We start from the raw sequence: 111,783 nt of genomic DNA, 5'->3' as shown, positions 1-111,783 counted from the left end.
GCTCTCCACCGTGGCCGACGAGGTGGACAAGATGGTCTGGGCCATCCGCTGGGGGGCCGACACGGTCATGGACCTGTCCACCGGCCGCAACATCCACAACATCCGCGACTGGATCATCAGGAACAGCCCCGTGCCGATCGGGACCGTGCCGATCTACCAGGCCCTGGAGAAGGTCGACGGGGTGGCCGAGGACCTGACCTGGGAGGTGTTCCGCGACACCCTGATCGAGCAGGCCGAGCAGGGGGTGGACTACTTCACGATCCACGCCGGGGTGCGGCTGTCCTATGTGCCGCTGACCGCCAGGCGGGTGACCGGGATCGTCAGCCGGGGCGGCTCGATCATGGCCAAGTGGTGCCTGGCCCACCACAAGGAGAACTTCCTCTACGAGCACTTCGAGGACATCTGCCAGATCATGCGGGCCTACGACGTGTCGTTCAGCCTGGGGGACGGCCTGCGGCCGGGCTCCATCGCCGACGCCAATGACGCGGCCCAGTTCGCCGAGCTGGAGACCTTAGGCGAGCTGACCCAGGTGGCCTGGAAGCACGGCGTCCAGACCATGATCGAGGGCCCCGGCCACGTGCCGATGCACAAGATCAAGGCCAACATGGACAAGCAGCTGAAGGTCTGCGGCGAGGCCCCGTTCTACACCCTGGGTCCGCTTACCACCGACATCGCCCCGGGCTACGACCACATCACCAGCGGCATCGGGGCGGCGATGATCGGCTGGTTCGGGACGGCCATGCTCTGCTACGTGACACCCAAGGAGCACCTCGGGTTGCCCGACCGGGAGGACGTCAAGCAAGGGGTGATCACCTACAAGATCGCCGCCCACGCCGCCGACCTGGCCAAGGGCCATCCGACGGCGCGCGCCTGGGACGACGCCCTGTCGCGGGCCCGGTTCGAGTTCCGCTGGGAGGACCAGTTCAACCTCGGCCTCGATCCGGAGACGGCGCGGCAGTACCACGACGAGAGCCTGCCCAAGGAGGCGTTCAAGACGGCCCACTTCTGCTCGATGTGCGGGCCGAAGTTCTGCTCCATGAAGATCAGCCAGGAGATCCGCGAGACCGCCGCCAGGCAGAACGACGTGGCGCAGGGGATGGCGGAGATGAGCGCCAAATTCCGGGCGGCGGGGAGCGAGATTCAGGTCAAACTCTGAGCACATGTTGGTCGTCACGGATGGAGCAGATGGCGTTTTCAGACGGGGCGACCGACGAAGACCTGTCGTTGGCCGACTGGACCGACGCCGATTGCACCGATGCGGTGTTCGTGGGCTGCACCATCGAGGGGGCGCAGTTTTCGGGGACGGTGCTGGAAGGCAGTAAATTCAAGGGCTGCCGCATCGTGGGCGCCCGGTTCGCCAGCGCCAACCTGCGTGACGCGCACTTCGAGGCCTGCGTGTTCACCCACGGCCAACATGGGCCAACATTTGCCCATTGCGGTCTCGATGAGGTGCGCTTCACCCGCTGTGACCTGTCTTTCGCGCGGTTCGAGCGGTCGAGCCTGTATGGGGCGGCGTTCGAGACCTGCAACCTGCGGGGCGCGGCCTTTGTGGGCGCCGACTTCAGCCGGTCGTTCGGGCGCAAGGTGATCCGCACCCAGGTGTCGTTCTCGGGCTGCAGCCTGGAGCTGGCCGACCTCGCCCAGGCGCGGCTGGCCGGCGCCGACCTGACCAATGTGTCGTTGCGGGAGACCGACCTGCGGGAGGCCGACCTGACCGGGGCGGATATGAGGAAGTGTGATCTGTTTCAGGCCCTGACCGGCGGGGCCAAGTTCGCTGACGCCGACCTGCGGGGCGCGGAGGTCAGCGGCCTGAACATCTCAGGCCTGGCCAACTGCGAGGGGATGAAGGTCGATGTGGGCCAGCAGTACCGCCTGCTGACCGCGCTCGGCCTCGACGTCTACGCCGACTAGCGATTTTTGCTGGTCGCCTGACGGGCGCCTGAACCGGTTCCCACTTCAGGCTGTCAGGCTCAGTCGTCGCGGCGCGCTTTGACCTTGATGCGCTCGGGCTTGGGCCAGGACTTGACCATCACCACCAGCATCGAGGCGCCGAGGATCGCGGCCAGCGCGCTGACGCCCTGGGCGGCGTCCATGCCGATGGCGGCCTGGCGGCCGACAAGGGCGCTGGCCAGGATGACGAAGGCCATGGCGGCGCGTTCGGCGGAGATACGGGCAGTGATCGACTTGAGCATGGGTTCTCCTCTGCCCTCCAGATGACGTGCGATTTCAGGATCGACCGTCAGGGTAAATATCGAATGTGGTCAGGCTGCGGCGAGTGGTCACGCTTGAGGCAGGCTGGAGGCCGGATTGCCGCGCGAGCGGTCAGTCGTCCTGACGGGCCGTGACCTTGGCGGGGGTCGGCGCGATGCGCACCCAGACGGCCACCGTCACCGAGCCCAGCACCGCGGTGACCGCGCCGGCCCACTGGATCACGTCCATCCCCTGGGCGGCGTAGCGGCCGGCCATCAGGCTGACGATGAAGACCAGGACGGCGGAGCCCCATTCGGCTCCGGTGCGCGAAAACAGCGAGTTCAGCATGGGGTCCTCAACTCGGCCCGTAATGATGGTGCGCCGCGATAAAGCCATACCCAGCAGGGATTCGCGATGCGGCATGGCCGCGCATGATGAAAAGGGCGGCGGCAGGACAAGGCCGGTAGGATGAGGCGCGACGGTCAATTCTGGGGGGTGGACGGACCACAGACTTCTCGGACAAGCCCGAGACTTCGCGGACATGATATCAATTCCCCAATCACACTGATCAAGGTTTATGCAATCGATATCACGTCACCGTAATCCCGGTCATGCTAGCCGATATGGATGACCTGCCTCGCTCGCATCGTCGTCCCCGGCCCTCCCCAGATTTCGGTAACAGTGCATTCAATCCGGCGCAGCGCGCCGGAAATTCAGTGCGCTGTCAGCGTCATGCGGGAGACGTGTAAGACTTACGGCGGCGCGCCGTCCGAAGTGTAATGTAGGCAAATTAGTGTGCGCCCCTGACGGCCAAAGCACGGAGGTCTTAGTGGCAGAGCGGCGATGGACGTTCAGAGACGCCTTCGGGCATTTCGGTGCGAAGGCGACGAATCCGCGCCAGACATGGTCTGCACGGAATGAGGCGACCAGGACGGTCGTGTTGAGCTTGTGGGAGGATCAGTTCGACCCTTCCTCCGCGGACTCTTATTCGACCTTCGATCGCGCAGACTTACCGCATTGGAAGGACGCGCGGGGAAACAAAGACCGTATTAGAAATCTACAATACGCCAGGGAACACTGCGGAGGCCTTTTTCGCGTCATCCTAGTGACTGCCAAAGACCCTCTTGCCATCCCACGGTCGGCGCTCCGGCTATACCCTCACCCGACCAAAGTCATGAGGCTAACCGCTCTGTGCGAGCGGACAGGCGAGTTCACCGCTGTCGGTGTCGATCGCTGAAAGCCGAGAGATCCAATCTGTCGACCACGGTGACATCGATCACGGTGCAATTACGGTGACAGGTAATTACGGTGACATGATAACAATTGCCCAATCATGGCTCTCCGACCAGCGAGGTCGTCGTTGCGGCCTCGTCGCGCCTCGGCTTCGGACGGCGCCTTTGCAACCCTGAGAACCGCCCTTGGTTCTGACGCCACGATAGCGTCAGTCAAATTCACGCAATTGATAACCTGTCACCCAAAGCGCCTACCTTCTGAACCCCAAACCCCGTCATCCCGGGCGACCCGCAGGGGAGACCCGGGACCCAGGGGCGGTGCGCTGGGCCCCTGGGTCCCGGCGCTCCGCTGCGCTGCGGCCGGGATGACGGAGTGGGTTTGCTCGAGAGGGCTTGCGAGCCGTCATCCGCCTCCGCGCGCGATTTCGCTAGCAAATGCTGATTGCATGCCCCGTGGCCCCCAACTATCCTGCTAGCGTGAACAGCAAGCAGGCCAAGACCCTGAAGCTTGTCTTCGCCGACCCGGTTTCCTGGACGGTCGAATGGGCGGCGATCGAGAGTCTGCTCGTCGCGGTGGGCTGTTCGGTGATCGAGGGCTCGGGATCGCGGGTGCGGTTCGAATGCCGGGGCGTCATCGCCAGCTTCCACCGCCCCCATCCGGCCAAGGAGGCCAAGCGGTATCAGGTCCGTGACGCCCGTGAGTATCTGATCAAGCTGGGAGTGAAACCATGACCGCCATCGCCTACAAGGGCCACTTCGCCCATGTGGAGTTCGACGCCGAGGACGAGATCTTCACGGGCCGGCTGGCGGGGATCAACGATGTCGTCGGCTTCCATGCCGACAGCGTGGAGGCCCTGAAGGCCGCCTTCCACGAGGCGGTGGACGACTATATCGAGACCTGCGGGAAGACCGGAAAGGCGCCCGAGAAGCCCTATTCGGGACAGATCATGGTGCGTATCGATCCGGCGGTTCACGCGCTGGCCGCGCTGGCCGCGCAACTGGCCGGCAAGAGCCTGACCAAGTGGACGGAGGAGCGGCTGCGGGAGGCCGCTGAGCGTGACACGGCGGCCGTGGTGACGGTCTAGCTGCCGGCCGCCAGAAGCTGGGCCTGGATGCCCAACGCCTCGGCGGCGGTCGCCAGGCGGTGGTCGAGGGTCACCAGGGTCAGGTCGCCGCGACGGCAGAGGGCGGCGTGCAGGGCGTCGGGCGCGCGCAGCATCAGGTCGAAGCGGCGGACGAAGATGTGGGCCAGGCGGATGTCGGAGGCCTGCAGGTCGAGGTCCACCGTGGCCGAGGCGCGCCAGGCGTCGAAGTCGGCGAGGCGGGCCGTGGCGTCGGCGGCGTCCAGCAGGCCCGTGCGCACCAGGCGCGACAGGGCCGAGGCCACCTCGGCGGCGGCGAATTCGCTCACCACCAGGGCCTCGTCGGTCTCGGCGATGAAGCGATCCACCAGGGGGCTTCCCGGCTCCTCGATCAGGATGGGCAGGATCGCGCTGGCGTCCAGATAGGCGCTCACCCTTCGTCGTACAGCTGGTCCAGCAGCTCCACAGAGGTCAGGCCGACGCCCTTGCGCTTCAGCCGGCGCGCCTTCAGCCACGCATAGCTGGCCGGAGAGACCTTCTGATCCTCCCGGCCAATCGGGCGCAGTTCGGCGACGGCCCTGCCGTGCCGGGAGATGATGACCTCCTCGCCCTCCAGGGCGCGGTCGATCAGGCGAGGCAGGCCGTTCTTGGCGTCGGCGACGCTGTAGGTGGTCAAGGTCGGATCTCCGGAATATAGCTATAATTATAGCCATATATTTCGCGTGATCAATGCGGGATCAGGGGTTCGTGTGGTTCCAATTCCTCGGGTTGGTGGGCGTCGAGGCGGATCAAGATTGTCCACGAACCCCACGAACCCCACGAACTGTGTAGCATCGGGGGATCTCAGGGGCCGGCGGCGTGTCCCCGTGACCGGTTGGAGGCGCGAGATGCAACCGTCCTTGGGGGCGAAGATCGGCGAAGGCGCCACCGCGGAGGTCTATGCGTGGGCGCCCGGACGGGTGCTCAAGTTGTTCAGAGCCGGGACGCCACACCATATCAGCCTGCACGAGGCCCGAATGACGCGCGCGGTTTTCGCCGCGGGCGGCTTGGCGCCGGAGGTGTTCGAAGAGGTGATGGTCGAGGGTCGAGCAGGCCTCGTGATGGCGCGGCTCGAGGGTCCGACGCTGATGCAGGTCACCAAGAGCAAGGCGGTTTCCTATGCACAGGCGGGCGTCCTCCTGGCTGAGGGTCTCCACGCCGTTCACCAGGCGCCGCCGCCGCCAGATGTGCCGGTCCTGCGTGACTATATGGCGGGCTCTCTTCGGCGCGCCCGCGGGACCCTTTCGACCCCTGTTGCGGCCGGCGTCCTGGCTCTGATCGATCGCCTGTCGCCACGAGACGGGCTGTGCCACGGCGATCCAAACCCCGGCAACATGATCCTGACGACGGAGGGGCCGAGACTGATCGACTGGATCGCCGCGATGCGTGCGCCCGCCGCGCTCGACCTGGCGAGCGCGCACGTCATGCTGACAGAGCTTGCCCCCCACATGGCCGATGACCCGGAGCGTCCGCGCGCCGTCAACGCCGCACTGCAGGCGGCCTATGCGGGACTGTCGGGAACGTCACCTGCCGCCCTGGCGGCCTCGGTGGAGCCCTATCTGCCCGTCGTTCGCGCGCTCGTGCTCCTGGGCGGCGCGGTCCCGGCGCAGGACGCCAGACTGCGGCAGCGCCTGGCGGCGGACTTTCCGGCCTAGGGCGACGGCGAAGCGCTTCGGCGTCCTTCCCCAGTCGCGCCCTTTGGACAATCACGTCACCGTAAGTGGGGGACATCTTGAAGTTTGTGGCGGAGGAGGGGTGAGGTCACACTCGCCATTGCCCGCAGGCCGACGGATCCGACCCGCTGGACGTCAGCAATCCCGTGCCTCAAGACGACCACACCCGTCGAGCGTACTTGGGGAAGCCTGATGGATATCCGTCCGAGGAATTTTTGAGGGGAATGGATGCGCGGCTTCTACAGACACGTCTTCTGTGCGGCGATCTTCGCATGGACATCGTCGTCCGCCCCCGCCCTGGCGGTTCCCGAAAGCGCTGGGACTGCGGTGTTCGTCGAGACTCTCGCAGACATCACCGTCGAGCTCTCCCGCCTTGAGGGTCACGCCGTCACCCTGCTGGATCACGCGCACGAACTTCGCGACGGGCACGAGGTAATCTGCGGAATCTATGGGGCCACCGAGGGGCGCCTCGGCCCCGCTAACCGCAAGCCCTTCGGGTGGGTGGACGGCAAGCTGGTCATGAGCTGGGGGCCGGAGGTCAATCCTGCCACCCGCTGCCTGCAAGAGAATTACGGCATGCCGTTGGTGTGAGCCGTCGTGCGGGCGGTGGCGGATCGCGCTCCGGGAAAGCGTCCTCACGGCGCTTTCAACGCGAACCCCACCGGTGCAGTTACCCCGCCAGCCCCAGCTGCACCGGGTCCAGCGGTGTCCCCGCCGGGTAGTGATCCCCCAGCCATTGGCAGCCGAACATCATCAGGGCGGCGGGCAGGACCACCTCGCCGGAGGGCTCGGTGTTCGCGACGCCGAGGTCGAGCCTGGCGGCTTCCAGGCGGTAGGTGCGGCTCACGTGGTCGGCGACGGTGAGGAGGGCGCCGGCGTCGGTGATCTCCAGGATGGGGTCGACGAGGGCGACCTTGAGCATGCCGCCGTGGGCGGCGAACTGGACCTCGCCCAGGAACAGGCCGCGGCCGGTGAGCTTGCCGTCCGCGTCCACCGTCAGGCTGCTGTCGGGGGCGGCGTCGAAGGTGAAGCCGCCGTCGGCCGTGCGCTGCGCGCCCGCGCCGGCCTCGATGGTCCCGCCCGCGCCCTCCACATAGGCTCGGAAGCTCTGTTTCACGCCCCAGGTCAGGGTCTTCACGGTCTGTGCGGCCATGGCGGCTCTCCTCAGGATGGGGTGGCGCGGCGGGCGGCGAAGGCGGCCTCGACGCAGGGCATGACCAGCCAGCTGATGTCCTCGCCTACGGTGTCCAACTCCTTGGCCGTGCTCGAGGAGACGTGCAGGAACTGGGATTCGCAGATGAAGTGCACCATCAGCACCTTGGGGTCGATGCGTCCGGCGACGCCGTGCAGGTTGAACTCGTCGTTGAAGTCGCTGGCCTCGCGCAGGCCACGGACCACGTGGGTGGCGCCGATCTGGTGGGCGTAGGCGATCAGGCTGCGGTCGGTATATTCGCTGACCTCCAGGGCCCCGGCGAACAGGCTGCCGGCCCCGGTGGCGGCCTCGGGCCACAACTCGGTGATGGAGTCGATGATCAGCCGCTCGCTCTGCGCGACGTCGAAGGTGCGGACCTTGCGGACATTGAAGCCGATGGCGACGTGGACGGCGTCGAAGGTCTTCAGCGCCTTGCCGATGATGTCGAGGTGGCCGCGGGTGACCGGATCGAAGGAGCCGGCATAGAGCGCCTTGGTGGCGCCGGACTTACGCATGTGAGGACCCTGACCGCGTCTCTTGAGGCGCGGAGAGTTCCCCGATGCGGAGGCAATGCGCAAGCCCGAGACTTCAGGCTAGACAAGAAGCCCTTCTTGGCCCCCCGATGCAGAGCAGCTGAGCGCCCTGATGAGCCCCTTTCCCCAACTGCCGCCCGACGCCTTCGCCAAGCAGGATGACGGGGATGACGCCGAGTTCTACGCCGAGGCGCGGCTGAAGACCCATATCGACGACGCCGCGATCGCGGCCCTGACCGACTTCTACCGGCTGGTGCTGCCGGCGGGCGGGGCGCTGCTGGACCTGATGAGCAGCTGGGTCAGCCACCTGCCGCCGGAGGTGGCCTATGGCGAGGTGATCGGGCACGGGATGAACGCCGACGAGATGGCGGCCAATCGGCGGCTGTCGCGGTGGTTCATCCAGGACCTGAACCGCACGCCTGTCCTGGACCTGGCCGACGCCAGCCTGGACGGCGCCATGATCTGTGTGGGCGTGCAGTACCTGCAGCAGCCCCAGGCGGTGCTGGCGGAGGTGGCGCGGAGCTTGCGTCCCGGCGCGCCGCTGGTGGTGAGCTATTCCAACCGCTGCTTTCCCACCAAGGCCGTGGCAATCTGGCGCGATATCGGGCCGCAGGGGCACGCCCGGCTGATCGAGCTTTATCTGGAGGCGGCGGGGTTCAGCGGGATCGAGGTCCACCGGCTGAGGGACGGGCGGGCCAGTGATCCCCTGACGGTGGTGCTGGGGCGGGCGCCCTGACGCGCGACGAGGCCATTTTCGGAACCACTGGCCTAGGTCGGGCTTTGCCCTTCAGACGCTGCCGGCTGTCGGCGGATGGAAGGGAACCTTCGAGATGCTTGCAACTATCGCCATCGTGCTGCTCGTCCTGTGGCTGCTCGGCTTCTTCGCCTTCCACGTCACCACCGCGGCGATCCACGTCCTGCTGCTGATCGCCCTGGTGCTGGTGGTGCTGCACTTCTTCCGCGGCCGCTCGGCCTGACGACCCAGCGTCTTCGACCTCGGGTTCCCGGCGACAGCCGGCGGGGCTGGCCGACCTAGGCTGTCTGTGACCGTTGGTGCGCCGGCAGGCCCGCCTCGATGGTCTCCAGCAGCAGGTGGCCGTCCAGCGGCTTGGTGAGGAAGGCGTCGGCGCCGGCGGCGAGCCCTGAGGCCCTGTGCTCGGGCAGGGCGTTGGCGGTCACCATGACGATCAGGGTGCGGTCGAGATGCCGCGCGGCCTCGCGCTCGCGCATCCGGCGGATGGCGGTCAGCCCGTCCATGACCGGCATCTGCATGTCCATCAGAATGACGTCGAAGGCCTGGGTTTCGAAGGCTTCGCAGGCCTCCAGTCCGTTCTGCGTGGACACCACGTCGGCGCCGATGGTTGCCAGTAGTGTTTCCAGGACCATGCGGTTGACCGGATGGTCCTCGCTGACCAGCACCCGCAGGGGCGGTCCCGTCTCGGCCGCCGCAGGGTCCGGCGTGGGCGCGGGCGGCGTGGCGGTGATCTTCTCCGCCCGGGGCAGGGGGAGCAGCAGGGTGAAGGTGGCGCCGCGTCCCAGCTCAGCGTCGCCCTCCAGGCCGCCGCCCATCTTGTTGGCCAGCTCGCGAGATATCGCCAGGCCCAGGCCCGCCCCGCCAAACCGTCGGGTGACGGAGCCGTCGGCCTGGGCGAACCGTTGGAACAGGCGGGCCTTGGCGGCGGCGTCGAAGCCGATGCCGGTGTCCTCCACCGTGAAGCGCCAGAGGTCGGGGCCGGCGTCGAAGGCCGGGCCGACGGTGACCCGCACATAGCCCTTGTCGGTGAACTTGACCGCGTTGGAGATCAGGTTGTTCAGCACCTGTTTCAGGCGGGTGACGTCCCCCAGCACGCCCTGATCGGCGGCGGGGTCCAGGACCAGCCGCAGGTCCAGACCCCGGGCGGTGGCCCGCGCCGTCATCAGGGTGACAGTGGCGGTGACGGCGGTGGCCAGGTTGAAGGCCTCCCGCTCGATGGGCATGCCGCCGGCGTCGATGCGGGCCAGGTCGAGGATTTCCGACAGCAGCTTCTCCAGCATCACCCCCGAGCCATGGATGGTCTCGGCCATCTGCCGCCGGCGCGGATCGAGGCCGCTCTCGGCCAGGGATTGGGCCAGCGCGTTGACGCCGTTCAGCGGGGTGCGGATCTCGTGGCTCATATTGGCCAGGAACTGGCCCTGGGCGCGGTGGACCTCCATGAGGTCGCGGGCCGCGCGACGCGTGTTGCGGACCATCAGGATGGCCAGGCCGATGAAGGCCGCGGCCACGGCGCCCATCTGCCAGGCCGAGCCGGTGATCAGGTCGTGGGCCGGCCGCTGCGGGGTCCAGGCCAGGACGACGGAGCGCTCCTGGCGGGCCGAGTTGAACGCGGTGCGGCCGTCGGTGGCCGGGACGTCGCGCTCGTCGAGCAGCAGGCGCACCTGCCCCAGGGCGTAACGGTCGCCGACCCCGGCCAGGTTGGCGGCGGTGATGAAGCCGCCGGCCAGCACGATGGTGGAGGTGGGGCGCAGGGGCTGGACGGCGCCCAGGTCGGGCTCCACCAGGCTGGCCGTCCACATATAGGCCCCGCGGCCGCGGGGCTCGACCCGGGTGATGATGATCGGCTGCGGCGCGCTGACGCCGGGCTGTCCTACAACCTTGGGTTTTCGCAGACGCTCCCGATCGCGAATCTCCGCGATGATCGGCTGCGCCTCGTTGCGGAACCGAAGCCAGTCGGCGGGCGGGATCGAGGCCTTGTCGCCATGGGCCCAGACGGGGCGGTCCAAGCCATCGACCACCAGGTAATCCCATGCGCCGATGGTGGGCTTCAGGTAGAGTGGCAGGTTATTGCGGGCCCAGACGGGGTCGAAGCGGTTGTCGAGGTTGAGGACCGCCTCATCCCTGACCGTCTGCGCCTGGAGGGCGTTTTCGATCGCCTTGACCTGGCCGTCGACGCCGCGCCGGACCAGGAATTCCTCGTGATGGCGGACAAGGTCGTCGACCTGGCGGGCGCCCAGCAGCAGGCTGCCCATCAGCATCAGCGTGCCGACCACCGCGAGACTCGCCAGCGGCCAGAGCAGCCTCAGTTCAAACCGCATCCTAACCCCAAACCCCGGTCTTACCCGAGGGTCATGCTGACCTGCGTCGGGTGGGGTCACAACAACCCAGGACGTGTGGCTTGCCGTAGCGTCCGTAAGCGCCGATTAACCCTGATCTCCCATGGTCGGCGCGACACCGGAGACGATAATGACCCGCCTGGCCCTGGTGATGATCGCCCGCGACGAGGCCCACCAGATCGCCCGCGCGCTCAAGAGCGCCAAGCCCTTCGTCGACGCCATGATCGTGCTGGACACCGGGTCGGTGGACGGCACCCAGGCGATCGCACGGGCTTGCGGCGCGGAGGTCCACGACTTCGCCTGGTGCGATGACTTCGCCGCCGCCCGCAACGCCTCCCTGGCCCTGTCGCCCGCCGACTGGAACCTGGTGCTGGACGCCGACGAGTGGATCGAGAGCGGGGGCGAGGCGCTGGCGGAGCTGGAGCCTGACGCCATGGGCTGGGTGCGCCGCGACAACCAGCTGGAGGACGAGGCCGTCTCCCAGACCTGGATTCCGCGCGTGCTGCCGAAGGGCGTCCGCTACGAAGGGCGAATCCACGAGCAGCCGGTGGGGCTGGAGCGCGGGGTGCGGCTGCCGGTCCTGCTGGGGCACGACGGGTTCACCGCCGAGAGCCTGGCGCGCAAGGGGGACCGCAACGAGGTCCTGCTGATGGCCGACCTGCAGGATCATCCGCAGGACCCCTATCTCTGGTTCCAGCTGGCCAAGGAGCATCAGGTGCGGGGCCATCCGCCCCAGGCGGCGCTCTGCTTCACCGAGGCGCTGCGGCTGGCGCCGAGCGGGGCGCCGTGGCGCCACAGCCTGGTGGTGCGGGGCCTCACCGCCCTGAAGGACGCCGGGCGGTTGGAGGAGGCCCGGGCGTTGGCGGAGGCCGAGCGGGACGCCTGGGACGGGTCGCCGGACTTCCACTTCGCGGTGGGCAATCTCTATCTCGACTGCGCGATGGCCGATCCGGAACGGGCGGTGAGCGACCTTCTGCCTGTGGCGGAAGCCGCCTGGAAGCGGTGCCTGGAGATCGGCGAGCAGCCCCACCTGGACGGCGCGGTGCGGGGCCGCGGCAGCTTCATGGCCGCCCATAATCTGACCACGCTTTACGAAACCTTCGGCCCGCCCGAGGCGGCGGCGACCTACAGGGTGCTTGCAGCGCGGCGCTGACGCCCAAGAAAAAAGGCGGCGCCCGGAGGCGCCGCCCAGTTTGTCAGGGCTGGGAGAGGGGAGGCTCCAACCCTGGAATCCCAGTGACCCTTAAGGGGTCGGCGTGGCGGCCGCCTCGGGCTGAGCCGAGTCCGGGGTTACCGTCGCGGGGGCCGCCGTCACCGGCGGGATCACGATGGTCATGGGCGCCGAAGCCGAGGTCTGGGCCGAACCCGAATAGGCCTGCGGCGTCGCCGGAAGGGTGGCGCTGGCGTTCGTACCCACACCTTCGGCGCTCACAGCGGCAGGGGCAGGGCGGGCCCGGGCGACCCGGGTGGGTGTGGCGGCGACCCGCGCGGTGGCACGGGGCGTCTCGATCCGGGCCGGGGTCGCGACCGGAGCTTCCGGAGCCATGGTGGGGGGAGCGTCGTTCGCCGCCGTTTGGGCCGGCGCCAGCATCGGGGCCGGAGCCACGGTGTTGGCGGCGCTCGGAGGCGGAGCGGCCTCGTCCTTGGGGGCGCCCATGAACATCACACCAGCGCCAAGCGCCAGGGCGACGGCGGGAACCGCCACATAGACCAGAGGGTTGATGCCGCCCTTGGCCTTGCGGCTTTTGGGCTGGGCATAGATGGGAGCCGCCGCAAACATCGGAGACTCATCGCCGAGTTCAGCATCGCTGCGTTCGAAGTCAGCGGCAGAGAACGTCGGCTTGGCGAAGGGGCTATATTCGGCAGTCATGTTAAGACCTCCCAATGTTGTTCAGGAGGTTAAACGAGGGGCCTGCTAACACGTTCCGTATATCCGACAGTCAAGCCTGCGCTGGGTGTGGCGAAATCGCCGCATTTCCGGGCGGAATAGGGGTTTGCGGCGATTCACATTTTCTTCGAAAACTTCAAAATATGCCGGGGAGGCTGTCACTATCCTTTCCAGATCGCGCCGAAGTCTCGCCTATTCGCACCACAAACGCGCCCCAATTGACGGCTCAGCTTAAATTTTCCGTCAGTTCGCCGATGGAGAGGATGATGCGGTCGGGCCGGATGGCGCTGTCCTTGGGCAGGCCGACCCCCAGGTGGTCGTGCCAGATGGCGTAGATGCCCAGGCGCTGAGGCCCGGCGACCTCCCATTCCAGATTGTCGCCCACCATCCAGGTCTCGTGGGGCTTCACGCCCAGGGCGGCCATGGCGTGGAGATAGGCCTGTTCCTCGGGCTTGCCGAAGCCGGCCTCGCCCTCGATCTGGATGTGGTCGAAGCGGGGGGCCAGGTCGAACCTGTCGATCTTGGCCCGCTGCACGTCCGCCGCCCCGTTGGTGACCAGGGCCAGCTTGACGCCGCGCCGCTTCAGTTCGTCCACCGCCTCCAGGGCGCCGGGGAAGAACCGAGCCTGCTCTTCCCGATAGGCGTGGAAGCGTTCGGCGAAGGTCTTGGCGAAGGCCGGAGTCAGGCCAGGCGCGCGGGGCGCCAGCCTCTCGAACACCTCGCTCACCACCTTCAGCCGGGCCGGGCCGAGCTTGAAACGCCAGATCCTGTGGACGTCGGGATCGGCCCAGAAGACCCGCAGAGCCGCCTCCAGGGCCTCGGCGACCTCGAGCGGCGTCAGCGGCCCCAGGATCGCTCCGAATTCCTCCGCCACCTCGGCGAGAATCAACGGGCGCTTGCCGAAGGAAAGCAGGGTCTCGTCGAGGTCGAACAGGATGGCGCGGGGGAGAGGGATCATCAGATCAGCCTAGACTGAGTCCTTTCCGCCACGGTGAGGCCCGGCTGACGAGGGTGTGACAACGGGCTTCCAAAGCCCCGCTTGACCCGCGCCTCGCGGCCCCGCCAAGGTGGCGCGGATGTCGGAGGGTATGCATGAGTTTCAAGGCCCGGCTCGAACGTGAGTGGCGGTTCGTACGCGGGCTCAATCGCACCCTGAAGCGGGTGAAGACCATTGCGCCCACATCGCCCAACCTGATCTGCGACGATCTGCAGGCGGCCGTGGATCAGTGGCGCGATAAGCCGGCCCTGACCTTCGAGGGCAAGACCATCAGCTATGGCGAGATGGACGCCATCGCCAACCGCTACGCCCACTGGGCCAAGACCAACAACCTGCGGCGCGGCCAGACGGTGGCGCTGTTCATGCCCAACCGGCTGGAATACTTCCCCATCTGGTATGGCCTGACCAAGGTCGGGGTGATCACCGCCCTGATCAACAACCAGCTGTCGGGCCTGGCCCTGGCCCACTGCCTGAACATCTCCGGCGCCGGCCACGTCATCGTCGACGCCGAGACCTCGCCGGCCTTCGAACAGGCCAAGGGGCTGCTGGAGCGGCCGATGCAACAATGGGTGCTGGGCCACGCGGTCGGCGACCAGCGCGATCTGTCCCAGGCCCTGAAGAGCTGCAGCTCGCTGCCGCCGGACCGTTCGGTGCGCGAGGGGATGACCGCCCACGATACGGCGCTGTTCATCTACACCTCCGGCACCACGGGCATGCCCAAGGCGGCCAAGATCACCCACGTGCGGGCCCAGCTGTTCATGCGCGGCTTCGCAGGCTCCACCGGCGCCACGGCCAATGACCGGGTCTACAACCCCCTGCCGCTCTACCACTCCACCGGCGGGCTGTGCGGCCTGGGCGCGGCCCTGCTGAACGGTGGCTCGGTGGTGCTGAAGAAGAAGTTCTCCGCCACCCACTTCTGGTCCGACGTGGTGGCCCAGGAGTGCACCATGTTCGTCTATATCGGCGAGCTCTGCCGCTACCTGGTCAACCAGCCCCCCGGCGAGGACGACACCCGCCACAAGATCCGGCTGGCCTTCGGCAACGGCCTGCGCCCCGATGTCTGGGCCGAGCTGAAGTCGCGGTTCCGCATTCCTGAGGTCCTGGAGTTCTACGGCTCCACCGAGGGCAATGTGTCGATGTTCAACTTCGATGGCCGCACCGGCGCCATCGGCCGCGCGCCGAAATGGCTGCGCAACAAGTTCAACATCCGCCTGGTGCAGTTCGACGTGGAGGCCGAGGCGCCGATCCGCGGGACCGACGGCTTCTGCATCGAGGCCGGGGTCGGCCAGGTGGGCGAGTGCATCGGCAAGATCGGCCTCGGCGACGCCCGCAGCGAATATACCGGCTATGTCGACAAGGCCGCCTCGGACCGCAAGGTCCTGCGCGACGTCTTCGAGAAGGGCGACGCCTGGTTCGCCACCGGCGACCTGATGAAGACCGACGGTGACGGCTATTTCTACTTCGTCGACCGGATCGGCGACACCTTCCGCTGGAAGGGCGAGAACGTCTCCACCGGCGAGGTGGCCGAACGGCTGCAGGCCATCGCCGGCGTCGTCGAGGCCAATGTCTATGGCGTCGAGGTGACGGGCGCCGACGGCCGGGCCGGGATGGCCGGGCTGGTGGTGGACGGCGATTTCGACATCAAGGCCTTCGGCGTCCAGGTCGCGGCCGACCTGCCGTCCTATGCCCAGCCGGTGTTCGTGCGTCTGCTGCCGGCCATCGAGACCACCGGGACCTTCAAGTACCGCAAGGTCGACCTGGTGGCCGACGGCTTCGACCCCGGCAAGGTGAAGGGCCAGATGTTCTACAAGGACGGCGCCAAGGGCTATGTGAAGCTGACCAAGGCCGGCTTCGCCAAGCTGGAGGCCGGCGGGGTGAAGCTGTGACGAACCCTTGATCGTCATACATGGGCTTGTCCCGAGGACCCATAAACACCGTGGCGCAAACGGCCCTGAGCTGTGACGAGCGCGCCCTCTGCGGCAAGACGGAGATCATGGATCCTCGGGACAAGCCCGAGGATGACGGACAGGGTCGGGAGAATCCTCACCGGCTAAGACCGCTTTAAACCCTCGCGGACCATTCTACCTCCATGGCCAAGCTCATTCTCGTCACCGGCGGCGCCGGCTTCATCGGTTCGTCGCTGTGCGCGCGCCTCGTGGCCGAGGGCCACCAGGTGATCTCGATCGACAACTATTTCGCCGGGACCAAGGACGCCCATGTCGCCGGCGTCGACTATCGCGAGGGCCACACCAAGGACATCGCGGACCTGGTTCCCGAAACCCCGGCCCTGATCTTCCACCTGGGAGAATACTCCCGTGTCGAGAAGAGCCTGCTGGAGCCGGCCACGGTCTGGGACCTCAACAAGGCCGGGACCTTCGGGGTGCTGGAGTTCTGGCGGGCCAAGGGCTGCAAGCTGCTCTACGCCGGCTCGTCCACCAAGTTCGGCGACGGCGGGCTGGGCCGCGACCAGAGCCCCTATGCCTGGACCAAGGCCACCAACACCGAGCTCGTCCGCAACTACGGCGACTGGTACGGCCTGTCGTACGCCATCACCTACTTCTACAACGTCTATGGGCCAGGTGAGCGGGCCGGCGCCTATGGCACCCTGATCGAGATCTTCCGCCAGCGGCGGCTGGCCGGCGAGCAGTTGCGGGTCAATGCGCCGGGCACCCAGAAGCGCAACTTCACCCACATCGACGATATCGTGGAAGGCCTGGTCCTGGTGGGCGAGAGCGGGGTCGGCGACGACTTCGGCCTGGGCGACAGCCGCGCCTATTCGATCCTGGAGGTGGCCGAGATGTTCGGCGGCGACATCGTCATGGGGCCGGAGGTGGCCGGCAATCGGATGAGCGCCGACATCGACACCTCCAAGACCCGCCTGCTGGGCTGGACCCCGACCCGGGCGCTGATCGACTATATCGGCAAGACCCCGGGCGCGCAGACAAAGCCCCGCCGCGGCTGACGAAAGGTCGCGTCGCCGCTGCGCACGAGCGCGGACTCGCCTATATCTGCGCCATGCCGACGGACACGACCCTGGCGCCCCTGAAGGGCGCGGCCCTGATTGCCGATGAGGTGAAGCGCCTGCCGGACAGCCCGGGCGTCTACCGCATGATGGGCGAGGACGGCGAGGTTCTCTATGTCGGCAAGGCGCGCTCGCTGAAGAAGCGGGTGATCCAGTACGCGCAGGGCCGCTTCCACACCCAGCGCATCGCCCTGATGGTGGACCTGACCCGGTCCATGGAGTTCGTCACGGTCCGCACCGAGACCGACGCCCTGTTCCTCGAGATCAACCTGATCAAGCAGCTGAAGCCGCGCTTCAATGTGCTGCTGCGGGACGACAAGAGCTTTCCGGAGATCGTCATCCGGCGCGAGCATCCGGCCGCCCAGCTGCGCAAGCACCGCGGCGCGCACACCATCAAGGGCGACTATTTCGGCCCCTTCGCCAGCGCCTGGGCGGTGAACCGCACGCTGAACACCCTGCAGAAGGCCTTCCTGCTGCGGTCGTGCTCCGACAGCGTCTATGAGAGCCGCACCCGGCCCTGCATGCTGCACCAGATCAAGCGCTGCGCCGCGCCCTGTACGGGGCTCGTCAGCCTGGAGGACTATTCGGCCCTGGTGGACCAGGCCGAGGACTTCCTGCGCGGCAAGAGCCGGGCGGTGATCTCCAGGATGTCGGAGGAGATGCAGGCGGCCTCCGACGAGATGGAGTTCGAGCGCGCCGGCCGCCTGCGCGACCGCATCCGGGCGCTGGCCTCCGTCGCCCAGGAACAGCAGATCAATCCCGAGACCCTGGACGAGGCCGACGTCTTCGCCCTGTTCGCCGAGGGCGGGCAGGCCTGCGTCCAGGTGTTCTTCTTCCGGGCCGGCCAGAACTGGGGCAACCGCGCCTACTTCCCCCGGGTCGACAAGTCCGACGAGGACACCGACGTGATGAGCGCCTTCCTCGGCCAGTTCTACGACGACAAGCCGATCCCGCGCCTGATCCTGACCAATGTGGCGCCGGCCGAGCGGGAGCTGCTGAACGAGGCCTTCACCCTGAAGGCCGGCCGCAAGGTGGAGATCACCCGGCCGCAGAAGGGGGAGAAGAAGGGCCTGGTGGACCACGCCCTGACCAACGCCCGCGAGGCGCTGGGACGGAAGATGAGCGAGAGCTCTGCCCAGGGAAAGCTGCTGGCCGGGGTCTGCGAGGCGTTTGGCCTGGAGGCCCCGCCCGAGCGGATCGAGGTCTACGACAACAGCCACATCATGGGCACCAACGCCGTGGGCGGCATGATCGTGGCCGGGCCTGAGGGCTTCAACAAGAACCAGTACCGCAAGTTCAACATCAAGGGCACGGACCTCACCCCGGGCGACGACTTCGGGATGATGAAGGAGGTGCTGCGCCGCCGCTTCGGCCGGATGGTCAAGGAGGAGGAGACCGGAGAGGCCTCCAGCCCGCGGCCCGACCTGGTGCTGATCGATGGCGGCGCCGGCCAGATCTCGGCGGTGATGGAGGTGATGGCCGACCTGGGGGTGGACGACATCCCGGTGGTGGGGGTGGCCAAGGGTCCTGACCGTGACGCGGGCCTCGAGCGGTTCCATGTGGCCGGCAAGCCGCAGTTCATGCTCGAGCCCAAGTCGCCGGTTCTCTATTACCTGCAGAGGCTGCGCGACGAGGCCCACCGCTTCGCCATCGGCACCCACCGCATCAAGCGGTCCATCGACATGAAGAAGAACCCCCTCGACGAGATCGAGGGCGTAGGCCCCGGCCGCAAGCGCGCCCTGCTGCACGCCTTCGGCTCGGCGCGTGGGGTGTCCAGAGCCTCGGTGGACGACATCATGAAGGTCGACGGGGTCAGCGAACCCCTGGCCCAGCGGATCTTCGACTTCTTCCGGAAGAGCTAGGGACTCTCTGATCGTCATCCTCGGGCTTGTCCCGAGGATCCATCAACACCGTGGTGACGATGACGCTCGGCGGCGAGGTTCGCGCCCTCTGAGGCCAAGCGGAGATCATGGATCCTCGGGACAAGCCCGAGGATGACGTTCATTTGGGGGGAGGGGTGTGCCTATCGCACACACCCCTAGCGACGGAAGCTGCACTGGCGCGTTAGAGTGCGATGATGAAGTCCCTGCCCAACATCCTGTCCACCGGCCGCCTGATCCTGACGGTCCTCATGTTCGTGGCCCTGGCTGCGGCGGCGGGCGGCGTGCCCTATGTGAGTGAGCGGCTCACACCTGAGACCCAGTTCGCCCTGCAGAGGTTCGCCTTCTGGGCCTTTGTGATCGCCGCGGTGACCGATTATTTCGACGGCTGGCTGGCGCGCAAGCTGGACGCGGTCACGGTCTGGGGGGCGATCCTCGATCCGATCGGCGACAAGGTGCTGGTGGCCGGCGCGGTGTTGGGCCTGATGGCGCTGGGCGCCCAGCCGGCGGTGGTGCTGCCGGTGGGCCTGATCCTGTTCCGCGAGTTCACGGTCAGCGCCCTGCGCGAGGTCGGCGCCGGCAAGGGGATCAAGCTGCCCGTCACCCTGCTGGCCAAGTGGAAGACCACCCTGCAACTGGTGGGCCTCGGCGCGGAGTTGCTGGTGGCCTCCTGGGGCGCCTTCCAACTGCCGGCCGATCCGGCGATCCGCGAGCCCGTGACCCTGTTCGCCCACACCACCCTGTGGGTCGCGGCCATCGTGACGCTGATCACCGGCTGGCAGTACTGGAACCAGACGCGAAAGGCGCTGGCGACCTAGCCTTTAGGCCATCGCCAGCATCCAGATCGCCATGGCGATCATCATCAGGTTCTCGGTGAGCGACAGGAAGCCCAGGGGCACATTGCTGTCGCCGCCGACGCAGGCGCATTTGAGCTCGCGCCCGTCGACATAGACCGCCTTGATCACCGAGACCGCGCCGATTCCGCCGATGATGAGGGCGACGGGCGCGGACAGCCAGGTGAAGACGCCGGCCACCATCAGGGCGCCGGCGCCGAGCTCCGCGAACGGGTAGATCCGGCCGTAGGGGACCCAGCGCTTGGCCAGCAGGTCATAGTTCAGGAACATGGTGGCGAAGCTCTCGGGGTTCTGCAGCTTCAGCATGGCCAGGGCCATCATCGACAGGCCGATGAACCACTCGCCCGCGCGCATCGTCAGGGGATTGCCGAACGACGCGTAGCTGAGCGCCAGAGCCATCAAGGCGGTGACGGCGAACACCACCAGAACCGGGGTGTAGGACTTGGCCTTGGGGTCGGGGACCTTGAGGCCCAGGTAGCGGCGCAGGTCGTCGTGGCCGCCGATCCGCACGCCATCGATGAAGGTCTGGGGGGTGGTCTTCACGTCGTGCTGCGCCTTGAAGGCGTCGGTTTCCTCGCGGGTTTTCAGCCAGTGGTCCTCGACCTTGTAGCCCCGGCTCTTAAGCAGATGGCGGGCCTTGAGACCGTAGGGGCAGGTGTGGTCGGGCATGACCATGCGGTAGAGGACGGCTTGGCGGGGGGCGTTCATTGGGGATCGTTCCAGCTTGTCCGGGATCGGACCCACCCCATGTAGGGGCCGTACCATGGTACGGGGTCAAGGGATGAAAACGACAACGATTGCGGGGCTGGCGCGCGAAGGCGGGGTGGGGGTCGAAACCGTCCGCTACTACCAGCGGCGCGGCCTGCTGGAGACGCCCGACCGACCGCAGAGCGGCGGACTGGGCGGCGGCGTGCGGCGCTATGGCGAGCAAGACCTGCGCCGGTTGCGGTTCATCCGCTCGGCCCAGGCGGCGGGCTTCACCCTGGAGCAGATCGAAGAGCTCATGGCGCTGGACGCCGGCGAGGATCGCGCCCGGGCCCGCGAACTGGCGACCGAGCGGATCGGGGCCCTGGACGCCAAGATCGCCGAGCTGACCGCCGCGCGGGCCGGGCTGCAGCGGCTGGCCAAGGCCTGTGGCGCCAACGCCGCCGGACCGTGCCCGATCCTGGCGGCCTTCGAGGCCGACCCCTGAACGTCATCCTCGGGACAAGCCCGAGGATGACGATCCTAAAAAATGAAGTCAGGCCTAGCTCATCGGGTTGGCGGGCGGCGAGGGCTCGGGCAGGGGGATGAATTCCTGGTCGTCGGCGTCGGGCAGCTTCATGCGGCCGGCGCGCCAGTCGGCCTTGGCCTGCTCGATGCGGTCCTGGGACGAGGAGACGAAGTTCCACTCGATGAAGCGCGGCCCCACCGGCTCGCCCCCCAGCAGCATGACGATGGCGGGCGTGACGGCGGTGAACAGCACCGGCTCGCCCGGCTTGAAGACGATCATCTGGCCTTCGCGATAGGTGTGGCCCAGCACCTCGACCTCGCCGCGGGCGACGTAGGCCGCGCGCTCGGGATACTCCGCCGGCAGCTGCGCCTTGGCGCCGGCGGCAAGGGCCCAGTGGACATAGAAGATCGGCGAGTGGGTCTTGACCTTGGCTTCGGCCCCGAAGGCCTTGCCGACGATCAGCCGGGCCCACATGCCGTTCTCCTCGTGGGTGGGCAGGTCGGCGACGTTGTGGTGGTAGAAGGCCGGGTCGATCTCCTCCTGGCCGTCGGGCAGGGCGACCCAGGTCTGGATGCCGTCCATCCGGCCGCCGTGGGCGCGCAGGTCCTCGAAGCGCTCGGAGTGGGTGATGCCGCGGCCGGCGGTCATCCAGTTCACCTCGCCGGGGTTCACCACCTGGGTGGCGCCCACGGAGTCGCGATGGGTCATCTGGCCTTCGAACAGGTAGCTGACGGTGGACAGGCCGATGTGCGGGTGCGGGCGGACGTCGACGCTGCGCGGGAAGCCGGCGGTGAAATCGGCCGGGCCCATGTGGTCGAAGAAGATGAAGGGCCCGACCATCCGGTGCGCATGGAACGGCAGGACACGTCCCACCTCGAACCCGCCGAGGTCTTTGCGGCGTTGTTCAATGACGAGGTCGATCATCGGAAGGAAACCCTAGGAGTGGGCGCTCACATACGGACTGACGAGGCCGAGCGGCGCGGCGGTCGTGTTCTTCACCGATCGTATGACGATCCGGCTCTCGATGTTGGAGACCAGGCCGAGCGACAGGATCTTGTCGCGCAGGAAGTCGTCGAAGGCGTGCATGTCGCGGGTGACGACGCGCAGTTCGTAGTCGGCCGAGCCGGTGACCGTGGCGCACTGCACCACCTCGGCCAGCTTGGTGATGGCGGTCTCGAAGTCGTTGAGGTTGTCCTTGGTGGGCAGGCTGAGCTTGACGGTGCAGTAGACCTCAAAGCCCAGGCCCAGCAGCTCGCGGTCCAGGATGGTGACGCGGCGCTGGATGATCCCGGAATCTTCCAGCCGCTTTATGCGGCGCCAGCAGGGGCTGGAGGACAATCCGACCCGCTCTGCGATCTCGGCGACGGACAGTCCGGCGTCATGTTGGATAAGATCCAGAATCTTAGCATCGACGGCGTCGAGGGCCTCAGACAAGTTTTCCTCCCACACTTGGCGCTATTGTGCGTCATTCGTGCCCCGGAACCGCTGTCAGGGGGCACGCCTTTGGCAAGCAATTGCTGCGCACTTATATGATCTTCTAACCTCGTTAGGGAACCCAAAAGGAAAGAAATTGCGATGCGGCACCAGGATGTGACGCTAGACGACAAATTTCTGCTCAGCCAGGGCCGGGTTTTCATCACCGGCGTGCAGGCCTTGCTGCGGGTTCTGATGGATCAGCGGCGCCTGGACCAGGCGGCGGGCCTGAACACGGCGGGTTTCCTTTCGGGTTATCGCGGCTCGCCGCTGGGCGGCCTGGACCAGCAGGCGACGCGGGCGAAGAAACACCTGGAAGCCTGCGAGGTGGTCTTCAAGGAAGGCCTCAACGAGGATCTGGCGGCCACCGCCGTCTGGGGCAGCCAGCAGGCCAACCTGTTCCCCGGCGCCAAGTTCGATGGTGTCTACGGCATGTGGTACGGCAAGGCGCCCGGGGTCGACCGCACCGGTGACGCCTTCAAGCACGCCAACTTCGCCGGGACCTTTCCCAAGGGCGGCGTCCTGGCCGTGGCCGGCGACGACCACACCTGCAAGTCTTCGACCCTGCCGTCGCAGTCGGAGTTCGCCTTCCAGGACTTCGAGATGCCGGTGCTGTCGCCGGCCGATGTGCAGGAGGTGCTGGACTACGGCCTGCTGGGCTATGCGATGTCGCGCTATTCCGGCCTCTGGGTGGGCCTGATCGCGCTCGCCGACACCATGGACTCAGGTGTCACCATCGACGTGGATCTGTCGCGCCACAAGTTCGTCCTGCCCACCAACTTCTCGATGCCGACCGGCGGCCTGGGCATCCGGCTGAAGGACCAGCCGCTGGACAAGGAGCGCCGGCTCCGCACCCAGAAGCTGCCCGCGGCGCTGGCCTTCGCCCGCGCCAACAGGATCGACCGCGTGGTGCTGCCGGCCGCCCGGCCGCGCCTGGGCATCGTCTGTTCGGGCCAGGCCTATAAGGACGTGATCGAGGCCTTCGCGGCCATGCGCATCAGCTTCGAGGAAGCGGCCAGCCTGGGCGTCTCCATCTACAAGGTCGGCATGCCCTGGCCGCTGGAGCCGCAGGGGCTGAAGGCCTTCGCCGCCGGTCTCGAGACCCTGATGGTCATCGAGCACAAGCGCCCGCTGATCGAGACCCAGGCCCGCGCCGCCCTCTACGACCTGCCGGCCCACGCCCGGCCGCGCATCATCGGCAAGACCGACGAGGTGGGCCATCCGCTGCTGTCGCAGCTGGGCTCGCTGTCGGTGGCCGAGGTGGCGCTGGCCATCGCCGACCGCCTGCCGCCGGGTGCGCACATGGACCGCGTGCACGACTATCTGAGCCGGGTGTCGGCCGCCTCCATGGCCGCGGTGACCCTGGCGGCCGAACAGCAGCGCAAGCCGTTCTTCTGCTCGGGCTGTCCGCACAACACCTCGACCCGACTTCCCGAGGGGTCGCGGGCCCTGGCCGGGATCGGCTGCCACTACATGGCCAGCTTCTCCGACCCGCAGACCGACCTGAATAGCCACATGGGCGGCGAGGGCCTGACCTGGGTGGGCTCGGCGCCCTTCACGACGGAGAACCACGTCTTCGCCAACCTCGGCGACGGGACCTACAACCACTCCGGCTCCCTGGCGGTCCGCGCCTCGATCGCCGCCAAGTCCCACATCACCTACAAGCTGCTGTTCAACGACGCTGTCGCCATGACCGGGGGCCAGCAGGCCGAGAGCGGCTTCACGCCGGCCCAGATCACCCGCCAGCTGGCCTCGGAGGGCATCGCCAAGACGGTGATCGTCGCCGACGATCCCAGCCGCTACGACCACGTCACCGACCTGGCGCCGGGCGTGGAGGTTCGGCCGCGGTCGGAGCTGATCGCCGTGCAGAAGATGCTGCGCGACACGCCCGGCACCACCGTCCTGCTCTATGACCAGGTCTGCGCCACCGAGAAGCGGCGGCGCCGCAAGCGCGGGTCGATGGAGACCGCCACCAAGCGGGTGTTCATCAACCCCCTGGTCTGCGAGGGCTGCGGCGACTGCTCCAAGGTGTCCAACTGCGTCTCCGTCGAGCCGCTGAACACCGAGTTCGGCCGCAAGCGGAAGATCAACCAGTCCAGCTGCAACACCGACTATTCCTGCCTCGACGGCTTCTGCCCCTCCTTCGTCACCATCGAGGGCGGCGAGAACGCCCAGGCCAAGGCCCTGCCGGCGCTCACGGCTGACTCCACCCCCCTGCCCAGCTTCGAGCCGCTGGAGGGGGTGAAGAACATCGTCTTCACCGGCATCGGGGGAACCGGCGTCACCACCGTCGCCTCGATCCTGGCCATGGCCGCCCACGTGGACGGCCGCGCCGCCTCGGTGGTGGACATGACGGGGCTGGCCCAGAAGGGCGGGGCGGTGTTCTCCCACGTCCGCATCGGCGAGCTGGAAGACACCGTCGTCGGCGGCCGCGTGCCCGCCGCCTCCGCCCACGTGCTGATCGCCTGCGACATCCTCTCGGCGGCGGGACCCGACGCTTTGTCGCTCTACGCCAAGGACCGCACCGTGGCCTGCGGCAACGAGGACTTCGCGCCCACCGCCGACTTCGTCACCGACCGCGACGTGCGCTTCGACGCGGGCAACATGGCCAAGCGGATCGCGGCGGCCACCAAGAGCTATGACGAGTGCCCGGCCCACCACCTGGCCGAGACCCACTTCGGCGACGCCATCTACGCCAACATGATCATGGTGGGCTTCGCCTGGCAGAAGGGGTTGATCCCGATCTCCAGCCGGGCGGTCTATCGCGCCATCCGTCTGAACGGCGTCCAGGCCGACGCCAATCTGCAGGCCTTCGAACTGGGCCGTCGGGTGGCCTACGACCCCGCCGAGCGCGGCAAGGCCGAGGCCGATGTCCCGACGCCGGAGACCATGCCCCTGGCCGAGCTGATCGCGCACCGCGCCCGCGAGCTGACCGCCTACCAGAACGCCGCCTATGCCAAGCGCTATCTCGACCGTGTGGAAGAGGTGGCCAAGGCCGAGGCCATCTTCGGCTCGGAGGTCCTGACCCGCTCGGTGGCGGTGAACCTCTACAAGCTGATGGCTTACAAGGACGAGTACGAGGTGGCCCGGCTCTATTCCGACGGCCGGTTCGAGGCCGAAAGGAACGGCACGTTCAAGGGCGGCAAGGCCAAGGTCTGGCTCGCCCCGCCGATCATCGCGCCGAAGGACGCCAATGGCCGGCCCAAGAAGATCGCCTTCGGCGGCTGGATGCTGGATTTCGGCTTCCCGATGCTCGCCAAGCTGAAGGGCCTGCGCGGCACGGGGCTCGACCTGTTCGGCTACAGCGAGGAGCGGAAGATGGAGCGCGGCCTGATCGCGCAGTACGAGGCGGGGCTCGACAGGATCCTGGCCGGCGTCAGCGCCGAGAAGATGCCGCTGGCGGTGCAGATCGCCCAGATCCCGCAGCAGATCCGCGGCTATGGCCATATCAAGGACGCTTCGGTCACCACGGCCAAGGCGCAGGAAGCGGCGCTCTGGGGGCAGTGGGGGTAGGCCCAACTTTTTAATCGTCATGGCCGGGCTGGTCCCGGCCACCCATGATCTCCGTGATGCAGCAAGCTTTCCTGGCTTAGCCCGTGCGCTCTAAGGAGAGGCGGAGATCATGGGTCCCCGGGACAAGCCCGGGGATGACGGTGGTTGGGGATTGGTCACGGCCGCGCCGCCGCGCGCTCGGCCAGCAGCGCTCGTTCCAGGCTGGTCTCGCCCGCGGCTCGCGCGGCGGCGATCAGGGTCAGGTCGATGACGTCGCGCTGGGCGTGGCTGCCGCCGAAGCGGTGGGCGTGGTTGCGGACGGCGCGGAGGTCGTCGCTGGCCTGGGTGAAGCGGCCCTGGCCGAAGGCCTGCAGGGCGCGGGCCACCGGCAGGCCGACGGCGGCGGTCATGATGGCGTTGTCGCCCTGGCCCGTGGCGGCGGCCTCCAGGGCGGTCATCAGGTCCCGCGCGGCGGCCTCGCGGCCGGCGCCGACGAAGGCCATCATGGCGTGGACATCGTCGAAGGCCGAGAGGCCGTAGCCGGCCTTGCGCTCATAGGCGTCGGCCAGCTTTGCGAACCGGTCCTGCGTGGCCGCCCCCTCCAGCTTCAGCCGCCAGAGCAGGGCCGCGGCGTCCAGCAGGTCGAAGGCCATGTCGGAGCCATCGCCGGCGATGGGACCATCATAGAGGGCCAGCACCTCGTCGGTCTCCCCCAGCCCCAGGTGGAAGAGCGCCAGGTGCCACCAGTTGTGGACGCCGAACAGGCTGTCGTGCTGCCAGGCGGCGTTCTCGGTGCGCATCCAGGCGACGCCGTCGGCGCGGCGGTCCTGCATCTCGAAGACGTGGGCGACGGCGTGCTGGGCCCAGGCGTTGCGGGGCTGCAGGTCGATGGCCTCGCGGCCGGCGGCCTCGGCGCGGGCGTAGAAGCCGGTTTCCTCCAGGCCGAAGGCGTGCATGCCGAGGACCGCGTGATAGTCGGGCATCTGCGGCGACCAGGCCGGCAGGGCGCGCGCGATGCGGTCGCGCAGCATGCGGTTGTCGCCGAGCATGAAGTCCATCAGCTGGCCGGCCTGCAGCGCCACCCCGTCCAGCGGGTGGGCGATGGAGACGTCCTCCAGGATGCGGCCGGCGGCGGTGAATTGGCCGGCCGCCATCTGCACGGCGGCGGCGACGTGGCCGCGCTCACGCTCTGTGCCGGTCAGGTCGCGGGCGGCGTCGACGGCGGCGCCGCCCATGGCGATCACCTCCGGCGAGGTTCCCACCAACAGCATGTCGGCCTTCAGCACATGGGCCATGACGAAGCCGGGGCTGTCGGCGATGGCCTGCTCCAGCAGGGTCAGGGGCGCGCCATAGAGGCCGTGATAGAGGCTGACCGCCTGGCGATAGTCGGCGGCCGCCTGCGGGCTGGCGCCGGTGAGGGTCAGGCCGGCGGCGTCTGTTTCAGGCATGCGATGGTCCCTTCCCTGGGCGACCGAGCCTATAGCGCTATTTCGGCCTGACCAGGGGATAGAGCGCCGCCGAAACCGCCAGCAGCACCCCGGCGATCAGCGGGGACTTCCAGTCGCCCGAGGTGATGCGGACCACCAGCAGGGCCAGGCAGACAATGGCCCCGGCGATGGGGACGAACAGCGGCACCTCGAAGCCGCCGCGGGGCTCGTCCTTGCGCAGCCGCAGGACCACCAGGGCGGCGTTCACCACCACGAAGATCGACAGCAGCAGCAGGACGGTGGCCGCCGCCAGCTCGGCGCTGTTCCCCGACAGGGTCAGCGCCATCAGCACCACCAGGATCAAGGCGATGGCGATGTGCGGGGTCCGCCGGTCGGGGTGCACCTGGGCAAGGCGTGAGGGCAGGCGGCCGTCGCGGGCCATGCCGTAGAGCAGGCGCGAGGCGGTGACGTAGTTGATCAGGGCCGAGTTGGCGACCGCGACCACCGTGATGACCACGAAGGCCCAGCCGGGGAACCAGGGCGCGGCCTTGGCCATGACCTCGGCCAGGGGCGCACTGGCCTCGGCCAGGTCCTGCCAGGGGATGACCGACACCGCCGTGATCGCGACCCCGACATAGAGGACGCAGGCGAGCAGCATGCCGATGACCAGTCCCAGCGGTAGGGTGCGGCGGGGGTTCTTCACCTCCTCGCCGACGTTGAGCGTGTCCTCGAAGCCGGCGAAGGAGAAGAAGGTCAGCACCGCGCCCTGAACCAGCAGCAGGGGCGGTACGGCCAGCAGTCCGCCGCCGCTGGGATTGGCCGGGGTCTGGAACAGGTCCACCGAACCCCAGTATTTCGCGCCGACGAAGATGATCAGAGCCAGGCCGCCGGCCTCGACGATGCTGCACGCCACGTTAGCCCACATGCTCTCGCGGATGCCGCGATAGACGATGCCGGCCATCAGCACGAGATAGGCCAGGGTCAGGACCGTCACCGGCACGCCCGACAGGAAGGGGACGCGCTGCAGGTTGGCCCCGATCACCCAGGAGCCGGCGGCGATGGAGCCGAGGCCCGAACAGGCCACCGCCAGGCCCAGGACGTGGGTCAGCAGGCCGTTGTCGAAGGCCCGGTGGGTGATGAAGGCCGCCCCGGCCGCCCGGGGATAGCGCGAGCCGAGGGCCGCGTAGGACAGGCCCGTCAGCAGGGCCGCCACCGCCGCCACCAGGAAGCCCAGCCAGACCGCCGACCCCAGCTCGCCCGCCGCCTTGCCCACCAGGCCGTAGATGCCGGCCCCCAGCATGGAGCCCGAGGCGTAGAAAACCATCTGGGCCAGACCGATGGTCCGGCGCAGTTCCGGCTCGCCGGTGGGGGCGTGGGGATCGGCGGGGGCGTCGGTCAGGGTCGTGATCTCCACTCAGCCGGCGACCTTGGGGCGGCGGCGCGGGTTGGGCAAGGTGGGGATGGACGACGGCGTGGCCGTCAGGCCGTATGCCTCGCCAGGGTCAACCACCGTGTCGCGTTGATCTAGTCATATAAATGCGACAGGGCTGCGCTTGGCCTGACGCGCCTCATCGGCTACCCACAAATCCATGGCGGATTTCGATTTCGATGCGGTGGTGGTGGGCGCGGGCGCTGTGGGCCTGGCCTGTGGATATGCGCTCACCAAGCGCGGCCTGGTGGTGGCGGTGCTGGAGAGCGGCCCGATCATCGGCGAGGGGGTCTCGGCGCGCAATTCCGAGGTGGTCCACGGTGGCCTCTACTATGCCACCGGCTCCCTGAAGGCGCGGCTGTGCGTGCAGGGCCGGCGCGCCCTCTACGCCTTCTGCGACAGCCACAAGGTCGCCTATGACCGCTGCGGCAAGTTCGTGGTGGCCACCACGCTCGACGAGGTCGCGCGGCTGGATGGCATTCTGGAACAGGCCCAGGCCAATGATGTGGAGGGCATGGCCCACATGTCCAAGGCGCAAGTCCTGGCCCTCGAACCCGAGCTCAAATCCGAGGGCGCCCTGGTCTCGCCGGAGAGCGGGGTGTTCGACAGCCATGGCTATATGCTGGCCCTGCAGGGCGAGATCGAGGCCGGCGGCGGGGCGGTGGTGACCTCCACCCCCTTCGAGGGCGCGAGCCCGATCGCCGGCGGCGGCTGGTCGGTGCGGGCCGGCGGGACGGAGCCGACGACGCTCACCTGCCGCATGCTGGTGACCGCGCCGGGGCTGTCAGCCCAGGCCGTGGCCAACGAAATCGATGGCTTCCCGAAGGCGGAAATCCCCGAGGGCCACTACGGCAAGGGGGTCTATTTCCGGCTGACCGGCAAGGCGCCCTTCGCGCGGCTGATCTATCCGCCGCCGATCCCAGGGGCGCTGGGCACCCACTATCGCCGTGACCTGGGGGGCCAGGCGGTGTTCGGTCCCGACCTCCAGTTCGTAGACACCCTGGACTACAGCGTCGATCCGGCCCGCGCGGTGGAGTTCTACGCCTATATCCGCAAGTTCTGGCCGGGCCTGCCGGACGGGGCGTTGGCGCCCGACTACGCCGGAATCCGACCCAAGCTGCATGGTCCCGGCGAGCCGCAGCCGGACTTCCGCATCGACGGGCCGGAAAAGCACGGCCTGGCCGACCTCGTCACCCTGTTCGGCATCGAAAGCCCGGGCCTCACCAGCTCGCTGGCGATCGGTGAAGAGGTGGTCTCGCGGCTGGGCCTCTAACACCGCGCTCCAAGCTTCCCATATGGGGCACATGATCCCGCTTTCAGTCCTCGATCTCTCGCCGATCCTGCAAGGGAGCGACGTCGGCCAGTCGCTGCGCAATACACTCGATCTCGCCCGCCACGCCGAGGCGTTGGGCTACAACCGCTACTGGCTGGCCGAGCACCACAATATGCGCGGCGTGGCCAGCGCGGCGACCTCGGTGGTGATCGCCCACGTGGCGGCGGGGACCAAGACCATCCGGGTCGGCGCCGGCGGTGTCATGCTGCCCAACCACGCGCCCCTGGTGATCGCCGAGCAGTTCGGGACCCTGGCGGCCCTGCACCCCGGCCGCATCGATCTCGGCGTCGGCCGCGCGCCGGGTTCCGACCAACTGACCGCACGCGCCCTGCGCCGAACCCTGACCGGCGACGTCGACCAGTTCCCGCAGGATGTCATGGAGCTGCTGCACTATTTCGAGCCCGCCGCCCCCAACCAGGCGATCCGGGCGGTCCCCGGCGAGGGGACCCGGGTGCCCGTCTGGATCCTGGGGTCGAGCCTGTTCGGGGCGCAGCTGGCCGGAGCTCTGGGCCTGCCCTTCGCCTTCGCCAGCCACTTCGCGCCGGCCCAGATGATGCAGGCCATCGCGATCTATCGGTCGCAGTTCCGGCCGTCGGCGTACAGCGACGCGCCGCATGTGATGCTGGGCCTGAACATCGTGGCCGCGCCCACCGACGAGGCGGCGCAGTTCCTGTTCACCTCGCTGCAGCAGGCCTTCGTCAACCTGCGCACCGGCCAGCCCGGACCCTTGCCGCCGCCGGTGGAAGGCTATGGCGAGCGCCTCGATCCCATGGCCCAGGCGGGGCTGAGCTCGGCCCTGTCCCAGGCGATCATCGGCTCCCCGGAGACCGTGCGGGCGGGCCTGGCCGAGTTCGTGGCGCGGACCGGCGCCGACGAGCTGATGATCACCTCACAGATTTTCGACCACACCGCCCGCCTGCGCTCCTTCCGGATTGCGGCGGAAGCGCGGGATGAGCTGGCACAGGTGGCGGCTTAGCCACTCTCAACCGCTCCCAATAACAACCGTCATCCCCGGGCTTGTCCCGGGGACCCATGATCTCCGCCTGTCCGCAGATCGTGCGGCGCAGGCCACGGCAGCTTGCTGAACGTCGGAGATCATGGGTGGCCGGGACAAGCCCGGCCATGACGATCAAAGGGGAGACTAGGACTTCGGGACCAGCTTCAGGATGCGGCCCTCGGCGCTGTCGGTGGCGAGGTAGAGGGCGCCGTCGGGGCCGACGACGACGTCGCGGATGCGTTCCTTCAGGTCGGCGAGCAGACGTTCCTCGCCCACCACCTTGTCGCCGGCCAGCGTCAGGCGGGTGACCGAGGTGCTGGCCAGGCCGCCGATGAACAGGCTGCCCTTCCACTTGGGGAACAGGGCTGCGTTGTAGAAGGCCATGCCCGAGGGCGCGATGACCGGGTCCCAGTAATAGACGGGCTGCTCCAGGCCGTCCTTGGCCGAGATGCCGGCGCCGATGGGGCCGCCCTGGTATTCGATGCCGTAGGTGATGGTGGGCCAGCCATAGTCCTTGCCGGCGACGGGGATGTTCACCTCATCGCCGCCACGGGCGCCGTGCTCGACGGTCCAGAGCTTGCCGGTGGCGGGGTTGAGCGCCGCGCCCTGGACGTTGCGGTGGCCGATGGACCAGATCTCGGGCCGGGCGCCGGACGTCTTCACGAAGGGATTGTCCTTGGGGACGCTGCCGTCGGAATTGAGCCGCACCACCTTGCCCAGCAGACCGTCCAGCCGCTCTGCCTGGACCCGGCCCGGCAGGATGGAGCGTTCGCCGAGCGTAATGAACAGCTTGCCGTCCGGCGCGAAGACCAGCCGGCCGCCATAGTGCAGGGTGGATTCCAGGGACGGGGCCTGGTGGAAGATCACCGTGGCGTTCTCGACCTTGCCCTGGCCGTCAGCGCCGATGACCAGCTTGCCGCGGGCCACGGCGGTGTTGGTCATCTTGCCCTCGGGGTTCTCGGCATAGCTCCAGTAGATCAGGCCGTTCTGGGCGTAGGCCGGGTCGATAGCCAGGCCCAGCAGGCCGCCCTGGCCCTTGGCGTAGACGGCGGGCAGACCGGTCACCGGCTCGCTCAGGGCGCCATCGGCGCCGACGATGCGCAGGCGTCCCGGCCGCTCGGTCACCAGCATCTTCCCGTCGGGCAGGAAGGCGATGGCCCAGGGGTTGGCCAGGCCCTCGGCGACGGTCTTCACCTCGAACTCGACGCCGGCCTTGGTCTCCGGGGCGCGGGTCTGGTTGGGGAAGGCCGGGGTCAGGTTGGGGGCGTTGGGCGCCCGGGTCTCGACCGGGGCGGCCTGGGAGGGCCCGCAGGCCGAGACGAGGGCCGCGACGGCGGCGGTGAAGAGAAGGCGGCGCATGTAGATCTCCTTGAAATCAATAATCAAATGGTCCCGGCCACCTGGGCCAGGGCGTCGCCCGGGGCCGCGCCCTCCAGATGGATCAGCGACCAGACGGCGTAGAACAGCAGCGGCCAGCGCTCAGCGCCGCCCGTTTCGAAGGTAGACCGCACCGCTTCGGGTGTCCGCAGCCGACGTACGGCCTCGACCTTGCCGATCGCCTCGCCGAGGTCGGCGGCGCGAGGCGCGATCCAGGCGTCGACGGGGACGGTGAAGCCCTGCTTGCGGGCCCAGGGATCGGCGGCGGGGCAGACCCGCTCCAGCCACTTGCGCAGCAGCCACTTGCCATAGCGGCCCCGAACCTTGAACCGGTCGGGCAGGGGGAAGGCGAAGTCGGCGACGCGGGGGTCGAGGAAGGGCGTGCGCCCCTCCAGCCCGTGGGCCATCAGGCAGCGGTCCAGCTTCAGCAGCAGATCGTTCGGCAGCCAGGTGGCGATGTCGGCCCACTGGGCCTGCTGCAGGCGCGTGAGGCCGGCGGGGGGCTTGGCCTGGGCGCGCCAGCGGGCCAGGGCGTCGGCGTCGTCGGGGCGGGGCTCGGCGGGGCGGCCCCCCAGCCAGGCCGGCCGCAGGGCCTTGCGATAGCGGCCATAGCCGCCGAACAGCTCGTCGCCGCCCTCGCCGGTGAGCACGACGGTGAGCGTCCCCTTGGCGGCCTCGGCTAGCTTGTAGGTGGGCAGGGTGGCGTAGTCGGCGGTGGGGTCGTCCAGGGCACAGGCGACCTGCGGCAAAATCCGCCAGAAGTCGGCCTCGTCGAACCGCGTCTCGCGCCAGTCGAGGTTCAGGGCCTTCGCGACCCGCTCAGCCTGGGCGCGCTCGTCCCTGGCGCCGGGGGCGTCGAAGCCGCAAGTGAAGGCGGTCACCGGCCGCGCGTTGAGTCGCGACATCAGGGTTGCGATGGCGGCGCTGTCGACGCCCCCGGAGAGGAACAGGCCGTAGGGGACATCCGACCGCTGATGGACCCGGACGCTGTCTTCCAGCACGGCGTCGAGCTGGTCGATCAGCGCCACCTCCTCGACGGCCTTGCGGGCCGGCGGCGCAGAAAGGAAAGAGCGCTTGGTCGGAGCTTGCAGCTTGCCGTCGATGACCTCGACGATTTCGCCGGGGGCAAGGCGCTTCAGGCCCTTGAAGATGGTGTCGCCGGTCAGGGTGTAGTTGAAGGCCAGCAGTTCGCGGGCGTGGTCCTCGCTGAGGTCCGGCGCCAACAGGCTGGCGAAGGCGCGGGGTTCGGAGGCGAAATAGGCCGCGCCGTCCTGCTCCAGCACATAGAGCGGCTTGATGCCGAAGGGGTCGCGCACCAGCCAGGTGCGGCCGTCGCCGCCGATCAGGCAGAAGGCGTACATGCCCCGCAGCCGCTGGAAGGCGGCCGGCCCTTCCTGGGCGTAGAGGTGCAGCAGGGGCTCGAAATCCGAGCCGGTGGAGAGCTGATCCGCCAGCCCGAACTGCGCGGTCAGTTCGAGATAGTTGTAGATCTCGCCATTGCCGATCACCGTGCCGCCGGCCGCGTGCAGGGGCTGCCAGCCGCCCTCCAGGTCGATGATCGACAGGCGGGCGTGGGCCACTGAGCCGCCCCGCACCTGCTCGGTTCGCACGCCGTTGGGGCCGCGATGGGTCAGGGTCTCGATCATGGGGCGAGCAGACGCCGTCCCGTGCAGCACGCCGGCGATGCCGCACATCAGGCGGCTCCGTAGTCGGAAAACAGCGACCGCCACTGGGCGACGACGGCGGCCTCGGAGAACTCCGCCTCCACCCGGTCCGAGCCGTTCTGCACCAGACGGATGCGCAGCATGGGGTCGGCCAGCAGGCGGCGTGTGGCTTCGGCCAGAGCGTCGGCCTCGTCGACGGGGACCAGCAGACCGTCCTCGCCGTCGGCGATCAGGGCGGCGGGGCCCTGGGAGGCTGCGGCCACGACCGGCAGGCCGTGGGCCCAGGCCTGGATCACCACATTGCCCAGGGGCTCGTAGCGCGAGGGGAAGACGCAGACATCGGCGGCCCGGTAGAGCGCCGAGGCGTCGGTGCGCCAGCCGAGGAAGCGCACCCGGTCGGCGACGCCCAGGGCCGCGGCCATAGCCTTCAGCTTGGCCTCCTGCGGGCCGACGCCGGCGATCCACAGGACGGCGTCGGGGATCTGGGTCAGGGCCTGCAGGGTGACGTCGTGGGCCTTGGCGTCGTGCAGCCGGCCCATGGAGAGCAGCAGGGGCGCGTCGGCCGGGGTGTTCAGGGCCGCCCGTTCGGCCGGCGCCGTCTCGGGGGGCGCGGCGGCGAAGTTGGGGATGTGGCGGACCTTGCCCGCCGGCCAGCCCTGGCCGACGATCCACTCGGCGATGTCCTCGGTATTGGCCACCAGCTCGTCGAAGCCGCGATAGTATTTGAGGTTGTAGTAGCCCCCCAGCCGGCCGATCCGCACGGGGCCCGCAGGCGTGTGCCGCGCGGCGCGGTTCATCCAGGCCAGGGCCAGCTTCACATCGTGTTTGCGCGCGAAGCCGGCCACCTTGCGCTTGGTGAGGAAATCGATCGGGCCGCCGAACCGGAAGGTCCCGACTGGCACCCCGGCGGCGGCGAGCGCCGTCTGCCGATTCGCATTGGGACGGATGGCGGCGGCCTGGCCGACGCCCGCGCGGGCCAGCGCCGACACGAGGTCGACGAAGTACGTCTCCGCGCCGCCTTCGCCAGCCGTTCCAAGGAGGTGGAGCACGCTCATATGAGCCGCAACTCTAACCGGGCTTTGCGCCGCACCCAAGCCGCTTGAAGCGGCGAACATCCCACCCTATAACCCGCGCCTCCGCGGGTGGCTCATGGCTGGGTAGCTCAGTTGGTTAGAGCGGTGGATTCATAACCCACAGGTCGGCGGTTCGAGCCCGCCTCCAGCTACCACCCGCGGATATTTCCCCCCACACGCCTGCCCCGAACGGCCGTCGAACGTCGTTCTTTCTCGTGGCGAAGCTTGGCTTGGCGTGTAATCCTGGGTTGAGGAATTCGCAACCGCATCTCCAGGAGAATGTCATGACCGACCGACGCGTACACATCGTCGCCTATGAAACCTCCGGCCAAGCGACGGAGATGGTGGTGGGCGCCACCGACTACACCCGCGACGACGGCCAGATGCCGGTCCTGCGGCCCAAGAACCACCGCGCCGGCACCATTTTCGTGATGGAGGATGCGCACGATGACGGCGCTTTCTACTTCCGCCACGAGGCCAGCGGGAAGTACCTGGCCCACTGGGGATCGATGCAGCTGGCGCTGACGCGGAGGGGCCCCGACGCCCGCGAGAACATCGTGCTCCAGCACAAGATGGACGGGCTGGATCCCTCCCCCTGGGTGGCGATCAACAACTACAACCATGACCGAGTGATCGATATCGACCACGGGGTCATGGAGGATGGTCGCCGACTGCTGTCCTTCCCCTGGAATGGCGGCACGAACCAGTGGTGGCGGCTCGAGGACGCCTGAGGCGTCTATGGCCGAACTCAGTCTCGCCTGAGGTGCAGGGCGTCGCCCTGCGGCGCGGCTGTGCTATGGCATGAACATGCGCTTCCAAGCCTCGCTTTCCGTCCTGGCCTTGCTCGCCCTGACCGCCTGTGGACGCGCCGCGCCCGCGGGTCCCCAGGCGCAGCCCGCCGCGCCGTCGCGGTGGTCGACCATCGTGACCGGGGCCGGGATGGCGCTGAGCTACGCGCCGGAGACGGCGAGCGCCCAGACTCCGCCGATCCGCCTGAGCTGCGCCCGCGACCCGGCGATCTTCCAGGTGGCGGTGGAGAAGATCATCCCGATCTCCAGCGAGGACCGGCTGTCAGTGGGCTTCGACGGCGCGCCCTTCGCCTTGGCCGTGACGCCCGAATCGCTGACGACGCCTGAGGGCCTCGAGGCGGCCGGACCGATCACCCAGGACCTGCTGGTGATGCTGCAGACCGCCCGGGTGATCCAGGGATCCTACGGCGCCACGCGGTTCGGGCCCTATGACGCCCCGCCGGCGGCCATGCTGGCGCGCTTTGCTCAGGGCTGCCGGGCGGCGGGCGTCAGCCTGTAAAGATCCTGCAGCTGGCCGTCGTCCTCGTACTGACCATCCGGAAGGAAGCCGAGCTTGGTGAGCACGCCCTTCGAGCCGGTGTTCTGCGGATGGGTCCAGGCCGCCAGGCCTGACAGGCCCACGGTCTCCAGGCCGTACGCCACCAGCCGCCGCCCGGCCTCGGTGGCGATTCCATCGCCCCAGGCAGATCGCTTCAGGCGGTAGCCGAGCTGGATTTCGTCGGTCCCCTCCAGAGGGACGAGCAGCCCCCAACCCAGCATCTCCCCGGGCGCGGTCTTTCGGAAAATCGCCCAATAGCCGAGGCCGGGCGGCCAGGCGCGGGTGAACTGCCGGGTCAGGTGGGCCCGCTGCTGCGCCGCCGGCCAGACCGGTCCCAGATAGCGCATCACCTCGGGGTCGGTGTTGATGGCGACGCAGGCCTCCAGGTGCTCGGGGCCGCGCGGCCGCAGGATCAGCCGCTCGGTTTCGAAGACGCTCATCAGGCAGCGAAGATCCAGCCGCCGTCCAGGCTGGCCATCGACACCCCCACCAGGATCATCTTGCCGCCGCCCACCATGTCGATGACCGTGTCGGCGCCCACCTGGCTGGCGGTGGCGACGGTCCCGATATCAAGCTGCACGCGGTCGCCCTGGGCGCGGTTGAAGTCTGTGACCCGGTCGATTCCCGTGCCGCCCCAGGTGCGGAAGGTGTCGGCGCCCGAGCCGCCGCTGAGGGTGTCGTCGCCCAGGTCGCCGGACATCCAGTCATCGCCCGCGCCGCCCGACAGGCTGTCGTCGCCCTGGCCGCCCCGCACCCAGTCGACGCCGTCGCCGCCCTCCTGGGTGTCGTTCCCGAGGTTGCCGTAGACCAGGTCGTCGCCGGCGTCGCCAAACAGCAGGTCGTTGCCCTGGCCGCCCACCACCCAGTCGGGGCCATTGCCGCCGCGCACCGTGTCATTGCCCTGGTTGCCATGGGTGTCGTCGAAGCCGTCGCCGCCGACGATGCTGTCGTCCCCCAGGAAGCCGCGCAGGAAGTCGTTCCCGGCCCCGCCGTTCAGGTAGTTGCCGGCGTCATTGCCCAGGATGGTGTCGCTGGCCGAGCCGCCCAGGACGTTCTCGATCACCGTGCCGTAGGCGATGCCCAGGTTGTTGGACCAGGTGTAGGTTTCAGGGGCGACGATAAAGGTCGTGATGCCATTGTTTTCGCTGGTGTAGAGGCTGTTCCAGTAGTCGGCCTGGGCCTGGGCGGAATAGTAGGCGATTGAGGAATAGGCCCCGGGCGTGAGGTCGATGATTGACGAGCGTGTATGGCTGGACAGGTCGAAGGTGTCATTGCCGCCGGCGTCATATATCGCCTGCATGATCGGCGTAGCCTGCGACCAGGTGTAGGTCGTGTTTCCCGCCGCCGTATTGGGGTCGGCGCCATAGCGCGCCTGGGCGGCAGCGATATCGAAGACCATGGGGGTGGTCGGTCCTACCGCCCGGCCAACCAGGACAAAGCCGCCGTCTTTCTGCTCGACGGTGACATAATAGGCGTCCTGATAGAGCTTGTAGGACATCACGCTGTAGCGGTTGTTGTCATAGGCTGTGGGGAGGGTCGCGCCCTCCTCGAAGGGGTGTTTGAGGCCCAGGCTGTGGCCGAGCTCGTGCAGGATCGTAGCGTAAGCGAAGCTCCGGTCGGCGAAGGCTTCGGTCTTCAGGGAGTCGTCGAGCCAGACGTCCCCCTCCCAGGGCGAGGGCAAATAGCCCGGGGTCGGCGGGTAGTAGGCGTAGGCCGCCGACTTCGGGGCGAAGTCCTCGACATTCGTGAAGGCGATGCGAATCTGGCCGGTATTGGCCAGGTCATCGGTCTCCACGAAGGTGAGCGCGGTGATCTTGTCCCAGGCGTCCAAAGCCAGGCGGAAGCGGGCGTCCTGGGCGTCGGTCGGGGTCGAGTAGGCCGCATTGGCCGGCTCGTCCGTGGCGGTGTAGGAAGGCCAGGTGCTGCCGGCCCGCGGGAAACTGTAGGTGACGGTTCCCCCCGTCCAGCCGCTGCCATCCGCGTCGAGCAGGGCCGCCGTAATTTGCGTGATTGTCGGCGCCGTCATCTTCCGCCCCCCACAGGCCGACGCCGGTACGCGTCACTGAAGCCTCTACCCTAGCGCGAACCGACGGGGGGTTTGCAAGCCCAAACCCGTCAGGCGGCGAGGGCGCAGCCCCACTCGTTCCAACCGGCGATGCGCGGCGTGCCGGGCAGGTACATGGTCTCCAGCCAGTCGATCTTCAGCCCGGCCGCGGGCAGGGTGGAGGCCACGGGCCGGATGATGTGGCAGCCGCCGGCCATCGCGCTCCAGAGCGGATCCCAGAACCGCTGCCACCGGGCGACGTCGGGGTCGGGGGCCAGGCCGTGCTCGCAGAACAGGAAGCTGCCGCCGGGCTTCAGGACCCGCCGCGCCTCGGCCAGCGCCGCGGCCGGTGTGTGCACCGAGCAGAGGGTGAAGGTGCAGACCACGGTGTCGAAGCTGCCGGACTCGAAGGGCAGGGCCTCGGCGGTTCCGTCCACGACCTCGACCGTGAGGCCGGGCGGCTTGGGCGCGGCCTGGGCCATGGCCCGCAGTTCCGGCGACGGATCGACGCCCACCACCACCTTCACCGCGGCAGGATTGTAGGAGGCCAGGTTCAGCCCCATGCCGATCCCCAGCTCCAGGACCCGGCCGGTGGCGCGGGGCACGACCTTGGTCCGCTGCTTCATCATCGGCGGCGAGGAACAGGCGCAGGTCAGCAGGCGCGGCAGAATGTTGCGGTCGTAGAAGGATGACATGCGTTTGGCCCCCGAGCTTTTCGCCACCATCTCCCAGGCCGCGCGCGGGGGCTAGTGTTCTGAGACCGGCGGGCCGTCGGTGGGGGCGGGCTTGCAGAAGGGCACGATCACCAGGGCTGCGATGAAGATCCAGGCCATCAGCCGGAAGACGTCGGCGAAGGCCAGGGTCGCGGCCTCGCGCCCGACGATCCGCACCAGCTGGCTCTGGGCCTGGCCGAGCGCGATGGCGGGGTCCGGCGTGAACCGCGAGGCATAGGCGGTGAGGCCCGAGATCAGGCCGCCGGCATGCTCGGGATTGTCGGCCATGGACTCGCTCATCCGCAGGGTATGGGTGCGGGCGAAGTCGCCGATCCAGGTGTTGACCACCGCGATGCCGATGGCCCCGCCCAGGTTGCGCATCAGGTTGAACAGGCCCGAGGCGTAGCGCAGCTCGGACGGCGCCACCCCGTTCAGGGCCATGCCGACGGCCGGCACGATGCACAGCAGCACCGCGAAGCCCCGCACGGCCTGGGGGACGAGCAGCTCGAAGAAGCCCCAGTCCGACGTGATGTTGGAGAACATCCACAGGCCGAGCGCAAAGAAGCAGAACCCCACCCCGATCACATAGCGCCCGTCGACCTTCGTGGAGAGCCTTGCGGCGATAGGGGCGGCCACCGCCATGGTCAGGCCGGCCACGAACACCGTGCCGCCGATCTGCATGCTGGTGAAGCCGCGCACCCGTCCCAGGAACACCGGGGTCAGGTAGGTGGCCGAATAGAGCCCGAAGCCGATCACCAGGTTCAGTACGCAGGCCATGGCGAAGGTGGGTCGCTTGAACGGCGTCAGCTTGATCACCGGCATGGTGGAGAAGAAGGTTCGCTCGAAGAACACCACCGCGCCCACCACGGAGATCCAGGCCGCAGAGGCCACCCCGGTGTCGGTGAACCACTCGTGGCGGGGGCCTTCCTCGAGCACGTACTGCAGGCCGCCCAGGAACACCGCCAGCGAGCCGACATGCAGCCAGTCGATCTTGCGCAGCATGGAGAGGTCGGGATCGTCCACCTTGCCCAGGAGGGGCAGGATCGCGGTGATGGCCACGCCGGGGATCACGTTCATGAAGAAGATCCAGCGCCAGTCGGCCACGTCGGTGACCCAGCCGCCGACACTGGGGCCCAGTGTCGGGGCGAGCGTCGAGACCATGCCCAGGATGGCCGGGATCATCGCCCGCTTGGGGCCGTCGAACATGGCGAAGCCTGTGGCGAACACCGTGGGCACCATGGCCCCGCCAGTGAACCCCTGGATGGCCCGGAAGACGATCATGGAATCGATATCCCAGGCCAGGCCACACATCAGGCTGGAGATCGTGAACAGGGCTGCTGACGCCGTGAACAGCCAGCGCGTCGAGATGGCCTGCGACAGGAAGGCGGCCAGCGGGATCATGACGATCTCGGCCATCAGATAGGCGGTCTGCACCCAGGCGATCTCGTCGGGTCCGGCCGACAGCCCCGCCTGGATCGAACCCAGGGAGCCGGCGACGATCTGGATGTCCAGCAGGGCCATGAACTGGCCGAACGCCATCACCCCGAAGATCAGCAGCTTGCGCTGCTCCGACAGGCCGGCGGTGGGGTTTGCGTCACTCATGCCATTGCTCTTGCGGAGATCCGCACCATTATATTATGGTCATCATATAAAGCGGAGGCACGCCATGCGCTATAGCGAAGATCACAAGGCCGAAACCCGCGACCGGGTTGTGAAGGCCGCGGCCAACGCGATGCGTCGGCTGGGCCCGGACCGCGTCAGCGTGGCCGAGATCATGAGTGAGGTGGGCCTGACCCACGGCGGCTTCTACGCCCACTTCAAGTCCAAGGACGCCCTGGTGGGTGCGGCGGTGGAGGCGGCCTTCGCCCAGAGCCGCTGGCGTCTGGGCAAGCTGGCGCTGAACGACGATCCCCAGATTCTGCTGGCGGGGCTGGTGGACTTCTATGTCTCGGCCGACCACCGAGACCATCCCGAGCGCGGCTGCCCCATCGCCCTGCTGTCGTCGGATATCCCGCGCCAGGGCCTGCCTGCCCGCGAGGCCTTTGACGCCGGTGTGCACGGTCTTATCGAGGTCATCGCCACCCGGCTGCCGGGTGGCGAGGAGCGCCTGGGCCTGGCGGGCTCGCTGCTGGCCGAGATGGCCGGGGCGGTGGCCCTGTCGCGCGCCGTCTCCGATCCCGAACTTTCCGATCGGCTGCTGGCCGAGAGCCGCCGCCGCATCAAGGCCCGCATGGGCCTGACCCCTTCCTCCCCGGAACAAGGCCTATCCCAGTGAGTGACCTCAAGGACTTCGCCGCCCTCAGCGGACTGGAACAACTGCAGGCGATCTTCGTCGACAAGACCGCCGCCCCCGTCGGCATGGGCGCCACCATGGGCTTTGATCACTTCGAGGCCGAAGAGGGCCGCGTGGTGTTCGGGGCCACCCCGCACCAGGGGGTCTACAACCCCATCGGCACCGTGCACGGCGGATTCGCCGCGACCCTGCTGGATAGCTGCCTGGGCTGCGCGGTGCATTCCAAGCTGAAGGCCGGACAGGGCTACACCACCCTGGAGCTGAAGGTCGCCTATCACCGGGCCATGACCAAGGACACCGGCCCGGTCCGCGCCGAGGGCGTGGTGATCAACATGGGCCGCCGGGCCGCCTTCGCCGAGGGCAAGCTCACCGACCTGAACGGCCGGCTCTACGCCACGGCCACCAGCACCCTGCTGGTGTTCGACCGATGAGCGCCGCGGCCTATGAAGACGGCCCCAAGGTCGTGCCCCTGAAGGTCCGCAAGACGCCGCCGACCCGGGCCCTGATCGTGCTGGGGGTCGCCGTGGTCCTCGCCATTGGCGGGGTGACCTGGCTGCGCGCGCCCAAGGCCACGGTGACCACCGAGAACGCCTATCTGAAGAGCGACCGCACCGTCGTCGCGCCCCGGGTGAAGGGCCTGATCGCCCAGGTCCTGGTGGCCGACAACCAGGCGGTCGTCGCCGGCCAGCCGCTGATCGTGCTGGACCCCGAGGAATACGCCGCCCGCCTGGCCTCGGCCCAGGGCGATGTGGCCATCACGTCGGCCGCCATGGCCTCGGCCCAGGGCGCCTTGTCGCGTCTCGGCGCCGAGGAGGCCCTGGCCGCCTCCAACGTCGCCGAGGCCCAGACCGGCATCCGCGCCGCCGACGCCCAATCGGCCCGCGCCCAGGCCGACTGGAAGCGCTACGAGTCCCTGGTGGACAACGGCACGGTGGCCCGCCGCGACGCCGAACGGGTGCGCGCCGACGCCGTCAGCGCCAGCGCCGTGGCCGAGCACAGCCGCGCCGCCTACGCCGTCAGCCGCAGCCAGGCCACCGTCACCGGCAGCCGCCGAGGCGAGGCCCTGGCCGCCCTGGAATCGGCCAAGGCCGCCCACGCCAAGGCCCTCGCGGCCTTTAGCCTGGCTCAACAGGACGCTAACCACGCGGTGATCCGCGCGCCCATCGCCGGCATCGTCGGCGACCGGCAGGCCAACCCCGGGGACTATGTGGCGCCAGGCACCCGGCTGCTGACCCTGGTGCCGATGGACACCCTCTATGTCACCGCCAACTTCAAGGAGACCCAGGTCGAGCGCATGCTGCGCGGCCAGGTGGCGACCCTCCGCGTCGACGCCCTGCCCGGCGTGACGTTCAAGGCCCACGTCGACAGTTTCGCGCCGGGCTCCGGCTCGGAATTCGCCCTGCTGCCTTTCGAGCCCGGCTCGGGCAACTTCACCAAGATCGTCCAACGGGTCCCCGTGCGCCTGAAGCTCGATCCCGGCCAGCCGGACGTCAAGAAGCTGCGCCCCGGCCTCTCGGCCAAGGTGACGGTGCGGTTGAAGGAGTAGGACTCAGCTCGGCGGGCGAACCCGCCTGGCTCTGCGGTCCATCGTGACCTTTTCCCAGGACTCGCGCGCCGCCAGGACCTTGGCGGTGAATTCGTCGCCGTACAGGCGATAGCAGGACAACACCACGTCAACCCCCTTGGGCAGCAGGTGGACGACCCCCTCCAGCCCCGGCGTGATGTCGGTGCGGTGAATGAGCCGGCCCTCGTCGCGGGTGCAGCGCAGGGGCGCCTCGCTTACCTTCCCCAGATGCGGACAGGCGTGGGACGCCCGCAGCGCGCAGGCCCGATGCATCGGCGGCACGTTGCAGCCATATTGCTGCGACCCGTCCAAAAGGGTCACCAGTCCGCCGGACGCCACCGGGAAGATATAGCGATCCTGGCGCACGGTTGGCCGTCCGCAGACGTGGCAGAGCAGATCGACCATGCCGCGGCGCAGACGTGTCGCGTTCATGGCTCCGAACAGCGGCTCTCCCTTGCCGGGCGCCTGGGCCTGATTGAGTTCGAGGAAGCCGGGAAAGTCGGTCGACGGACCAACCGTGAACGATGCTTCGCCGCTCCAGGCCGCGGACCACGGCGCTGATTCCATCACGTGCCTGTGCTCCGTATCCTCACAGCAGACTCGTCCCTTGCGCTCCGCGCAGGGAGCTTAGGCCATTCTCGGCCGGGGTGGCGAGATCGGCGCGGAGCTTAGGCCGCGACCGACTCTTCGCCGCTGCCGCCGCCGAGGTTTTCCTGCAGGGCGCGGAGCAGGTTCTCGGGCTTCATGGGCTTTTCCACCACGCCGTTCATGCCGGCGGCGAGGTAGCCCACGGCGTCCTCCGGGTCGGCGTTGGCGGTGAGCGCGATGATTGGCACCAAGCCGGCGGCGCCGGGCAGGGCGCGGATGGCGTGGGTGGCGGTCACCCCGTCCATACGGGGCATCTTGATGTCCATCAGGATCAGGTCGAAGCGGCCGGTGCGGGCGGCCTCCAGGGCCTCCACGCCGTCGACGGCCGATTCCGAGGTGCAGTCGAACATCTCGCACAGGGTCTCGGCGACCATGCGGTTGGTGGCGTTGTCGTCCACCACCAGGATGTGGGCGGCGCGGTGCGGAGCGTTGAAGTCCTCCTCCTCCTCCTCGCCGGTGCTTTCCACGGCGTGGGGGGCGGTGAATTCGAAGACCAGGGTCTCGCCGGCCCCGGCGTTGGCCTCGGTGCGGACCTCGCCGCCCAAGGCGGTGATGATCTGGCGGCCGACCGCCACGGAGAGGGCGGTCTCCAGGCCGAACAGGGCCTCGATCTCCTGGATATCCATGGACTTGTCGCCCATCCGCTCGCCGCCGCCGCGCACGCGGCCTTCCAGCCGCAGCATCTCGCCGGCCGCGTGGGCCCGCAGGGTGGCCTCCACCGCGCCGTGGCGGACGCCGGCCAGGGCCTGGGCGATGAAGCCGTCGAAGGCCTGCATGACCCGATTGGAATCGATCAGCGCCGTCATCTCCGGCGCCCCGTCATAGGAGACCAGCAGGGTGACGCCGGACTTGGCCGCCTTCTGGCCCCAGCGGGACTCGATCTCGTCGGCCAGGTCCCGTAGCCGCTTGGGGGCAGGCTCGAAGGCCATACCGTGGGTGGCGGCGTCCTTGAGGTCGGCGCTGGAGGCCAGGATCTGGCGCACGCAGGCAGCCGCCTCGGTCACACCCGCGACACAGGCCTGGGCGTCGGCCCCCAGGGGGTGGCGCGCCAGGCGTTCGGCAAGCGCCAGCACCCCCTCCATCTGCTGATGGATTTCACTGGTGACCCGTTCGAAGAAGAAGTCTGGCAGGGACATGTACGACCGGCGGGGGGGAACTATGCCCAGAATGCGCCTAAGCGCTTGCAGAGACGTTAAATTCCCAAACTGAGGGTTGTGAGCGCCGCCATGGGTCGCAGGCGCCTGGAATTTCTGACTCCCGCGCATAAAAAGGGCGGCGGATTGCTCCGCCGCCCTTGATATTGTTGCAGAAACCCCGCGCCGAGGCGCCGGGGATCTTAGAAGCGGTACTGCAGTTCCAGGCCGTAGGTGCGGGGCTGGATCAGGCCGCGCGTGATCGCCACGCCGGTCTGGCGCAGGTAGGGCTTGCCGCCGACCACCAGGCCCGGGTTCGGGTCGCCGAACACCGCCGTCGGGTTGGTGGAGCCCGTCGAGGTGAAGCCTTCTTCGTCGGTCACGTTCTTCACCGAGGCGATGAGCGTGTACTTGTTGTCGGCGTCCTTCCAGATCGCCCGCAGGTCGCCGGTGCCGTAGGCCGGAACCTCGAACGCCGGGTCGTTGAAGGGCTGGTAGATGGTGGAGTCGGTCCAGGTGTAGGTGCCCGACAGGATCAGCGAGCCCGGGGTGAAGTCGAAGGTGTAGTTGGCGTTGAACGCGAACTTGTTCTCCGGCGACTGGAAGAGCTGGCTGCCCTTCAGATCCTGGAAGACCAGCAGGACGCCATTGGTCGTGGCCGTGCCGCCCTTGGGCTTGGCGCCCGGGAGCAGGGCCGACGGGTCCGCCGGGTCATAGAAGCAGCAGCCCTTGGTGATCTCGGTGTTGAGATAGCCGTAGGAGGCGATCATCTGCAGGGGTTCGATCGGACGCCATTGGGCTTCCAGCTCGACGCCCCAGGCCGTGGCGTCGACGTTCACGAAGTTCGAGGCCGCCGCCGTGCCGGTCGCGTTGAGCTGCGACAGGTTGAGCTGCAGGTCCTTGAAGTCGTTGTAGAAGACCGAGGAGTTGATGATCAGGCGACCACCAATGGTCTTCTTCAGGCCGATTTCGTAGGCGTTGACGGACTCCTGGTCGGCCTTCGGCTGCGGGGCGAGCGTGCCCAGCAGGAAGCCGCCCGACTTGTAGCCGCGGCTGTACTTGGCGTAGCCGAGGGTGTCGGTGTCCGGGGTCCAGTCCAGGTTCAGGGTGCCGGTGACGGCGCTCCAGCTGTCGGACATGCTGCGGAAGTTCTGAACCCCGGGCAGGGTCGGGTTCATGTCGCTGGAGACGTCGAAGGCCGCGGCGCCGCCGGCGATGGAGGGCGACTGGATGATCAGGCGCTGGCTTTCAAAGCCGTCCTTGTCGTCGACCGTGTAGCGCAGGCCGCCGGTGATCGCCCAGGCGTCGTTGAACTTGTAGGTCGACTGGCCGAACACGGCCCAGGCCTTGGACTCCAGTACGGCCTGTTGGTCGGCGAAGTTACGCAGCGGGTTCGGCGCGGCCAGCGTGCCCAGCAGGGTCAGAGGCTGGGAGAGCTGGGTCTGTTGCGGCGAGCCCAGTTGGATCCGCTGCTTATATTCCTCGTGGTACTGGTAGAGGCCGAGGATCCAGGAGAGCGGGCCGTCACTGTTGGAGGTGAGGTTCAGCTCGTTGGAGAAGTAGCGCTTGTGCTCGTTGAAGTCGGTGGTCTGGTCGGGGAAGTAAGGAACCACCATGCCGGGGATGGCGATGGCCGCGGTGCGGCTGGTGCCGTCATAGTCGCCGCCGGTCTGATAGTTGTACTGCTGGAAGCCGCCGATGTACTTCAGGTCGGCCCACCCCAGGTCATAGGTGACCTGGGCGGTGAGCACATGGTTGCCGCGCAGGTGGCCGTAGCCGTCGCGGTTGGTGTTCTGCTTGTAGGGATCGGTGACGCCGGGGTTGGCCACGCCGTAGCCATAGGCCGGGTTGGGCAGCAGGCCGCCGATCGGCTGGAACACGCGGGTGGTGTCGTACGGGGTCACCAGGTTGGCGAGACGGTCGCCGACGCCGGTGGTGTCGTCCCAGCCGGTGCGGGAATAGCGCAGCCAGGCCTTGGTGTTGTCGCCCAGCTCGGCTTCGGCCTGGATTTCGAAATAGGTGCGCTTGATGGTGCCGCCGTCATTGGCGGTGCCGATGTTCTTGATGAAGCCTTCGCGCTGGACGTCATTGCTGCCGCCGATGCTGAAGCGCAGGTGCTCGGCCACCGGGATGGAGACCAGACCTTCCAGCTTGGTGTGGTCGTAGTTGCCGACCATCAGGCGCACTTCGCCGCCGAACGCGTCGGCCGGGCGCTTGGAGATGGTGTTGATCGCGCCGCCCATGGCGTTGCGGCCATAGAGGGTGCCCTGCGGACCGCGCAGGATTTCGGTGCGCTCGACGAACAGCGGCGACTTGAACAGCTCCGACGACGAGGCGGAATAGAAGCCGTCGGTGTAGGCGGCCACGCCCGGGTCATTGCCGACATAGAAGGTGTTGCGGCCGGCGCCGCGCAGCGACACCCGGTCGGTGCCGGAATAGTTCATGCCCGGCGTGAAGTTCACGAAGTCCTGGATGTTGTTCATCCCGATGACGTCGCGCTGGGTGGAGGTGTAGGCCGAGACGGCCACCGGCACGTCCTGCAGGGCCTGCTCGCGCTTCTCTGCGGTGATCACCAGTTCGTCGATGGTGAAATCGTCAGCGGCGGCGGGCGCGGCGGGGGCGGCGCTCTGGGCGAAGGCGGGGGCGGCGATTGCCGCCAGCGTCAGGGACGAAACCCCGACGGCCAGAATGGTGCGCAGCCGGAAACGGTTGACTGAAGACATGTATCCTCCCGGGCGGCGGGGCTTCGCCCGCGTCCGCCTGCATGTACGAATCTGATGAAGCCAGGGCGCGGGGAGGCGCCGAAGCGCGCGATGTCTCGGTCGCGGGCCCGGCGGCGTCAATGTGCGGCGCCGAGAGGGGGCCGGTTTCGGCCACGCTTTCGTGACGTTGTGGCCGAAGTACCGCAGTTTCAAACCGGATGTACAAAAGTGACCCACGTTCTTTGGTGGGGTTGTTAATTCCCGTGAAAGCTTGAGCATTCTGGCGATTGCGGATTTCAGCCCGTCATACCGTGCCTCGAAATTGGCGCGAATGACGCCTTAGCCTGAGCGATTCCGCCCGGCGGCCAAGAAAAAGGGCGGCGGGTTTCCCCGCCGCCCTGAAAGGCGCCTCCAAGTGGGAGGTGTGTCCTGAATCCAGGTCTTAGAAGAACTTGTACTGCAGCTCGACGCCGTAGGTCCGCGGCGGCGTCAGGCCGAGGTTGAGAGCGCCGTTGGAGAAGTTGTCGCTGGCGATGGCCGGATTGCGGTTCCGGTTCGAGGCGGCGACTGCGGCGTCGTAGCCTTCGGTGTCGGCGACATTCTTCACGTAGCCGATGATCGCGTATCGGCCGTCCTGCGAGTTCCAGTTGGCGCGGAGATCGATCTGATCCCACTGCGGAGACTGGTTGTAGGAGCGCGAGAAGATGTTGGCATAGGCCTTGTCGCGCCACACATAGGTCGCCCCCAGCGTCAGGGTGCCAGGCTCGAAGAAGAAGGAGTAGCTGGCGTTCACCGCGAACTTGTTGCGCGGGGCTTGCGGCAAGTCATTCCCCTTAACGCTGACGGCGCCCGTGTTGATGTTGTCGTTCACGTCAACATAGAGACCGCTCTGGGTGATCGCGGTGTCGTTGAACGAGTAGGAGCCGATCAGCCGCAGCGCTTGGGTCGGCGCCCAGATCGCGTCCAGTTCGACCCCTTGCGAGCGCGATTCCGGAACGTTGATGAACTGGGTCACGTTGGTCGCGCCCACCCGCACGGTCACCGGGGCCTGCAGGTCGGTGTACTTGTAGTGGTAGATCGCAGCGTTGATCTGCAGGGTCGCGAAGTTCTTCTTCAGCCCGACCTCGATCGAGTCGACGAACTCAGGGTCAGCGTAGGGCGCTACCAGACCGCCACCGGCCGACAGACCAAAGGCCTTATAGCCGCGGCTGTAGCGGGCATAGGCCATGGTGTCGGTGTCAGGCTCCCACTGGGCGCCCAGGGTCCCGGTCACCGCGTCGGACTTTCCGCCCAGGTGCCGCACCATGTTGCCGTTGCTGGCGATGGTGTACTGGGTGCAGACCGCCCCGACGCACTTGACGGGGTCGGTGACCCCCTTGGCGCCGGCCGCCGTGGTGGTCGGAGCCAGCGCGGTGGTCAGGTCGAAGGCGCCGTTGCCCAGACCGGCGAGACCGTTCAGGGCGCCGCCCAGACCCAAGGCCGCGCCGACGGCGGGCAGGGCGTTGAGGTTGCCCAGCAGGCTGCCGTAGTTGGCCGCGGTGCCGGGACCAAAGCCGCTGAGGCCCAGGGCCGGATAGAGGCCCGGGAAGCAGACGTCGGAGAAGCAGACCACGCGCCGGTTCTCGACGCCTTCCTTCTCATCCTTGGTGAACCGGAGGCCCGCGGTGAACTTCAGGGTGTCGGTGGCCTTCCAGTCGAGCTGACCGAAGATAGCCTTGCTCTTGGTGGTGAGGTCGTACTCCGAGATGCTGAAGGCGCCGGTCGGGTTCGGCGCCGCGCCCAGGATCGGAGTCTTCATCTGGGGCTGGCTGCTGAAGCCGTTCAGCGTGTTGGTCGCCGTGTAGCTCTCCTCGAACTGGTAGAGACCAAGGATCCACTGCAGCGGAGAGTCTGTGGTCGAAGAGATGTTGATCTCGTTGCTGAAATACTTCGGCTTTTCGAAGTAGTGATAGGTCGCCGTCGCATCCACGGTCAGAGGACCGCAGTTGACGGTAGACGCGCCGAGGCTGAACAGCAGGCCAACGGTGCCGCAGATCGACCCAGGCTGCAGGGGGATCTGATAGGATTTGACGTTGGAGTTATCCAGGTCGCCGGTGGTGTTGTAGGCGTAGTTCTGGATGCCGCCGATGTACTTCACGTCGAAGGTCGGCGCATGATAGGCGAAGGTCGTCGTCAGCAGATGGACATCTGTCAGGCCCACGAAGATCGGCGTGTTGGTGTTGATCTTGTGAGAGTCGGCGATCGCCGGGTTGATCTTGGTCGTGCCGCCGTTGAACTGTTGCAGGCTGCCGGGGACGATGCCGTTGACGCCGGTTTCCGGGCTGTAGCCGTGGACCGGGTTGTAGATGACTGAGAAGTTCGGATCCTGGCGACCGGTCTCATAGGGGTCCGCAAGATAGCCCGAGCGCGCGCCGGGGCCGCCGCGGTTGTCCCAATGCAGGGTGCCGTACTTGACCCAGAACTCGGCGTTCTCGCCCAGTTGCCCCTGAAGCTGAGCCTCCAAGGCGTACTCGTCGCGGACCGAGCCTTCGGTCGGCATGTTGGCGTTGACGTTCTCGTAGTAGCCCTTGGTCTGATCGAGCTTGTAGCCCGACAGGCGATACTGGAGGTGGTCGGTGATCGGTCCGGACATCGCGCCCTGGAAGTTGGTCACGCCGTAGTTTTCCACGACGGCGCGGACCTCGGCGTAGGCTTCCTCGGTGGGGCGCCGGGAGATGATGTTCACCGTGCCGCCGATGGAGTTGCGGCCGTACAGGGTGCCCTGTGGGCCCCGCAGCACTTCAACCCGGTCCACCATCAGCGGCGGCGCGCCGGCGAACACGGTGGAGGTCGAGAAGAGGCCGTCGATATAGATGGCGATGGCGCCGTCGACGGAGTGAATGTTGGTCAGGCGGCCGACGCCGCGCATGCTCGCGCGGTCATTCACCGAGGAGTAGACGAACCCAGGCGTGAAGTTCGTCAGGTCCTGGACGGTGTTGATCCCCACCAGGTCGCGCTGCTTGCTGGTGAAGGCCGAAATGGCGACGGGAACGTCTTGGAGGCTTTGTTCGCGCTTTTCAGCAGTGACAACCAGCTCTTCGATGGTCGTAGTGGCCCCCGCTTGGGCGAAGGCGGGCGAGCTCATCGCGGTCAGGGCCGCGGCGCTCGCGCCGACAACCAGCAGGCTCCGCAGGTGCAGAGTTTTGGACATTCAATTTCCTCCCATGACAGCCGGACTTTCTACGCCGGTCCGGTCTGTCAGCATTCGCCACGCAAAGATCTGGTCTGGAACACGCGGCGGCTGTCCCAGCGAACGTTACGGTCACGCCGCGATCTAGAGTCTGTCAACGGACAGCGGTATATGAACGCCGTTCACTCAGACGTTTTTTGGCCATCATGTGGCGCAAATACCAAGCTCTCAAAAGCTTCCCTAAGGGCGCCCGCCCCTGATTTCGCAAGGGATGGGCGAGTTGGGGATCGCCTCAACGGCGAACCCGCCCCGCCACCTCTCGCAGCCCCGCCACACCCTGGCGCGGCGCGGCGTCGCGCAAGCCTTCCGATTTGGCCCCGTCTGACGCATATGAGGACCATGAGCCAACCCTCCCGCGCCCTCGTGCTGTTCTCCGGCGGCCAGGACTCCAGCGTGTGCCTGGCCTGGGCCCTGGAGCGCCATGACCATGTCGAGACCGTCGGCTTCGACTATGGCCAGCGCCACGCCGTGGAGATGGCCCAGCGCCAGGTGGTCCGCGCCGGCATCGTCGAGCGCTTTCCCCAGTGGGCCGGCAAGCTCGGCTGCGACCACGTCCTCGACCTGACCGGGTTCGGCGCGGTCGGCGAGACCGCCATGACCACGCAGCGCGCTTTCGAGATCACCGAGAAGGGCCTGCCCAACACCTTCGTCCCTGGCCGCAACCTGGTGTTCCTGACCTATGCCGCGGCGCTGGCCGACCGCCGCAACGCCGGCTTCCTGGTGGGCGGCATGTGCGAGACCGACTTCTCCGGCTATCCCGACTGCCGCCGCGACACCCTCGACGCGCTGCAGACCGCCCTGAACATGGGCATGGCCCAGGACTTCGTCATCGAGACCCCGCTGATGAAGCTGACCAAGGCGCAAACCTGGGCGTTGTCGAAGACCCTCGGCGGCGAGGCCCTGGTGGAGCTGATCGTCGCCGACAGCCACACCTGCTACCGCGGCGAACGCGGCGAGCTGCACGCCTGGGGCCACGGCTGCGGCGATTGCCCGGCCTGCGACCTGCGGGTGAAGGGCTGGAACGAGTGGGTCGCCGCCGGGCGTCCGGAGCTGGCCCTGTGAGCTATTCGGTCAAGGAGATCTTCCTGACCCTGCAGGGGGAGGGAGGACAGGCCGGCCGTCCCGCCGTCTTCTGCCGCTTTTCCGGCTGCAACCTGTGGAGCGGCCGCGAGCAGGACCGGGCCACCGCCGTCTGCAGCTTCTGCGACACCGACTTCGTGGGCATGGACGGGGAGGGCGGCGGCCGCTTTCCCACCGCCGACGCCCTGGCCGACGCCGTGGCCGCCAAGTGGACCGGCGGCCCCGACAACCGTCTGGTGGTCTGCACCGGCGGCGAGCCCCTGCTGCAGCTGGACCCCGTCCTGATCGACGCCCTGCATGCGCGCGGCTTCACCATCGCGCTGGAGACCAACGGCACCCTGGCGGCGCCGGCCGGGATCGACTGGATCTGCGTCAGTCCCAAGGCCGCCGCCCCCGTCGTGCAGCGCACGGGCCAGGAGCTGAAGCTGGTCTTTCCGCAGGTGAACGTCGATCCGGCTGCTTTCGAAGGCTGGGATTTCGAGCGCTTTCTCCTTCAACCTATGGACGGGCCCGCCAGAGTGGAAAACACCCAGGCGGCGATCGCCTATTGCCTCGCCCACCCCCAGTGGCGTTTAAGCGTCCAAACCCACAAATATCTCGGCATTCCCTAAGCCGCGCCTGCGCTTAGCGAGCCAAAGACAGCGAATGACCACCCCGATTTTCGAGATCACCAAGGCCGCGACCTTCGACGCGGCGCACTATTTTGAGGATGGGCCCGAGCACCGGCCCTATTCGCGCCTGCACGGCCACTCCTTCAAGGTGGAGGCCACCGTGCGTGGGACCCCGCAGGAGCCGGTGGGCTGGGTCGCCGACCTGGCCGACCTGGACGCCGCCCTGCGCGCCGTCGCCGCCGAGCTGGATCACGGCCTGCTCAACGAGAAGCCGGGCCTCGAACGCCCGACCCTCGAACACCTCTGCCTCTATTTCGCCGAGCGCCTGAAGGCCCCGTTCCCGGGCCTGTGCCGCATCGTGGTCTCGCGGCCGACCATCAGCGAGAGCTGCTCGATGGCGGTGGACTAAGCCCTTCGACTGCAACCCTCACGGGTTGACGTGGCCGCTTCCTGAGCTCTAAGCCGCCCGGTGAAGCTTCCGGGGGGAACGTCGATGCGCAAATGGTTCGGGACGGCATGCGCCGCGCTGCTTGGCCTTGGCCTGGCGGGCCAGGCTCTGGCCGCCGACGAGACTTCGGTCGATGAGCTGATCGTCACCGGCACGCGGGTCACCGGCCTGCGGGCCAGCGACAGCGCCGCCCCGATCCAGGTGGTCAGCCAGGCGGTCCTTGAGCGCGTCGGCGCCACCGACTTCGTCAATGCGCTGGCCCTCATGGTTCCGTCCTTCACCGCCCAGGCGGTGGGCGGCGACATGGCCAATGAGACCCTCTCGGCGCGCCTGCGGGGGCTCAGCCCCAACCACGCCCTGGTGCTGATCAACGGCAAGCGCCGGCACGGCACCTCAAACCTGGCGATCCTGTCGGGCGCCTATCAGGGCGGCGCGGCGGCCGACCTGAACTTCATTCCGCCCGCGGCCATCGCGCGGATCGAGGTGCTGCAGGACGGGGCGGCGGCGCAGTACGGCTCCGACGCCATCGCCGGCGTCATCAATATCATCCTCAAGCAGGATGTGGACGGCGGCGGCGCCGATGTCATGGTCGGCCAGTATTTCGAGGGCGACGGGGACACCGGCGAGGTCTCTCTGAACGCCGGCTTCGCCCCCGCCGACGGCGCCTTCGTCAATGTGACCGCCCTGTCGCGCTACCACAGCTATTCCAACCGCGGCGGGCCCGATCAGCGGGTGGAGCAGGCGATCGCGTCCGGCGCCCATCCGGACTGGAAAAACCTGTCCGGCTATCCGCAGCTCAACAAGATCTTCGGCGACGCGCGCTATCAGCTGAACCTGGTCACCGTGAACGCAGGCGCGGACCTGGGCGGCGATATGCGCGCCTACGCCACCGCCACCTATGGGGCCAAGTACGGCGGCGGCTGGGCCAACTTCCGCCTGCCAACCCGGCTGCCCGCCCTCTATCCCCTGGGCTTCAACCCGATCGACACCACCAAGGAGCAGGACTACGCCCTGACCGGCGGGATCGCCGGCGCGGCCGCCGGCTGGACCTGGGACCTGTCGAGCACCTGGGGCCGCGACGATATCGCGGTCAACATCACCAACTCCGCCAATGTCGACCTCTACAAGGACACCGGAAAGACGCCCTCGGCTTTCCACGCCGGCGATTTCATCGCCACCCAGTGGACCACCACCCTCGACCTCGCCCGCCCATTCCGGCTGCTGGCGCGGCCGGCGACCTTCGCGCTCGGGGCTGAGCGCCGGGCGGAGATCTATGAGATCAAGGCCGGCGATCCGGCCTCGCGCTACAAGGCGGGCTCGCAGTCCTATCCCGGCTTCGCCCTGACCGACGCCGGCGAGCACAGCCGCGACAACTGGGCGGTCTACGCCGACCTGGCCTTCGCGCCGGCGCCCGACACGACCCTCGATGTGGCCTTGCGCCACGAGCGGTTCAGCGACTTCGGGTCCACCACCGTCGGCAAGCTCACCGGCCGCTGGGACGTGACGCCCGCCTTCGCCCTCCGCGGCACCGCCAGCACCGGCTTCCGGGCCCCGACCTTGGCGGAGAGCTACTACTCGGCCACCAACGTCCAGCCGAACTCCGCCTTCGTCCAACTGCCGCCCAATGCGCCTGCCGCCGCCCTGATCGGCATCGACAGGCTGAAGCCGGAGACGTCGGTGAACTTGAGCGCAGGCGTCCTGGTCCGCCCCGGCGGCGGCGTGGTGGTCACCCTCGACGCCTACCAGATCGAGGTCGAGGACCGCGTCGTGGGCTCGGGCACCCTCTACGGCTACTACAACGGCGTGGTCCAGTCGGCGGCGGTCAACGCCGCCATCGCCGCCAACGGCAACGTGCTGGAGCCCGTGCCCTTCAGTGGCGTCAATGTCTTCTCCAACGGGGTGGATACCCGCACCCGCGGCGCCGACCTGGTGGTCACCTGGTCGAACAGTTACGGCGCGCCCGGCCGCATCGATTGGACCGTGGCCGCCAACTACAACCAGACCAAGGTCACCGGCGTGCGGGCCACGCCCGTGCAACTGGCCGCGTCGGGCCAGAGCCTGTTCGACAAGGTCGCGCTCTCCACCCTGGAGACCGCCTCACCGAAGATGAAGCTGGTGGCGGGCGCGCTTTGGCAGGCTGGAGGCTGGAGCGTTGACCTGCGCGAGACCTGGTACGGCCAGACCTCGCGCTTCTCCGATCCGGGCGATGGCCGCTACTATCTCGACAAGGCCGGCGCCAAGCTGATCACCGACCTGGTGGTGGGCTACGACCTGACCAAGCAGGTGAGTCTGAAGTTCGGGGCCAACAACCTCTTCGACGTCCATCCCAACCGGGTGAACGCCGCCGGCCTCGCCGCCAGCGCCGCGGCGGGCAACCCCGCCGTGGAGGTCTACCCGGCCTTCTCGCCCTTCGGCATCAACGGCGGCTTCTACTACGCCCGGGTCGGCTACCGGTTCTGAGGCGCGATCAGCGCCGCTTGCGGTCCTTGCCTTCGTCGTCCTTCTTGCTGTCGCCGGGGATGATCGCACGGCCCGCCATGCCCACGCCCTTGGCGGTCATGCCGACGGCCGCGCCGGTGACGCCCACGGCGGTGCCGATGACCGCGCCGGCGGCCATGGCGATGCAGCCGGACTGCGAGACGCCGAGCGCGGCGATCAGAGCCGCGGTGGCGGCGGTGCGGGCGATGGTCATGGCGGGGTCCCCGGGTGGTCGCTCAGGGTTAACCCACAATCGATACCAAAACGTGGCGAGGATCGCCCTGCGGCCTTCTAGCGCTTGGTGGGCAGGCGCGCCTGCGGCCCCGCGGCCTGGCGGTCGGCGGCGCGACGCAGGGGCCCCTCGTACTTGGGGTCCACCTTGCGGCGGCGGTCGGGGCCGAAGTAGTCGTCGGTCCGCACATAGGGGCGCGGATGGTCGACGACCTTCTGCAGCCGGTCCAGCACACCGCGGGTGGTCAGCGGCTTGGCCAGGAACTCGTTGATGCCCACGTCGCGGGCCTCGCTGATCCGGCGCATGGTCGAGTGGCCGGTGATCATGATCACCGGGATCATCGGGTTGGGGCTGTCGGGGGAATTGCGCAGCAGGCGCACGAAATCGAGGCCGTCCAGCGGCTCCATGGCCAGGTCGGTCAGGACGATGTCGATGGGATGGGCGCGCATCTGCTGCAGGGCCTCGGCCCCGTCGCCGGCCTCGTAGATGTTCTGCAGTCCCACGGCGCGCAGGATTTCGGACAGCATCATCCGCATGTGGTGGTTGTCGTCGACAACCAGGATCTTGAGGACTTCAAGCCGCACGGGGTTGGGGTTCGCCCTACAATCTAACCTAGAAAAATAGACGCTGCGGCGGTTGGAGGTGTCTGGACCGGCGGCGCGGCAGGCGCTCAGATACCGGCGTCGAACCTGTTCGGTCAACGGGCAATAACGCTGTGCGATCAAATCGATCTGCGCGCCGCAATGTGAAGCTTGGCTTCGCGGCCAAGCTAAGCGTCAGCGGTCTGCTACTTTACCGGGCAAGTGGGCGCCGCCACCCGTCTGGGCCCGGTGCCGCAGGAAGGCGTCGGCCAGGACGCAGGCGGTCATCGCCTCCACCACCGGCACGGCGCGCAGGCCCACGCAGGGGTCGTGGCGACCCTTGGTGCGCAGATCGATCTCCTCGCCGGCCTCATTGATCGACTGGCGCAGGGAGAGGATCGAAGAGGTCGGTTTGAACGCCACACGCGCCACGACCGACTGTCCGGTGGAGATGCCCCCCAGGACGCCGCCGGCGCTGTTGGACAGGAACATCGGGCCGTCGTTGCCCATGCGCATCTCGTCGGCGTTCTCCTCGCCGGAGAAGGCCGCCGAGGCGAAGCCCGCGCCCACCTCCACGCCCTTGGCGGCGTTGATGGACATCAGGGCCCCGGCCAGTTCGGCGTCCAGCTTGCCATAGATCGGCGCGCCCCAGCCGGCGGGCACGCCCACAGCTTCCACCTCGACGATGGCGCCGGTCGACGAGCCGGCCTTGCGCACGGTCTCAAGGTGCTCTTCCCAGACGCTGACCATCGCGGGATCCGGGCACCAGAACGGGTTCTCGGTGGTCTGGTCCCAGTCGAAGCGATTGCGGTCGATGGCGTGGGGCCCGATCTGCACCACGGCGCCGCGGATCGTCACGCCGCCGAGGATCTTGCGGGCCACGGCGCCGGCGGCGACCCGGGCGGCGGTCTCCCGGGCCGAGGCCCGGCCGCCGCCGCGATAATCGCGCACCCCGTACTTGGCGAAATAGGCGTAGTCGGCGTGGCCGGGGCGGAAGGCCTGGGCGATCTCACCATAGTCGCGGCTGCGCTGGTCGACGTTCTCGATGATCATCGAGATCGGCGTGCCGGTGGTGACCTGGCCGTCGGTGCGCTCGTCGGCGAACACGCCCGACAGGATCTTCACCGCGTCCGGCTCCTGGCGCTGGGTGACGAACTTGCCCTGGCCAGGGCGGCGCTTGTCGAGCCAGACCTGGACCTCTTCGGCGGTGAGCTGGATGTTTGGCGGACAGCCGTCGACGACGCAGCCCAGGGCCGGACCATGGCTCTCGCCCCAGGTGGTCACGCGGAACAGATGGCCGAAGCTGTTGTGCGACATGGCCGCGCTTCTAACCGCGCAGAGTTGGGATGGCTAGGGCGTGACAGCCTGAAGTGGCCACCGGTTCCGGCGCCCGTCACGCCCTAAACTCCAAGTGTTAGAGCCTTCTCATCCGTTTCGAAGTCGAAACGGGAAGGCTCTACGCCGCCCAGGCCGCGGCGAACCGACGGAGCTGGGCGCGGGCGGCAGAATCGCTCGTGACGCTGTCGGCGGCCAGGCGCAGGAACAGGTGGCCCTGGCGGTGGCGGCCCCGCGACGGCAGACCCTGGCCCACCAGCCGGATCAGGCCGCGTTCTCCCGCCTTCTTGGTCAGCCAGACGACACGGCGGCCCAGCGGGGTCTCCACCCCGATGCGGCCGCCCTCGGCCAGCAGGCGCGGCTCGATCTTCACGGTGATCCACAGATCGTCGCCGCGCACCATCATCTCGCCGTCGCCACGGATGGCGACCTCGAGTTCGGCGTTCCCGGCCCGGACGGTGTCGCCAGCCCGCATGCCGGGGGGCAGGTCGATCTTCACCCGGCGGCCGTCGGGCAGCCGGTGCTCCACCTTCCCGCCGGTCATGGCGATCAGCGGCGGCACGGCAAGGGTGGGGGAGGCGGCCATCGGCCGGGCGACGGTGGCCGGCGGCTGGCTGACCCGATCCCGCGGAGCCGGGGCGGTCTGCAGGATGTGATAGGCCTCGACGACTTCGCGGAAGCGCTCGGCGTCACCCCCCTTGCGGTCGGGGTGCGCGCGCTTGGCGGCCTCGCGGAAGGCGCGGCGCAGCTCGGCGGGACCGGCGAGGGGGCCTGCCCCCAGCACCTCGCGCGCCCGTTTCGCGCTCATCGTCGTGGAGGTCTCACCAGCCATCGCGCACAGTCTTAGGAAGACGCGGTCAATGGGGGGTTAAGCCCCTGACGCTTGAGCGACCTCTGCGCTATATGCGGAACCATGAGTGACAAGCCCGCCATCCCCGCCTCGCCCACCGAGGACGACTACGTCCGCAGCGTCACGGAGGCCGCACCGCTTCCGCTGCTGTCGGAGGAGGACCCCATGGCCCTGTTCTCCGCCTGGCTGGCGGAGGCCGTGGTCAAGGAGCCCAACGACGCCAACGCCATGGCGCTCGCCACCGCCGACGCGGCCGGCCTGCCCGACGTGCGGATGGTGCTGCTGAAGGACGCCGACGAGCGCGGCTTCGTCTTCTATTCCAACGAACAGAGCGCCAAGGGCCTGGAGCTGGCGGCCAACCCTCAGGCCGGGCTGCTGTTCCACTGGAAGTCCCTGCGCCGCCAGGTCCGGGTGCGTGGGCCCGTCTCCCACGTCAGCGAGGCCGAGGCCGACGCCTATTGGGCCACCCGCGCCAAGCCCGCCCAGATCGGCGGCTGGGCCTCCCAGCAGTCGCAGGCCCTGCCCGACCGCCTGGCCCTGGAAAAGCGCATCGCCGAGTACGGCCTGAAGTTCGGCCTCGGCAAGGTTCCGCGCCCGCCCCACTGGCGCGGCTTCCGCATCACCCCCCACGTCATCGAGTTCTGGCGCGACCGCCCCTTCCGCCTGCACGAACGGCTGGTGTTCGTGCGCGAGGGCTCGGGCTGGACCACCCAGCGGCTCTATCCTTGACCGATCCGCAGGAAGCCGAGGTCGCCGCCTGGTTCGAGGCCAAGGCCGACCGCGCCATCGAGACCGCCTGCGCCCGGGTCTATCTGGCCGGCGAGCAGGCCTTCAAGGTCAAGCGCCGGGTGGAGCTGGGCTATCTCGACTACTCCACCCTCGACCTGCGCCACTGGGCCCTGGAGCGCGAACTGAGCTTCAACCGCGCCGCGGCCTCGGACATCTACCGCGCGGTCCGGAAGGTCACGCGGACCAGCGACGGTGGCCTGGAACTGGACGGCGCCGGCGAGACGGTCGAGTTCGCCCTGGAGATGCGCCGCTTCGATGAGCATGCGGTGCTGGCCGCCCAGCCCTGGGCCGTGGACGGCCAACTCGCCGACGCGCTGGGCCGCACGGTGGCCGGCTTCCATGCGCAGGCGCCGGTGCGCCCCAACGGCGGTGGCGGCAAGGCGCTGAAATACACCATCGACTCCAACGCCCAGCTGCTGCGGGGCCTGGCCGCCCGTCTGGGGACCGAGCGCGTCGAGCAGGCGGTCATCGCCACCGACGCCGAGTACCACCGCCTGGAGCCCCTGCTGGAGGCCCGCAAGGCGGCGGGCTTCGGCCGCCACTGCCACGGCGACCTGCACCTGGGGAATATCCTGTTGGAGGACGGCCGCCCGATCCTGTTCGACTGCATCGAGTTCAACGACGTGCTGTCGGAGATCGACGTCCAGTACGACCTGGCCTTCCTGCTGATGGATCTGCAGTTCCGCCGGCGCTCCGACGCGGCGGTCCGCGCGCTGTCGGCCTATTTCGACCAGGCCGCCCGGGGCTGGGGCGACGAGCTACGGGCCGGCATGGCCGCCTTGCCGCTTATGCTCTCGGTTCGCGCCGCCGTCCGGTCCCACGTCTGCGCCTATAGCGGCGACGATGCGGGGGCCGTGGCCTATCTCGACGCCGCCATCGCCCACCTGATCCCGGTGGCGCCCTGCCTGGCGGCGGTCGGCGGACTCTCGGGAACCGGCAAGTCCACCTTCGCGCGCCTGATCGCCCCCGGCCTCGGCGCCTCGCCCGGCGCGGTGGTGCTGCGTACCGACGAGGTCCGCAAGCGCCTGCTCGGCGTCGCGCCGGACGCCAAGCTCAGCTCCGCCGTCTATTCCCCGGCCTTCTACCAGGAGGTCTACGACACGATGTTCGCCGACGCCCGCGCCCTGCTGGCCGCCGGCCGTGCGGTGGTCCTGGACGCCACCTTCATCGCGCCGGGCCTGCGCGCCCGCGCCGAGGCTCTGGCCGCCGAGATGGGGGTCACCTTCCACGGCGTCTGGCTGGAGGCCGCGCCCGAGATCCTCGCCGCCCGTATCGAGGGCCGCACCGGCGACGCGTCGGATGCGACTCAAGCCACCCTCCAGATGCAGCTCGACCGCGATGTCGGCGAGGTGACCTGGACCCACGTCGACGCCTCCGGCCCGGCTGAGGACTCCACGGAAGCCTGGTCGATCCGCTACGCGCGCGGCTGACCGACCGACCGCGGGCTGGACATAGTGGGAGTTCGTCTCACCTCCATCCGGGTTCACGCTCTGTTAGGCACTGCGCCCCAGGGTCCGATCTTGCAATTCGGAGATCGGTGTTATGGGCGCGCAACTACAGACCGCCGAGGTGTTGGAGGCCAGCGTGTCCAGCATGGTGGGGGTCCTGGCCTGGGAGATCGAACTGGCCGGCGCCCGCTGCATGAAGCTCGACGTCCTGATCGGTCAACTGATGACCATCCTGCCGCCGGAGCACCGCGAGAAGCTGGTGGAGGGCATGCACACGGTCGATCTGCTGGGCCAGCAGCTCACCAGCCTCTCGACCTTCGCCCGCCACCTCAGCGCCGGAATCCCCGAGGAGGTGACCGCCTCCGTGGAGGACGCGCTGGGTGGGATGACCCTCGGCGCCCTGGCCGACCGCATGTTCAGCGCCCTCGGCGGTGAGGAGAAGGGCATCAATGACGGCGACGAGGCGGGCGACCTTGACCTGTTCTGACGCCGCCGGCGCGATGCGAAACGGGGACGCCCGATGAACCTTGAGAGCCAGGGCCGCAGAATCCTGATCTGCGACGTCGACCGCACCGTGCTGGAGCTGCTGCAGATTCGTTTCGACCTCGCCGGCTGCCATACCTTTGTCGCCCGCACGGGCCCCGCCGCCCTGGAGACCATCAAGACAGCCCGCCCGGCCGCCATAGTCCTGGAGCTGAACCTGCCGGAGATGGACGGCTTCGACGTGCTGCGCGCCCTCAACCCGCGGGGCGACGGTATCCATTTTCCCGTGCTGGTGATGGGCAAGAAGCTGTCTGCCGAGGACATCCAGCGGGCGGTGAAGCTCGGCGCCCGCGATTGCCTGATCAAGCCTTTCAGCGGCGCCGATATGCTGGAGCGTGTCGCCCGTCAGTTCCGCCGTCACGCCCCGGCCACCCCACTGCCTAGCGCGCAGGTCGCCCGCACCGCGATGGTCTAAGGGCTGGGGAGCGCTCAGCTCGCCAGACAACCTCCGCTTCCCTTCGCGGTGAAGCTGCGGTCATTGTGAGCGGTGAACATCCTCTTCATCACCCTCGATCAGTTCCGCGGCGACGCGCTCGCCTGCGCCGGTCACCCGATCGTGCGGACCCCGCACCTGGACCGGCTGGCCCGCGAGGGCGTGCGGTTCGCCCGCCACTACAGCCAGGCCGCGCCCTGCAGTCCGGGCCGCGCCAGCCTCTACACAGGGACCTACCAGCTCAATCACCGGGTGGTGGCCAACGGCACGCCGCTGGACCGGCGCTTCGACAACCTCGCCAAGGCCGCCCGGCGGGCGGGCTACACGCCGACCCTGTTCGGCTACACCGACCAGGCGGTGGACCCCCGCGACACGACCGGCCTCGACGACCCGCGCTTCAAGTCCTGGGAGGGCGTGTTGCCGGGCTTCGAGGTGGGCCTCAACTTCGCCACCCACAATCCCGGCGTCTGGATCGACTGGCTGCGGAGCCTCGGCCACGAGGTTCCCGACGACTATGAGGGCGCGGTGGGCGGCGAGCCCGGCCGCCCCGCCGAGCACAGCCTGTCGGCCTACCACACCGACGTCCTGCTGGACTGGATCGAGGCCCAGGACGGCCCCTGGTTCGCCCACCTGTCCCAGCTTCGTCCCCACCCGCCCTACGGCGCGGCGGGTCACTTCGCGACGATGTACGATCCCGCCGACATGGCCCCGCCCATCGCGCCCTCGGACGACCGCCACCGCCTGCATGACGGCCTGCTGCGGGCGATGGGCGCGCCGGAGGACGCCACCGAGATGGCCCAGCTCCAGGCCCAGTATTTCGGCATGGTCAGCGAGGTCGATCACCAGCTTGGCCGCCTCTGGGCCGCCCTGGAGGCCTCGGGCCAGTGGCAGGACACCTTCATCGTCGTCACCGCCGACCACGGCGAGCAACTGGGCGACCACGGCCTGATCCAGAAGTCGGGCTTCTTCGAGGAGAGCTATCATATCCTGGGCATCGTGCGGGATCCGCGCGCGCCGCAGGCCCACGGCACGGTGGTCGACCGCTTCACCGAGAACGTCGATGTCCTGCCCACCCTCTGCGAGGCCATGGGTGTTCCGGTCCCCGACCAGTGCGACGGCCTGCCGCTGACGCCCTTCCTCGCGGGCGAGGACCCGCCGCAGTGGCGCGCCGCCGCCCACTGGGAGTTCGACTGGCGTGGCTCCAACATCGCCAAGGGCCCGCAGGCCTGGCCCTGGGACCGGCGGCTGGAACAGCAGAACCTGGCCGTGCTGCGTTCCGACACCGCCGCCTATGTCCAGTTCGGCGACGGCGCCTGGCTGTGTTTCGACCTGGCCGCCGACCCCACCTGGCGGACGCCTGTCACCGACACCAGTGTCGTGCTGTCACACGCCCAGGCCATGCTCACCTGGCGCGCGCAGCACACCGACCGCACCCTGACCGGCCTGCTGATCGACAACGGCGGCACAGGGCGTTGGCCGGCCGTGCACGCCTGACGCAAACAGTAACCAAACCCTTCGCGTCTGGGGCGCGCGGCGTTGCGTCCGGGCCCTGTGGAAACTAGCTTGTCGCGCGGCCCCCTAGAGGCCCAGTGGAGGACGCTTTTCGATGCAAGGCAGGATGCAGGACTGGCCGCTGACGGTCGATCGGATCATCGACCACGCCAAGTCCTGGCACGGTGACCGCGAGATCGTCTCGCGCTCCGTCGAGGGCCCCATGGTGCGCACCACCTATGCGCAGGTCCATGCGCGGGCCAAGCGCGTCTCCAATGTCCTGCGGGGTCTGAACATCCAGCCCGGCGACCGCGTCGCGACCCTGGCCTGGAACACCGCCCGCCACATCGAGGCCTGGTACGGGATCATGGGCATGGGGGCTGTGTGCCACACCCTCAACCCGCGGCTGTTCGCCGAGCAGCTCGTCTACATCATCAACCATGCTGAAGATAAGATCATCTTCACCGACCTGACCTTCCTGCCGATCCTGGCCGGAATCCGCGATCAGATCCCCACCGTCCAGCACATCATCGTCTTCACCGACGACGCCCACATGACCGCCGACCTGCCCGGCGCCCATTCCTATGAGAGCCTGCTGAGCCAGGTGTCGGAGGACGCCGTCTGGGGTGGCTTCGACGAGAATTCGCCGGCCGGCCTCTGCTACACCTCCGGCACCACGGGCAATCCGAAGGGGGTGCTCTACACCCACCGTTCGAACTTCCTGCACACCCTGGTCACCATGGGCGCCGACGTGCTCGGCATCGGCGCGCTCGACACCGTCCTGCCGGTGGTGCCGATGTTCCACGCCAACGCCTGGGGCGTGGCCTTCTCCGCGCCCGCCGTGGGCGCCAAGCTGGTGATGCCGGGCTCGAAGCTGGACGGCGCCTCCATCCACGAACTGCTGGAGAGCGAACAGGTCACCTTCTCGGCCGCCGTGCCCACGGTCTGGCAGATGCTGCTGACCCACCTGCGCGACACCAACGGCACGCTGAGCAGCCTCAAGCGCGTGGTCATCGGCGGATCGGCCGTGCCCGAGGCCATCGTGCGCGCCTTCCGCGACGACTACGGCGTGGCCGTCACCCACGCCTGGGGCATGACCGAGACCTCGCCCCTGGGCACCCAGGCCACCCCCAACCACAAGATCGCCGCCATGAGCGACGAGGACCAGCTCCGCTTTCAGCTCAAGCAGGGCCGTCCGCCGTTGGGCATCGACCTGCGCCTCACCGACGACGCCGGCCACGACCTGCCCCGCGACGGCCACACCTTCGGCAAGCTGCTGGTGAAGGGCCCGTTCGTGGTGGGGGAGTACTTCAAGGGCGACGGCGGACACATCCTCGACGACCAGGGCTTCTTCGACACCGGCGACGTCGCCACCCTGGACGAGCACGGCTTCATGCAGATCACCGACCGCGCCAAGGACGTCATCAAGTCCGGCGGCGAGTGGATCAGCACCATCGAGATCGAGAACATCGCCGCCGGCCACCCCAAGGCCGAACTGGCCGCCGTCATCGGCATGCCGCACCCCAAGTGGGACGAGCGCCCCCTGCTGCTGGTCAAGCTGCGTCCCGGCCAGACGGCGACCAAGGAAGAGTTCCTGGCGTTCCTGGAAGGCAAGATCGCCAAGTGGTGGACGCCCGACGACGTGGTCTTCGTCGATGACATCCCGCTGGGCGCCACCGGCAAGATCGACAAGAAGCTGATCCGCACGCGGATGGCCGACTATGTCCTGCCCACCGCCGTCGCGGCGGCGGCCTCGGCCATCGCACTGGCCGCCCCGCACGAGCCCAAGATCTACGCGCCCGAGCCGGAGACTCATCCGGAGCCCGTCGCCGAGGCTCATCCGCAACCCGTGGCGGAGACCCATGCCGAGCCGGAGGCCGACCACACCGGCTGGTCGCCGGCCGCCAAGCCGACCCAGGAAGAGACCTATTCCGGCCTGACCGTGGTGACACCCACGCTCACCGACACCCCGGCCGTGGGGGCCGCGGCGGAGCCCCTGGTCCCTTTCCACGCTGAGCCGCCGGTCGAGACCCACGCCGCCGAGACCGCCGCGCCCCTGACCCTAGCCACGGCGTCCGCGGCCGACGAGCCCCTGTCGTTCGCCCGCCCCAAGCCCGCCAAGCGCAAGGGCGGCGGGTTCGCGAGCTTCTATCTGAACCTCGCCACCCTGGTGGCCCTGGCGCCGGCCGTCATGGTGGGCGCCGGCATGCTGGGCACCCGCTACGGCCTGATGGACTGGAAGACCGGCCTGGGGGTCATCGCCCTGGAATGGGCGCCCAAGGTGGCCCTGATCGCCGTGGCCGCCGGCCTGCTGGGGATCATCATCGCCCTGTTCTCAGGATTCGGCCGCTACTGGGCCCGCGCCCTGATGGTGCTGATCCTCTGCGGCGCGACCTTCGGGGCCTATATCTGGGCCCGCCAGGCCCAGGTGACCAATCCGCCGATCAACGATGTCTCCACCGACTGGACCATGCCCCTGACCTTCTCGCAGAAGATGATGCGCGAGCGGGGGCCTGAGGCGATCATGGTGGAGGCCGACCCCATCCGGCCGCTGGATTCCGCCCCCTATGCCGGCCGCCGCATCGCCGACATCAACGCCGAGACCTGCGCCCAGGCGCGCCCCCTGCTGCTGTCGGCCGCCCCGGGCGCCGCCTACGCCAAGGCCAAGGCCGCCGTCGAGCAGGCGGGCCTGACTCTGGTCACCGACGATCCGGCATCGGGCCGCATCGAGGCCACCGGCCGCAGCACCGCTTTCGGATTCAAGAACGACGTGGTGGTCCGCCTGCTGCCGGCCCCCCAGGGGACCCGCATCGACGTCCGCGCCATCAGCCGCGTCCCCGTCGCCGACTCCGGCGCCAACTGCGCCCGGGTGACGGAGCTCATCGGCGCGATGCGGAGCTGATTTTCTGGGCGTTGGGGCTGGGTTCACTAGCGTGGCCAAAGCCACAGGAGCGTCACTCGGCTGAAGTGAGTGACCCTTCGGGATTCGCAAATCTAGGATGATCTTGTCTCGATATTGGGTAGGAATATATCGCCAAGGGAGATCGAATGTCGTTCGAAGAAAAGAGGCAAAGAATTCGGAAATTCAGAAGGGCCCTGAGAGTATCTCTCGTATCTTCATTTTCGATATTAATGCTTGTAGCGATTGTCTCACATTATTTAGATAACACGATAGTGCAGGTTTTCGCTGTGATTCTTTTCTTTGTATCGGGGTGTTCTCTGTTAGGAATATTGCTTATGCGTGCCGCGGAGGAGTTTTCAGACCGAAGCTAAGCCCTCCCATCTTTCGGTGCATTGAGCGATCTCGTTAGGATAGGGGTCGCGTTACGAAAAATATCCGCTAGGGACTAGCAACCTAGCCCGCATGTTGCGGTAATGTTGGTGACGGCACGCTCGATTTCGTCAGATCTCGGCTTCGGTGTGGACCTCCCTCGATGCGACATCCAAGCCTCACTCACGCCTCACTCACGCCGCCCGGTACTCGCTGTCCGGCCCGGGCTCTCCGTCCGTCGTCACCATCCCCCGCCGCACCAGGTCGATCATGTGGCCCAGCACCGAGCGGGCGGCGGCCGGGTGCAGCCGCGGATCGACGTCGGCATAGAGCACCGGCACCATCTCGCGGATCTTGCCGTGGCCTTCGGTCACCGCCTTCAGCACCTGGGCCTCGCGAGCCCGGCGGTGGGCGATATAGGCGTCGATGAAGGGGGTGACATCGGTGATCGGCGGGCCGTGGGTCGGCCACAGCACCGAGAACTCGCGGGCCTTCACCTTGTCCAGGCTGTCCATGTAGTCGGTCATGTCGCCGTCCGGCGGCGTGATCACCGTCGTCGACCAGCCCATGATGTGGTCGCCGGAGAACAGGGCGTTCTCCTCCCTTAGCGCGTAGCAGATGTGGTTGGAGGTATGGCCCGGGGTGGCGATGGCCTCGATGGTCCAACCCGGCCCCTCGATCACCTGGCCGCCGCCGCACAGGCTGACATCGGGGGCGAAGTCGTGGTCGTGGCCGGCCTCCATCCGCACGCCGCTGTCGTCGGTGGGCGCGTGGGCCACGGCGCAGCCATAGATAGGCGCGCCGGTGCGGGCCTTCAGCGGCCCGGCCAGCGGTGAGTGGTCGGAGTGGTGGTGGGTGATCAGGATGTGGGTGATCGTCTCGCCCGGCTCCAGGGACGCCAGGATCGCCTCCAGATGGTCATCCATGTCGGGGCCGGGATCGATCACCGCCACCTCGCCGCGCCCGACGATATAGGTGCCGGTGCCCAGATAGGTGAAGGGCCCAGGATTGTTGGCCACCACCCGCCGGATCAACGGCGAGACCTGGTCCACCTTGCCGTAGTCGAACTTGATCTCGCGGACATAGGGAATCATCGGGCGGTCTCCTTCGGAAGCGTGACAGCCTGAAGTGGGTACCGGTTCAGGCGACCGTCACGCGATAAACTAAAGAAGCGGGAGGCGTTTATCGACTCCCGCGGCGCGCTCTTTGCGCTGTGACGCCTCAGTTCAGGATTGTGAGGCGGTTATGGCGGCGCAGGCGGTGATGTTTGTTTCAAAACGGCTTCAGCGGGTGGTCTTCGCCCTGATGTGTCTCATGACGGCGCAACTGGTTCTCACGATGGCCAGCTGCGAGCCCGACGAACCGGCCCTGCTGGGCGCGGTCCGCGTGCCCATTTCATACCCTGGTTAGAGTGCGATAGCCAAAAGTGGTCACCGGTTTTGGCGGCCATCGCACGCACCTTAGGATGCCGGCAGCACACCGTTCAGGTCGTAGCCGGCCTGCTGCCCAAGCTCGACCAATTCGTCGCGGGACCGCGCGCCGTCCATGGCCTCGCCCAGCGACCAGGTGATGATCGACCGCGTGCCTGACCGGCAGAAGGCCAGCACCGGGCCCTCGGAATTCTCCAGAATCGACCGTTCCTGCGCCACCTGATCCTGGGTCGGACCGCCGCGAACCGGGATGTAGGCATAGGCCAGGCCCGCCGCCTTGGCCGCGGTCTCGACCTGCGCGCTCGTCGGCTGGGCCGCGTCCTCGCCGTCGGGGCGATTGTTGATCACCAGCTTGAACCCCAGGTCGGCGGCCCTTTGCAGGTCCTCCAGGGTGATCTGGGGGCTGACGGAGAGTTGGTCGGTGACGCGTCGAAATTCGATCATGGTCTGACTTCACTTGAGTTGGGAGGAGGCCCTTCGTTGACATCATCGGGGGGCGATGAAACTTTCGCAACGCCCGGCCGTCAAAAGGCCCTCCACCTCGAGCTCCCAAATCCATGTTGCGTTTCATAGGCCGCCGACTCCTCGTGGCCATCCCGACGCTGTTCCTCGTCGTCACGCTCGCCTTCTTCATGATGCGCGCGGCGCCCGGCAGCCCCTTCGACATGGACCGCAAGCTGTCCCCCGAGATCGAGGCCAACGTCATGGCCAAGTACGGGATGAACAAGCCGCTCGGCGCCCAGTACGTCGACTATCTGAAGGGCGTGCTGCACGGCGATTTCGGACCGTCCCTGAAATACAAGGACAAGACCGTCCTGCAGATCCTGCAGGAGAACTTCAAGGTCAGCCTGACGCTCGGCCTCTCGGCCATCACCCTGGCCGGCGCCATCGGCGTGACCCTGGGGGTCATGGCGGCGCTGCGGCAGAACGGCTGGGTGGACTACGGCGTCATGGGGGTGGCCATCATCGGGGTCTGTATCCCCACCTTCGTCACCGCCCCGCTGCTGGTTTTGCTGTTCGGCTCGATCCTGCAATGGCTGCCCAATGGCGGCTGGAATGACGGGGCGATCGCCAACCTGATCCTGCCGATCACCGTGCTGGCCCTGCCGCAGATCGCCATCATCTCGCGCTTGACCCGGGCGGGCATGATCGAGGTGCTGCATTCCAACTATGTCCGCACCGCCCGCGCGAAGGGCCTGCCGGCCCACCGGGTGGTGTTCAAGCACGCCCTGCGCGCCGCCATCCTGCCGCTGGTCAGCTACCTCGGCCCCGCCTGTGCGGGCCTGCTCACCGGCTCCCTGGTGGTGGAGAAGATCTTCAACCTGCCGGGCCTGGGAAAGTTCTTCGTGATCTCCGCCCTGCAGCGCGACTACACCGTCGTCATGGGCATGGTGATCTTCTACGCCGCCCTGATCCTGTTCCTGAACCTGGTCGCCGACCTGCTCTATGCGGTCCTCGATCCCCGCGTGAGGTTGTCGTGAGCACTCCTATTCTCGCTCCCGGCTCGCGCGAAGGCGCGGCCCTCATGGAGACCGCCGTCCGCGGCCGCAGCCTGTGGGATGACGCGCGGCGTCGGCTGTTGCGCAACTGGGGCGCGGTCGGCGGCATGATCATGCTGGCCGTGCTGGTGCTGGTGGCGATCATCGGCCCGCACGTGGTCCCCTTCGCCTACGACCAGATCAACAAGGGCGACGTCTGGGCCGCTCCGCTCACCGGCGGCCATCTGCTGGGCGCCGATTCGCTGGGGCGTGATTTGCTGGCCCGGCTGCTGATGGGTCTGCGGGTGTCGCTGGCCATCGGCCTCATCGCCACCCTGGTCTCGCTGGTCATCGGCGTCGCCTGGGGCGCGGTGGCGGGCTTCGTCGGCGGGGTGGTGGACGAGGTGATGATGCGAATCGTCGACGTGCTCTACTCGCTGCCCTTCATCTTCTTCGTGATCCTGCTGATGGTGACCTTCGGCTCCAACATCATCCTGATCTTCATCGCCATCGGGGCGGTGGAGTGGCTGACCATGAGCCGGATCGTGCGCGGCCAGACCCTGTCCCTGAAGCACAAGGAATTCGTCGAGGCGGCCCGCGCGGCCGGCCTGACCCAGGGCTCGATCATCGCCAAGCACATCGTGCCCAACCTGCTGGGGCCGGTGGTGGTCTATGTCACCCTGACCATCCCGGCCGTCATCCTGGCCGAGAGCTTCCTGAGCTTCCTCGGTCTCGGCGTGCAGCCGCCCATGGCCTCGCTCGGCACCCTGATCGCCGGCGGCGCCCAGGACATGGAGCTGGCCTGGTGGCTGCTGGTCTTCCCGTCGCTGACCATGGTGGTCACCCTGATGAGCTTCAACTTCATCGGCGACGGCCTGCGCGACGCGATTGATCCGAAGGACCGGTGAAGGATGTCCTTCTCCCCTTGCGGGAGAAGGTGGCCCTGCGGAGCAGGGTCGGATGAGGGGTCGCTAGGCCTATCGGGTAAGGGCAGTTGGACGATGCGCGGAGAGGGGAGTGTGACCCCTCATCCGACCGGTCTCCGACCGGCCACCTTCTCCCGCACGGGGAGAAGGCCTTCCTATCCCTACTTCACCCGCCGGGCCCGCACCGCGTGCTGGCCGTCGAGGTTCATGAAGTATCCCATGGAGGCCTTGCGAATCTCGGCCTTGGAGCCGGGCTTGGGCGCACGGCCCAGGGTCTCGTCGTCGTTCTGCGCCCAGACCGCCCCGCCCTCCAGCTCCACGGTCCAGCGCCGGTCGCCGCCCTGATAGGCGCGGACCACGGTGGTGGTCACCCGGTCCAGGTCCTCGGGCTTCTCGCCGCGGTCGAACATGGCCAGGGACGGCATGGTGAAGCCGAAGGCCTGCTTGCGCGCGGCGCGGGCCTGGTCGCGGTCCACCACCACGATGTCGCCCTTCTTCTCGGCGACATCCAGGCTGGAGACGGCGGCGTCGTAACAGGCCAGCCGCTCGGCCGCCTCGGTCTTGCCCTTGCAGTCGATGAGGTTCTGGAAGACCGCCGTCCGCGCCTCGGACTTGGGCTCGGCGGCCGCCGATGCGCTCGTAAGGACAAAGGCGGTCAAGGCGGCCAGCTTTAAGCGCGTTGGAAACTGTGTCATCCGTGGCCTCATGATCTCGATTACCCGCATTGATAAGGCGCTGCGGTTGCGCGGCAAGCCGCTGATCGTGGCGCTCGCCGCCTTTTCGCTCCTGGCCCTGGCCGGTTGCTCGCAGAAGGCTTCACGTCCGGCCTGTCCCGCCGGCCAGATCTGCCTGCAGGCCGGCAACGGCTCGGAGCCCGCGACGCTGGATCCGCACAAGGCCACCGGCACGTGGGAGGATCGGATCATCTCCGACATGACCATCGGGCTGCTGACCTCCGACGCCGACGGCAAGTCGATTCCGGGCATGGCCGAACGCTGGACCACCAGCGCTGATGGCAAGACCTGGACCTTCTATCTGCGCGACGCCGTGTGGTCCGACGGCGTGCCGGTCACCGCCGACGACTTCGTCTTCTCCCTGCGCCGCATTCTGAATCCGAAGCTGGCGTCGGAATATGCGTCGCTGATCTACTTCATCAAGAACGCCCAGCCGGTGAACGAGGGCAAGCTGCCCGATACGGCGATCGGCGCGCGCGCCATCTCGCCCAAGGTGCTGGAGATCACCCTGGAGCACCCCGCCCCCTACATCACCGAGCTGGCCAAGCATCAGACCATGCTGCCGGTGCCCAGGCACGTGGTGGAGAAGTGGGGCGACGCCTGGAGCCAGCCGGCGCACTACATCTCCAACGGCCCCTACATGCTCAAGAGCTGGGCGCTCGGCGACCATGTCGGCGTGGTGAAGAACCCGCGCTTCTACGACGCCAAGAACGTCTGCATCGACCAGATCAACTACTACCCCACCAACGACGCCATCGGCGCCGAGCGCCGTGTGCTGCGCGGCGAGCTCGACATGAACGCCGACATCCAGTCCAACCGCATCGCCTTCCTGCGCAAGAAGATGCCGGAATACGTCCACACCCACACCTATCTCGGCGTGGCCTATCTCGCCTTCAACTCCGCGGTGCCGGCCTTCAAGGACAAGCGCGTGCGCCTGGCCCTCGACATGGCCATCGACCGTGACTTCATCACCGGCAAGCTGCTGCGTGGCGGTCAGACCCCGGCCTACACCTTCGTGCCGCCGGGCGTGGCCAACTATGTTCCAGCCGCCGCGCCGATCTGGTCGACCTGGCCGCTGGAACGCCGACAGGTGGAGGCCCGTCAACTGCTGGCCCAGGCTGGCTATGGCCCGAAAAATCCGCTGAAGATCGAGATCAAGCACCGCAACACCCCCGACCCGATGCTGTTCATGCCGGCCATCCAGGCCGACTGGAAAGCCATCGGTGTCGACGCGGCCCTGGTGCAGAACGAGACCCAGATCGCCTATGCCGCCTATCGCTCGCGGGACTTCCAGGTCGCCGACGCCGCCTGGATCGCCGATTTCAACGACGCCATGAGCTTCCTCTATCTGCAGCAGTCGTCGACGGGGTCGCAGAACTACGGCGACTACAAGAACCCGGTGTTCGACGCCCTGCTGGCCCGCGCCGACAACGAGAGCGACGTCAAGGTTCGGGCCGGCTACCTCGCCCAGGCCGAGCACATCATGCTGGAGGACGCCGCGGTGGCGCCGGTGTTCTTCTACGTGAACAAGAACCTGGTCTCGCCGAAGATCACCGGCTGGAAGGATAACCTCGTCGATCAGCATCGGTCGCGCTGGCTCTGTATGCGCTAGAGCCTGATCCGTTGAGGTGGAATCGCTTCGCGATTCGGCCGATGCGGTGAATCAGGCTCCAGATGTAGGCCAGAGCCTGATTCACGCTTCAGCCGGGACCGCTACGCGGTTCCGTCTAAAGCGATCATGCTCTAGGGGGGCGATGCTGAGCTCATGACGGGGTTCGACCAGACACGACGGGGCCTGATCGCGGGTCTGGCGGCGACCGGCCCGCTGGCCGCCTGCGCCACGGCCCTGCCCAGTCCGCGCCGGATGATCCAGGTCAACCTCACCGACACGCCCCTGCCGCCCGTCACCGCGCCCAGCCCGCCGCCGCCCGCGCCCGACACCGCCCTGCAGGCCGGCTTCGACCCGGTCCAGCGGATGACCGTGCCGGTGATGGTGGAGGGCAAGGGACCCTTCACCTTCGTGGTCGACACCGGCGCCAACCACTCGGTCCTGGCCGCCGAGACCGCGCAAGGGTTGAACCTGCCCAGCGGCGGGACCGCGGCGATCCACGGCATCGCCGGAGTCGAGCCCGCCGAGACGGTCTATGTCCGCCAGATGATCATCGGCAGCGTGGTCACCAAGCGCCTTCGGATGCCGCTGGTCTCGCGCCGCAACCTGGGGGCCGACGGCCTGCTGGGGGTGGACGTCCTGACCCGGCGCGACGTCCAGCTCGACTTCGAGCGCAACCGCTTCAACATCGCGCGGTCGGACTCCAGTTTCCGGCAGGTGGCCACCACCGGCGGCACGGGGCGGCTGGCGACTCCCATGGCCAATCCCAACCTTGTCGTTGTCCCGGCCCGCTACCGGTTCGGCCAGCTCACCATCATCGACGCCGAGGTGGGCGTCGGCCTGCCCATCACCGCCTTCCTGGATTCAGGCGCCCAGTCGACGGTGGGCAACCTGGCCCTGCGCAACGCCGCCTTCCTGCAGGAGCCGGGCCTGGCCCTGAAGACCCTGCGGGTGCAATTGGTCAGCGCTACGGGCCAGACGGTCTCAGGCGACCTGGCGCGTTTGCCGGGTCTACGCCTGGGGGGCTTGCGGATCGGCAACCTGTCCTGCGTCTTCGCCGACCTGCACACCTTCAAGATCTGGGACCTGGTGGACCGCCCGGCCATCCTCATCGGGATGGACGTCATGCGCCACTTCAAGACCATCGAGCTCGACTTCGGCCGTCGCGAGGTGGTGTTCGAGACCGGCGCGAAGGCATCGCCGAGCGCGGTCGGGCTGCCGGCCTCGGCCCCGCCGAGTTAGCCTTTCCAGTTTATCATCGTCATCCCCGGGCTTGTCCCGGGGACCCATGATCTCCGCCTCACCACAGGACGCGCGACTCCGCCGCGGACATTTACCGCGCCACGGAGATCATGGGTGGCCGGGACAAGCCCGGCCATGACGATCAAAGAGAAATGTGCTCTTTGAGGAGCAACGCCGCCCTTAGAAAGCCCCCGGCCTCGGGGCCAGGACGGCGGCGTGGCCCTCGCTGCGCAGGCGTTCGTCCACCAGGCCGTCCAGGGTGCTCTGGGCGCGCGGATCGCCCATGATCCAGGCCGCGGCGGCCAGGGTCTTAAGTGAGGTGGCCGAGACGCCCAGCACGCCCTCCAGGGCCTCGAAGGGTGAGCTCTGCTTGGTCATCCGCTTCAGGCGAACCTCGCCCTTCAGGTCGGCCAGGGCCTTGGCCTTGTCCACCGCCTGGTAGAAGCCGCCGATTTCGTCGACGAGACCCAGCTGACGGGCCTGGGCGCCGGTCCAGACCCGGCCCTTGGCGATCTCCCGCACCCGCGCCTCGGGCAGGTGGCGGCCGTCTGCCACGCGGGCGATGAAGTTGGCGTAGATCTGGTCCATCCAACCGGCGAAGGCCGCGCGGTCGCTGGCGGAGAACTCCTGGCCCATGCCGAAGGCGCCGGCATAGGGACTGCCCACCCCGGTCTCACGCACGTCGACGCCGTACTTGGCCAGCGCCGGGCCCAGGGCGAACTTGCCGCCATAGACGCCGATGGAGCCGGTCAGGGTGGTGGGCTGGGCGACGATCGCCGAGGCCTGGGAGGAGATCCAGTAGCCGCCCGAGGCCGCATAGGTGCCCATGGAGACCACCACCGGCTTCCTGGCCGCCTTGGCCGCGCGCACGGCGGCCAGGATCTGCTCGGAGGCGGTGTCGGAGCCGCCGGGCGAGTTCAGGCGCAGGACGATGGCCTTGACGTTCTTGTCATCCACGGCGTCGTAGATCGCCTTGGAGAGGTCGTCGGAATAGATGGTCGAGCCGCCGGTGAACGGATTGCGGGTCCCGTCCTTGCCGGTGACGATCGCGCCTTCGCCCTCGATCACCGCGATGGCGGGGCCCGAGCCCGTGCTGCGCTCATGGTTGGCGCGCATGTAGTCGGTGAAGTCCACCAGCTTGGCGCCGTCGCCGGCCTTGGCCAGGATCGCGGTCTGCGCCTCCTTCACCTGGCCGATTTTGTCGATCAGCCCCAGCTTGGCGGCGTCCTCGGCCAGGTAGGGGCCGGCCTCGATGGCGGCCTGCAGGGCGGCGGGGTTCTTCTTGCGGTCCAGGGCCGCCGTGGTCAGGCCGGTGCGATAGATCGAGCCCATCCAGGACAGGGTCGATTCCTTATGGGCCGGCGTATAGTCGTCGTGCAGGTACGGATTGACCGCGTTCTTGAATTCGTAGCGCTGCTCGTAGTCGGCCTTGACGCCGTACTTGTCGAACAGCCGCTTGAAGAAGATGTCCTCATTGGCCAGGCCGGTGACCTGGAACGAGGCGCCGGGCTGCATCCACAGGTTCCCGGTCGAGGCGCCCAGCATATAGGTCGCCGTCACCACGCCGGAGGGATAGAGGCCCTGGCTGTGGGCCAGGATCGGCTTGCCGGCCGCCTGGAAGTGCTTGAAGGCCAGGCGCAGCTCGTCGGCCTGGGCCGGCTCCATGCCGCCTTCGGGCAGGCGCACCAGCACGCCCTTCACCTTGCCGTCGGTCTCGGCCCGGCGAAGGGTCTCGATCACCGACATCACCGACATCGACTTGCGCCCGAAGGCGGCGAGGGGATTGGACGGGTCCTGGTCGCTGAGCGACTCGCGCAGGTCCAGCGACAGCACCGCGTGCGACGGCGTCGCCTCGGGCCGCGTGGCGTTGGCCGCCATGGAGATCAGCAGGAAGGGCACGCCCACGAGGAACAACACCAGGCCCGCGAAAACGCCGGCCGCGGTGATCAGAAACTGCTTCATGGGAATCCCGGGCGAGAAGGTCGCTCTAACCTATATGGCCTCGGGTCTCGTTCAAATGAAGTCCCTGCAATCGCCGCGAGAGAATTGGGTTCTGCTGGATAGCCACCCAAAGCCGCTCGTCCCGGCGAAGGCCGGGATCCAGGTCGTAGGTCACGAAGTGCGCCAGAAATCCTGGAAGCTGAAGCTGTATCTGGGTCCCGGCCTTCGCCGGGATGAGCGGAGTATTGTTAGGCGGCCAGGGCCAGGCTCTTGGGCAGCACGTTGTCCAGCGACAGCAGGCTGACGATACCTTCGTCCGTCGACATCACCGCGTCGACGAATTCGCGCACCTGGTCGGCGCCCACATCCGGCGGCTCGTGCAGCATGTTCTCGGTGACCGTCAGGATGTCGCAGACCGCGTCCACCAGCAGGCCGACTTCGCGGTCATGAATCTGGGTGACCACCACGACCGAGGACTGGTTCGGCGTCGCCATGCCCAGGCCCAGGCGCGAGGCCAGGTCCACCACCGGCAGGATCGAGCCGCGCAGGTTGATCATCCCCAGGACGTGGGAAGGCGCGTGGGGCAGGGGGGTCGAAGCCGTCCAGCCGCGGATTTCGCGCACCGACATGATGTCGATGGCGAACTGCTGCCCGCCGGCCATGATGGAGATCAGCTCGGCGCCGACATGCGGCAAACCCCCGGTCGCTTGCATCAGAACTTCCCCGTTAGATGGCCGTGCGGCGGCGTTGCACACGACGCCAGCCCCAGGTGTGAACCGCTGTGGTTAATGTTTCGGAAATCGCACGGGAGAAGCCGCGACGTCGGCGGCGCGGCGCGTTGTCGCGCTTGCCGGGCCATATCGGCGGTTCTGGAGGGTTTGCGGGGAAAGACACGATCCCGCAGGGGCGGGAAAGTGATTGGTCGGAGTGGCAGGATTCGAACCTGCGACCCCCGCGTCCCGAACGCGGTGCTCTACCAGACTGAGCCACACTCCGACTTGAGGAGGGGGCTTATAGAGGAGCGCATTGGGCGCCGCAAGCGACCCTGAAGCCGTTGCATCCTAAGAAGGCTTGCGCTATCTCCACGCCCTCGCGCAGGCCCCGGCCCGGCGGCGTTCCTGCTGGGGAATGGTGTAATGGTAACACAGCGGTTTTTGGTACCGTCGTTCTAGGTTCGAGTCCTAGTTCCCCAGCCAATCTTTCCCCGACATCGAGGACGCCCTGATCCGTCTGGGGTTTTTGGGTCACGCCCTGCCATGGCGGTAGCTTTCGCCGCGCTCTGTTCATCATGTCCGAAGGCCGATGACCGACGCCGCGCGAGGCTAGGGGGCCTCGGCGCCACATCTGCGCCTATTGTCGATCCGTCGACGCATCGCCCGGAACCGATGGCGGTCGGGCCGGTTAGAGGGGCGTCTCCCACCGCGACGCCGCCCATGGTCCATTCCGTTCCCCTCCGACTCTGGCTCGCCATCCTGGCCTCGGCCCTGTGCGTGGGCGCCGCCAGCGGCGCCGCCCTGCGGCCCGCGCCCGGCGAAACCTCAACGCCGCCGACGCCCCAGCTGCTGAACCCCAGCCAGACCGACATCATCGGCTTCGACCCCCGCCTTGTCGGCTAAGGCATGATCGTTTCGGACGTAGCCGCCTCGCGGTCCAGGATGCGGATCTTGCCGCGGCTGTAGCGGAGCACGCGAAGGCGCCATCCAGCCCGCCGCACCCAAACTTAGCCCTGTCGCTCTCGCCGGTTTTCGCCCAACCTGATCGCCGATCAGGAACGGAGCGCGACCATGGCCTTCACCGACTACGCCGACTATGACGGGCTTGGCCTCGCCGCCCTGGTGGCCAAGGGCGAGGTCACCCCGGCCGAACTGACCGAGGCCGCCATCGACCGCATCGAGCGCCACAACGGCGCCCTGAACGCCGTGGTCCACAAGGCCTATGACGAGGCCCGCGCCACCGCCGCCGGGACCCTGCCCGACGGCCCGTTTCGCGGCGTGCCCTTCCTGATCAAGGACCTCGGCGCACAGGTTCAGGGCTGGCCCCGCACCTCGGGCAGCCACTTCGCGCAGGTTCCCACCGACGACGCCGACAGCGAACTGGTGGCCCGCTACCGCGCCGCGGGCGTCGTGCTTGTGGGCAAGACCAACACGCCCGAGTTCGGCATTCCCGGGGTCACCAATTCCGACAAGCTGGGCGCCTGCCGCAATCCCTGGAACCCCGACCATATCTCGGGCGGCTCGTCGGGCGGCGCGGCCTCGGCGGTGGCGGCGGGCCTCGTGCCGCTGGCCCACGCCAGCGACGGCCTGGGCTCGATCCGCATCCCGGCGGCCTGCTGCGGTCTGGTGGGCATGAAGATCACCCGCGACCGCACCCCCATCTGCGAGGTCACCGACGGGGCGCTGGGCTTCTCGGTCCACCATGTGGTCAGCCGCACGGTGCGCGACAGCGCCGCCATGCTGGACGCCACCGGCTACCCCCAGGCCGGCGACCCCTTCCAGGCCCCGGCCAAGGACGGCCCCTACCTGGCCGAAATCGACCGCGCGCCCGGAAAACTCCGCATCGCCTGGTCCCTGGAAACCCCCAACGGCCGCGAGATCGATCCGGAGATGGTGGCGGCCATGGCCCGCACGGTGGACGCCCTGAAACACCTCGGCCACGAGGTCTTCGAACAGGGCCTGGGCGTCGACTACCGCACCCTCTACCGCGCCCAGGCCCTGGCCAGCGCCTCGAACTTCTCGGCCAATATCCTGCGCTGGATCGAGCGCCTGGGCCGCGAGCCCGGCGAGACCGAGCTGGGACCGCTCGCCCGCCGCGCCTACGAGGCCGGCAAGCGCATCACCGGCCAGCAGGCCTTCTGGGGCTTCCAGCAGCTGCGCCTGATCAACCGCCAGATGCTCGCCGCCTACGAGGCCTTCGACGTCTATCTTCAGCCGACGATGAGCACCCCGCCGCCTCGCGTGGACTGGCTGGACCCGGCCCTCGACCCCAAGGAATTCGACAAGCGCCAGAGCGCCACCTACGCCACCACGCCTCCGGCCAACTTCACCGGCCAGCCGTCCCTGTCCCTGCCGCTCTGGCAGTCGGAGGCGGGCCTGCCCATCGGCATGATGTTCACCGGCCGCTTCGCCGACGAGGCCACCCTCTACCGCCTGGCCGGCCAGCTGGAAACGGAACTGCCCTGGGCGGCCCGCAAGCCCGCGATCTGGAACTGAGGGTCGCGGAGAGGGCTAGGCCCTCGCCACGTTCGCCCCGCTACTCGTCGAACCCGACGAACACCGTGGCCTCTTCCACCGCCTTGCGTTCCGACACCACCGCATTGGCCGGGAAGTCGTCGTCGGGCCAGCCCAGGGCGACGCTTTTCATGATCACCTGATCCTCGGCGATCCCGGCGTGCTCGCGCACCACCGGCGACTGCATGATGCCCTGGCTGTTGATCACCGCGCCAAGCCCGCGCGACCAGGCCGCGTTGACCAGGGCCGTCGTCACCGCGCCGCAGTCGAAGGGGGTGTCGTCGCTGCCGTCCAGCACCTTGTCATAGGTGACGATGATGCAGACCGGGGCGTCGAACTGGCGGAAGCCGCGCAGCACCCAGTCCTGGCGCATGTCCTTGTCGTCGCGGGCGATGCCCATGGCGGCGAACAGCTGCTTGGCCACCCCCACCTGGCGGTCGCGGTGCTGACCGGCGAAGGCCTGGCCCTGACGGAACTCCCGCGACTGCGGCACCCCGGCCACCATCCGCTCGGTGTTGCCGGCGCGGATGCGGTCCAGCGGTTCGCCGGTGATGACGTAGAAATTCCACGGCTGGGTGTTCATCGACGACGGCGCCCGCATGGCCAGGCCGATGATTTCCTCGATCAGCGCCTTGGGCACGGGATCAGGCTTGTAACCGCGGATGCTCCGGCGACCGAGGATGACGTCGTCAAACTTCATGGATGATCTCTGAAAGGGCTTGAGCGGTTCAATCGCTAAGACCTGCCAGCTTTCCGCCGCGAAAGCCAATATCGGCTGGCCGTCTCAGGGCCGTCCGCCGAAGATTTCCGGCAGGGCCGCCCGCAGGGTCGAATAGTGCGACAGGCCGGCAAAGGTCCGCAGCGTCCGGCTCTGCGGCCGCGCGGCGGCCAGCGCCTGGGCCATGGCCGGCGGCGTCCAGCTGTCGGCCTGGCCCTGCCACAGCCTCACCGGCGCGGTGAGGCGCGCGAGCCGGTCGGCGCCCTGGCTGACATAGCCCGCGATCTCCCGGCGATAGCCCCGGCCCCCGCCTGCCAGGCTGTGGGCGAGGATCCCCCTGATCGCCGCCCGGAACGCCGGGTCCGCCACCAGGTCGGCGTCCGCCCCCTGGGCGCCCGCGAAGATCTGGTCGAACAACAGGCCAGGCGCCACGCGGGCCAGCCCGCCCTGGACCGCGGTCAGCAGGGCGAACAACCCCGGTCGCCGTCGGGCCAGGGAAAACACCAGGCCGCCGGCCATGTCGGGCAGGAAGTCGCCCAGGTCCAGCGGCGCGGCGGCTGACACCAGGTCGAGGGCCACCTCGCGGTCGGCTAGCCGCAGCGCCAGCTCGACGGCGACAAAGCTCCCCAGCGAAAACCCCACCAGCCGGATCGGCCCCTGCGGGAACCGCGTCCGAATAGCCTGGGCCAGGTGATCCAGATACGGCCCCAGCGCCAGGTCGGGCCGGTCGCGCCCCCGGTCCGGCGCAAACAGGTGCGCCGCGCCCAGCCCGCCGGCGCCGCCGAACAGGCCAAGCTCCGCCGGCGATCCCGGCTGCCCATGCAGATAAATATACGGTGACATGATATCAATTCCCCAATAACACCTGCCCCAATCTATGCAATAGAGATCGCGTCACCCCAATCCCGAACAAATTCCAGGCCCGCTTGTCAGCCGCGAGCAACCCGATAGTCTGGCGGCTCCGGGCCGACGCGGGCGCCCGGCCAGACGGTGAGCCGTCCAAGACCCGCTCCTGACAGTCCGGCGATCACGCCGGGCGGGAGCGTGCGCATGACGAACTCAATGATTCCAGTGGGCAAGGTGGCGGTGGTCTGGCGCGGCGACTTGGCGGCGCGCGCCGAGGCGACGGCGGACAACAATCGCCTGAAGGCCATCTTCGAGGCCTTGGCGCGCGTGGGCCTGGCCCCCGAGCCGGTGGTGTTCTGCGAAGAGGCCGCCGACGCGGTCCGTCAGCAACTGCTGGGCATGGAGGGGGTCCTGGTCTGGGTAGACCCCATCGCCACCGCCTCCGGCCAACGGCGCGGCGCCCTGGACGACATCCTGCGCGAGGTCGCGCAGGCCGGGGTGTTCGTCAGCACCCACCCCGACGTGATCGCCAAGATGGGCGTCAAGGCCGTGCTCCATCGCACCCGCGCGCTCGGCTGGGGGACGGACACCCGGTTCTACGAGCGGTCCGAGGCCTTCCAGGCCGAATTCCCGACCCTGCTGGTCGCCGGCCCCCGGGTCCTGAAGCAGAACCGCGGCAATGGCGGCATCGGCGTCTGGAAGGTGGAGGCGGACGGGGCGGGCGGCGTCCGCGTCCTTGAGGCCCGCGGCGGGGCTGTGGCGCGCGTCATGCCGCTCGCCGACTTCATGGCCGAGCGTCTGGTGGCGTTCGAGCCGGGCGGCGGCCTGGTCGATCAGCCGTTCCAGGCGCGTCTGCTGGACGGCATGATCCGTTGCTACATGTCGGGCGGTCAGGTTGTGGGTTTCGGCCACCAGATGGTGAGGGCGCTCGCGCCGGCCGAGGCGGGCCCCGCCGGGCCGCGGCTCTATTCCGGGCCCGACGATCCCCGGTTCCAGCGCCTGCGCGCGATGATGGAACGCGACTGGACGCCGGGCTTGGCGCGGCGGCTGGACATCGAGCCCGACGATCTGCCGGTGATTTGGGACGCCGACTTCCTGCTGGGCCCCAAATCCACCGCCGGCGAAGACAGCTATGTGCTTTGCGAGATCAATGTCAGCGCCGTCTTCCCGATCCCCGACGAAGCCCCGGACGCCCTCGCGGCGACGACCCTGAAACGTCTCGCGTCCCACCGCCGCAAACGCGCCCCGGCAAGCTGAAGGGCGCCGCCCCACCACGGGGGGCAGTTCCCTAAGGGCTGAGGGCCCGCGCGGCCGATGCTTTGCGGCCAACTGGGGTGACATTGCCCTGCGGCGAGGCGAGAGCCTCATCCCAAGGCGAAGTCGGCGAAGCGGGCCGCGGTCGTCTCAAGCGGCAGGTTCAAGCCGTTGGCGAGGTAGGCGACGGAGCGGTAGAAGCCGGCCAGCAACAGCACCTCCAGGATCTGGTCTGGATTGAAATGCGCCCGCAGCCCGTCGAACTCGTCGTCGCTGAGCCGCGCCCGATCATGCAGGGCGTCGATGGTCGCCAGCAGCGCCGCCTCGCGGGGCCGCCACTTCGAGCGGTCCAGCGGGTATTCGAGCGTGGCGGCGATCTCGGCCCGGGTGAGCTTGGCCGCCTTGGCGAAGGCCGTGATGTGGACGCCCCATTCGTACTCGCACCCGGCCCGGGCGCAGGCGCGATCGATCACGATCTCCCGCTCCCGCAGGCTGATCACCCGGCCGTCCAGCAGCGAACCCGCCCGGAACTTGCGCCAGGCCCGATCGCTGCTGGCCAGGGTGGTGAAGAGCACCAGCGGCGGGACGCCCGGCGGCATGACCTGATCGAAGTGGCCCTGGATGTCGGCCGGGTAGGGGGCCGGGAGGGGTGTGATCCTTGGCATGGGCGACGGGTCCTGCTATCGAATGAGTAGCCGACAAATGCTATTAAAACGATAGCAACGCAAGGGCGGAAGAGGCAGGGCCGTGCCATGGGTGACGCCTTCGAAACCAAACGGGTCGAGACCCCGCGGGTCGGGGACCGCCGCGCGATCATGGCGCTCCTCGATCTGCTGGGCGGCCGCTGGACCTTGAGAATCCTGTGGGAACTCCGCGCTGGCCCGCTCTCGTCGCGAGCCCTCCGCAGCGCCGCCGGTGACCTGTCTCCCACGGTGCTCCAGGCCAGGATCAACGACCTGCGAGACGGTCAGATCGTCGAGCTTGGCCCCGAGGGCTATGGGCTGACGCCGCTGGGTGACGAGCTTCTGACGGCCTTCCGACCGCTCTACGTCTTCGCCGACCGCTGGGCGCGCGCCGTCACGCGGCCTCCGGACGAGGCCTGAGGAGTCGCGTGGGATTCCGGCGATTCCGGCCTGTCAGTGTGCCAGAGCGGCTGCGAAGGATTCCAGTCCAAATTCATACAATTGATATCCCGTCACCGTAAGTGTGCTCCATGCTGACGACGAACTCGGCGTCGGCTGGGGGCCAGCCGGTGGTGTCAGGCCGGCGAAGCGTCCGGGGCAATAGGTAAGGTGTCGCCGTACTGTTTCCCACGCCCGCCGGAGCGCCATCACCTGGAGTCCCCTCGGCCCGGCCCTTCGATCACGGCGCAGGCCCGAGGGCGACGCCGAGCTGTCGCGCGACCCGGGGCACGGTCGCGACGAACAGGTCCGGCTCCTCGAAGGGTGGGTTATGGGCGCTGTTCTCGAACCAGACGACGATCTTGGCCGGCGCTCTCAAGCGCTGGAAAATAGTCGGGAATACGGGGACAGGAGCATGGACTGCACCGGGATTCCAACTATCCGGCGCGTCCAGGCGGCCCACAGCATCTATCCCCAATGGGCGCTTATTGACGCGACCCGCCTACGCTTTTCGCGTGTAGCGCGTGACCATGAACTCTCGCCATTCGCCGTGACTGTCGAGCACTTGTGCGCTTGTTTTACGACTGTTCCCGTCTTGTGTTGAGAGGACGTCCCGATACCTGTCCATCGACCGGCCCTCGGTCATCGCCGGACCTTCGGTCTCCAGGATCAAAGACGTTAAATCGATACCCAGCACCCCTTCGTAGACAAAGAGCACCGGCGCCGCCGTGCCCGCAACTGCGCCCGAAAAGCGCCCTGTATTGGGGTTGAAGCCAAGCATTGTAACCGAATGTGATGCGCTCCCGTCCGAGCCCCGACCGCTGTTCTCGATGCACACCCACGCATCGCCAACAGCCTTGATCGTCTCGTTTCCGGTTACCGTAGCGCCGGGATGATCGGACGTGTCGGTCGTGACCAGTTCGTACGACCAATCGCCAACTAGTCGCTTCAGCCAAGCTTGCGCTATGTCAGAGTCTTGCATCTTGTGCTCCATCACTAAAGTTCGACCGGCCGGCGCGCAAAGCGAGGTCGCAGGTCAGCGGCGCAGCCGTGGGATCTCACGATCAAGTTGTTTGTCGCGTTGTTCGAGCGGCAAGGCGACGGCGCGGAACGCCACCCAACGTAGCGCAGCCGTGGGGATGTTTGGGACCCATCTGCGGAACACCTCAAGGTCGAGGCGAGGAAGGCCAAGAATCCGCTCTGCGATCGCCTCGCCGAGATAGCTCGCCAAGGCGATCCCGTGGCCGTTGCACCCAAGGGCGTAGTGAACATTCCCCCAGTGGGACGTTGAACCGTGGATCGGCAGGTGGTCGACAGTGGCGCCAATCCACCCACTCCAATAGGCATTGATCGCCAGGCCAGGCGCCTCAGGGAAGCGCTGGGCCACCAGGGCATCGTATCGCGCCAAATCGGCGTCGCGGGGCCGTTCAGTCTCGGGACCGCCGGACCCAAACGACACTCACTTCGATCCCCCAACGAGGCGCCCTTCCGGGGTAATCCTGTAGCTCTCCATGATCTCATGGGCGGTGTAGACACCCTCGCCACCCGGCCAGCCAAGACCTTGGCGCTGCATGCTACTCAAGGGTTCGGTTTGGAACAGCGTCACGCGCAATGGAAGGATCCGTCCCGCCGCTCCCGCCAGGTCAGGCTGCACATAGGCGTTTGTCGCGATGAGGACCTGCTTAGCGCTGACATGACCCATGGCGGTGCGCAGGCGGGGCTGAGGCCCCTCCCTCACCCCAGTGACGGCGGTGTGTTCGAAGATTTTGACTCCTGCGGCTAGGGCGGCGAATCGAAGGCCACGGGCATATTTTCCGGGATTGAGATGTCCCCCTCGCCGCTCCAACAGGCCGAACCGGAACGCGCGTGGAAGGCCACGCGCGCGCAGATCCCGGTCCTCTAGGAAGCTGGTGGGCAGGCCGGCTGCGGACATTGCCGCCGCCGCCGCCTCCAGAGGTTTACGATGGGCGGGATGCAGACCGGCTACGATGTTGCCGTTGCCCACATAGTCGCAGTCGATGTTCAACGCCGCGATCCTGGCCTCAGTCGCGTCCACGGCCGCTTCGGCGAACGCCGCCAGAGCCAGTCCACGCTCAACGCCCCATTGGCGTAGGCAAGTGTAGACGTCTTTCCCGATCGTCGGCGTGAGGTGACCTGCATTGCGGCCGCTCGCGCCAGCGCCGCAGAAGCTCTGCTCGAGCAAAGCCACCTCACAACCGGCGCGGCGCAGACGAAGTGCCGCTGAAAGCCCCAGATACCCCCCGCCAACGATCGCCACATCGGCCTTCAGGTCTCCCACCAAGGCGGGCTGCGGATCTAGGGGCGATCGCGACCAGGGACCAATGGGGTCATAGATCCCGGCGGCCTTACTCTCGGTCACTGCGGAGGCCCGACGGCGACGCCGAGCTGTCGCGCGACCCGGGGCACGGTCGCGACGAACAGGTCCGGCTCCTCGAAGGGTGCGTTATGCGCGCTGTTCTCGAACCAGACGACGATCTTGGCCGGCGCCCTCAAGCGCTGGAAGTAGTCGGCGGCTAAGCGGGAATCTACCTGTCGATCATAGCGGCCGAGCAAAAAGGCCACGGGAACGCGGATCTCGGGGACCTGCGTCGGTAAGTCGAGCTTCAGAATTTCGTCGTTCATGGCCTCCAGGGACACCGCATTGCCCCGGAAGATCTGCTTGAGTTCCCAGGGCCGGACATAGCCCTGCAGGATGCCGCGCGCGATGACCTTCTTCATGTCGGGCATGACCCGATAATAGCCGCCGAACCGTTCAACCAGCCGCTGGGTGGCGATCTCGCGCGCGGCGCTGTAGGGCGGTGGCCCGATCGCCCTCAGGCGGCCAAGGGCTTGCGCGTCGCCTCGACCCCGCGCCGCATCCTCGACGAAGCGGTGCTGCGACCATTGGCGACCAATCTCCGAACTCACCTGGCCCACGCCGATGAAGGCGGAGACCTTCTCGGGGTGGGCCTGGGCATAGAATAAGCCAAGAGCCGACCCCCAGGAGTGGCCGAGCAAGACAACCTTTGACTGGCCCTGTTCCCGGCAAATCTGATCCACGACGAGGTCGAGATCCTTCACGTGCCGGGCGATGGTCAGGGCGCGAGGGTCGGCCTTTGCATCGAAAGATCGCCCCGCCCCGCGCTGATCGAGATAGACCACCACGAAACGTCGTTCGAGCGCTGTGTTGTAGAGCCGGAACAAAGGTCGCTCTGCTCCACCCGGTCCCCCGTGCAGCCAGACCAGGATCGGCGCCTTCGGGTTTTCGCCGCGCACCAAGGCGAACAGCCGCCCTCCAGGGACAGCGATCTGTTCTTCGCGGTGGATCGGCGCCGCATGGGTCGAGGCCAGAGCGCACGCCGATAGCAGGCCGCCTAGCAGCAAAATCCACAGCCAACGATTGACCCACTGCACGGCTTGTCGCGACATGGTTCTGAGCCCCTCTAATGACACACAGTCAATAGTACTCGTAATGACATGCAGTCAATAGTGTGATGACTTGGGCTTTGTCACGGAGTTGTCCCGTCATGTCCCGCGTTCCCGTCCGCCGACGTCTGTCTCCGGCCGACCGCCGTGAGGAACTGCTGGACGCCGCGGAGGCTGTCATCCGCCGGCTGGGCGACACGGCTCGCGTCGAGGACATTGTCCGCGAGGCTGGCGCGGGCCGGGGCACGTTCTACGTGTACTTCGAGACCTGGGAGGCGCTGCTACATGCCCTGCGTGAGCGGGTGTTTGCACAACTCGATCAGCGGTTCTCGGCCTGGGCGAACAGCGCCCGCGATTGGCGCGATCTCGTGTCCGGCCTGCCTGAACTCTTCGTCGACATGACGCTTGGAATGGAGGGCCTTCACCAGGCTCTCCTTCATGGGCCTGTCGGCCAGGCGCCGCCGCGGCGGACGCGACATGACGTGATCCACAGACTTGCCGATCTGATCACCCAAGGGGTGACGGCCGGCGCCTTCGCCGTGGTCGACCCGAAGATGACGGCCGTTCTGGTTTTCGCCGTGCTGCATGAAACCGCCGACCAGGTGGAACGGGGCGCGTCTCGTAAGGCCACGCTCGCCGCCGCTCAGGATCTGCTGATCCGGGCGCTTGAGGCGACCAACCGCGCCGGTTAGCGACGGATACTCCGGTGACCGTGCCCTCAATCCGACCCTAAGGCTTCGACATCCCGTCGATAGCCCCCAACACCATCGCGCCGCACTCAGGCGGAGAGGCTGTGACGAAGACCAGCTCGGCGTTCGGACGGCGGCCGACCACCACGCACCAGAATCCAATCTTGGTCTTGCCTGTATTACAGTGACGCGATATCAAATGCATAAACTGGCATCACTGTGACGCCCTAGGAAATAGGCCGTCCTCATCGCCGGGGACCGCTTTCGGCTTGAGGCCGCGCTTGGCTGCCGCGAAGCTGAGACGTGGGTCATCCCCACCCTTGGTCTGGCCCACTGTTCGTTGGGTTCGTGGGGTTCGTGGTTCAACTCTCCAAGCCGCGACGCCCGCAAGGCGGAACAGGATTATCCACGAACCACACGAACCCCACGAACCGGTTCCCGCTGACGCCCTGATCTGACGCTTGGACCTCCCGGGTATCGCGGCATACTGACAGCTGACTTGGCCCGGGCCCTCGGCTCTGCGCCCTGGTCCGCCAGATTGGACGCCGCCATGACCCAAGACCCCCCCGCCGCCCGCGTCGAGCTTCACGAGGGTTGGGGTGAGTTGATCCTGGCGCGGCCCGACCGACGCAACGCCCTGGCCGGACCGATGGTGAGCGAGCTGCGGGCGGGGCTGGCCCAGCTGCTCGCGGGCGGGGCCCGGGTCATCGTCCTGCGGGGGGAGGGCGGCGCCTTCTGTTCGGGACTGGATGTGGACGCCTTCGCCGCCCGTCCCGCGCCCGACTGGCTGGCGGACTGGCCGGAGGAATGGGCCGGCTTCCACCGCGAGCTCTATCGCTGCCCCGCCGTGATCGTCGGGGCCCTGGAGCGGTTCGCCATCAATGCCGGCGCCGCCCTGGCCCTGGCCTGCGACCTGCTGGTGGCCGGGGAGGGCGCCTATCTGCTGGTGGGGGAGGCGGCCATCGGCATGTACGCCCCCATGAACCTGGCCTGGCTGCGCCTGAAGACCAGCGAGGCGGTGGCCGCCCAGCTCGCCCTGGGCGCAACCCGCGTCCCGGCGGCGGACCTGTGGCGGCTTGGCCTGGTCCACAAGCTGGTGGCCGACGCGGAGGTCACGACCGAAGCTCAGGCCCTGGCCATCCGGCTGGCCGGCTATCCGGGTCAGGGTCTGGCAGCCATCAAGAGCGGGCTTCGCCGTCCCGCGCCGGCCGGGGAGGGGGTGTTCGAGGCGCTCCTGGCCACCGGTCACGCGACGGCCGGCCCCTCCCGCGTGACGGGGTGATCACCAGTTACACTGGCAGTGCATTCAACTCACCTGCGGCTTAGGCCCGCGCTTGGCGGCCGCCGGCGACCGGCCTGACCGGGCCTCGAGCTCCGCCAGCAACGCCGCGTCCCCGACCGGGCGCCCGATGGTCTCGTCGCGGCCCAGGCAGGCGTGCAGGCTCGACCCGCGCCAAGCCTCCGCCCTAACGGCTCATCAGAACCTCGATCGGACGGTGAACCGGGCGTTTATCGGAGCGCCTGGGGTGATGTTGTTGTTGTTGTGCGCATCGGAGAAATACGCCTCGTTGAGCAGGTTCTCGATGTTGACCTGCAATTCGAGCCGATCGGTCGCCTCAAAGAACAGCGCGGCGTCGACGCGCGTGAACGCCGGCAGCAGGGTTGTCGTCGTCGAGGTGCGGATCGCGGCGAATTGGCTGGACTGGCGCACCACGCCAAGACCCAGGCCGAACCGGCTGTTGACGTCATAGCGGTTCCACACCGCGATCTGGTGTTTGGGCGCCTGCGCCAGCTGCACGAAGCCGTTGCCGCTCAGTTGAGCATCCTGGTAGGTGTAGCCACTGCTCATCTGCCATTTGGGCGTGATCCGGCCGATCAGCGCCAGCTCGACACCCTTGGTGCGGGTTTCACCAATGTTGATCGTGGCCGTCACATTGTTCGGATCGGGCGTCGTGGCGTTGGTGCGATCAAGCTGGAACAGCGCCAGGGTGACATTGAGGTCGGGACGTAGGTCCCATTTCGCGCCCAATTCGTAGTTGGTGAATTTCTCCGGCGCGAGGTTCTGCTGCGCCGCCGACATCGTCAGGAACTGATCGCCCGAGCGCGGCAGGAAGGATTGGCTGTAGCTGCCATAGATAGAGATGTTTTCCGCGGGTTTGAAAATCAGGCCGATGCGCGGGCTGACCTTCTCGTCGGTGCGCGCGAATGGGCGCGGCGTGCCGATCAGATCGACGCCCTTGATCTCAAACCGATCATAGCGAACCCCGACGACGACATCCACATGCTCGCCAAAGCTGATCTGGTCCTGGGCATAGGCTGAGGCGAACTGCACGTTCGATTCGGTGTTGCGGACCAACGGGCCGAAGGTCACCTTAGGATAGGCGATATTGGCAAGGTTCAACGTGCTGTTGGACAGCGTTCCGTTACGTCTCTGGTTGACTGAATCCTGATCCCCATATTCCAGGCCCAGCAGTATCTTGTTGCTGACAGAACCTAAATCCACATCCCAGACCAGATTTGTCTGGGCGATAAGGTTCTGACGCCGGGTAGGGTCAGTATAGCTGAACAGCGCCACCGTTCCGGTCTGCCCCGTGGCTGGGCCATTGGGATAGACGTTGGTGTAGTACTTGTCATAGTCACCATAGAGCAGCGTGGTCGACCAGTTCAGAGTCTCGGTCAGTTCGCCATCCAGCCGCGCCTTGACGATATGGGCTTCCAGCCCGGCGCGGTTGACGCCCGGCGTTCCGAAGAATGTGTCGCGATAGCCGGTGATCGGCCGGTTGGGCTGGCCCGTAAGCGTCGCGATCGACGGCACGCCGCGATCGGTCACACGATCATCGTTCACATATTCATAGGACAGGCCAAGCTTCCAGGGCCCCATATCGACCGCCAGATAGGGGTTGATCGCATAGCGCTCGCCGCCGAAGAAATCGCGGTGATTGTCCAGGCTTTCGTAGGTCGCATTCAGTCGGAAGGCGGCATTGTCGCTGATCGGGGCGTTGATGTCGGCGGCCAAGTCCCACGCGCCGAAGGTGTTGGCGCTGACGCTACCGCGGACCGCAAGCCCATCGGCGGTCGGCGTTTTCTGCACGCGGTTGATGATGCCGCCGCTGCCGCCGCGCCCGAAAATCAGCGCGAAGGGGCCTTTCAGGATTTCCACCCGCTCGATGTTGTAGAGGCTGCGGTAGTACTGCACGTCATCGCGCACACCATCGAGGAAGAAGTCGGCGGAGGTGTTCTGGCCCCGCAAGGTGATCTGGTCGCGGTTGCCTTCGCCCTGGCCCACGGTTGTGCCCGGCACATACCGCAGGACATCGGCCATGCTGCGCTGCGCCTGATCGTCAAGCCGTTCGCGCGTCACCACCGAGATCGACTGCGGAACGTCCAGCAAGGGGGTATTGGTCTTTGTCGCCGTGACCGAGTTGACCGCCTTGTAGCCGATCGCCTTGCCGGTGACGATGATCGCGCTGACCTCGTGGCCGTCCGCTTCAGACGCAAATGTCGCGGTCGGAAGAGCCGCAAGGGCGACGGTGGCGAGCAACAGCTTTTTCACGAATTTACCTTGGATCAACCAGCATGAATGGGACGCTGCCCTAACCTAAATAGGAATGCGTCGCAATCTCGTTCATGCCTCGGGCATATCCGGCTGGTCCTGAGCCGTTGCCTCGATGCCACGCGCTGTCACCGTGATCGGGCGGCGGCGGCGGCGCCCATCTCGTGGCCCGCATGGGGACCCGTGGGGCCCTGGCCGTCACTTGTCGGCGAATGTTGGCCGCTCACGCCGCCCATGTCGTGGCCGGCGTGCGGACCTTGCGCGTGGGCCTGGGCGGCCAGCAGGGCCAGCGCTGCGATCTCAAGAAGCCCTTATCCTCCCTCCGCGACGGCCGACATGTGTTGGTCAGTGCCCGGTGAGGGTCAGTCCGTCGGCGGCAGGCGGGGTCGTGTCGCCGCCGTTCAGCGGCTTCTGCATCCAGACGGTGTCGACCCAGCGCCCGTGCTTGAACCCGACGCTCTGGCAGACCCCGGCGTGCCGGAAGCCCAGCGAGGTGTGCAGGCCGATGGACCCGGCGTTGCCGCTGTCGCCGATCACCGCCATCACCTGCCGCAGCCCCAGCGCCTCGCAGGCCGCCAGCACCTGCGTGAGCATGGCCTTGCCGATGCCCTGGCCGTGGGCCTCGGGAGCGACATAGACGCTGTCCTCGACGGTGAACCGGTAGGCGGCGCGGGGCCGGAACAGGCCGGCATAGGCGAAGCCCAGCACCTTGCCGTCGGCCTCCGCCACCACGTGCGGCAGGCCCCGCTCGACGATGGCCAGACGGCGCTGGGCCATCTCCTCAGGGCTCGGCGGGACCTCCTCGAAGGTGCCGAAGCCGTGCAGCACGTCGTGGCCGTAGATGGCCGCCAGGGCCTGCGCATCCCTTGCCTGCGACGGCCTGACGATCATTCCCAACCCCTGTCCACAGCCCAGATGGCGAAGGCATAGTCGAGCGCGATCTCCTTGAGGAAGTCGAACCGTCCCGAGGCCCCGCCATGGCCGGCGTCCATGTTGATCTTGAGCAGGATCGGGGCGCCGGCTGTCGAGAACTGCCGCAGCTTGGCCACCCACTTTTCCGGCTCCCAGTAGGTGACCCGGGGGTCCGACAGCCCCCCCGTCGCCAGCACCGGCGGGTACGGTTTGGCGGACACCTGGTCGTAGGGGCTGTAGGCGGCGATGGTGTCGTAGGCCGCGGCGTCCTCCAGCGGGTTGCCCCACTCGGGCCACTCGGGCGGGGTCAGCGGCAGGGTGGTGTCGCTCATGGTGTTGAGCACGTCGACGAAGGGGACGGCGGCGATCACCCCGGCCCACAGGTCGGGCCGCAGGTTGGCGATGGCGCCCATCAGCATGCCGCCGGCCGAGCCGCCATAGGCCACCATGCGCCCGGCCTTGCCGTAGCCTTTGGCGTCCAGGTGCTCGGCGCAGGCGATGAAGTCGGTGAAGCTGTTGGGCTTCTTCTCCTTGCGCCCGTCCAGGAACCAGCCCCAGCCCTTGTCGGAGCCGCCGCGCACGTGGGCCGTCGCCCAGATCCAGCCTCGGTCCACCAGGCTCAGATTGCGGATCGAGAAGCTGGGCTCCATGGCGTGGCCATAGGCGCCGTAGCCGTAGAGCAGCAGGGGCGCCGAGCCGTCCAGTGGGGTGTCCTTCAGCATCAGGACGGTGATCGGCACCTCGGCCCCGTCGGCGGCCTTGGCCATCAGGCGGCGGGCCACGTACCTGGCCGGGTCATGGCCGGAGGGGATTTCCTGGGTCTTGCGCAGGGTCCGCTCGCGGCTGGTCATGTCGTAGTCGAACCACTGCCGGGGCGTGGTGGGGGACTGGTAGATGAAGCGGGTGACCGGGGTGTCGTACTCGTAGCCGCCGCTCAGCGAGAGGGCGCAGGCCTCTTCGTCGAACACGATCTCATGCTCGCCGCCGCCGCGAGCCATCACCACGATGCGGTCGTTGGCGTTGACCCGCTCCAGCCGCACCAGGTGGCCGGCATAGGCCGCGAAGCCGGTGACGTAGTGGCCGGGCTGGTGGGCCACAAAGTCGGTCCAGCTGGACTTGGCCGGGATCTCGGCGGTGCTGGCCACCAGCTTGAAGTCCACCGCGTCATCGTCGTTGGTGCGGATCACCCAGCGGTCGGTCCAGTGGTCCAGCTCGTACTTCACCCCCACCCGGCGCGGCTCGGCCACGAAGGGCGGGCGGGTCGGGTCGGCGGCCGGGATCAGCCAGAGTTCGGTGGTCTCCTGGTTGCCGACATGGATCACAATGTGGCTGTCGTCGGAGGTGGTCCCGACGCCCAGGAACATGCCGTCGTCGGCCTCCTCATAGACGAGCGTGTCCTCGCCGCCGCGGGCGGGACGGCGGAAGACCTTGGAGGGCCGGGCGTTCTCGTCGCGCCAGATCCAGAACAGCCACTGGCTGTCCGGCGAGAAGGTGAAGTCGCCATAGGCGCTCTCGATCTCGAAGGGCAGGGCCTCGCCGGTGGCCAGATCCTTGATGCGGATCGTGTAGTACTCCGAGCCCTGCTCGTCGGCGGCCCAGGCGTAGAGCCGGTGATCGGGGCTGTGATGGGCGGCGCCCACCTGGAAGAAGGCCTTACCCTTGGACAGGGCCTCCTCGTCCAGCAGCACCACCTCACCGTCGGTTCGGCCGCGCGGACGGCGGCCATGCACCGGATGCTCGGCGCCGATCTCGTAGCGCACGTAATAGTCCCAGGCCCCGTCGGAGGCCGGGACCGAGGAGTCGTCCTCCTTGATCCGCCCCTTCATCTCGGCGAACAGCGCGTCCTGCAGGGCCCTGGTGGGATCGTCCAGCAAGGCCTTGGTGTAGGCGTTCTCGGCCTCCAGATGCTCGCGGATGTCGGCGCGCAGGACCTTGGGGTCGCGCAGCACGTCCTTCCAGTTGTCGTCCTTCATCCAGGCATAGTCGTCGACGCGGGTGCGGCCGAGCTGGGTGATGGACTTGGGCTCGCGCCGGGCGACGGGGGGTATGGGACGGGTCATGTCCGTTAGATGGCCCACCCATAGGGCACGCTCAAGGCGTAACCCTTTGGCCACGCGGCAACATGGCGCAAGCGCCAGAGCCAGATGAGACTTTGCGTTAACGATGTTCTTAAGGAAGTATCCCGTTAGTTGGTTCCGTGAGTTGCGGAAATTTTATCGGGGACGTCGATGGTCTATGACCTATCCGTGGAGTTGATCCACGCGACGGTACAACTGGAACAGCCCCTGGGGGATGGCACCCGCACGGTTGGCACCGGTTTCCTCATCCAATCCCTCAGCCCCGACGGCCAGCCCCACACCGTCCTCGTTACCGCCAACCACGTGCTGTCCAAGATGCCCGGCGCCGAGGCGCGCATCGGCTACCGGATCGAGAACGCCGACGGCTCCTGGACCTACGCCCCCCAGACCTTGAAGATCCGCGACGCCGCGGGCCATGAGCTCTGGACCCATCACCCGTCGCGCGACGTGGCGGCCATCGCCATCACCGCGCCGGACGAATTCGCCAAGGCCGCCATCCCGTTGACCTGGCTGGCCGACGATCAGACCTTCGCCTCGCTGCAGGTGGGCGCGGGCGATGAGATGATGGCGCTGGGCTTCCCGCGCGGCTTGGCCGCCAACCGCGCCGGCTTCCCGATCCTGCGGGCCGGCCGCGTGGCCTCCTATCCGATCGCGCCGGCCAAGGTCTTCCCGACCTTCCTGCTGGATTTCAGCGTCTTCCCGGGCAATTCGGGCGGGCCGGTGTTCATGGCCGACAACTCCCGCCGTCGCGTGGGCGCGACCGAGGCCCAGCCGGCGCAGTTCATCGCCGGTCTGCTGACCCAACAGGTCGAGCTGAACAATGAGCGCCTGGAGATCGGGATCGTCACCCAAGCCAAGTACATCCGCGAGACCATCGGTCTGGTGGAGAACCCCTACGCCCCGGTTACCACGGCTTCCAACGAAGTCGTCACGGGCGCCAAGGCGGCCTCGGCCGAAGAGGCCGTCTCGCCCGACTGGTAGCGGCCGTATCCGCTCATCCCGGCGCAGGCCGGGATGAGCGGTTTTGGTTTTACGCCCCGTACAGCAGGGACAGGGTCTCGGCGATGCAGGCGGGCTTGTCCTCGCCTTCGATCTCGATGGTGCATTCCATGCGGATCTGGACGCCGCCGGCCTTGGCGTCGACGCCGATCAGCTTCTGGCGCAGGCGCACGCGCTTGCCGACCCGGACCATGTTCACGAAGCGCACCTTGTCGGAGCCGTAGTTGATGCCCCGGGTCACGCCCTTCACCGGCATCAGCCCGCTGCCCAGGAAGGGCAGCAGCGACAGGGTCAGGTAGCCGTGGGCGATCGGGCCGCCCATTTCGCGGTTGGCGCGCTCGACGTCGACGTGGATCCACTGATGGTCCCCGGTGGCCTCGGCGAACTGGTTGACGCGCTCCTGGGTGATTTCCAACCAGTCCGACACGCCGGTCTCCTGACCGACCAGGCCGGGCAGATCCTTGAATTCCACGGGGTTCATCGTTCACGTCCTCGTCTTTGAAACAGGTGTTCGACCTCTAGAGGGTGACAGCCTTAAGTGGAAGCCACATCAGGCGACGGCCTCGGCCAGGAAGGTGGCGTAGACCCCGTCATGGGTGCGCCGCAGCAGGCGGAAGCCGGCGTCGTCGATCATCCGGGCCAGGATCCAGCCGAAGGTCGAGTGCTCCTCCCGCACATGGCAGGCCACCTCCTCGCGGCTGTAGCCGGTCTCCCGGGTCATCCAGCCGATCCAGCTCTCCACCGTGCGCGGGATGGCGTCCGGCGTGCAGTTGAAGGCCACGTCGCGGATGTAGATCTGGCCGCCGGGCTTCAGCGCGTCGCGCATGCGGGTGAGCGCCACGGCCTTCCACATGTCGGGCAGGTGGTGCAGGGCGTTCTTGGTGATGATCAAATCGAGGTCCCCCGACGCCGGGAAGGTCAGGAAGCCCCCCAGCTCGAAGGTGATGTTGGTGACGCCCATGTCGGCGGCGCGCGCCTTGGCGGCGTTGAGCATGGTGTCGGAGACGTCGATGGCCCGGACCGAGCGGGCCATGCCGCCCGCCGCGCAGGCCAGAATGCCGGTGCCGCAGCCGATGTCGGCCAGCGCGGTGTCGCGGTTTACCCCCAGCCCTGAGAGCAGGGCGCGGTCGGCGGCCAGGTCGCCGCCCTGGCGGGCGTCGTAGGTGGCGACCTGTTGCGCGTCCTCGAAATCGAGGCCGACCTGCTTGAGGTCGTCGTACCACCAGTCGGGTTGGGTCATGTCTGTCTCCATCTGTGACGCGGATGGAGAAGGGGGCTGACCGATCCATCCGCAGGCTTGCGGGGGATCGGTGAGCGGAGAGCTGTTGCTAAACTCGCGCGCGCCCAATCCCCGGGAAGGGATTGGCTACGTTCTGGGCGAGGCGGGTCGTCAGGCTCATGCTGGAGCCAGACTACACCCAACGGGGAAGCCGTCCAGGGCGCGTATTCCAAGTGAAGGCCAGCGACGCCGAGGGCATGGCGGCGACCACCGACAAGCAGACCCTGGGAATGTCAGGGTTGGATGGCTGGCGTGTCTCGGCGCCCAGGGGCTGCAGGGAAGGGCTCGTTGATGTCCTGGCTCACTTGGTCGGGCGCCGATCCGGCTGCAATCGGGGCTGAACGTCCTTGAGGATGCTCGATCCGCATCGGTGGGTGTAACAAAGCTGAAGCGTGGCCTTGCAGATCGCGGTTCGCCGACCCAACTCCTCACCGCGGACCGGGCCCCTCTGGCGATCGAGCCATCGATCGTGATGTCGGACCGCATCGGGTGATCTCGATGCGCGGGTTCGGTTTTGTCCTGCCCCGCGGAGAGACGCCCTTCATTGCCAATGGAGGCTGCCGGACCTCGTCTCAGGATGCTGAGACACCGCGCCTCTGTCCGGCTGTCAGACCATGAGACGATCCTTGAGGGTGTCATAATATGAAAAGCTTCATTCTCGCCGCGGCCCTTGTCCCGGCCCTGGCTTTGGGCGGGGCGGCGGCCGCGCACGACGTCAAGTGCCCGACCGTGAGCCAAGCCGACGTCGAGCGGCAGTTCACGGCTTTCAACGCAGCCTGGGCGACGAAGGACCCAGACAAGGTCGCTGGGCTCTTCACCAAAGACGCCGTGCTGCTGGCGACGGTGTCCAACAAGCCCCGGACCACGCCCGAGGGCGTGCGCGACTATTTCGTCAGCTTCCTGAAGAACAGTCCTCAGGCGACGATTGACAGCAGCAGCGTGAAGATCGACTGCGGCACCGCCTCGCGTGTTGGGACCTGGACCGTCAACATGAAGGATCCCGCCACCGGCGGAGCGCGCGCCGTGAAAGCCCGCTATTCCTTCGTCTACAAGTACGACGGCGGCGCCTGGAAGATCGATCACCTGCACTCGTCCATGATGCCGGAACCGAGCTGATCGCCGATACGGGAGCTATGGCGGCCGCGCACGACGCGGCCGCCATAGGTTCGCCGACCTCTGGAGATCTATGGCGAGCCTGATTGAAGGTCCGCAGCGGGTCGAAAGCCGGCATTGGCTTCGGCGCCGGAGGCGGACCCGGCCCGAAATCATGAGTCCATGCCCTAGACGATCTTGGAGCCTTCCTTGCCCCAGTAGGCGTCGCGGATCAGGCGCTTGTAGAGCTTGCCGGTGGGGTGGCGCGGCAGTTCCTGCATGAAGTCCAGGATGCGCGGCGACTTCACGTGGGACAGGTTGGCGCGGCAGAAGGCCATCAGCTCGTCCTTCAGGGCGTCGCCGGCCTCGTCCCAGTTCATGGGCTGGATCACGGCGGCCACCTGTTCGCCCATCTCCTCGTGCGGCGCCCCCACCACGGCGGCGTCGGCCACCTTGGGGTGGGTGATCAGCAGGTTCTCGAGCTCCTGCGGATAGATGTTCACCCCACCCGAGATGATCATGAAGCTCTTGCGGTCGGTGAGGTAGAGGAAGCCCTCCTCGTCCAGCCAGCCCACGTCGCCCAGCGTCGTCCAGCCCTGCTTGTTGGTGTTCTCGGCGATCTTATCCGGCGCGTTGTGATAGGTCAGCGGCGCGCCGCCGGCGAAATAGACCGTGCCCTCGCTGCGGGGCGGCAGCTCCTCGCCCTCCTCGCCGACGATCTTGGCCTCGCCCAGGATCGCCCGGCCCACCGTGCCCTTGTGGGTCAGCCAGTCCTGCGGGCCGACGTAGCAGAAGCCGTTGCCCTCGGACCCGGCGTAGTACTCGTGGATCACCGGACCCCACCAAGCCAGCATCTGCTCCTTGACCGGCACGGGGCAGGGGGCGGCGGCGTGGACCGCCGAGCGCATGGAGGAGACGTCGTACCTGTCGCGTACCTCTTGCGGCAGCTTCAGCATCCGCACGAAGTGGGTGGGGACGAACTGGCCGACGTCGACCTTGTACGTCTCGATCAGGCTCAGCATCACCTCGGGGTCGAACTTCTCCATCACGATGACGGTGCCGCCCAGCTGATGGACGGCCATGCACCAGCGCAGGGGCGCGGCGTGATAGAGCGGGGCCGGCGAGATGTAGACGCTGTCGGACTTGAAGCCGAACAGGCCGGCCGCCAGGTTGGCGACGCCGCCGGGCTCGTCGATGGGGCCGCCGGTCAGGGGCGGCTTGATGCCCTTCGGCCGTCCCGTGGTGCCCGACGAATAGAGCATGTCGCGGCCGGCCGCCTCGTCGGCCACCGGCGTGGCGGGCATCATGTCGCGCGCCGCCTCGAAGCTCTCGTAGGGCGCGCGGGCGTCGCCGACCATGTAGAGCTTCACGCCCGGCAGCATCGCGGGCAGTTCGTCGATGACCGGGCCGATCCCCGCCGAGGTCACCAGCAGCTTGGCCGCGCAGTCGGTCATGATGTAGTCGATCTCGCCCGGAGTCAGCTTGGACGAGATGCAGGCGTAGTAGAGCCCCGACCGCTGGGCCGCCCAGGCGATCTCGAAGAACCGCGGGCTGTTGTCCATCAGGATGGCGATGACATCGCCGGTCGCGAGACCCAGGGACCGGAACAGCTGCGCCCCCTGGTTGGAGCGGTCGTCCAGCTGGCGGTAGGTCACCGTCTCCCCGGTCCCGGCCATGATGTAGGCGGCGCGGTCGGGATGGGTCTTGGCGTGGTTGGCCGGATGCATGACGGGTCCTGATTTCCGGGGGCCAGGACGCCTTTGCGGCGCTCCGGGCCTCCTCCCAAACTTATCGTAGGGATCGACGATGCGGTGCTTGACGGACCGTCCGTCAAGCGGTGCGGACTGAAGAAAATCAGGGAGGAAGACACCATGGCCACGCCGACTTTCGAGACGCTCGCCTATGACGTCGAGGACGGGATCGCGACGATTACGCTGAACCGGCCCGACAAGCTGAACGCCTTCAACACCCAGATGATGAAGGACATGATCGCCGCCTTCGACGTCACCGACGCCGACGACGCGGTCAAGGCGGTGATCGTCACCGGGGCCGGCCGCGGCTTCTGCGCCGGGGCCGATCTGTCGGGCGGCGCCCAGACCTTCGACTACGACGCCCGCGGCGGCGAGGACAAGGCCGCCCGCACCCGCGAGGGCGTGCAGCGCGACGGCGGCGGCCTGCTGACCCTGCGCATCTATGAGAGCCTCAAGCCGGTGATCGCCGCCGTGAATGGTCCGGCGGTGGGGGTTGGCGTCACCATGCAGCTGCCGATGGACATCCGCATGGCGTCGACCGAGGCGCGGTTCGGCCTGGTCTTCGCCCGCCGGGGCCTGAACCCCGAGGCCGCCTCTTCCTGGTTCCTGCCCAAGGTGGTGGGCGTCCAGACGGCGCTGGAGTGGTGCTACACCGGCCGTATCTTCTCGGCCCAGGAGGCCTTCGACAAGGGCCTGGTGCGCTCGCTGCACGCGCCGGAGGACCTGCTGCCGGCGGCGCGCGCCCTGGCCCGCGAAATCGCCGACAACACCGCGCCGGTCTCCATCGCCATTACCCGCCAGCTGCTGTGGCGCATGGCCGGCGCCAACCATCCCATGGAGGCCCACCGCGCCGACAGCCGCGGCATCCAGACCCGTGGCGCCATGGCCGACGCCCGCGAAGGGGTGATGTCCTTCCTGGAGAAGCGCCCGCCGGCCTTCACCGACAAGGTTTCCACCGATGTTCCCGACATCTGGGAGCAATGGAGCGCGCCTACGTTCAAGTGATGTGAAAACGTCCGGTTAAGGCCGCTATGGTGTGATCAGGTCAGATCACATGAACCCAGCCGCAAACCCTCCCGAGACCGGACAGCCACCCATCTTCCGGGCGCGCGCCGCCTTGCTCAAACGGATGGCCGACGTCGTCTGCCTGCCGTCGTCGCGGGTGAACGCCTTCGAGCGCGCCATGACCGCCGACCTGCTGGTGGACATGCTGCGCGAGGCCGAGCCGGCCGATCGCCTGAAGGTGGCCCGCCGGCTGGCCAACCTCTCGGAGATTCCGGCAAGTCTCGTGCGTCTGTTGCTGCGCGACCATGTCGAGATCGCCGAGGCGTTGCTGACCAACTGCGCCTCATTGTCGGATAGCGACCTGCTGGACTGCGCCCGTTCGGCGGGGCTGGAGCACCGCCGGCTGATTGCCATGCGGCGCGGGGTCAGCGAGGTGGTCTGCGAGGTGCTGATCGAGTTCGGCGAGGCGCTGGTGATCGAGTGCCTGCTCAAGAACGAGCTGGCCAAGCTTTCCAACCCCTGCGTCGAGGCCATCGTCGCCTCCACCCGCGGCGACGCGCGCACCGCGCCCGCCCTGCTGCGGCGTCCCGAACTGCGGCCGGCCCACGCCTATGTGCTGTTCTGGTGGGCCGACGCCGACGCGCGCCGCACCATCCTCCAGCGGTTCGCCGTCTCTCGCGAAGTGCTGCAGGAGGCCACCGGCGACATCTTCCCCATGGCGGCCGCCGAGAACTGGCAGGACCCGCTCGCCCGGAAAGCTTTGCAATTCATCGAACGCCGTCAGCGCAACCGGGCCGCGATTGATAAGTCGCCGTTCGACAGCCTGGAGGCGGCGGTCGCCGCAGCCCAGGGTGGCCTCACCCGGGAAACGGCCGAGGAAATCTCCTACCTCTCGGGCCTGAAACCGATGACGGGCGCCAAGATTTTCACCGATCCCGGCGGCGAGCCCCTGGCCATCCTGTGCAAGGCCACCGGCCTGCCCAAGCTGGCGGTGCGGGCCCTGTGGCGGGGCCTGCGGCGCCCGGAAACCGAGGCGGACGGCAGCCCCAATCCGAACCTCGAACGGGTGCTCACCACCTACGACATGATCGCGGTCGATCGCGCGCAAACCGTTCTACGCTACTGGAACTGGTCCCTGTCCTCGGCTCTCACGCCTGCGTTGTTGAAGGCCATCCGCGATGGCGATGAAGGCGGCGCCGATGAATACTCGGTGCCCCAGCGCGCGGCCATGTTGGCGCTCTCGAAGGAATTCGGCCGTTAGTCTCGCGGCGAGCAAAAGCCCCGTCTGAAGTTGGTCGGGACCGGCTGTTGATCAGCGTTCGCTTACCCAACTGTCATGATCCAGATTACTGCGTCTTCGCTACTGCGACACGGCGCCACCATTCGGCGAAAAACACTAGTTCGTCTTTGTAGCGAACCTGTTCGGTCAAGATCATGCCGATTTACGCCACTTGTGCTTGCCCTGAGTCCCATATAATGCAGCCATAACTGATGTCGTGAATCAGTCATCCCCCCCACTTGGGTAGTTTCCCAACACGGAATCGAGAATTATGGACGAAAAGTCGGAAGTCATTGAGATGACGGCGGATATTGTCTCCGCCTACGTCGGTAACAATTCGGTCGCGGCCTCGGATTTGCCCGCGCTGATCCAGAGTATCCACCGCGCTCTATCCGGTATTTCGCAGGGTTCCGACGTTCAGGAAGCTGCGCCGAAGGAACCTGCTGTTCCCGTGCGCCGCTCGATCACGCCGGATCATCTGGTCTGCCTGGAAGACGGCCGCAAGTTCAAGTCTCTGAAGCGTCACCTGCGCACCAAATACAATATGAGTCCTGAGGAATACCGGGCCAAGTGGGGCCTCCCGAAGGATTATCCGATGGTCGCGCCGAACTATGCCAAGGCGCGCTCGGATCTCGCCAAGCAGATGGGTCTCGGCCAAGGCGGCCGTCAGGCTCCTCGCAAGCGCAAGTAAAACCTCTCGAGTCTTTCGAGTTTGAGACCGGAACGCCCGCCCACCCGGCGGGCGTTCTGCTGTCTGGGGTGTGACACCTGGAAGCGACGCCGGTTCCACCGGCCGCGACCCTCAAAACAGGCTCCGCAGCCTGCGGCAAATTCGGTTTTCTTCGCCCCTGCCACGATTTCGCCTTGCCGCAGATTCGCGGCTCAGGCGATAAGTGATTCGTCGTGATTCCAAGGGGTTGTTAAGGAATCTGAATATGGCGGCACAGATCGGATCATCAGCAGCGGCCGCCCGCGCCCATGAGGAGCTCTATGCCTATTGGGCTGGACTCCGCAGCGGGCCCAGGCTGCCGGGACGGGGCGATATCAAGCCCGAGGACTTCAAGCGCCTCTTGCCGACCGTCAGCCTGATTGACGTGCGTCGCGACCCGCTGGACTTCCGCCTGCGCCTGGCCGGCACCGGCCTCTATAGCGTCTATGGCCGTGAGATCACCGGCCGGGCCCTGGATGACGTCTATAACAGCGCCGCCGCCGACTACTGGCGCATCGAACTCTCGAAGATCGTCGAGGAGCGCCGTCCCGCCGTGGGCGTCCACAGCCTTTCGTGGCGGGGCGCCTCCCACATGTCGATCCTGTGGCTGCGCCTGCCGCTGGCCACCAACGGCGTCGATGTCGACATGATCCTGGGCTACGACGCCGTGGTCGGCATCCAGGGCCAGACCGGTTCCAGCAGCGGCATCCGCGCGGCTTAGAGCCGGCAAAGCCCTAGCCCCCTCCGTCTCTTCGCTGCGCTCAGATCCACCTCCCCCGAACCGCGCTTCGCGCTGGGGGAGGAATGACGCCCTCCTAATTCCTCCCCCAGGCCGCAGGCCGTATCGGGGGAGGTGGCGCGCGCATCAGCGCGTGACGGAGGGGGCTACGGCCTAAGCCAGCGCCTCGGCGTCTCGCCGTATCCGCCCCACCATCGAGGCCAACCCATTCGAGCGCTGCGCCGACAGGTGGCCGCTCAGGCCCAGCTGCTCAAAGGCCGCCTTGGCGTCGAAGTCGCGGATGGCGGCCGGGGTCTTGCCGGAATAGAGCCGCAGCACCACCGCGATCAGGCCGCGCACGATGTGGGCGTCGGAATCACCGCGGAAGGTGACGGTCCGGTCGGCGTGCGGTTCGGTCACCACCCAAACCTGGCTGGCGCACCCGCGCACCTTGTTGGCTTCGCTGCGTTCGGGGTCGGTGAGGGGCGCGAGGTCCTTCCCCAGGTCGATCACGTAGCGATAGCGTTCTTCCCAGTCCTCCAGGAGGTCGAACTCCGAGATCAGGTCGGCGAGGTCGTCTTCGATGGTGCGCATGCTGTCGGCGACTTAAGGGGCCCGACGCCCGCGCGCAACCGCCTGCTCAGCCGGCGGGCAGGCGGACATTGGCCAGCAGGCCGCCCCGCGGCCCTGGCAGGAGCTTCAGCCGCCCGCCCATGGCCTGGCACAGCAGGTTGACGATGGGCAGGCCGAGGCCTGCCCCCTCGCTGCGGCGGGTCAGCGCGCTGTCGCCCTGTTCGAAGGGGCGCAGCAGGCGGGCGATATCATCGGGGTCGATGCCGGGACCCTGGTCGAGGATGCAGATTTCGATCTCCGCGCCATCGCGCGCGGCGGTGATCTCGATGACCGAGCCCTCCGGAGAGAAAACCGCGGCGTTATGGATCAGGTTGCTGAGCAGGGTGCGCAGGCCGCGCGGATCGGCCTTCACCTTGGGCAGCGCGCCCTCGTCGCGGACGATGACCACGCTGTTGCGGTGGGCGATCTCCTCGCGCAGGCCGTCCAGGGCGTCGTCCATGGCGTGGTCCAGGGCCTCGACCCGCAGGTCCAGGTCCATCGCCCGGCCTTCGAGGCGCGCGATCTCCAGGATCTGGTTCACCAGGTTCAGCAGGCGCTGGCCGCTGGCCTGGATGATGCCCGCATATTCCTTGTACTGCGGCGCGCCGAGCGGGCCGTAGAGCTCCTGGGAGATGATTTCCGAGAAGCCGAGGATGGAGTTCAGCGGGGTCCGAAGTTCGTGGCTGACCATCCGCAGGAACGACCGCTGCTGGTCGTCCAGGGCCGCCTGGCGGCGCGCGCGGGCGGTCGACCGCGGCGCGGCCGTCGGGGATGAGTGGTCGTCATTGTCGGGAAGGGCCGCCGGCTGGGCCATGAAGGACGTACGCGCCTTTGAATGTTGCTCCCCAATGTGGGGCACGGCCGCTTACGATTTCGTTTCTGCCTGAAAGATCATGGGCTTGGACTTCATCCCCCAGGACGCGAGGAGCCTCGCAGGGACTCACCTGCAAAGGTAAGGTTCCGCGCTGGCGCCGCGTGCGCGCTGATGGCCGGAGGCCCCGAGACTAGACGTGGTCGAGAACGTGTCCACCCGACCCATGGGGACCCCCGGCGGACTGCCGCCGCAGGAGCTCATATGGTGGCACGCGACCTGGCTCGCGGTGCTGGGCCTCGGCGTGGGCGTGATGCTGTTCTCCCCGATCCAGCAGACCACCTCGGCCGTGGTGGCCCTGGCTCTCGGCGCCGCGCCGGCCTTGGCCGGCCTGCTGCTGGCCCGGTCGCGCCATGTGGCGGCCCATAGCCTGATCCTGTTCAACTGGGGCGCGGGTGGAGTGCTGGCCGCCCTGCTCACCGGCGGCCTCGCCGGACCGATGGCGGTCTGGCATCTGGCGCCCCTGGCCGCCGCCGCCGCCATGGGCCGGATCGACCGCCTGGCCATGGGCGCAGCCATCAGCCTGGCGGCGATCTGCGTCTCCCTGTTGGCCGAAATCACCCTCAGTCTGCCGGCCCCGCCGCCGTTCGACCTGGCCTCGGGCCTCGGGGCCGTGGCGATCGTCACCACCGCGGTGGGCCTGGGTCTGGCGCTCATCGTCCTGCAGCGCCGGGTGATCCTGGACACGCGCCGCCGCGCACTGATGGAGGTGCGCCTGCGGGAAGCCCTCGGCGACCAACCGCACCTGTTGGTGGTGGTTCAGCCCGGCGGCAAGCTGGTCGCCGCCTGGGGCAATGCCCCCCGCGGCCTGAAGGGTCAGGTCCTGACCGGCCGGCCCCTGTCGCAACTGGCGACGCCCGCCGACCGCCCCCGCCTCGAGGCGGCCCTGCGCGAGGCCATCATCGAGGGCAAGTCCGAGGTCGGCTTCGCCCCGGCCGGCGCGCCCGCCCTCTGGCATGAGCTGTCCCTGCGCCGGGTGAACCCCGCGCGCCTGACCGGCTCGATCCGAGACGCCGGGTTGCAGCGCGCCCGCGAGGCGGCCCTGGATCAGGCCCGAATCGACGCCGAGACCGCCAACGCCGGCAAGTCCCGCTTCCTGGCCAATATGAGCCACGAGCTGCGTACCCCGCTCAACGCCATCATGGGCTTCTCCGACATCATGCGGCAGTCGCTGTTCGGCCCCATGCCCGAGAAGTACGGCGAGTACTCCGCCCTGATCCACGAAAGCGGCGAGCACCTGCTGGAGCTGATCAACGATGTGCTCGACATGTCGAAGATCGAGGCCGAGCGGTTCGAGCTCTATCGCGAGGAATTCGACGCCCGCGACGCCATTTCCGCCGTCATGCGCCTGATGCGCGGCCAGGCCGACCGGGCCGGCGTCAGCCTGCGCGGCCTGATGCCCAAGGAGCCGCTGGAGGTCACCGCCGACCGCCGGGCCATGAAGCAGATCGCGCTCAACCTTATCTCCAACGCGCTCAAGTTCACCCCCAAGGGCGGGACGGTGACCGTGACGGCCCATGCCGAGGGCCCGATGCTGGAGCTGATCGTCGCCGACAGCGGAACCGGCATCAGCGCCACCGATCTGCAGCGCCTGGGCAAGCCCTTCGAACAGGCGGGCGGCGCGGATCAGCGCGCGGCGGGCACGGGCCTTGGGCTCTCTCTTGTCCAGGCCTTCGCCGAACTGCACGGCGGCGAGATGGCCATCGAGAGTCAGCTCGGGGAGGGGACCACGGTCACAGTGCGCCTGCCGGTGATGGAGCTTTCAGTGGTTGAGGTTGTGCCTGAGACCCATCCGGAAGAGACGGCGGGCTAACCTATACCCCGCTCATCCCGGCGCAGGCCGGGACCCAGGTCGTAGGTCACGGCCTCGCCAGGAAGCCTGAAAGCGGTGGATGTATCTGGGGCCCGGCCTTCGCCGGGATGAGCGGGGTTTGTGCTTACCGGCTCGCCGTCTGCAGGAAGGCTCTGCCCGCCGCGAAGTCGCCGACCTCGACATAGGCGCGCCGGGTGGCGTCGCCGGCGAACAGGAACTCCACCATCACCGCCTCGCGGGGGTCGAGCCCCGAGAGCGTGCGGGCGGCCTCGGCGGGGAAGCGGAAGGCCCAGCCGGTCTTCAGGTCCTTGGGCAGCAGATCCAGGCCCGCGCGGCTGCGCGCCTCGGCGGAATAGGCGGTCTGGGCGCCGGTCGGCGGCAGCCGCCGGGTCAGCGGCAGGCGGTCAAGGCTGTCGCCCCGGGCGTCCAGATAGGGGCCGAGTGTCAAGTTCACGTCCCGCAGCACCAGGCGCGCGGCATAGGGCTGGGCGCCGTCGCTGAAATTGGCCACGGCCATCAGCCGGTTGGCGCCGGCCCGGCCGGCAAGACCGAACACCATGCGGCCGCCGTCGAAACGGGTGTCCTGGGTCAGGCGCCAGCGGGCGCCGGTGGACGACGAACTGCGGTCGGCGCGCCAGGCGGAGACATCGCCCGGATAATCCATCTTGATGAGCTTGGCATAGCCCTCGAAAGCCGTGCGCACGCGGCTGGCGGCGGCGTCGATGTCGGTGGAGTCACAGGCCACGGCCCCGGCCTTCTGCGCCGCGCGTTGCGCCACGGCGTTGAGGGTCGCACGGTCGGCGCCGGCGCGCAGGGCCGCGCCGCGGGCCTGAGCTTGGGCGGCGGCCAGCGCTGAGCCCACGGGCCCTGAGAACAGGCCGCATCGGGCGTCGGCGGCGGTCATCACGGTGCGTTCGTAGAAGAGGTCGACGCTGCTCGCGCTCGCCATCACCGGCGCGGCGCTGAACGCCAAAGCCAATGCCGTCCCCATCCACCAACACGCCGGGCGCCGCACTTTTGTGTGCGTTGTGCTCGTCATGCTCTCTCTTTGTCCCGTATGTTCGGGACCTTGAGCTGAACCTAGACCGGTCGCCCTTTCCGGTCCGTTACGAGAGACCCTGCTGCGACATGATGCTGTCCACGGACATCTGGGTGGCCGCCCTGGTCCGCCGCGCCGAGCTGGCGGGCGGCTTCGGCATCGTGGCGCGCAAAGGCGACGCCCGGGCCGGCAGCGTGCTGGTCAAGGTGCTGAACCTCGATGACAAGACCACCCGGCTCTATTCCGAGGCCACCCGCGGCGATGGCGAGCGGATCTGGATGCGGCCGTCCCTGTTCGACACCGAGGCCGACCTCGACCGCTATATCCAGCGGTCCCTGCGCATCGATCCCGATCTCTGGGTGGTGGATATCGAGGACAAGCAGGGCCGGCATTTCCTGACCGAGCCGGTCGAGGACGCCTGATCTTGCAGGGTTAGCGGGCAATTCACCGCGCTTGTGCACCGGCCCTAAAGTCAGCCATGCGACCTTGGCGCTGTGCTCCCCCCAGCCCAGCCTTTCGTGTAGTCGCCCATGCTTTTCCTGATGAACGACGTGGTCCTGAACCTCGACGGCATGACGATGACGCCCAAGATCACGAACCGCCGGTTCCGTGACCTGCCCTTCAACGCCGTCAGCCGCCTGGGCCAGGAACTCTACGCCGAGAGCCCCCTGCTGCATCATCGCCGGCCGCAGCGGGCCAAGCGTCTGGCCCTGCTGATCATGGCCAAGGCCCCGGCGATCAACGCCGCCCAGTTCACCGCGCCCTATTTCGGCTGCGCGCCCGAAGAGGTGACGATGCGCTATCTGAACGTCGACTTCGAGATCATGGCCCGCCTGGCCAAGCGCCAGGAGGAGGGTGAAACCGACAAGATCTGGACCGATCGTCAGGTCTGGAAACGCCTCGCGGCCTAGCCTCGGGACGCGCGCTGCGCTAGTCCCCGCCCATGAGCAATTCTCCCGCCGCCGAGGCCGCGCGCCGGCGCACCTTCGCCATCATCTCCCACCCGGACGCCGGCAAGACGACCCTGACCGAGAACCTGCTGCTGGCGGGCGGCGCGATCCGCGCGGCCGGCGCGGTGCGGGCCCGCGGTGAGAACCGCCGGACCCGGTCGGACTGGATGAAGATCGAGCGCGAGCGGGGCATCTCCGTCTCGGCCAGCGTCATGACCTTCGACCACGACGGCCTGATGTTCAACCTGCTGGACACCCCGGGCCACGAGGACTTCTCGGAAGACACCTACCGGACGCTCACGGCCGCCGACGCCGCGGTCATGGTGCTGGACGCCGCCAAGGGGATCGAGCCCCAGACCCTGAAGCTGTTCGAGGTCTGCCGCCTGCGCGACATCCCCATCGTCACCTTCATCAACAAGATGGACCGCGAGGCTCAGGACCCCATCGAGCTGCTGGACGAGATCGCCTCCAAGCTCGCCCTCGACCCCGCGCCGCTCTATTGGCCGGCCGGGTCGGGTGGCCGGTTCAAGGGGATGCTGGACCTGCGCAATCAGCAGTTCCTGCCCTTCGCCAAGAAGACCGCCGACAACAAGGACGAGGGCCACCCCGCCGCCATCGGCTTCAACGGCAATGCGGTGTCGAGCTATCTGAACCCGGAGGAACGCGCCGAACTGGAAGAGACCGCCATGCTGGTGGGGGAGGCGTCCAAACCCTTCGACCCGCAGTCCTTCCTCGAGGGCCACATGACCCCGGTGTTCTTCGGCTCGGCCCTGCGCCACTTCGGCATCGACCAGCTGCTGGCGGGCCTGGGCGCCTACGCCCCGCCGCCCAAGGCGGTGGCCGCGGCCAAGGGCGGCGAGCCCACCCACATCGTGCCGGGCGATCCGGAGGTGACGGGCTTCGTCTTTAAGGTCCAGGCGAACATGGACCCCAACCACCGCGACCGCATCGCCTTCCTGCGCCTGTGCTCGGGCAAGTTCGCCCGCGGCATGAAGCTGAAGGTGCAGAACACCGGCCGCCAGCTCTCGGTCAACGCGCCGATCATGTTCTTCGCCTCGGACCGTGAACTGGCCGAGGAGGCCTTCGCCGGCGACGTCATCGGCATTCCCAACCACGGGATCCTGCGGGTCGGTGACAGCCTGTCGGAGACCGGGACCATCCGCTTCGCCGGCCTGCCCAACTTCGCCCCGGAAATCCTGCAGCGCGTCCGCGTGAAGGATCCCCTGAAGGCCAAGCATCTGAAGAAGGCCCTGGAAGGCCTGGCGGAGGAGGGGGTGACCCAGCTCTTCCGGCCGCAGTTCGGCGCGGACTTCATCGTCGGCGCCGTCGGCCAGCTCCAATTCGAGGTCATGGCCGACCGCCTGGCCAACGAATACCAGCTGGAGGTCCAGTTCGAGGCCAGCCCCTTCGCTGAGGCCCGGTGGATCACCGGGACCAAGGCCGAGATCGAGGACTTCAACACCAAGCACAAGACCGCCATGGCCACCGACATCGACGAACAGCCGGTGTTCCTGGCCAAGTCGGCCTGGGAGCTGGGCTATGTGGTGGAGCGCTACCCCACGGTGGCCTTCCACCGCACCCGGGAGCGGGGTTAGGCCGGTGCCGGCCGCGATCGTCTACGGGACCCCGCCCTACAACCTGGTCGACGTGCCCACCGGCGCGGTCCAGGTCTCGCCCATCCTGCCGGGCTCGACGGCCCTGGAAAGCCTGCCGGACGCCAGCCAGGACGAGGCGGTCATCGCCGCCCCGCCCGGGACGGCCGAACGGGACTATGCCCTGGCGCAGGCTCTCCGTGTCTTGAAGCCTGGCGGCCGGCTCACCGCCTTCGCGCCCAAGGACAAGGGCGGCTCACGCCTGAAGAAAAGCCTCGAGGCCTTCGGATGTGAGGTCTTCGAGGAGTCCCGCAAGCACAACCGCATCTGCACGGTCGAGCGGCCGCAGACCATCGTGGGCCTGGACGCCTTCGTGGCCAAGGGCGCGGCCGAGCAGATGGGCGAGCTCTGGAGCCAGCCCGGCGTGTTCAGCTGGGACCGGGTCGATCCGGGCAGCGCCCTGCTGATCGCCAACCTTCCGCCGCTGAAGGGCAAGGGCGCGGACTTCGGCGCCGGCATCGGCATCCTGGCGCTCACCGTCCTGGCCAGCCCCGACGTGAAGAGCCTCGCCCTGGTGGACGTCGACCGCCGCGCCATCGAGGCCGCGCGCAAGAACGTCACCGATCCCCGCGCCACCATCGTCTGGGAAGACGTGCGCCAGGCGGGTCTGGCCGACCTCGACTTCGTGGTGATGAACCCCCCCTTCCACGACGGCGGGGCCGAGGACCGGGCCCTGGGCGTCGCCTTCATCGAGACCGCCGCCAAGGCCCTGCGCAAAGGCGGGACCTGCTGGCTCACCGCCAACCGCCACCTGCCCTATGAACGGCCCCTGGGCGCCGCCTTCTCCAAGGTCGAGCTGCGGGCCGAAGCCGGCGGCTACAAGATCTACGAGGCCCGCAAGTGAGCAAGGTCCCGATGGCCCGGCTGGACCGCCTGCTGGCCAATCTGGGCTACGGCTCGCGCCGCGAGGTCAATGCTCTGGTCCGCGCCGGCGGGGTGGTGCTGGACGGTGTGACCCTGAAGGACGCCGGGGCCAAGGTCCCCATCGTCCGCGAGCTGCCCACCCGCCTGACCATCTCCGGCGTCGCCGTCGACCCCCCCGCGCCGTTCACCCTGATCATGCACAAGCCGCTCGGCGTGGTCTGTTCGCACCGCGAGGCCGGCCGCAGCGTCTACGAACTGCTGCCCACCCGCTGGCGCGCCCGGATGCCGGGGCTTTCCACCATCGGCCGGCTGGACAAGGACACCTCGGGCCTGCTGCTGATCACCGACGATGGCGACCTGCTGCATCGGGTGATCTCGCCCCGGGCCCACGTCGCCAAGCGCTACCTGGCCACCCTCGACCGCCCGATGACCGGGGAGGAGGGCGCGATCTTCGCCGCCGGCGACCTGATGCTGGACAGTGAAGACACACCGCTGGCGCCCGCCGAGCTTGAGGTGATCTCGCCGACCGAGGCCGCCCTGACCATCATCGAGGGTCGCTACCACCAGGTCCGCCGGATGTTCGCCGCCGTGGGCAATCACGTGACCGCCCTCCACCGCGACCGCATCGGCGGACTGCAGCTCCCCGCCGACCTCGCGGCCGGTGAGTGGCGGGTGCTGGACGAAGCGGGCGGGGCCGCGATCTTCACCCAAGCCTCCGGCCGCGGCGCGACCGATCCCGCCCACCCCTGAGGTCCCGCGATCTCTGCTGAACCCTTCATCCTCACGGCCGCGCTGGACCCAGCGGCGGCCGACTGGTTCGAGGATCTGCGCCAGACGCACTTCCCGCCAGGGCGCAACCAGGTCCCCGCCCACCTGACCCTCTTCCATGCCCTGCCCGGCGACCAGGAAGCGATCATTGGCGACACCCTGAAGGCGGCCTGCGCGCGGACCCCGGCCCTCTCGATGGAGGTGCGCGGCCCATGGTCGCTGGGCCGAGGCGTGGCCTACCGCCTCTCATCGCCCGGGTTGGAGCGCCTGCGGGCTGACCTCGTGGCGGCGTTCGAACCCTGGCTTACCCGGCAGGATCGCGCGCCTTTCCGGCCGCACATCACCGTCCAGAACAAGGCTGATCCCGAGGTCGCGCGGGCCCTGCTGACCCATCTGCAACTTGACTTCGAGCCCTTCGACGTCACCGCCACCGGCCTTCAGGTCTGGCGGTACCTCGGGGGGCCGTGGGCGCCGGTGGCCGAGCTCCCCTTCTCGGCGCCCGGCGCGGGGCTGTGACCGAAAAGCGCCTGTCAGGCGAATATTCGTATTCTGTTAACCATAACCGACTGATTAACCACTTGTTTACGATCTCGGACCCGGCTTTGCTCCTTTCGGTCTGAACCCAAGTCGGGCGTCCCGTGTTGAGACGCCAGGGTGATCGGAGCCGCGTCATGTTCGAGTTCGGTCGAGAACTTAAGCGCCTGTTCGGCGCTGAGGGCGCCCCGCGCGATGGTCTGACCGGCGGCGACTCCTCGCTGCTGGAACTGCTGGACCTCGAACTGCTG

The 111,783-nt window shown here is 67.9% G+C and carries 105 protein-coding genes, 3 tRNA genes and 1 pseudogene (2 of these 109 cut by a window edge); 59 read left to right on the top strand and 50 right to left on the bottom strand.

Features of this window, described 5'->3' with window-relative positions; genetic code table 11:
* Positions 1 to 1,156 carry the 3' portion of a phosphomethylpyrimidine synthase ThiC gene (gene thiC, locus JKL49_RS16495; protein ID WP_215341785.1) on the top strand. The gene continues 668 nt to the left of window position 1, outside the view, so the window shows 1,156 of its 1,824 coding nt (coding positions 669–1,824); its start codon lies beyond the left edge, outside the window; it ends in the stop codon at positions 1,154 to 1,156.
* A gap of 29 nt (positions 1,157 to 1,185) precedes the next feature.
* Positions 1,186 to 1,911 (top strand): pentapeptide repeat-containing protein, encoded by a 726-nt coding sequence (locus JKL49_RS16490; RefSeq protein ID WP_215341783.1) that lies wholly within the window; start codon positions 1,186 to 1,188, stop codon positions 1,909 to 1,911.
* A 59-nt stretch (positions 1,912 to 1,970) separates the two neighbouring features.
* Here the strand turns inward: JKL49_RS16490 and JKL49_RS16485 are convergent, their stop codons facing one another.
* Entirely contained in the window at positions 1,971 to 2,192 is a 222-nt protein-coding gene (locus tag JKL49_RS16485; protein ID WP_215341781.1) for a hypothetical protein, read from the bottom strand.
* Between the two features lie 130 nt (positions 2,193 to 2,322).
* Positions 2,323 to 2,613 carry a hypothetical protein gene (locus JKL49_RS16480; protein ID WP_215341780.1) on the bottom strand — a complete coding sequence of 97 codons (291 nt, stop codon included), beginning with the start codon at positions 2,611 to 2,613 and terminating at the stop codon, positions 2,323 to 2,325.
* A gap of 1,286 nt (positions 2,614 to 3,899) precedes the next feature.
* Between JKL49_RS16480 and JKL49_RS16475 the strand changes: the two genes are divergently transcribed.
* Together JKL49_RS16475 and JKL49_RS16470 are read left to right on the top strand one after the other, a co-directional pair.
* Positions 3,900 to 4,154, top strand: coding sequence for a type II toxin-antitoxin system HicA family toxin (locus JKL49_RS16475; RefSeq protein WP_215341778.1), 255 nt, complete (start codon positions 3,900 to 3,902; stop codon positions 4,152 to 4,154).
* On the top strand, positions 4,151 to 4,507 hold the full coding sequence (locus JKL49_RS16470; protein WP_215341776.1) for a type II toxin-antitoxin system HicB family antitoxin: 357 nt from the start codon (positions 4,151 to 4,153) through the stop codon (positions 4,505 to 4,507). Before JKL49_RS16475 ends, JKL49_RS16470 begins: the two co-directional genes overlap by 4 nt.
* Here JKL49_RS16470 and JKL49_RS16465 read toward each other — a convergent pair.
* Both JKL49_RS16465 and JKL49_RS16460 read right to left on the bottom strand, forming a co-directional pair.
* The gene (locus JKL49_RS16465; protein WP_215341773.1) at positions 4,504 to 4,938 is read right to left on the bottom strand and encodes a type II toxin-antitoxin system VapC family toxin; all 435 of its coding nucleotides are present in this window, start codon (positions 4,936 to 4,938) and stop codon (positions 4,504 to 4,506) included. The two genes, JKL49_RS16470 and JKL49_RS16465, sit on opposite strands and share 4 nt — an antisense overlap.
* The gene (locus tag JKL49_RS16460; protein WP_215341771.1) at positions 4,935 to 5,180 is read right to left on the bottom strand and encodes a type II toxin-antitoxin system Phd/YefM family antitoxin; all 246 of its coding nucleotides are present in this window, start codon (positions 5,178 to 5,180) and stop codon (positions 4,935 to 4,937) included. Before JKL49_RS16460 ends, JKL49_RS16465 begins: the two co-directional genes overlap by 4 nt.
* A 211-nt stretch (positions 5,181 to 5,391) precedes the next feature.
* On the opposite strand from JKL49_RS16460, the gene JKL49_RS16455 reads away from it, so the two are divergent.
* Positions 5,392 to 6,198, top strand: a complete 807-nt coding sequence (locus tag JKL49_RS16455; protein WP_215341769.1) for a phosphotransferase — start codon at positions 5,392 to 5,394, stop codon at positions 6,196 to 6,198.
* Between the two features lie 246 nt (positions 6,199 to 6,444).
* Positions 6,445 to 6,807, top strand: a complete 363-nt coding sequence (locus tag JKL49_RS16450; RefSeq protein WP_215341767.1) for a hypothetical protein — start codon at positions 6,445 to 6,447, stop codon at positions 6,805 to 6,807.
* A gap of 79 nt (positions 6,808 to 6,886) precedes the next feature.
* Here the strand turns inward: JKL49_RS16450 and JKL49_RS16445 are convergent, their stop codons facing one another.
* Positions 6,887 to 7,369, bottom strand: coding sequence for an HtaA domain-containing protein (locus JKL49_RS16445; protein ID WP_215341765.1), 483 nt, complete (start codon positions 7,367 to 7,369; stop codon positions 6,887 to 6,889).
* Between the two features lie 11 nt (positions 7,370 to 7,380).
* Positions 7,381 to 7,923, bottom strand: a complete 543-nt coding sequence (gene coaD / locus JKL49_RS16440) for a pantetheine-phosphate adenylyltransferase (RefSeq protein WP_215341763.1) — start codon at positions 7,921 to 7,923, stop codon at positions 7,381 to 7,383.
* Between the two features lie 130 nt (positions 7,924 to 8,053).
* On the opposite strand from coaD, the gene JKL49_RS16435 reads away from it, so the two are divergent.
* Both JKL49_RS16435 and JKL49_RS16430 read left to right on the top strand, forming a co-directional pair.
* The gene (locus JKL49_RS16435) at positions 8,054 to 8,677 is read left to right on the top strand and encodes a class I SAM-dependent methyltransferase (RefSeq protein ID WP_215341761.1); all 624 of its coding nucleotides are present in this window, start codon (positions 8,054 to 8,056) and stop codon (positions 8,675 to 8,677) included.
* Positions 8,678 to 8,771: 94 nt separating this feature from the next.
* Positions 8,772 to 8,918 (top strand): lmo0937 family membrane protein, encoded by a 147-nt coding sequence (locus tag JKL49_RS16430; protein WP_215341759.1) that lies wholly within the window; start codon positions 8,772 to 8,774, stop codon positions 8,916 to 8,918.
* Positions 8,919 to 8,973: 55 nt separating this feature from the next.
* Here JKL49_RS16430 and JKL49_RS16425 read toward each other — a convergent pair whose 3' ends face one another.
* Positions 8,974 to 11,013, bottom strand: coding sequence for a hybrid sensor histidine kinase/response regulator (locus tag JKL49_RS16425; RefSeq protein WP_215341757.1), 2,040 nt, complete (start codon positions 11,011 to 11,013; stop codon positions 8,974 to 8,976).
* A gap of 148 nt (positions 11,014 to 11,161) precedes the next feature.
* On the opposite strand from JKL49_RS16425, the gene JKL49_RS16420 reads away from it, so the two are divergent.
* Complete coding sequence (locus JKL49_RS16420; RefSeq protein WP_215341755.1) at positions 11,162 to 12,184, top strand: glycosyltransferase family 2 protein; 1,023 nt, start codon at positions 11,162 to 11,164, stop codon at positions 12,182 to 12,184.
* A gap of 90 nt (positions 12,185 to 12,274) precedes the next feature.
* Here the strand turns inward: JKL49_RS16420 and JKL49_RS16415 are convergent, their stop codons facing one another.
* The gene (locus tag JKL49_RS16415) at positions 12,275 to 12,901 is read right to left on the bottom strand and encodes a hypothetical protein (protein ID WP_215341753.1); all 627 of its coding nucleotides are present in this window, start codon (positions 12,899 to 12,901) and stop codon (positions 12,275 to 12,277) included.
* Between the two features lie 244 nt (positions 12,902 to 13,145).
* Positions 13,146 to 13,877, bottom strand: a complete 732-nt coding sequence (locus tag JKL49_RS16410; protein WP_215341751.1) for an HAD family hydrolase — start codon at positions 13,875 to 13,877, stop codon at positions 13,146 to 13,148.
* Between the two features lie 134 nt (positions 13,878 to 14,011).
* On the opposite strand from JKL49_RS16410, the gene JKL49_RS16405 reads away from it, so the two are divergent.
* The 4 genes from JKL49_RS16405 (at position 14,012) to pgsA (ending at position 19,636) form a co-directional block, all read left to right on the top strand.
* Positions 14,012 to 15,802 (top strand): long-chain-acyl-CoA synthetase, encoded by a 1,791-nt coding sequence (locus JKL49_RS16405; RefSeq protein WP_215341749.1) that lies wholly within the window; start codon positions 14,012 to 14,014, stop codon positions 15,800 to 15,802.
* Positions 15,803 to 16,005: 203 nt separating this feature from the next.
* Positions 16,006 to 16,878, top strand: coding sequence for an NAD-dependent epimerase/dehydratase family protein (locus JKL49_RS16400; protein WP_215341747.1), 873 nt, complete (start codon positions 16,006 to 16,008; stop codon positions 16,876 to 16,878).
* Between the two features lie 53 nt (positions 16,879 to 16,931).
* Positions 16,932 to 18,800 (top strand): excinuclease ABC subunit UvrC, encoded by a 1,869-nt coding sequence (gene uvrC / locus JKL49_RS16395; protein WP_215341745.1) that lies wholly within the window; start codon positions 16,932 to 16,934, stop codon positions 18,798 to 18,800.
* Between the two features lie 215 nt (positions 18,801 to 19,015).
* Positions 19,016 to 19,636 carry a CDP-diacylglycerol--glycerol-3-phosphate 3-phosphatidyltransferase gene (gene pgsA, locus JKL49_RS16390; protein WP_215341743.1) on the top strand — a complete coding sequence of 207 codons (621 nt, stop codon included), beginning with the start codon at positions 19,016 to 19,018 and terminating at the stop codon, positions 19,634 to 19,636.
* Between the two features lie 3 nt (positions 19,637 to 19,639).
* Here pgsA and JKL49_RS16385 read toward each other — a convergent pair whose 3' ends face one another.
* On the bottom strand, positions 19,640 to 20,380 hold the full coding sequence (locus JKL49_RS16385) for a glutaredoxin family protein (RefSeq protein ID WP_215341741.1): 741 nt from the start codon (positions 20,378 to 20,380) through the stop codon (positions 19,640 to 19,642).
* A gap of 73 nt (positions 20,381 to 20,453) precedes the next feature.
* On the opposite strand from JKL49_RS16385, the gene JKL49_RS16380 reads away from it, so the two are divergent.
* Complete coding sequence (locus tag JKL49_RS16380) at positions 20,454 to 20,864, top strand: MerR family transcriptional regulator (protein WP_249778101.1); 411 nt, start codon at positions 20,454 to 20,456, stop codon at positions 20,862 to 20,864.
* Between the two features lie 54 nt (positions 20,865 to 20,918).
* Here JKL49_RS16380 and JKL49_RS16375 read toward each other — a convergent pair whose 3' ends face one another.
* Together JKL49_RS16375 and JKL49_RS16370 are read right to left on the bottom strand one after the other, a co-directional pair.
* Complete coding sequence (locus JKL49_RS16375) at positions 20,919 to 21,809, bottom strand: pirin family protein (protein WP_215341738.1); 891 nt, start codon at positions 21,807 to 21,809, stop codon at positions 20,919 to 20,921.
* Positions 21,810 to 21,821: 12 nt separating this feature from the next.
* Entirely contained in the window at positions 21,822 to 22,319 is a 498-nt protein-coding gene (locus tag JKL49_RS16370) for an Lrp/AsnC family transcriptional regulator (RefSeq protein WP_215341736.1), read from the bottom strand.
* A gap of 141 nt (positions 22,320 to 22,460) precedes the next feature.
* On the opposite strand from JKL49_RS16370, the gene JKL49_RS16365 reads away from it, so the two are divergent.
* Complete coding sequence (locus JKL49_RS16365; protein ID WP_215341734.1) at positions 22,461 to 25,871, top strand: indolepyruvate ferredoxin oxidoreductase family protein; 3,411 nt, start codon at positions 22,461 to 22,463, stop codon at positions 25,869 to 25,871.
* Between the two features lie 155 nt (positions 25,872 to 26,026).
* On the opposite strand, the gene JKL49_RS16360 is transcribed toward JKL49_RS16365, so the two are convergent.
* Both JKL49_RS16360 and JKL49_RS16355 read right to left on the bottom strand, forming a co-directional pair.
* The gene (locus tag JKL49_RS16360; protein ID WP_215341732.1) at positions 26,027 to 27,298 is read right to left on the bottom strand and encodes a tetratricopeptide repeat protein; all 1,272 of its coding nucleotides are present in this window, start codon (positions 27,296 to 27,298) and stop codon (positions 26,027 to 26,029) included.
* Positions 27,299 to 27,335: 37 nt separating this feature from the next.
* Positions 27,336 to 28,691 (bottom strand): APC family permease, encoded by a 1,356-nt coding sequence (locus JKL49_RS16355; protein WP_215341731.1) that lies wholly within the window; start codon positions 28,689 to 28,691, stop codon positions 27,336 to 27,338.
* A 175-nt stretch (positions 28,692 to 28,866) separates the two neighbouring features.
* Here JKL49_RS16355 and JKL49_RS16350 point away from each other — a divergent pair, with 175 nt between their 5' ends.
* Together JKL49_RS16350 and JKL49_RS16345 are read left to right on the top strand one after the other, a co-directional pair.
* Entirely contained in the window at positions 28,867 to 29,979 is a 1,113-nt protein-coding gene (locus JKL49_RS16350; RefSeq protein ID WP_215341729.1) for an NAD(P)/FAD-dependent oxidoreductase, read from the top strand.
* A gap of 31 nt (positions 29,980 to 30,010) precedes the next feature.
* Entirely contained in the window at positions 30,011 to 31,015 is a 1,005-nt protein-coding gene (locus tag JKL49_RS16345) for an LLM class flavin-dependent oxidoreductase (RefSeq protein ID WP_215341727.1), read from the top strand.
* A gap of 165 nt (positions 31,016 to 31,180) precedes the next feature.
* On the opposite strand, the gene JKL49_RS16340 is transcribed toward JKL49_RS16345, so the two are convergent.
* From JKL49_RS16340 to JKL49_RS16330, 3 genes are read right to left on the bottom strand one after another with little or no spacing between them, the layout of a single operon-like run.
* Positions 31,181 to 32,395 (bottom strand): PQQ-dependent sugar dehydrogenase, encoded by a 1,215-nt coding sequence (locus tag JKL49_RS16340; RefSeq protein WP_215341725.1) that lies wholly within the window; start codon positions 32,393 to 32,395, stop codon positions 31,181 to 31,183.
* A 23-nt stretch (positions 32,396 to 32,418) separates the two neighbouring features.
* Positions 32,419 to 34,107, bottom strand: coding sequence for an asparagine synthase (glutamine-hydrolyzing) (asnB, locus tag JKL49_RS16335; protein WP_215341723.1), 1,689 nt, complete (start codon positions 34,105 to 34,107; stop codon positions 32,419 to 32,421).
* The gene (locus JKL49_RS16330; RefSeq protein WP_215341721.1) at positions 34,107 to 35,132 is read right to left on the bottom strand and encodes a glycosyltransferase; all 1,026 of its coding nucleotides are present in this window, start codon (positions 35,130 to 35,132) and stop codon (positions 34,107 to 34,109) included. Before JKL49_RS16330 ends, asnB begins: the two co-directional genes overlap by 1 nt.
* 96 nt (positions 35,133 to 35,228) lie before the next feature.
* On the opposite strand from JKL49_RS16330, the gene JKL49_RS16325 reads away from it, so the two are divergent.
* The 3 genes from JKL49_RS16325 (at position 35,229) to JKL49_RS16315 (ending at position 36,458) form a co-directional block, all read left to right on the top strand.
* Positions 35,229 to 35,305: transfer RNA gene (locus JKL49_RS16325), tRNA-Met, on the top strand.
* A 129-nt stretch (positions 35,306 to 35,434) separates the two neighbouring features.
* Positions 35,435 to 35,881 carry an RICIN domain-containing protein gene (locus JKL49_RS16320; RefSeq protein WP_215341719.1) on the top strand — a complete coding sequence of 149 codons (447 nt, stop codon included), beginning with the start codon at positions 35,435 to 35,437 and terminating at the stop codon, positions 35,879 to 35,881.
* Positions 35,882 to 35,957: 76 nt separating this feature from the next.
* The gene (locus JKL49_RS16315; RefSeq protein ID WP_215341717.1) at positions 35,958 to 36,458 is read left to right on the top strand and encodes a hypothetical protein; all 501 of its coding nucleotides are present in this window, start codon (positions 35,958 to 35,960) and stop codon (positions 36,456 to 36,458) included.
* Here JKL49_RS16315 and JKL49_RS16310 read toward each other — a convergent pair.
* The 4 genes from JKL49_RS16310 to JKL49_RS16295 form a co-directional block, all read right to left on the bottom strand.
* Positions 36,425 to 36,937, bottom strand: coding sequence for a GNAT family N-acetyltransferase (locus JKL49_RS16310; RefSeq protein ID WP_215341715.1), 513 nt, complete (start codon positions 36,935 to 36,937; stop codon positions 36,425 to 36,427). The genes JKL49_RS16315 and JKL49_RS16310 overlap by 34 nt on opposite strands.
* The gene (locus JKL49_RS16305) at positions 36,937 to 38,523 is read right to left on the bottom strand and encodes a matrixin family metalloprotease (protein ID WP_215341713.1); all 1,587 of its coding nucleotides are present in this window, start codon (positions 38,521 to 38,523) and stop codon (positions 36,937 to 36,939) included. The genes JKL49_RS16310 and JKL49_RS16305 overlap by 1 nt, the downstream gene beginning before the upstream one ends.
* A gap of 89 nt (positions 38,524 to 38,612) precedes the next feature.
* Positions 38,613 to 39,236 carry a class I SAM-dependent methyltransferase gene (locus JKL49_RS16300; RefSeq protein WP_215341712.1) on the bottom strand — a complete coding sequence of 208 codons (624 nt, stop codon included), beginning with the start codon at positions 39,234 to 39,236 and terminating at the stop codon, positions 38,613 to 38,615.
* 51 nt (positions 39,237 to 39,287) lie between these two features.
* Positions 39,288 to 40,856 (bottom strand): DHA2 family efflux MFS transporter permease subunit, encoded by a 1,569-nt coding sequence (locus JKL49_RS16295; protein WP_215341710.1) that lies wholly within the window; start codon positions 40,854 to 40,856, stop codon positions 39,288 to 39,290.
* A 64-nt stretch (positions 40,857 to 40,920) separates the two neighbouring features.
* On the opposite strand from JKL49_RS16295, the gene JKL49_RS16290 reads away from it, so the two are divergent.
* The 3 genes from JKL49_RS16290 to JKL49_RS16280 are packed head-to-tail and all read left to right on the top strand — an operon-like array spanning position 40,921 to position 43,093.
* Entirely contained in the window at positions 40,921 to 41,529 is a 609-nt protein-coding gene (locus JKL49_RS16290) for a TetR/AcrR family transcriptional regulator (RefSeq protein WP_215341709.1), read from the top strand.
* The gene (locus JKL49_RS16285) at positions 41,526 to 41,978 is read left to right on the top strand and encodes a PaaI family thioesterase (RefSeq protein WP_347340399.1); all 453 of its coding nucleotides are present in this window, start codon (positions 41,526 to 41,528) and stop codon (positions 41,976 to 41,978) included. The genes JKL49_RS16290 and JKL49_RS16285 overlap by 4 nt, the downstream gene beginning before the upstream one ends.
* Positions 41,975 to 43,093, top strand: a complete 1,119-nt coding sequence (locus tag JKL49_RS16280) for an HlyD family secretion protein (RefSeq protein WP_215341707.1) — start codon at positions 41,975 to 41,977, stop codon at positions 43,091 to 43,093. Before JKL49_RS16285 ends, JKL49_RS16280 begins: the two co-directional genes overlap by 4 nt.
* A gap of 3 nt (positions 43,094 to 43,096) precedes the next feature.
* On the opposite strand, the gene JKL49_RS16275 is transcribed toward JKL49_RS16280, so the two are convergent.
* The 4 genes from JKL49_RS16275 to JKL49_RS16260 form a co-directional block, all read right to left on the bottom strand.
* A complete protein-coding gene (locus tag JKL49_RS16275; protein WP_215341705.1) occupies positions 43,097 to 43,678 on the bottom strand; it encodes a hypothetical protein in 582 nt (193 codons plus the stop codon).
* Positions 43,679 to 43,779: 101 nt separating this feature from the next.
* Positions 43,780 to 44,895: a response regulator gene (locus JKL49_RS16270; RefSeq protein WP_215341703.1), complete on the bottom strand. Its 1,116-nt coding sequence runs from the start codon at positions 44,893 to 44,895 to the stop codon at positions 43,780 to 43,782.
* 200 nt (positions 44,896 to 45,095) lie between these two features.
* Positions 45,096 to 47,615 (bottom strand): TonB-dependent receptor, encoded by a 2,520-nt coding sequence (locus JKL49_RS16265; RefSeq protein ID WP_215341701.1) that lies wholly within the window; start codon positions 47,613 to 47,615, stop codon positions 45,096 to 45,098.
* A 421-nt stretch (positions 47,616 to 48,036) separates the two neighbouring features.
* Entirely contained in the window at positions 48,037 to 50,784 is a 2,748-nt protein-coding gene (locus tag JKL49_RS16260; RefSeq protein ID WP_215341700.1) for a TonB-dependent receptor, read from the bottom strand.
* A gap of 378 nt (positions 50,785 to 51,162) precedes the next feature.
* Between JKL49_RS16260 and queC the strand changes: the two genes are divergently transcribed.
* The 4 genes from queC (at position 51,163) to JKL49_RS16240 (ending at position 55,422) form a co-directional block, all read left to right on the top strand.
* Positions 51,163 to 51,885, top strand: a complete 723-nt coding sequence (gene queC / locus JKL49_RS16255) for a 7-cyano-7-deazaguanine synthase QueC (protein WP_215341698.1) — start codon at positions 51,163 to 51,165, stop codon at positions 51,883 to 51,885.
* A complete protein-coding gene (gene queE, locus JKL49_RS16250; RefSeq protein ID WP_215341696.1) occupies positions 51,882 to 52,514 on the top strand; it encodes a 7-carboxy-7-deazaguanine synthase in 633 nt (210 codons plus the stop codon). The genes queC and queE overlap by 4 nt, the downstream gene beginning before the upstream one ends.
* Positions 52,515 to 52,548: 34 nt before the next feature.
* A complete protein-coding gene (locus JKL49_RS16245; protein ID WP_215341694.1) occupies positions 52,549 to 52,923 on the top strand; it encodes a 6-carboxytetrahydropterin synthase in 375 nt (124 codons plus the stop codon).
* An 84-nt stretch (positions 52,924 to 53,007) separates the two neighbouring features.
* On the top strand, positions 53,008 to 55,422 hold the full coding sequence (locus JKL49_RS16240; RefSeq protein ID WP_215341691.1) for a TonB-dependent receptor plug domain-containing protein: 2,415 nt from the start codon (positions 53,008 to 53,010) through the stop codon (positions 55,420 to 55,422).
* A gap of 7 nt (positions 55,423 to 55,429) precedes the next feature.
* Here JKL49_RS16240 and JKL49_RS16235 read toward each other — a convergent pair whose 3' ends face one another.
* The 4 genes from JKL49_RS16235 to JKL49_RS16220 form a co-directional block, all read right to left on the bottom strand.
* Positions 55,430 to 55,654, bottom strand: a complete 225-nt coding sequence (locus tag JKL49_RS16235) for a hypothetical protein (RefSeq protein WP_215341689.1) — start codon at positions 55,652 to 55,654, stop codon at positions 55,430 to 55,432.
* A 77-nt stretch (positions 55,655 to 55,731) separates the two neighbouring features.
* A complete protein-coding gene (locus JKL49_RS16230; protein ID WP_215341687.1) occupies positions 55,732 to 56,256 on the bottom strand; it encodes a response regulator in 525 nt (174 codons plus the stop codon).
* 192 nt (positions 56,257 to 56,448) lie between these two features.
* Positions 56,449 to 57,570: a chorismate synthase gene (aroC, locus tag JKL49_RS16225; protein WP_215341685.1), complete on the bottom strand. Its 1,122-nt coding sequence runs from the start codon at positions 57,568 to 57,570 to the stop codon at positions 56,449 to 56,451.
* Between the two features lie 139 nt (positions 57,571 to 57,709).
* Positions 57,710 to 58,420, bottom strand: coding sequence for a DnaJ domain-containing protein (locus tag JKL49_RS16220; RefSeq protein WP_215341683.1), 711 nt, complete (start codon positions 58,418 to 58,420; stop codon positions 57,710 to 57,712).
* Between the two features lie 81 nt (positions 58,421 to 58,501).
* Between JKL49_RS16220 and pdxH the strand changes: the two genes are divergently transcribed.
* The 6 genes from pdxH (at position 58,502) to JKL49_RS16190 (ending at position 66,044) form a co-directional block, all read left to right on the top strand.
* On the top strand, positions 58,502 to 59,167 hold the full coding sequence (gene pdxH, locus JKL49_RS16215) for a pyridoxamine 5'-phosphate oxidase (protein ID WP_215341682.1): 666 nt from the start codon (positions 58,502 to 58,504) through the stop codon (positions 59,165 to 59,167).
* The gene (locus JKL49_RS16210) at positions 59,164 to 60,657 is read left to right on the top strand and encodes a bifunctional aminoglycoside phosphotransferase/ATP-binding protein (protein ID WP_215341680.1); all 1,494 of its coding nucleotides are present in this window, start codon (positions 59,164 to 59,166) and stop codon (positions 60,655 to 60,657) included. Before pdxH ends, JKL49_RS16210 begins: the two co-directional genes overlap by 4 nt.
* Before the next feature lie 112 nt (positions 60,658 to 60,769).
* Positions 60,770 to 61,162 carry a hypothetical protein gene (locus JKL49_RS16205; RefSeq protein WP_215341679.1) on the top strand — a complete coding sequence of 131 codons (393 nt, stop codon included), beginning with the start codon at positions 60,770 to 60,772 and terminating at the stop codon, positions 61,160 to 61,162.
* 33 nt (positions 61,163 to 61,195) lie between these two features.
* Positions 61,196 to 61,633: a response regulator transcription factor gene (locus tag JKL49_RS16200; RefSeq protein WP_215341676.1), complete on the top strand. Its 438-nt coding sequence runs from the start codon at positions 61,196 to 61,198 to the stop codon at positions 61,631 to 61,633.
* Positions 61,634 to 61,705: 72 nt separating this feature from the next.
* Entirely contained in the window at positions 61,706 to 63,145 is a 1,440-nt protein-coding gene (locus JKL49_RS16195) for a sulfatase-like hydrolase/transferase (RefSeq protein ID WP_215341674.1), read from the top strand.
* Positions 63,146 to 63,257: 112 nt separating this feature from the next.
* On the top strand, positions 63,258 to 66,044 hold the full coding sequence (locus JKL49_RS16190) for a long-chain-fatty-acid--CoA ligase (RefSeq protein ID WP_215341672.1): 2,787 nt from the start codon (positions 63,258 to 63,260) through the stop codon (positions 66,042 to 66,044).
* A gap of 563 nt (positions 66,045 to 66,607) precedes the next feature.
* Here JKL49_RS16190 and JKL49_RS16185 read toward each other — a convergent pair.
* Positions 66,608 to 67,507 carry an MBL fold metallo-hydrolase gene (locus JKL49_RS16185; RefSeq protein ID WP_215341670.1) on the bottom strand — a complete coding sequence of 300 codons (900 nt, stop codon included), beginning with the start codon at positions 67,505 to 67,507 and terminating at the stop codon, positions 66,608 to 66,610.
* Between the two features lie 151 nt (positions 67,508 to 67,658).
* On the opposite strand from JKL49_RS16185, the gene JKL49_RS16180 reads away from it, so the two are divergent.
* Positions 67,659 to 67,823 (top strand): hypothetical protein, encoded by a 165-nt coding sequence (locus JKL49_RS16180; protein ID WP_215341668.1) that lies wholly within the window; start codon positions 67,659 to 67,661, stop codon positions 67,821 to 67,823.
* Positions 67,824 to 67,873: 50 nt separating this feature from the next.
* On the opposite strand, the gene JKL49_RS16175 is transcribed toward JKL49_RS16180, so the two are convergent.
* Positions 67,874 to 68,287 (bottom strand): TIGR01244 family sulfur transferase, encoded by a 414-nt coding sequence (locus JKL49_RS16175; protein WP_215341666.1) that lies wholly within the window; start codon positions 68,285 to 68,287, stop codon positions 67,874 to 67,876.
* Between the two features lie 113 nt (positions 68,288 to 68,400).
* On the opposite strand from JKL49_RS16175, the gene oppB reads away from it, so the two are divergent.
* Together oppB and JKL49_RS16165 are read left to right on the top strand one after the other, a co-directional pair.
* Positions 68,401 to 69,324 (top strand): oligopeptide ABC transporter permease OppB, encoded by a 924-nt coding sequence (oppB, locus tag JKL49_RS16170; RefSeq protein ID WP_215341664.1) that lies wholly within the window; start codon positions 68,401 to 68,403, stop codon positions 69,322 to 69,324.
* Positions 69,321 to 70,229 carry an ABC transporter permease gene (locus JKL49_RS16165; protein ID WP_215341662.1) on the top strand — a complete coding sequence of 303 codons (909 nt, stop codon included), beginning with the start codon at positions 69,321 to 69,323 and terminating at the stop codon, positions 70,227 to 70,229. The genes oppB and JKL49_RS16165 overlap by 4 nt, the downstream gene beginning before the upstream one ends.
* Positions 70,230 to 70,408: 179 nt before the next feature.
* On the opposite strand, the gene JKL49_RS16160 is transcribed toward JKL49_RS16165, so the two are convergent.
* A complete protein-coding gene (locus JKL49_RS16160) occupies positions 70,409 to 70,906 on the bottom strand; it encodes a hypothetical protein (protein WP_215341659.1) in 498 nt (165 codons plus the stop codon).
* A 46-nt stretch (positions 70,907 to 70,952) separates the two neighbouring features.
* Here JKL49_RS16160 and JKL49_RS16155 point away from each other — a divergent pair, with 46 nt between their 5' ends.
* Both JKL49_RS16155 and JKL49_RS16150 read left to right on the top strand, forming a co-directional pair.
* Positions 70,953 to 72,593: a peptide ABC transporter substrate-binding protein gene (locus JKL49_RS16155; protein WP_215341658.1), complete on the top strand. Its 1,641-nt coding sequence runs from the start codon at positions 70,953 to 70,955 to the stop codon at positions 72,591 to 72,593.
* 153 nt (positions 72,594 to 72,746) lie between these two features.
* Complete coding sequence (locus JKL49_RS16150) at positions 72,747 to 73,832, top strand: retroviral-like aspartic protease family protein (RefSeq protein ID WP_215341656.1); 1,086 nt, start codon at positions 72,747 to 72,749, stop codon at positions 73,830 to 73,832.
* Positions 73,833 to 74,012: 180 nt separating this feature from the next.
* On the opposite strand, the gene sppA is transcribed toward JKL49_RS16150, so the two are convergent.
* The 3 genes from sppA to JKL49_RS16135 form a co-directional block, all read right to left on the bottom strand.
* A complete protein-coding gene (gene sppA, locus JKL49_RS16145; RefSeq protein ID WP_215341654.1) occupies positions 74,013 to 75,794 on the bottom strand; it encodes a signal peptide peptidase SppA in 1,782 nt (593 codons plus the stop codon).
* A 227-nt stretch (positions 75,795 to 76,021) separates the two neighbouring features.
* Complete coding sequence (locus JKL49_RS16140) at positions 76,022 to 76,486, bottom strand: chemotaxis protein CheW (protein ID WP_215341652.1); 465 nt, start codon at positions 76,484 to 76,486, stop codon at positions 76,022 to 76,024.
* Between the two features lie 206 nt (positions 76,487 to 76,692).
* A tRNA-Pro gene (locus JKL49_RS16135) sits at positions 76,693 to 76,769 on the bottom strand.
* 126 nt (positions 76,770 to 76,895) lie between these two features.
* Here JKL49_RS16135 and JKL49_RS16130 point away from each other — a divergent pair.
* From JKL49_RS16130 to JKL49_RS16120, 3 genes are all read left to right on the top strand, one after another.
* Positions 76,896 to 76,969 (top strand) — tRNA-Gln (locus JKL49_RS16130).
* Between the two features lie 237 nt (positions 76,970 to 77,206).
* On the top strand, positions 77,207 to 77,389 hold the full coding sequence (locus tag JKL49_RS16125) for a hypothetical protein (RefSeq protein ID WP_215341650.1): 183 nt from the start codon (positions 77,207 to 77,209) through the stop codon (positions 77,387 to 77,389).
* 168 nt (positions 77,390 to 77,557) lie between these two features.
* Positions 77,558 to 78,982, top strand: a complete 1,425-nt coding sequence (locus JKL49_RS16120; protein ID WP_215341648.1) for an amidase — start codon at positions 77,558 to 77,560, stop codon at positions 78,980 to 78,982.
* Positions 78,983 to 79,022: 40 nt separating this feature from the next.
* On the opposite strand, the gene JKL49_RS16115 is transcribed toward JKL49_RS16120, so the two are convergent.
* The gene (locus JKL49_RS16115) at positions 79,023 to 79,700 is read right to left on the bottom strand and encodes a nitroreductase (RefSeq protein WP_215341646.1); all 678 of its coding nucleotides are present in this window, start codon (positions 79,698 to 79,700) and stop codon (positions 79,023 to 79,025) included.
* Between the two features lie 84 nt (positions 79,701 to 79,784).
* Positions 79,785 to 80,561: an alpha/beta fold hydrolase gene (locus tag JKL49_RS16110; protein ID WP_215341645.1), complete on the bottom strand. Its 777-nt coding sequence runs from the start codon at positions 80,559 to 80,561 to the stop codon at positions 79,785 to 79,787.
* A gap of 207 nt (positions 80,562 to 80,768) precedes the next feature.
* On the opposite strand from JKL49_RS16110, the gene JKL49_RS16105 reads away from it, so the two are divergent.
* Positions 80,769 to 81,821 (top strand): Cj0069 family protein, encoded by a 1,053-nt coding sequence (locus JKL49_RS16105; protein ID WP_215341643.1) that lies wholly within the window; start codon positions 80,769 to 80,771, stop codon positions 81,819 to 81,821.
* A gap of 107 nt (positions 81,822 to 81,928) precedes the next feature.
* Here the strand turns inward: JKL49_RS16105 and JKL49_RS16100 are convergent, their stop codons facing one another.
* Entirely contained in the window at positions 81,929 to 82,483 is a 555-nt protein-coding gene (locus JKL49_RS16100; RefSeq protein WP_215341641.1) for a carboxymuconolactone decarboxylase family protein, read from the bottom strand.
* 87 nt (positions 82,484 to 82,570) lie between these two features.
* Between JKL49_RS16100 and JKL49_RS16095 the strand changes: the two genes are divergently transcribed.
* The gene (locus JKL49_RS16095) at positions 82,571 to 82,921 is read left to right on the top strand and encodes a winged helix-turn-helix transcriptional regulator (RefSeq protein ID WP_215341639.1); all 351 of its coding nucleotides are present in this window, start codon (positions 82,571 to 82,573) and stop codon (positions 82,919 to 82,921) included.
* 520 nt (positions 82,922 to 83,441) lie between these two features.
* Here the strand turns inward: JKL49_RS16095 and JKL49_RS16090 are convergent.
* The 3 genes and pseudogenes from JKL49_RS16090 to JKL49_RS16075 form a co-directional block, all read right to left on the bottom strand.
* Positions 83,442 to 83,921, bottom strand: a complete 480-nt coding sequence (locus JKL49_RS16090; protein WP_215341636.1) for a DUF1579 family protein — start codon at positions 83,919 to 83,921, stop codon at positions 83,442 to 83,444.
* Positions 83,922 to 83,975: 54 nt separating this feature from the next.
* Positions 83,976 to 85,217: pseudogene (locus tag JKL49_RS21065) on the bottom strand (NAD(P)/FAD-dependent oxidoreductase).
* Positions 85,218 to 85,315: 98 nt separating this feature from the next.
* Positions 85,316 to 86,368 carry an alpha/beta fold hydrolase gene (locus JKL49_RS16075; protein WP_215341630.1) on the bottom strand — a complete coding sequence of 351 codons (1,053 nt, stop codon included), beginning with the start codon at positions 86,366 to 86,368 and terminating at the stop codon, positions 85,316 to 85,318.
* A 98-nt stretch (positions 86,369 to 86,466) separates the two neighbouring features.
* Between JKL49_RS16075 and JKL49_RS16070 the strand changes: the two genes are divergently transcribed.
* Both JKL49_RS16070 and JKL49_RS16065 read left to right on the top strand, forming a co-directional pair.
* Positions 86,467 to 87,057 (top strand): TetR/AcrR family transcriptional regulator, encoded by a 591-nt coding sequence (locus JKL49_RS16070; protein WP_215341629.1) that lies wholly within the window; start codon positions 86,467 to 86,469, stop codon positions 87,055 to 87,057.
* A gap of 547 nt (positions 87,058 to 87,604) precedes the next feature.
* Positions 87,605 to 88,336: an enoyl-CoA hydratase/isomerase family protein gene (locus tag JKL49_RS16065; protein ID WP_215341628.1), complete on the top strand. Its 732-nt coding sequence runs from the start codon at positions 87,605 to 87,607 to the stop codon at positions 88,334 to 88,336.
* A gap of 195 nt (positions 88,337 to 88,531) precedes the next feature.
* Here JKL49_RS16065 and JKL49_RS16060 read toward each other — a convergent pair whose 3' ends face one another.
* The 3 genes from JKL49_RS16060 to JKL49_RS16050 form a co-directional block, all read right to left on the bottom strand.
* Positions 88,532 to 90,607, bottom strand: a complete 2,076-nt coding sequence (locus JKL49_RS16060) for a TonB-dependent receptor (RefSeq protein ID WP_215341627.1) — start codon at positions 90,605 to 90,607, stop codon at positions 88,532 to 88,534.
* 345 nt (positions 90,608 to 90,952) lie between these two features.
* Complete coding sequence (locus tag JKL49_RS16055) at positions 90,953 to 91,498, bottom strand: GNAT family N-acetyltransferase (RefSeq protein ID WP_215341626.1); 546 nt, start codon at positions 91,496 to 91,498, stop codon at positions 90,953 to 90,955.
* Positions 91,495 to 93,579, bottom strand: coding sequence for a S9 family peptidase (locus tag JKL49_RS16050; protein WP_215341625.1), 2,085 nt, complete (start codon positions 93,577 to 93,579; stop codon positions 91,495 to 91,497). The genes JKL49_RS16055 and JKL49_RS16050 overlap by 4 nt, the downstream gene beginning before the upstream one ends.
* A gap of 168 nt (positions 93,580 to 93,747) precedes the next feature.
* Here JKL49_RS16050 and JKL49_RS16045 point away from each other — a divergent pair, with 168 nt between their 5' ends.
* A complete protein-coding gene (locus tag JKL49_RS16045; protein ID WP_215341624.1) occupies positions 93,748 to 94,578 on the top strand; it encodes a trypsin-like serine peptidase in 831 nt (276 codons plus the stop codon).
* 49 nt (positions 94,579 to 94,627) lie between these two features.
* Here the strand turns inward: JKL49_RS16045 and JKL49_RS16040 are convergent, their stop codons facing one another.
* Both JKL49_RS16040 and JKL49_RS16035 read right to left on the bottom strand, forming a co-directional pair.
* Positions 94,628 to 95,077, bottom strand: a complete 450-nt coding sequence (locus JKL49_RS16040; RefSeq protein WP_215341623.1) for a MaoC family dehydratase — start codon at positions 95,075 to 95,077, stop codon at positions 94,628 to 94,630.
* Positions 95,078 to 95,146: 69 nt separating this feature from the next.
* Complete coding sequence (locus JKL49_RS16035; protein WP_215341622.1) at positions 95,147 to 95,836, bottom strand: class I SAM-dependent methyltransferase; 690 nt, start codon at positions 95,834 to 95,836, stop codon at positions 95,147 to 95,149.
* Between the two features lie 681 nt (positions 95,837 to 96,517).
* On the opposite strand from JKL49_RS16035, the gene JKL49_RS16030 reads away from it, so the two are divergent.
* Positions 96,518 to 96,991 (top strand): SgcJ/EcaC family oxidoreductase, encoded by a 474-nt coding sequence (locus JKL49_RS16030; RefSeq protein WP_215341621.1) that lies wholly within the window; start codon positions 96,518 to 96,520, stop codon positions 96,989 to 96,991.
* Between the two features lie 164 nt (positions 96,992 to 97,155).
* Here JKL49_RS16030 and JKL49_RS16025 read toward each other — a convergent pair whose 3' ends face one another.
* On the bottom strand, positions 97,156 to 98,694 hold the full coding sequence (locus JKL49_RS16025; RefSeq protein ID WP_215341620.1) for an acyl-CoA synthetase: 1,539 nt from the start codon (positions 98,692 to 98,694) through the stop codon (positions 97,156 to 97,158).
* Between the two features lie 144 nt (positions 98,695 to 98,838).
* Between JKL49_RS16025 and JKL49_RS16020 the strand changes: the two genes are divergently transcribed.
* The 4 genes from JKL49_RS16020 to mopJ all read left to right on the top strand — a co-directional run bounded on the left by JKL49_RS16020 (position 98,839) and on the right by mopJ (position 102,432).
* A complete protein-coding gene (locus tag JKL49_RS16020) occupies positions 98,839 to 99,723 on the top strand; it encodes a crotonase/enoyl-CoA hydratase family protein (protein WP_215341619.1) in 885 nt (294 codons plus the stop codon).
* Positions 99,724 to 99,772: 49 nt separating this feature from the next.
* Positions 99,773 to 100,984 carry a DUF2336 domain-containing protein gene (locus JKL49_RS16015; protein WP_215341618.1) on the top strand — a complete coding sequence of 404 codons (1,212 nt, stop codon included), beginning with the start codon at positions 99,773 to 99,775 and terminating at the stop codon, positions 100,982 to 100,984.
* A gap of 289 nt (positions 100,985 to 101,273) precedes the next feature.
* The gene (locus JKL49_RS16010) at positions 101,274 to 101,693 is read left to right on the top strand and encodes a Ros/MucR family transcriptional regulator (RefSeq protein ID WP_215341617.1); all 420 of its coding nucleotides are present in this window, start codon (positions 101,274 to 101,276) and stop codon (positions 101,691 to 101,693) included.
* Positions 101,694 to 101,937: 244 nt separating this feature from the next.
* The gene (mopJ, locus tag JKL49_RS16005; protein ID WP_283816642.1) at positions 101,938 to 102,432 is read left to right on the top strand and encodes a motility/cell cycle regulatory protein MopJ; all 495 of its coding nucleotides are present in this window, start codon (positions 101,938 to 101,940) and stop codon (positions 102,430 to 102,432) included.
* A 171-nt stretch (positions 102,433 to 102,603) separates the two neighbouring features.
* On the opposite strand, the gene JKL49_RS16000 is transcribed toward mopJ, so the two are convergent.
* Together JKL49_RS16000 and JKL49_RS15995 are read right to left on the bottom strand one after the other, a co-directional pair.
* Entirely contained in the window at positions 102,604 to 103,023 is a 420-nt protein-coding gene (locus JKL49_RS16000) for a SufE family protein (protein WP_215341616.1), read from the bottom strand.
* A 46-nt stretch (positions 103,024 to 103,069) separates the two neighbouring features.
* Entirely contained in the window at positions 103,070 to 103,855 is a 786-nt protein-coding gene (locus JKL49_RS15995) for a sensor histidine kinase (RefSeq protein WP_215341615.1), read from the bottom strand.
* A 208-nt stretch (positions 103,856 to 104,063) separates the two neighbouring features.
* Between JKL49_RS15995 and JKL49_RS21250 the strand changes: the two genes are divergently transcribed.
* Positions 104,064 to 105,725 (top strand): sensor histidine kinase, encoded by a 1,662-nt coding sequence (locus JKL49_RS21250; protein ID WP_215341614.1) that lies wholly within the window; start codon positions 104,064 to 104,066, stop codon positions 105,723 to 105,725.
* Between the two features lie 124 nt (positions 105,726 to 105,849).
* Here the strand turns inward: JKL49_RS21250 and JKL49_RS15985 are convergent, their stop codons facing one another.
* Complete coding sequence (locus JKL49_RS15985; protein WP_249778100.1) at positions 105,850 to 106,704, bottom strand: hypothetical protein; 855 nt, start codon at positions 106,702 to 106,704, stop codon at positions 105,850 to 105,852.
* A 149-nt stretch (positions 106,705 to 106,853) separates the two neighbouring features.
* On the opposite strand from JKL49_RS15985, the gene JKL49_RS15980 reads away from it, so the two are divergent.
* The 7 genes from JKL49_RS15980 to JKL49_RS15950 form a co-directional block, all read left to right on the top strand.
* Positions 106,854 to 107,186, top strand: coding sequence for a DUF1491 family protein (locus JKL49_RS15980; RefSeq protein ID WP_215341613.1), 333 nt, complete (start codon positions 106,854 to 106,856; stop codon positions 107,184 to 107,186).
* 108 nt (positions 107,187 to 107,294) lie between these two features.
* Positions 107,295 to 107,675 carry a hypothetical protein gene (locus JKL49_RS15975; RefSeq protein ID WP_215341612.1) on the top strand — a complete coding sequence of 127 codons (381 nt, stop codon included), beginning with the start codon at positions 107,295 to 107,297 and terminating at the stop codon, positions 107,673 to 107,675.
* A 32-nt stretch (positions 107,676 to 107,707) separates the two neighbouring features.
* A complete protein-coding gene (locus tag JKL49_RS15970) occupies positions 107,708 to 109,309 on the top strand; it encodes a peptide chain release factor 3 (protein ID WP_215341611.1) in 1,602 nt (533 codons plus the stop codon).
* A gap of 4 nt (positions 109,310 to 109,313) precedes the next feature.
* The gene (locus JKL49_RS15965; protein WP_347340398.1) at positions 109,314 to 110,210 is read left to right on the top strand and encodes a class I SAM-dependent methyltransferase; all 897 of its coding nucleotides are present in this window, start codon (positions 109,314 to 109,316) and stop codon (positions 110,208 to 110,210) included.
* Positions 110,207 to 110,980: a pseudouridine synthase gene (locus JKL49_RS15960; RefSeq protein WP_215341609.1), complete on the top strand. Its 774-nt coding sequence runs from the start codon at positions 110,207 to 110,209 to the stop codon at positions 110,978 to 110,980. Before JKL49_RS15965 ends, JKL49_RS15960 begins: the two co-directional genes overlap by 4 nt.
* 9 nt (positions 110,981 to 110,989) lie before the next feature.
* On the top strand, positions 110,990 to 111,514 hold the full coding sequence (locus tag JKL49_RS15955; protein ID WP_215342844.1) for a 2'-5' RNA ligase family protein: 525 nt from the start codon (positions 110,990 to 110,992) through the stop codon (positions 111,512 to 111,514).
* 155 nt (positions 111,515 to 111,669) lie between these two features.
* Positions 111,670 to 111,783, top strand: the 5' end (the start) of a protein-coding gene (locus JKL49_RS15950) for a hypothetical protein (protein WP_215341608.1). Its footprint extends 1,254 nt past the window's final position; the window shows 114 of its 1,368 coding nt (coding positions 1–114); its start codon is at positions 111,670 to 111,672; its stop codon lies off the right edge, out of view.

It is taken from the genome of Phenylobacterium glaciei (genome assembly GCF_016772415.1).
Lineage (GTDB): Bacteria > Pseudomonadota > Alphaproteobacteria > Caulobacterales > Caulobacteraceae > Phenylobacterium > Phenylobacterium glaciei.
The sequence above is the reverse complement of the archived record's forward strand: the minus strand, read 5'-3'. Positions and strand labels throughout refer to the sequence as shown.

Coding starts and splice junctions, on each gene's coding strand:
- JKL49_RS16450 (WP_215341767.1), top strand. CDS start 6,445: ATGCGCGGCTTCTACAGACACGTCTTCTGTGCGGCGATCTTCGCATGG.
- JKL49_RS16095 (WP_215341639.1), top strand. CDS start 82,571: ATGGGTGACGCCTTCGAAACCAAACGGGTCGAGACCCCGCGGGTCGGG.
- JKL49_RS16345 (WP_215341727.1), top strand. CDS start 30,011: ATGATCCCGCTTTCAGTCCTCGATCTCTCGCCGATCCTGCAAGGGAGC.
- JKL49_RS16420 (WP_215341755.1), top strand. CDS start 11,162: ATGACCCGCCTGGCCCTGGTGATGATCGCCCGCGACGAGGCCCACCAG.
- asnB (WP_215341723.1), bottom strand. CDS start 34,107: ATGTGCGGCATCGCCGGCGTGCTGCACGGGACGGCGTCTGCTCGCCCC.
- JKL49_RS16205 (WP_215341679.1), top strand. CDS start 60,770: ATGGGCGCGCAACTACAGACCGCCGAGGTGTTGGAGGCCAGCGTGTCC.
- JKL49_RS16425 (WP_215341757.1), bottom strand. CDS start 11,013: ATGCGGTTTGAACTGAGGCTGCTCTGGCCGCTGGCGAGTCTCGCGGTG.
- JKL49_RS16310 (WP_215341715.1), bottom strand. CDS start 36,937: ATGAGCGTCTTCGAAACCGAGCGGCTGATCCTGCGGCCGCGCGGCCCC.
- aroC (WP_215341685.1), bottom strand. CDS start 57,570: ATGTCGCACAACAGCTTCGGCCATCTGTTCCGCGTGACCACCTGGGGC.
- JKL49_RS16350 (WP_215341729.1), top strand. CDS start 28,867: ATGGCGGATTTCGATTTCGATGCGGTGGTGGTGGGCGCGGGCGCTGTG.
- JKL49_RS16490 (WP_215341783.1), top strand. CDS start 1,186: ATGGCGTTTTCAGACGGGGCGACCGACGAAGACCTGTCGTTGGCCGAC.
- JKL49_RS16305 (WP_215341713.1), bottom strand. CDS start 38,523: ATGACGGCGCCGACAATCACGCAAATTACGGCGGCCCTGCTCGACGCG.
- JKL49_RS16055 (WP_215341626.1), bottom strand. CDS start 91,498: ATGATCGTCAGGCCGTCGCAGGCAAGGGATGCGCAGGCCCTGGCGGCC.
- queC (WP_215341698.1), top strand. CDS start 51,163: ATGAGCCAACCCTCCCGCGCCCTCGTGCTGTTCTCCGGCGGCCAGGAC.
- JKL49_RS16280 (WP_215341707.1), top strand. CDS start 41,975: ATGAGCGCCGCGGCCTATGAAGACGGCCCCAAGGTCGTGCCCCTGAAG.
- JKL49_RS15980 (WP_215341613.1), top strand. CDS start 106,854: ATGATGCTGTCCACGGACATCTGGGTGGCCGCCCTGGTCCGCCGCGCC.
- JKL49_RS16090 (WP_215341636.1), bottom strand. CDS start 83,921: ATGCAAGACTCTGACATAGCGCAAGCTTGGCTGAAGCGACTAGTTGGC.
- JKL49_RS15970 (WP_215341611.1), top strand. CDS start 107,708: ATGAGCAATTCTCCCGCCGCCGAGGCCGCGCGCCGGCGCACCTTCGCC.
- JKL49_RS16030 (WP_215341621.1), top strand. CDS start 96,518: ATGAAAAGCTTCATTCTCGCCGCGGCCCTTGTCCCGGCCCTGGCTTTG.
- JKL49_RS16445 (WP_215341765.1), bottom strand. CDS start 7,369: ATGGCCGCACAGACCGTGAAGACCCTGACCTGGGGCGTGAAACAGAGC.
- JKL49_RS16375 (WP_215341738.1), bottom strand. CDS start 21,809: ATGATCGACCTCGTCATTGAACAACGCCGCAAAGACCTCGGCGGGTTC.
- JKL49_RS16190 (WP_215341672.1), top strand. CDS start 63,258: ATGCAAGGCAGGATGCAGGACTGGCCGCTGACGGTCGATCGGATCATC.
- JKL49_RS16435 (WP_215341761.1), top strand. CDS start 8,054: ATGAGCCCCTTTCCCCAACTGCCGCCCGACGCCTTCGCCAAGCAGGAT.
- JKL49_RS16380 (WP_249778101.1), top strand. CDS start 20,454: ATGAAAACGACAACGATTGCGGGGCTGGCGCGCGAAGGCGGGGTGGGG.
- uvrC (WP_215341745.1), top strand. CDS start 16,932: ATGCCGACGGACACGACCCTGGCGCCCCTGAAGGGCGCGGCCCTGATT.
- sppA (WP_215341654.1), bottom strand. CDS start 75,794: ATGAAGCAGTTTCTGATCACCGCGGCCGGCGTTTTCGCGGGCCTGGTG.
- JKL49_RS16125 (WP_215341650.1), top strand. CDS start 77,207: ATGGTCCATTCCGTTCCCCTCCGACTCTGGCTCGCCATCCTGGCCTCG.
- JKL49_RS16270 (WP_215341703.1), bottom strand. CDS start 44,895: ATGTCCCTGCCAGACTTCTTCTTCGAACGGGTCACCAGTGAAATCCAT.
- JKL49_RS16120 (WP_215341648.1), top strand. CDS start 77,558: ATGGCCTTCACCGACTACGCCGACTATGACGGGCTTGGCCTCGCCGCC.
- JKL49_RS16400 (WP_215341747.1), top strand. CDS start 16,006: ATGGCCAAGCTCATTCTCGTCACCGGCGGCGCCGGCTTCATCGGTTCG.
- JKL49_RS16140 (WP_215341652.1), bottom strand. CDS start 76,486: ATGCAAGCGACCGGGGGTTTGCCGCATGTCGGCGCCGAGCTGATCTCC.
- JKL49_RS16040 (WP_215341623.1), bottom strand. CDS start 95,077: ATGAACCCCGTGGAATTCAAGGATCTGCCCGGCCTGGTCGGTCAGGAG.
- JKL49_RS16155 (WP_215341658.1), top strand. CDS start 70,953: ATGATCTCGATTACCCGCATTGATAAGGCGCTGCGGTTGCGCGGCAAG.
- JKL49_RS16320 (WP_215341719.1), top strand. CDS start 35,435: ATGACCGACCGACGCGTACACATCGTCGCCTATGAAACCTCCGGCCAA.
- JKL49_RS16295 (WP_215341710.1), bottom strand. CDS start 40,856: ATGAGTGACGCAAACCCCACCGCCGGCCTGTCGGAGCAGCGCAAGCTG.
- JKL49_RS16330 (WP_215341721.1), bottom strand. CDS start 35,132: ATGAGCGTGCTCCACCTCCTTGGAACGGCTGGCGAAGGCGGCGCGGAG.
- JKL49_RS16485 (WP_215341781.1), bottom strand. CDS start 2,192: ATGCTCAAGTCGATCACTGCCCGTATCTCCGCCGAACGCGCCGCCATG.
- JKL49_RS16035 (WP_215341622.1), bottom strand. CDS start 95,836: ATGACCCAACCCGACTGGTGGTACGACGACCTCAAGCAGGTCGGCCTC.
- JKL49_RS16000 (WP_215341616.1), bottom strand. CDS start 103,023: ATGCGCACCATCGAAGACGACCTCGCCGACCTGATCTCGGAGTTCGAC.
- JKL49_RS16200 (WP_215341676.1), top strand. CDS start 61,196: ATGAACCTTGAGAGCCAGGGCCGCAGAATCCTGATCTGCGACGTCGAC.
- JKL49_RS16075 (WP_215341630.1), bottom strand. CDS start 86,368: ATGTCGCGACAAGCCGTGCAGTGGGTCAATCGTTGGCTGTGGATTTTG.
- JKL49_RS16070 (WP_215341629.1), top strand. CDS start 86,467: ATGTCCCGCGTTCCCGTCCGCCGACGTCTGTCTCCGGCCGACCGCCGT.
- JKL49_RS16385 (WP_215341741.1), bottom strand. CDS start 20,380: ATGAACGCCCCCCGCCAAGCCGTCCTCTACCGCATGGTCATGCCCGAC.
- JKL49_RS16065 (WP_215341628.1), top strand. CDS start 87,605: ATGACCCAAGACCCCCCCGCCGCCCGCGTCGAGCTTCACGAGGGTTGG.
- JKL49_RS16025 (WP_215341620.1), bottom strand. CDS start 98,694: ATGCATCCGGCCAACCACGCCAAGACCCATCCCGACCGCGCCGCCTAC.
- JKL49_RS15995 (WP_215341615.1), bottom strand. CDS start 103,855: ATGGCCCAGCCGGCGGCCCTTCCCGACAATGACGACCACTCATCCCCG.
- JKL49_RS16415 (WP_215341753.1), bottom strand. CDS start 12,901: ATGACTGCCGAATATAGCCCCTTCGCCAAGCCGACGTTCTCTGCCGCT.
- JKL49_RS16020 (WP_215341619.1), top strand. CDS start 98,839: ATGGCCACGCCGACTTTCGAGACGCTCGCCTATGACGTCGAGGACGGG.
- JKL49_RS16480 (WP_215341780.1), bottom strand. CDS start 2,613: ATGCCGCATCGCGAATCCCTGCTGGGTATGGCTTTATCGCGGCGCACC.
- coaD (WP_215341763.1), bottom strand. CDS start 7,923: ATGCGTAAGTCCGGCGCCACCAAGGCGCTCTATGCCGGCTCCTTCGAT.
- JKL49_RS16185 (WP_215341670.1), bottom strand. CDS start 67,507: ATGATTCCCTATGTCCGCGAGATCAAGTTCGACTACGGCAAGGTGGAC.
- JKL49_RS16430 (WP_215341759.1), top strand. CDS start 8,772: ATGCTTGCAACTATCGCCATCGTGCTGCTCGTCCTGTGGCTGCTCGGC.
- JKL49_RS16455 (WP_215341769.1), top strand. CDS start 5,392: ATGCAACCGTCCTTGGGGGCGAAGATCGGCGAAGGCGCCACCGCGGAG.
- JKL49_RS16115 (WP_215341646.1), bottom strand. CDS start 79,700: ATGAAGTTTGACGACGTCATCCTCGGTCGCCGGAGCATCCGCGGTTAC.
- JKL49_RS16180 (WP_215341668.1), top strand. CDS start 67,659: ATGGCGGCGCAGGCGGTGATGTTTGTTTCAAAACGGCTTCAGCGGGTG.
- JKL49_RS16235 (WP_215341689.1), bottom strand. CDS start 55,654: ATGACCATCGCCCGCACCGCCGCCACCGCGGCTCTGATCGCCGCGCTC.
- JKL49_RS16470 (WP_215341776.1), top strand. CDS start 4,151: ATGACCGCCATCGCCTACAAGGGCCACTTCGCCCATGTGGAGTTCGAC.
- JKL49_RS16300 (WP_215341712.1), bottom strand. CDS start 39,236: ATGTCATCCTTCTACGACCGCAACATTCTGCCGCGCCTGCTGACCTGC.
- JKL49_RS16150 (WP_215341656.1), top strand. CDS start 72,747: ATGACGGGGTTCGACCAGACACGACGGGGCCTGATCGCGGGTCTGGCG.
- JKL49_RS16260 (WP_215341700.1), bottom strand. CDS start 50,784: ATGTCCAAAACTCTGCACCTGCGGAGCCTGCTGGTTGTCGGCGCGAGC.
- JKL49_RS16100 (WP_215341641.1), bottom strand. CDS start 82,483: ATGCCAAGGATCACACCCCTCCCGGCCCCCTACCCGGCCGACATCCAG.
- JKL49_RS16290 (WP_215341709.1), top strand. CDS start 40,921: ATGCGCTATAGCGAAGATCACAAGGCCGAAACCCGCGACCGGGTTGTG.
- oppB (WP_215341664.1), top strand. CDS start 68,401: ATGTTGCGTTTCATAGGCCGCCGACTCCTCGTGGCCATCCCGACGCTG.
- JKL49_RS16110 (WP_215341645.1), bottom strand. CDS start 80,561: ATGTCACCGTATATTTATCTGCATGGGCAGCCGGGATCGCCGGCGGAG.
- JKL49_RS16340 (WP_215341725.1), bottom strand. CDS start 32,395: ATGCGCCGCCTTCTCTTCACCGCCGCCGTCGCGGCCCTCGTCTCGGCC.
- pgsA (WP_215341743.1), top strand. CDS start 19,016: ATGAAGTCCCTGCCCAACATCCTGTCCACCGGCCGCCTGATCCTGACG.
- JKL49_RS16220 (WP_215341683.1), bottom strand. CDS start 58,420: ATGGCTGGTGAGACCTCCACGACGATGAGCGCGAAACGGGCGCGCGAG.
- JKL49_RS16265 (WP_215341701.1), bottom strand. CDS start 47,615: ATGTCTTCAGTCAACCGTTTCCGGCTGCGCACCATTCTGGCCGTCGGG.
- JKL49_RS16240 (WP_215341691.1), top strand. CDS start 53,008: ATGCGCAAATGGTTCGGGACGGCATGCGCCGCGCTGCTTGGCCTTGGC.
- JKL49_RS16360 (WP_215341732.1), bottom strand. CDS start 27,298: ATGCCTGAAACAGACGCCGCCGGCCTGACCCTCACCGGCGCCAGCCCG.
- JKL49_RS16315 (WP_215341717.1), top strand. CDS start 35,958: ATGCGCTTCCAAGCCTCGCTTTCCGTCCTGGCCTTGCTCGCCCTGACC.
- JKL49_RS16365 (WP_215341734.1), top strand. CDS start 22,461: ATGCGGCACCAGGATGTGACGCTAGACGACAAATTTCTGCTCAGCCAG.
- JKL49_RS16015 (WP_215341618.1), top strand. CDS start 99,773: ATGAACCCAGCCGCAAACCCTCCCGAGACCGGACAGCCACCCATCTTC.
- JKL49_RS16045 (WP_215341624.1), top strand. CDS start 93,748: ATGGTCTATGACCTATCCGTGGAGTTGATCCACGCGACGGTACAACTG.
- JKL49_RS16010 (WP_215341617.1), top strand. CDS start 101,274: ATGGACGAAAAGTCGGAAGTCATTGAGATGACGGCGGATATTGTCTCC.
- JKL49_RS16050 (WP_215341625.1), bottom strand. CDS start 93,579: ATGACCCGTCCCATACCCCCCGTCGCCCGGCGCGAGCCCAAGTCCATC.
- JKL49_RS16175 (WP_215341666.1), bottom strand. CDS start 68,287: ATGATCGAATTTCGACGCGTCACCGACCAACTCTCCGTCAGCCCCCAG.
- mopJ (WP_283816642.1), top strand. CDS start 101,938: ATGGCGGCACAGATCGGATCATCAGCAGCGGCCGCCCGCGCCCATGAG.
- JKL49_RS16245 (WP_215341694.1), top strand. CDS start 52,549: ATGACCACCCCGATTTTCGAGATCACCAAGGCCGCGACCTTCGACGCG.
- pdxH (WP_215341682.1), top strand. CDS start 58,502: ATGAGTGACAAGCCCGCCATCCCCGCCTCGCCCACCGAGGACGACTAC.
- JKL49_RS16105 (WP_215341643.1), top strand. CDS start 80,769: ATGACGAACTCAATGATTCCAGTGGGCAAGGTGGCGGTGGTCTGGCGC.
- JKL49_RS16405 (WP_215341749.1), top strand. CDS start 14,012: ATGAGTTTCAAGGCCCGGCTCGAACGTGAGTGGCGGTTCGTACGCGGG.
- JKL49_RS16410 (WP_215341751.1), bottom strand. CDS start 13,877: ATGATCCCTCTCCCCCGCGCCATCCTGTTCGACCTCGACGAGACCCTG.
- JKL49_RS15975 (WP_215341612.1), top strand. CDS start 107,295: ATGCTTTTCCTGATGAACGACGTGGTCCTGAACCTCGACGGCATGACG.
- JKL49_RS16275 (WP_215341705.1), bottom strand. CDS start 43,678: ATGGAATCAGCGCCGTGGTCCGCGGCCTGGAGCGGCGAAGCATCGTTC.